An 83971-nucleotide genomic window follows, 5' to 3' on the forward strand; every position below is an offset into this window, starting at 1 on the left:
TTTAAACTTATTTTTCGTTCGCTTTATCTCTCTAAAGCGCTGCAAAGATACGGCTTTTTTTATTACCACCAAACTTTTTGACGAAAAAATGTGGATGAATATGAATTTTGTTTGGATGTGGCTACGTAAGTGTCTGATGGTCCTAAAAACGGGGCATTTAGTTAAAAATAACGATTGCTTACCTTATTATTCAATGGAAAAGACTTAACTTTGCGACTCTATATTAATAATGTATATGGTATTATCGACACTGACTGCTATTTCGCCCGTGGATGGGCGATACAGGAATAAGGCTGAGAATCTGGCGGCTTATTTTTCAGAATACGCACTTATCAAGTATAGGGTGCGAGTTGAGATCGAGTATTTTATTACTCTATCTGAGTTTCTTCCGCAATTAAGCGAGTTAAATGCGGCGGAAGTAAAAAAGGGGCTCCGGAAGATTTATCAGGAGTTTACGGAGGAGGACGCTTTACGAGTGAAGGAGATCGAGAGCGTGACAAACCACGATGTGAAAGCGGTGGAGTACTTTATTAAGGAAAAAACAAATCATTTCCTTGCGGAGAAATACCACGAGTTTATTCATTTTGGATTGACTTCTCAGGATATTAATAACACATCTGTGCCTTTATCGATCAAGGACGCTTTGCAAGAGGTGTATTATCCGGGTTTGGAAGAGGTGATCGGCGCCTTGAAAAAATACGCCGAGGAATGGATGGATATCCCGATGTTGGCTAAGACACATGGGCAACCGGCATCTCCGACTCGTTTGGGTAAGGAGGTGATGGTCTTTGTTTACCGTTTGGAGCAACAGTTGGCATTGTTAAAGGCCGTTCCTATCTCCGCTAAATTCGGTGGTGCTACAGGAAACTTCAATGCGCATCATGTAGCGTATCCGGAATATGATTGGAGGGCATTCGGTAATAAGTTCGTTAGTGAGGTGTTAGGCTTGAAACGTGAGGAGTGGACTACCCAGATCTCTAATTATGATAATCTGGCAGCGATCTTCGATGGCTTGAAGCGTATCAATACGATCTTGATCGACTTGAATCGTGACTTCTGGCAATATATCTCCATGGAGTATTTCAAGCAAAAGATCAAGGCGGGTGAGATCGGTTCGTCTGCTATGCCACATAAGGTGAACCCGATTGATTTCGAGAACGCTGAGGGTAATCTAGGGATCGCTAACGCTATTTTAGAGCATTTGGCTACGAAATTGCCGGTATCTCGTTTACAAAGAGACTTGACGGATTCTACCGTGTTGAGAAATGTAGGCGTGCCTTTGGCACATATAGAAATTGCCTTCAAGAGCTTAACAAAAGGCTTGGGTAAATTGTTATTGAACGAGAGCGCCCTAAGTAGGGATTTGAATAATTGCTGGGCTGTGGTAGCCGAGGGTATCCAGACGGTCTTACGCCGTGAGGGTTATCCGAAGCCTTACGAGGCATTAAAAGCTTTGACACGTACGAACCAGACTGTTACGGAGCAATCTATCAAGGAATTTATCGAAACCTTGAATGTTAGCGACCGGATTAAAGATGAATTAAGGGCTATAACGCCTCATAATTATACAGGAATTTAGTGATAATACAGGTAGCCGTGAGGCTACCAAGTTTTTAACCATTGTTTAATTTATAACAAATGAGTACAGAAGAAAGAGATGAATCTCAACCGCGTCCAAAAAAAGTGATACCAAGTATCAGACGGGAAAACACAGACCAAGAAGGTGAAAGAAGACCTTACAATCAGGGTTATAATAAACCTGAGGGTAGCTATGAACGTAGACCGTATCGGTCTTATGGAGAAAATAACCGTCCTTCATACGGGGATCGTCCGAGCCGTCCGCGTTCTTACGATAATAACCGTGAAGGCGGGTATGGCAACAACCGTGAGGGGGGCTATGGTAATAGTCGTCCATCTTATGGCAACAATCGCGAAGGTGGGTATGGAAATAATCGCCCGTCTTATGGCAACAACCGTGAAGGTGGCTACAACAGCGGCCGCTCGTCTTATGGAAATAACCGCCCGTCATATGGGAATGGAGGAGGGCAATACAATCGTCCGTCTCGTCCTAATTATGATGGACCGGCAAAGGCTTATTCCGCTAGTCCTTCCGGAGAGGGAATGTCTGCGGATGGTATGAAGAAAAGAAGACCTAGAGTAGGTGATACCCGGGTTGATTACAATGATTCACGTTCAAGCGGCGGGGACGGTTACGCACCCAGACGTTCGTATGGTAACGATAACTCTTATGGCGGTAATCGTCAAGGGGGTGGTGGATATGGAAATAATCGCCGTCCTTCTTACAATAATAATCGCCGTCCCGGTGGAGGAGGTGGCTTCCAAAGATCGCAGGGATACAACGTTCGTCCGAAACAGATCAAGTATAAGGAAGTCTTGGCGGATCCAAACGAACCGATTCGTTTGAACAAATTCTTATCTAACGCTGGTGTTTGTTCTCGTCGTGAGGCTGATGAGTTTATCCAGAAAGGAGCTGTTAAGGTAAACGATGTCGTGGTAACGGAATTGGGTACTAAGATTACTCGTCAAGATGTTGTTACATTTAACGAGAAGCCGGTTCAGATCGAGAGCAAAGTATATATTGTATTAAACAAGCCGAAGAATTGCGTAACGACTTCTGATGATCCTCAAGAACGCCTGACGGTAATGGATTTGGTGAAGAACGCCTGCCAAGAACGTATTTATCCGGTAGGCCGTTTGGACCGAAATACGACAGGAGTCTTGTTGTTGACGAACGATGGTGATTTAGCTTCTAAATTGACTCACCCATCTTTCAAGAAGAAGAAGATCTACCATGTGTGGTTGGATAAGAACGTGGCTATCGAGGATATGGAGAAAATCGCCAACGGCCTTGAGCTTGAGGATGGAGAGATCCATGCGGACGCTATCAGCTATGCTAGCGAGGACGATAAGAGCCAAGTGGGTATAGAGATCCATTCCGGCCGTAACCGTATCGTGCGCCGTATTTTCGAATCGTTGGGATATCATGTGACGAAATTGGATCGTGTTTATTTCGCCGGTTTGACTAAGAAGAACTTAGGCCGCGGTAAATGGCGTTACTTAAATGAAAGGGAAGTGAACGCTCTTAGGATGGGAGCTTTCGAATAACAAAAAACGATACAGATGGAAACAATTAAACGAACAAAAATTGTAGACGTGCTGAAAAGCGACGCTTTCGGTACTACCGTGAATGTGAAAGGATGGGTACGTACCCGCCGTGGTAGCAAACAGGTGAATTTTATCGCCTTGAATGACGGTTCTACAATTAATAATGTTCAGATCGTTGTGGATGTAGATAAATTGGGTGACGAGTTCTTGAAACCGATTACCACGGGAGCTAGTATCAGCGTAAATGGTATCTTGACACAATCCCAAGGTAAGGGGCAAAATGTGGAGATACAGGCTACCGAGATTGAGATCTTCGGTACGGCTGATCCAGCTACTTATCCATTGCAGAAAAAAGGACACTCCATGGAGTTTTTGCGTGAGATCGCTCATTTGCGTCCTCGTACGAATACATTTGGAGCGGTATTCCGTATTCGTCATAATATGGCTTACGCTATCCATAAGTTTTTCCATGATAGAGGCTTTTTCTATTTCCATACGCCGATCATCACGGCTTCCGACTGTGAGGGTGCCGGACAGATGTTCCAAGTTACTACCAAGAATTTGTACGACTTGAAAAAGGATGAGAACGGCTCTATCATTTATGAGGACGACTTCTTCGGCAAGCAGGCTAGCTTGACGGTTTCCGGACAGTTGGAGGGAGAGTTGGCTGCTACAGCCTTGGGACAGATTTATACGTTTGGCCCTACGTTCCGTGCGGAGAACTCAAATACGCCTCGTCATTTGGCGGAATTCTGGATGATTGAGCCGGAAGTCGCTTTTAATGATATCACGGACAATATGGAGTTGGCCGAGGAGTTCATTAAATATTGCGTACAATGGGCGTTGGATAACTGTATGGAGGATATCAAGTTCTTGAACGATATGTTCGATAAGGAATTGATCGCTCGTCTGGAAGGGGTCTTGAAAGACTCATTCGTTCGCTTGCCGTACACTGAAGGAATCAAGATATTGGAAGAGGCTGTCGCTAAAGGACATAAATTTGAGTTCCCTGTTTATTGGGGTGTAGATTTGGCTTCCGAGCACGAACGTTTCTTAGTGGAGGATCACTTCAAACGTCCTGTAATTTTAACGGATTACCCGAAAGAGATCAAGGCTTTTTATATGAAGCAAAACGAGGATGGAAAGACGGTACGTGCGATGGACGTATTATTCCCGAAGATCGGAGAGATCATCGGCGGTTCCGAGCGTGAGGCTGACTATGATAAGCTAATGAGTCGTATTGACGAATTGGGCATCCCGATGAAGGATATGTGGTGGTACTTAGATACTCGCCGTTTTGGTACGGTGCCTCACTCTGGTTTCGGTTTGGGCTTTGAGCGTCTTTTGTTGTTCGTTACGGGTATGGGAAATATCCGTGACGTGATACCTTTCCCGCGTACACCGAATAACGCTGAGTTCTAATAGCGCTTAGTGATCATGATAAAAAGGGTTCGTAACCGGTTTCAACCGGATTACGGACCCTTTTCTTATATAGCTTCCTTTGTTTAATCGTCGTCCAGATCAATAGGAATTTGCCTTTTGAATGCCTCCTTAAAGGATATAAGCGATTCGGTGCGAGCCAAGCCCAATGGTTGAAGCTTGTTGTGGATGATGCTTAGCAAATGCTGGTTGTTCTTTGCGTATATTTTTATAAACAGGTCGTATTGCCCCGTTGTATAATGGCATTCCACGACTTCCGGTATCTGCAACAGCGCTTCGGTAACGCTTGGAAATTGTCCGGGAGACTTTAGGAATAACCCCATATATGCGCAAGTTTCATACCCAACTTTTGTGTTATCCACGATGAATTCTGAACCTTTGATAACCCCTAAATTAGTCAGCTTTTGTATGCGTTGATGAATAGCCGCTCCGGATACGTTACATTCCCTCGCTACTTCCAAAAATGGCATACGCGCATTGCCGATGATTAGTTTAAGTATCTTCTCGTCCAGTTCATCTAGTTGATGATGTGCCATATATTCAGTATATTTGTATTACTGTTAGATTATATCTTTCATATTTAATACAAATATAATGATAATCTTATAATCACCTAAAGATTATGGTAGATTATTTTGATTTTGTAAGCATTCTTTATTCAATTATTAAGTATTTTTTTTATGAGCGAAGATCATGTAATAATTAGTAAGCCTGTCCGGGAGATAGCCGATCCTTTATTGGATCTAGTAGAGAAAACATATACTAGTTCTTTCCCCGAGGAAGAGCGTCGTGATTTCTCTTTGGTACGTAAGCTTTTGGAGGAAGATAGCCGTTTCGAGATGTATGCCTTGCTACGGGATGGTATTTATGTGGGTTTCATTACGGGATGGCAATTTGAGGGCTTTGTTTATGCGGAGCATTTCGCAATCGACGAGTCCGCTCGTAACGGAGGAATCGGAGCGAAAGCAATGACAAGTTTTTTAGCTCTCCACGAAGATCCGGTTGTCTTAGAGGTAGAGATGCCGACAGAGGAGATGAGTAAACGTAGAATCGGTTTTTATGAACGTCTGGGGTTTGTCTTGGATCACCATGTATATTTCCAACCTCCCTATCGTAAGGGAGAGGCATTTTTAGAAATGCGTTTGATGACTCATGGGAAACTTGATCTTGAGCAATCTTTTGAGCGAGTTAAGACCATTATTCACCAAAACGTTTATGGAGTGGAATAAAAAAGGGGCGGGAAATAAATCCCGCCCCTTTTTATAATGCTATATCTGAATAATTATTACTCTACACGTTGTGCTGCGGAATAACTAATCTTCAATGCGTATGCCTCACGAAGAGCCTGCTTGATATCGGTGATCGTTCCCATCTTGGTCTCTTTATCAGCCTTAATAGAAACTGTCATAAACGGCTGGTCCTCTTCTTTCATACTGGACTTTTCTTGTGCGATATAATCCTGAATTTCCGAAGTCTCTGCAAAAGCGTCATTCAACTGGATACGAGTCTCAGAACCCATCTTCGCTCTCAAATCTCTAGTCGGCTTACCTACATAGATAAATGTAACCAAAGATTTCTTCTCCAATTTTTGAAGCTCTGTAGCTTGTGGAGCATGGAACTCTACTTTCAATGTTACCTCACGCATAGATGTTACCATCATGATGAAGAACAAGAAAGCGAACACCAAGTCAGGTAATGATGATGTATTCAATTCGGGCATTTCACGACCGCCCGCTTTACTAAACTTTCCCATTACTTTTTACCTCCATAATTTTTAGGTTCAGCTTCTGATATCTTTTGCGGATAAATCTGCTGTACAGCTTTTTGTTGTTCTTCGTCCAAATCAGCGAAATTCTTCCCGAATTTTTCCTTAGAAACCTTATTTCTCAATTCGTTATAAGCAGCCGCGATTTCATTCTGCACATCGATATAAGCTTGGTATTCGGTACCACGGTCATTCTGTAAAGAAATTACGTGGTTCTTCGTTACCATCATCTTTCCGAAGAATGGAACATCAGCCTCAACACGTTCAGGCTTATGTTCGTCATTGTAAGGATTATCAATGAACTCTTTGATTCTTTCTTTCAATTGCTTGATATCGACAAATTGATCACCACAGAGAATCTGGTTATTACTGTTGATCAATACAACCAACAAGTTTCTCTTTTTGATGTCAACATCGGTATCGTTCTTCTGATCTTTAGGTACAGGGGGCGGCAAACGTCTTGCCAAACCTTTATCTGTATCCATTGATGTAGTAATAAGGAAGAAGATAAGCAACATGAAAGCGATATCGGCCGAAGAAGAACCATTGATACCCGGTGTCTTTCTTTTCTTACCCATTTCTTTCTTGTTTTATCAGTTCGTTATTACTATTATTTACCCATGATTCTCTTTACAGAACCCCAAACTACACATGCTACGATCAGAACCAAAAGTACGATTGTAGACATGATCCACATGTCTGTGATCTTTAACCAACCCGGAGTATTGTAAACTTGAGAGTCTGCGTTCAAGCCTGCTAAAGGAGTCGCGTCACCCATTGTATAGGTGATGAACAATACGGCTACGAAACAAACTAATACTACCAAAGACATGATAGCTGATTTAGCGTTAGTCTTCAGCAAAGTCAAGAATTGCCAAACCGCAAACAATACTGTACTGATGATTGTCACGAAGAACAATACAGAAGTCCAGTTAATCAATAACCCTGTATAGATGGGTTCTTTCATTTCTGCGGCAGGGTCAACGACTCCACCCGCATAAAACATACCCAGCACAATGATACTGATAATAGAACTTATCAGTAAAGTCCAACTGGATATTTTTCTTATTTTAGTAACTGCCATAATTCGTTATTATTTTTTGAATTTGACGTTGTATTTGATAACCAAGTCAAGCAAAGAGATAGAAGCATCTTCCATCTGGTTCAAAATAGCCTCCAATTTGCTTAACAAATAGTTATAGAATACCTGAAGAATCAAGGCTACGATCAAACCACCTACAGTAGTAATCAAGGCCACTTTCATACCACCTGCTACAACCGTCGGGCTGATATCACCAACTTGCTCGATTTTATCGAACGCCATGATCATACCTACTACAGTACCCAAGAATCCCAAAGACGGAGCCATTGCGATAAACAATGTGATCCAAGACATATTCTTTTCCAAAAGACCGCCTTGAACACCACCGTAAGAAACGATAGATTTCTCTACAACGTCAATACCTTGGTCAATTCTCATCAATCCTTGGTAAGCGATAGAAGCGATAGGGCCTCTTGTGTCGCGAGCGATAGCTTTAGCGCCTTCAACATCACCTTTGTCTAAAGCATCCTCAATACCTTTCAACAGTTTGCTGGAGTTTGTCTCAGCCAAGTTTAAGTAGATAATTCTCTCTAAGCAGAATGCCAAACCGAAAATCAAAGCGATAGCGACCAAACTCATGAAGTCGGCACCACCTTCGATAAACTTTGTCTTTAATGCTTGATACATACCTCCTTCAATTGCTGGAGCCGCATCCTGTGCGAATGCTACGGTAGAAGTTCCAAGGGCACATAAACCCAAGAATGCTTTTGCAAATAACTTTTTCATTGTGTGTTTAATTTTTAAGATTAATAATTCTCTTATTTGTTTTTATTTTATTGTTAATTAATTCATGGTATTCTCCACTGCGGAGAGAGCGGGATTCGAACCCGCGAAACCCTTTAGGGGTTTACACGCTTTCCAGGCGTGCCTCTTCAACCACTCGAGCATCTCTCCAATTATTCGCCTAGCTTCTTCTAAAACGACCGCAAAATACGAAAAAATTCCCATATGCAATCTTTTCAGTGTACAAATCTATAGTTTTTGCTTGACATATACACAATATCCGCGAAATAAATTTTGACTTCATTCGAAAAAAAGTGTCTATATGGGTTTATTTAGGCTTTTAAACAATTCTAATGTGTTTTTTCGAGTAGCGTTTACGGTTTCCTCTAGCGTGAGGCCGAATGTTTCCGCCACTTTCTCGGCCGTCTTCCATATGTAAGTAGGCTCATTCCGTCTACCTCTGTAGGGGACTGGTGAAAGATAGGGGGCATCTGTTTCCAAGAGTATCTTTTCAAGATCTGTTTGCCGGATGACTTCGGACAGTTTTGAATTTTTAAAGGTGACAACCCCGTTTATCCCGATCTTGAAGGTGGGCAGTTTCTTTATTTCTTCCAGCTCTTCTGTTGTGCCGGTAAAACTATGAAATACGCCCTTAAGTCTTTCCGCTCCGACTTTATCTATGCATTCCAGAACTTCCGGATATGCGTCACGGGTATGGATGGCTACGGGCAGGTTTAGATCGATGCTCCAACGCAGTTGTTCCTCGAAAACGATTTGTTGCTCCTTCAAATAAGTCTTATCCCAATATAGATCGATCCCGATTTCACCGATACCGCAATAAGTACGTTTAGATAGATAGGATTCCGTTTGTTTTAGGATATCGATATAATTGCTATCCACACTGGTCGGATGCAATCCCATCATAGGGAAAGCGAACTCTGGGTATCGATCGCATAAATCGTGCATTCTGTCAATCGTCGTCAGGTCTACGTTTGGCAGAAGCAGGGTGTCGATACCTGAGTCTTTTGCTTTTTGAGCCAGTTCGTCTTGCTCCGGATCGAAATCCTCCAGATATAAATGGCAATGTGTGTCTATTAAGCTCATGGATTAGGATTGTCTATGCATTAAATGATCACAAACCTCTTTTAGGATCGTTAATTTTTCGGGGGCGACTTGTAAAGCGTTTAAGTTCTCTACGGATGCGTCGTAATAGGCTTGGATTTTATTTTCTGTTAATTGTTTTAGCTGCAATTCGTTGTAGATAGAGGTGAATGCCTGTATCTTTTGAGCCGGGTCGAATTCTTTTTTATCCATCCAGCTACGGAGAGCTTCCGCTTGTTCTTTATTGGCCAGTCTGAGAGCGTTGATCAATAAGAATGTTTTCTTGTTGCAAAGGATATCGCCGCCAATGTTTTTCCCGAAAGTGGCGGTGTCACCATATACATCTAGTAAATCATCTTGCAGTTGAAACGCTAGACCAATATTAATACCAAACGCATATAAATGGTCTGCGTCTTTCTGTGAGGCACCTCCGAGTAAGGCACCTGTTTTAAGGGCGCAGGCCAGTAGTACGGCTGTCTTTAGCCGGATCATCTCGATGTATTCTTCCTCGCTTACATCCATGCGAGACTCGAATTCCATGTCGAATTGTTGGCCGCCACATATTTCCGCCGCGGTTTGCGTAAATAAATCCAACACTTGTTTGAGGTGGCCGTGTTCCGTTGATCCGATTAATTGATAAGCCGCTATTAGCATCGCATCTCCGGATAGAATCGCCGTATTGGCATTCCATACCTTGTGTACGGTAGGTTTGTTCCTTCTTTTATCAGCTTCATCCATCAGGTCGTCGTGCAGCAAGGTGAAGTTATGGAAAACTTCCAGACCTAAAGCGGGCTTGATCGCATTCTCTATACTATTATTATATATATTACATGCCATCAACGTTAACGCCGGACGTATTCTTTTTCCTCCGAGGGACAAGATGTACTCTATCGGCTCGTATAAGCTCTTGGGAGGATTGGTGAATTGTAGTTGAGAGATCTCGCTTTTTATTCTTTGAAGTATATTCTCGAATGCTAACATAGCTGTATCAATTAATGGAGTTATGAAATAAAAAAAGGCTGCGAAAATGAAGCAGCCTTTTTGATATGTTTAATGTTATACTATTGCAATCTGAACGTGATAGGCACAGTATACTTAACACGTACTGGTTTACCTCTCTGCTTACCCGGAGTCCATTTAGGCATGGTACCGATCACACGAAGAGCCTCTTTGTCCAATGATGGGTCTACACCACGTAATACCTCAGCGTCTACTACTGATCCGTCTCGGTTAACCACGAATGCGCAGATTACACGACCTTGGATACCGTTTTCCTGTGCGATTACCGGATACTTGATTGATTTAGCGATAAACTTCAGCAATTCTGCGTCTCCACCGGGGAACTTCGGCATTTCTTCTACAACTGTAAAGATCTGTTGTGCGGACTCTTCTTCCTCTTCTACAACTGCGGGGGGAGTATAAACAGCCTCCTGCGCTGAGGTTTGGTCATCCTCTGATGATAAGATATCCTGCTGTTCCAATTCAACGTCATCTTCAACAACGTTCAAAACCTCGGTTACAACTGGTGCTGGAGGTGGTGGAGGTGGAGGAGGCGTATTCTCCGGTCTCGTGATTTCCACTTCTTCCTCAGCGATGATGTCTGCTACACCCTCGCTAGCCTGAACGACCATTACATCGCGGGTACTCCATTCGAAGCCCACGAACAAGACAGCTAAGCCCACTACAAATCCCATAAGGATGCTTAGGGTCTTACCTTTCTCAAGGTCCGCTTTCGGTGATTTTTTAATTTCCATACGTTTATAATAATTTATAAGTGTTTTTCACTTCTGCAAAAATACAAATTATTTCATATATCAAACAAAAATGAGAGCGATTATATACCTTTTTGGCATTTTTCCCGTTTCTGTTAATGTGAAATCCGTATTTCTGAGATTTGCGGGTGTAAAGTAAAAACATTTTTCCGAATTAATGTATCTTTGAACGATTTTTTGCATGAAAATATGAGAAATAAACTATTTATACTGATTTTATTCGTTGTTACACTGTCTGTCTCAGCGCAAAACGGGAGCGAGGCGTATACTTTCTTACGTTTCCCGACCTCGACCCGGGCTAACGCCTTGGGTGGGCATACCGTGGCGTTGGTAGAAAGAGATCCTTCACTTATTTTTCATAATCCGGCGTTGCTAGGCGCGGAGATGGATGGGATGATCAACTTGAATTATATGAATTACATCTCGGATATCAACGTAGGGAGTGCCTTGTTCACGAAAGCGCATGGCGAGAAAGGGGCTTGGGGCGTAGGCGCTACGTTTATAAGCTATGGCGATATCCAGGAGGTGTTGCCGGATAATGTCGTGACCGGAGCGAGTCTTTCGGCGAAAGATATCAGCGTAAATGGTTTCTACTCCCGCGACTTGAGCGAGCGTTGGCGGGGTGGATTGTCGTTGAAGTTCTTGTATTCGGGCTTGGCTGATTATACCTCTATCGGTTTATGCGTGGATGCGGGATTGAGTTATTATAATTCGGATAAGGGTTTTTCTTTTGGTTTCGCCTTGAAGAATATCGGCGCGCAACTGAAAGCTTACGAGGATGAGCGACAAAAGATGCCTTGGGATATCCAGATGGGTATCACGCAGAAAATGGCGCATGCCCCGATTCGTTTTTCTTTGACGGCCCAATACTTGAACCGTTGGAAGTTCGATTATATCGATAATACGGATAAAGAGTATGAAGGGGATTCTTTTGTTAAGACGTTGGCGAAGCATTTTATCATCGGCGTGGATTTTATCCCGTCCGAGAACTTTTGGGTAGGCGTAGGATTCAATCCGAAGGTCAATATGGATATGAAGTTGAAAGGCGGGGGAAGTTTCTCCGGCTTCTCGGCGGGCGCAGGCGTAAGGATCAAGATGTTTGACGTGGGCTTCTCGCTGGCGAAATATCATCCGTCCGCCATGTCGATGATGATTAGCGTATCTACGACCTTGGCCGATTTTAAGAAGGTGACAGAATAAACCTATACATTAATATATACATATATGAAGAAAATAGTTATCGCTATAGACGGCCACTCTTCCAGTGGCAAAAGTACCATGGCAAAAGATCTTGCCAAGGAGATCGGATATACGTATATCGATACGGGTGCCATGTATCGGGCCGTGACTTTGTATTGCATCCAGCATGGATTTTTTGAGGGAGAGAAGATTAAGGAGGAAGAGCTGAAGGCTTCTATCCATGATATCGATATTTCATTTCGTTTGAACGCGGAGACCGGCCGGCCGGATACCTATTTGAACGGTGTGAATGTAGAGAAAGAGATCCGTGGCATGGAAGTGGCGGATAAAGTGAGTCCGGTAGCCACTCTAGGCTTTGTGCGCCGTGCGTTGGTCGCTAAGCAACAAGAGATGGGGAAGGCGAAAGGCATCGTGATGGATGGCCGTGATATCGGTACGGTCGTATTCCCGGATGCGGAGTTGAAGCTTTTCGTGACGGCCTCGCCGGAGGTACGTGCCAAGCGCCGGGTGGATGAGCTAGAGGCGAAGGGGATCCCCGCTTCTTACGAGGAAGTGCTGGAGAATGTGAAGAAGCGGGATTATATAGATTCAACCCGGGAGGAAAGTCCTTTGAGACAGGCGGATGATGCCTTGGTATTGGATAATTCCCATATGACTTTGGACGAGCAAAAGGCTTGGTTGCTGGAACAATATCATAAAGCGATCGGTTCATAAACGAGTGCTTAGAGTTTCCTATAAAGAAAACTTTTGTCTCTTCGAATGAAAACTATAGTTTCGTTACTAGGAAACAAAAGTTTCTCTTAGGGAAAACTCTAGTTTTGTTATGAAGAAACTTTAGTTTCTTGTGATTGAAAATTAAGAAAACTGTAAGTGCTTGTTTGTTAATGATATTATAGATATGATAGAAGTCGAGATAGATAAAGATTCCGGATTCTGCTTTGGGGTTGTTACCGCCATAGAAAGCGCGGAGCGGGAGCTGGGTAATACGGATACGCTGTATTGCCTAGGCGATATCGTTCATAACAGTTTGGAGGTGGAGCGGTTGGAGCATATGGGGCTGCATACGATCGATCATGATGGCCTTTCAAAGTTGAGAGACCGGAAGGTGTTGCTCCGGGCGCATGGCGAGCCACCTTCTACCTATTCTTTAGCGAAGCGAAACAATATCACGATTATAGATGCTACTTGCCCGGTTGTCTTGCGTTTGCAGCGCAAGATCCATAAATGTTATCAAGAGACCCGGGCAAATAACACCCAGCTGGTTATCTATGGAAAGAAAGGCCATGCGGAGGTGAATGGCTTGGTGGGCCAGACGGAAGGCACGGCGATTGTCATCGAGAAAATAGAAGACCTCGATCGTCTGGACTTTACCCGTGCGATCAGTCTGTTTTCCCAAACCACGAAGTCCTTGGATGGATTCAAGGCGGTAGTGGCGGAGATCAAGCAGCGGATGGCGGAAGGGGTGGAGTTTAATTATTACGATACGATTTGCCGTCAGGTGGCGAATCGCCTTCCGAATATAAAAGCGTTCGCCTCCAGCCACGATTGGGTCTATTTTGTGGCCGGTCGTAAAAGTTCCAACGGAAAGATGCTGTTCGAGGAGTGCCGGAAAGCGAACCCGAATACGCTTTTTATTTCCGAGGTATCAGAGATTACCGAGCCTTTGCCCGAGGGCGTGCGCCGGGTCGGGGTTTGCGGCGCTACATCCACTCCCAAGTGGTTGATGGAGGAAGTGGCGGTCCGGATCAAGGAACTGAATGCTTCGGAATGATATTTTGATTAAGATTACGTGAACTTTCCGGGAGAAAGACAGAAGGATAACTAAATATTTACTACTTTTGCCGGAGAACATTAAAATCAATGACGCTATGTCTACAGTAAAGTGTGTTGGTATTTTAACGTCCGGAGGTGATGCCCCGGGAATGAATGCCGCTATTCGTGCGGTAACACGTTCCGCTATTTATAACGGAATGAGAGTGAAAGGTATTTACCGTGGTTACAAAGGGTTGATCCTAGATGAGATTGAAGAGTTTAAGACACAAAATGTCAGTAATATAATTCAACGCGGTGGAACAATTCTTAAGACCGCCCGTTGCGTGGAGTTCAAGACTCCCGAGGGACGAAAACAGGCCTATGATAAGTTGCAAGAGCATGGGATCGATGCCTTGATCGCTATCGGTGGTGACGGAACGTTGACGGGAGCGCGTATTTTCGCTCAGGAGTTTAATTTTCCGATCGTAGGATTGCCGGGTACGATTGATAATGACTTGTATGGCACGGATACGACGATCGGTTATGATACGGCCTTGAACACGATCATGGAATGCGTGGATAAGATCCGTGATACGGCTACCTCGCATGATCGTCTGTTCTTTGTGGAGGTTATGGGGCGCGACGCGGGTTTCTTGGCGTTGAACGGAGCGATCGCTTCTGGCGCCGAAGCCGCTATTATCCCGGAAATCTCCTTGGAGAAAGACCAATTGGCCGAGATGATCGAGAATGGATTCCGTAAGTCCAAGAACAGTAGTATCGTATTGGTTGCCGAAAGTGAGGTAACCGGTGGCGCTATGGGTGTCGCTGAGCGTGTGAAGAAGGAATATCCGCAGTTCGACGTGCGTGTCTCTATTTTAGGTCACTTGCAGCGTGGTGGTTCTCCTACGGCACAAGACCGGATCTTGGCGACTCGTATGGGTGTGGCCGCGATCGATGCCTTGTTGGATGACCAGCGTAACGTGATGATGGGTATCCAGAACGACCAGATCGTCTATGTACCGTTCTCTAAAGCGATCAAGAATGATAAGCCTATTAACCGGGATTTGTTGAACACGCTCCGTGTTTCTTCAATCTAAATAAGGCATATATTTATACGAATAGGAACCCGGATGTAGCGATTGCGTACATCCGGGTTTTTATTTGAAGAACCTGATATCATGAAGAAGTATAGCGGCGTGGCCTTGAATGTAATCGTATTTGTCTTTCTGTTTATCTTCTTGAGGATATTCAGTGAGTACCACTTTTACTGTGTCGAGCAGAACCAGTTATTCCAGTTGACTCCCATTTTTATTATCGATAAGTTAATGCAACCGGGAGGTTTAGCGATGGTTCTTTCCGGTTGTTTGGTGCAGTTCTTCATTCTCCCGAATGTGGGAGCTATGATAACGGCGGCCCTGCTGACAAGCCTAGGGGCCTTGTTCTGGGCGATCTTGAGGCGGATCGATCCGCGAAGCCATGGTATTTTATGGGCTTGGCTTCCCGTCCTATCCTTGTTGTTTGTGCAATGGGATTTTAATTACAGGTTTCAAGGAACGGTAGCCTTCGGTATGATGCTGCTTGCTTTATATCTCGTTTTAGGGATAAGGAATTTCATACCTCGTTTGATAGCAAGTCTGTTTGCCTCCCTGTTACTCTTTGGGTTGGCCGGGCCGGTCTCTTTGTTGTTTGCCTTGTCCATGATGGGATACGAGGCCATGAGCCGGACGCCCCGTTGGTATTATTCCGCGATTTTACCGATGATCGTGTTGATCTTGGGTGGATTATGTGTGCGTTACTCGGTGATCGGAGAATACCGCTTTGTCTTTTTACCGGATAGTTATTATTATTTCCGTTTGGTGCCGGATAAGGTAATTTATTTCTCATGGATCGCTTTCTATGCGGCGCTGGTTGTAACCTGCCTCTGTAAAAACAAGGAATCATGGGCTGGTAAAAAGCGTCTAGCGCTGGGAATCTCCCAATTCATTATCTTAGGGCTTATCTTCTGGAAAGGCTTCGATCTATATGGCGAACAGAAATCATACCGCTTGAAGATGATGGACTATTTTACCCGGACAGAGCAATGGGACCGGATCTTGGTATCATGCAAGGAGCCGACCACTAATCAACTCTATTTATGTTACCAAAATATGGCTTTGGCCCGGAAAGGTATTCTGGCGGATGAGGCGTTTAAGTACACGCAGCACGGGCCTCGTGGATTAATGGTGGCATGGAATAAATCGACTACCATATCCGCCTTGCTGAGTGATGTTTATTTTACGATGGGAAATGTCGCCGCGGCTCAAGAGATGGCTTTCGAAAGTAATATTGGTGCCTTATGTGATGGAAATCCCCGCATGACGCAACGTTTGGTACAAACGAACTTGATTTATGGAGCCTATCCGGTCGCGGAGAAATATATCGCTGTCTTAGAGAATACTTTCTATTATAAGGATTGGGCCAAAGCGCAGCGGAAATTCCTGTATAATGATGAGGCGGTCGAGACAGATCCTCTATTGGGGAATATGCGCAGGAACCTGCTAGCTGAGAATCATCTGATCCAGATGGATGGATTCGACACGGACTTGATTCGCTTGGCGGAGCAGAATCCTTCCAATAAAGCCGCTTTCCACTATGCCGGCGTATTCTATCTTTTAGCAAAAGATGTGACGCGCTTTAAGACGTTGGTGGAAACCTATTACGGAACGGATTTACTCCCTTCTTTACCGGTCTCTTTTCAAGAGGCGGTCATCATCCTATCGGAGAAAGATCCGGATTACTGGAAACGTTTCGGTGTCTCGGAATCTATCGTAGGGCGATTCACCGATTATAAGAGGCAAGTGCTCGCTGGGCGGAATAATAGTAATGCGCTGCCCGGTTTGATGTATCGCTCTTATGGCGATACGTATTGGTATTATTATATGTTTAAATAGGAGATGAGAAAAATGTATATAATAAGATGTATATGTCTGTGGATGATTCTGGGCTTGATGGCTTGTTCCGGTCCGGTACGTATACAGAAGAATCTGGAAGTCAAGCCGGAGATCTTTCCGGATTATGCGGATGTGACAATCCCGCCGAATATAGCTCCCTTGAATTTTAGGCTGAAAGACGCTTGCGCTGAGGCCCGTGCCATTCTCGAATGTGGCCCGGAGAAATTAGAGATCAAGACCGGGAAAGACGCTTGTTTCGTGATCCCGGCCTCCGGTTGGAAAAGGCTGTTGCGCACCGCTTCCGGGAATCATCTGAATGTAACCGTACAAGCCTTCGTGAATGATGAATGGATCGCGTATGCCCCCTTCATCATCAAGGTGGCGAAGGAGCCGGTCGATGGTTGGTTGGCTTATCGTTTAATCGAACCGGGCTATGAGTTGTGGAACCGTATGGGTATCTATCAACGTAACTTGGAAAATTATACGGAGAACGCGATCATCGAAAATAAGATGAGCGGCAATAACTGTATGAACTGCCATTCTTTCTGTATGCAGAATCCGGAGAAAATGCTTTTCCATATGCGTGAGACCTACTCTTGTACCTTATTGATCGATGGAGATAGGGTGGAGAAGCTGAATACGAAGACCGATCAGACCCTTTCTCCACTGGTCTATCCTTCTTGGCATCCTTCCGGAAAATATGTCGCTTTCTCTGTGAATAAAACCAAGCAAGCGTTTCATATGAACGATAGGAATCGGGTGGAGGTATTCGACTCGGCTTCGGATGTGGTCGTCTATGATACGCAAAAGCATGAGATCGTGACTTCTCCGCTGTTGTCTTCAGAGGGAGCGTTCGAGACTTTCCCTACATTTTCCCCGGATGGAAATACGCTCTATTTCTGTTCGGCTAAAGCCCGTACGATGCCCAAGGAATACGATCAAGTGAGATACGATCTATGCTCAGTCTCGTTCGATCCCGCTACACGCCGTTTCGGGACGGTAGTCGATACTTTATATAAGGCATCGGAGATCGATAAAAGCGTTTCTTTTCCCCGGGTTTCCCCGGATGGAAAGTATTTGCTCTATACCTTGTCCGGTTATGGGAATTTCTCTATTTGGCATAAGGATGCCGATTTGTACATGATTGATTTATCGACTCTGCGAAGTTATCCATTGGAGGCGGCGAATAGCGACGATGTGGAAAGCTATCATTCATGGAGTAGCGATAGCCGTTGGATCGTGTTTAGCAGCCGTCGGATGGATGGTTTGTATACAAGACTGTTTATCGCTTATATCGATGAGAAAGGACAGGCTTGCAAACCTTTCCTGTTACCCCAGAAGGATACGGATTTTTATTTTCGCTTTATGAAATCCTACAATATACCTGAATTCATCACAGGAGAGGTAAAGAGACAAGGACGCACGTTGGCCGTGAAAGCGAAAGAAGACAAAGGAGTCGATGTAAGGTTCAAGTAAAGAAGAGTGTCGCATGATCAGATCGTGCGACACTCTTATGCTTTTATACCTATTTCGTAGCGATCTGATCCAAGAATAGATCAATCATTCGTTTGGCTGCTACGAACGAGCTGATCTCGTTGTTCAAGACTTGTTTCTCCGTCTGTTCCAGCATGCCTTCTACCGCCGGGTTATGGTAGAACTTATCCCGCAGCGTGTCGTTGATGCTTTCGTACATCCAGTATTTAGCTTGCTCGTTACGTTTATAGTTGAAGTAGCCATTCTTTTTGGTGAACTCCATATACTCTCCGACCATATCCCATATTTCCTTGATACCTATGTTGTAATAACCGGAATAAGTCAATACTTTCGGGAACCAACCTGATTCCGAAGGTGGGAAAAGATGCAAGGCGTTCCGGAACTGAGCGGCGGCGAGATTCGCCTTATCGATATTGTCTCCATCCGCTTTATTGATAATAATACCGTCCGCCATTTCCATGATACCTCGCTTGATACCCTGCAACTCATCTCCGGTACCGGCCAATTGAATCAACAGGAAGAAGTCCACCATAGAATGTACGGCCGTCTCGCTTTGTCCGACACCCACGGTCTCTACGAATACGGTGTCGAAACCGGCGGCCTCGCATAATACGATCGTCTCACGGGTCTTACGGGCGACCCCCCCTAAGGAGCCTGCGGATGGTGAAGGACGGATAAAGGCGTTTTTCTCTCTCGACAAGGCCTCCATACGAGTCTTATCTCCTAGGATACTACCTTTCGAGCGTTCGCTACTCGGGTCGATCGCTAGTACGGCAAGCTTACGCCCTTGGTTGATCAAGTGCATGCCGAAAGAGTCGATAGAGGTACTCTTTCCCGCTCCGGGAACACCCGTAATACCGATACGGACCGATTTTCCGGCGAAAGGCAAACATTTCTCGATAATCTCCTGCGCCACCTGTTGGTGCTCATGCTTAGAGCTTTCCACCAAGGTAACCGCTTGACTGAGTATCGTGATATTCCCTTTTAAGATACCTTCCACGAATTCGGAAGGCGTATATACCTTGCGTTGGACACGCTTTTTTATATAAGGATTTACGGTAGGGACATCCGCAATGCCCTTATTCACTTTCAATCCCTTGTACTGATCATCGTTTTCTGGATGTTCCATATCAATCTATTATTTGTATGCCGTCACCTTGATCAAGCGAATAGGCCCGTTCGGGTCGTTGCATACGACATTAATAAGTGCTTCAAGTTTTGTCTTTATCTCTTTCGGTCGCAAGGTTACTTTGAAAGTAGCGGTCGCTCCCGGTTTAAGTTCTTTCTTGCCGCCGGACAAATCGACACGCTCATCATCACAAGTGACGCTGTAGATCGTGAGCGGAGTCTTTCCGGCATTCGTAATCTCAAATGTACCCGATACCTTACCACCGATCAACGGAACGATGTTTTTCTTGTTCGGTAGCTTGCCGAATTCCAGTAAAGTGCCGGATAATTCCGCTATTGGGGCTTGGGCTTTATCCGCAGCGGATAGTTTGCTGAAATTATCGATCACGTTGGCGGAGATCTGGATATCTCCGGATACTTCCTTCTTTCCGGCGTTCTGTACCATGACCGGCAAAAGCGTAGAGACTCGTCCTTTTCGCTTCAAGACCTTGGCATCCATAAGGATCGTAATGGCACCGACCTCGTCCGGTTGAAGGGTAGCCGGGTTCACCTGTACGTTGAGATAGTGAGGTACTTTACCCAGATGAATCGTAGCCGAGGTCTTTCCCTCGTTCTTAATGTTGATCTTCTCGCCCAACGTTTCCTCCGGACGGATACTGCTGAATAGAACAGTCTTCGTATGCAGCTTCAGATCACCGATAGAATAAGGATACGTAAAGACCGGCTGCGAAGGTTTCGGGGTGACATTTCCTTTAATGGCTAGGCTGTAACTCCCTTTCTTTCCATTGCTGAATATCGATACGGTTTTATAAAACGGGCCGGGGCGTCCTTTCGGATTATACGTTATCTTAACTTCACCGGTCTTACCGGGAGCGATCGGCGACTTGGTCCATTCCGGCCGTGTACAACCGCATGACGCGGTAACACGGGTGATGACCAAAGGGGCGTCTCCCGTATTCTTTATCGTGAAAGTATGACTGGCGAATCCATCGGCCTCGGCTATTGTCCCGAAATTATAAGTCAACTCGTCCGACAAGATTTGGGCGCCTTGTTGTGCCCAAGCTGTCGTTATAGATATAATTGCTGTAAGAGCAAGGATCAACCTTTTTATATTCAGCATTCCAATTGGGGGTTTTTTACGTATTTCTTATTCAACCTCTCCCCGGATGTTCATGATGAAGCTTCCGGTTTTCCCGTTACTGTATACGGAAATGGTCTTCGTGAAAGGACCCGGACGTCCTGCCGGATCGAAAGTAACCTTGATCTGGGCTTTCTTACCCGGAGCTACCGGTTCTTTCGGCCATTCCGGGGTCGTACATCCGCAAGACGCGATTACACGTGTAATGACCAGAGGCATATCGCCCGTATTGGATACTTCAAACGTATGGGATACTTTTCCGTCTGCTTCCTTGATGGTACCAAAATCGAAACTGGTTGTTTCCGCGGAAATAACTGCTTTCTTCTGAGCTGAAGCCATTCCTGTCGCTAACAGGATCGCCATGAAAATAAAAACTATTTGTTTCATCTTATCGTTTAGTTTTAATTCGAATTACAAAGATAGTCATTTCAATTGAAAGTTGAGAATTGAAAATTGAAAATTAGAGGAAGATAACGCTTCTTGCGATGCCCATTCTTACCTTCTTACGGTGCCCATTCTAACCTCCTTATACTGGGCATTGTAAGGAGGTTAGAACGGGCATTGTAAGAAAAGGCTTGTTTAGGGCATGATCCGCAAGCTTTCTCCGGCGGTGTGCGACACGAATTCCGGGGCGTACATACATTGAATAGTACTGATACCTCCGGCGTATTCGCCGCTACGGGATACGTAGACCGGATATTCCAAGACAAACGTACCTTCCGGCAGACGATTGATGAAGAAATTCTCGGATACGTCTTTCGGGGATCTGTAATACCAGATACCGTCTCTTGATTCCGGGCCGGAAAGTTGATCGGCCGGTTCGAAGCAGCCCGCACGTAGATCTTTCAAGAATACGTAATTCATTTCACGGTCTGTCCGGATCGTTAGCCGAACGATTACCTTGTCTCCGATGCGGAGCGGTTGCTCCGGTGTTATGGGACGGATTTGGCGGTTGGTACCGTTATTGGTCTCGACGAATAATTTCTTCTCGACACTCAACACCCCTTTTTGTCCTTTTACCTTGTCGATCTCTTGGAAGTATTGCTCGTAAACAGCTCCCCATGCCGGCGTGTTTCCTTCCTTGCGGATCGAGAGCACGGGATTGGCGGAACTATTTGCCGGCTCGTTCGGAAGTATCGTTTTGAGGTAACCGATGGCGATTTCCCCTTCCGCGGTACTGTAGGTCTTGCCGTCCCATGTCGCTACACAGGTGTTTTGCGTGTTCAGCCAATCGCTACCTGTGAGTAGCAAGGCGTAAATGGCGTTTACCGTGGCGGGTACGGATTCCCAGTTTTGTGTACGTTTCTGGTTTAGCAACCATTGTTTCATCCGGTTTGTATGCTGGGTATCCGGCGCGATTTCGTTAAAGACGGACATTAATAAGCAATGCGTGTCGATCGGTGAGGTGAAATAATCACTCCCCCTGCGGTTGTTTGCCCAATACATACCTTTCTCCTCGGAGATCGTAGCGGTCTTCTTTAGCCATGTCAGGATTGCTGTCGCCACCTCCTTTTTACCGTTTCGATGCATTAACAAGGCGATTTCGCCCTTGCTGATTAAGGAATATTGATTCCAGTGCTTCTCCGCTTGGTTCGTATAGAAACGGATCGCTTCCCGGGCGTCTCCCAGTTCCGGGATATCCCGGTAGGAGCTGCGGACGAATAAGAACTCTACCTGCTCCGGCGAGGGCCATGCGTTTTGCCATTTCTTATCGTATTTTAGCAAGTTCTCATAATCCGTTTGCATATTTTTGTCCAAGAACTTGAGGGCCTTCATTTGCATCTCTTTCTCCGCTTGCCCATATTGGATTGCGTTTAGCTGTACAAGCTGTGACATACCTTTCAGGATAGAAAGCGTGATCGCACGGCTTGCGGGGAAACCTTTGAACCAGCTCCATCCACCCTCTTCGTTCTGTTGTTGGATCAGTTGTTGCAAGGCCGCTTCCCGTAATCCGTCCGCACGGTTTAGGTCGAACAATAAAGACAAGCGTTGTTTTTGCTCTGTCTCGTTATCGGCGGCCAGTACCCAAGGCGTCTCTTCCAAGAGTATGTTCTTCAGCTCTTGGTTCTTTTCCAAGTTTGAATAGAGGGTAGAGGCATTCCCTCCTTGGGCGGTCCATTGGCTGATCACTTTCCGGATGCGGGGATGGGCTTGGGCGATATAGGAAGCCAACGTATTGCTGTAATAAGCGGCAAACCAAGATAAGATATTATCATTGTTCGGCTGTGTGATCGTCGGTAATGCCTGTACCGCGTACCAAATCGGATTCCCGGTCATCTCCAGCGTGAGACGGAACGGTGTCGCTCCCTCCGAGTTCCCGGAGATACGGATTTGTTTCTCTCCTTCCTTGAGCAGATAGAACGGGGTACTTTCCGTGATAAGCAATTGATTGGAAAGAACCGGTACGATCTGCTGCTCCCCGTCGCTTCCCTTTTCAGAGTCGGCTAGGATACGTACGCCCAGTAGGTTGATCTGTTTGGGGACCGGGATCATCCAGCTTACAGTAGCGATGCTATCCGGTTGCAACTCAAACGGACGTTGTGACTTGCTCAAGCAGATAATCGGTTGGTCTGTAGCGGGATCGAATAGTTCGATGCGTACACGGCCGGATACCGCTTCCTTAGAATTGTTGATGACTTGCGTGCTGATGCTGACCTCATCCCCTTGGCGGACGAAACGAGGCAGATTCGGTAGAACCATCAAGGGTTTGCTGCTAATGACCTCTTTCGTAAGCAGACCGTATTTTAGGTCTTTGGTATTGGCCAACATCTGTAGTTTCCAAGTCGTATTACTTTCCGGCAGGGTGAAATTTACGAATACGTCTCCTTCCTCGTTCGTTTGTAAGGTCGGGTAGAAGAAGGCGGTTTCTGCGAAGTTCCACCGGATTTGCTCCGGACTTACCGGCAGGCTGCTTTCTTTGGCGAAAGGATCGGATAGGCTGAACACGGGTTCCCCTTCCGTAGATTCCACACTAGGCTCTTCTAACACGGCGCTGTCTTCCATGATGTTCATGGATTCCGCCACTACTGGGGCTGCCGCGGATTTCAGCATGATACCACCCGTGGCGAAAGCCCGGTTGCTGGAGCCGTATCCTCGTATGACAATCTCATTGAATAGACCGAACCAATTTAAACGGTCATACTGATATTGAGGTACTTTTATATACTTGGCCTCTGTCTGGTCATATTGATAACTACGCTGGAATCCGGCTCCGGTTGAGAAACGGGGAGCTTGTAGCAAGATCGTTCGCCGCGGGGAGAAATACCAATTGAATGGTATGATTTTATCTAGCGAGGCATCATACATGCTGGTCAGTACCTCGGCGGATACGATCGTGGAGTCCGCGTCGGTGATACGGAATTTCCAGCTCTCTTTACTTCCCGGAAGTAAACGATCCCGGAAGGTTATCGGCTTGATGGTTAATTGCCGGTTGGGTAGCTGAAGTTCTACGGGTACTTGTGTGATATATAGCTCACCCTCTTTTACGAACGTAAAGGATACGATGATTCCCTCTCCATATTCCGGCTTGAACGGGATCTTAAACCGATGGTTCGCGTCGCTTAGCTTTATCAACTCGTGATGGATGCGGTTATTTCCGGCAAACCATTCATAGAGTACGTAGGCGTCCTTGTCGGAGGTGCCGAATACGATCTCCGCTTCCTCCCCGGGTAAACAAGTTGTCTTCTCTTTCAGCAGCCAAGTATGGGTAAATACGGGAGGACGCTTGTCGTTCTTTCCGTATAGGATGAAATCGGACTGGTTTTTACTGGGTCGTCCTTGGCTATCTTTGGCTTCTACTAAAATGCGATAACGTCCGGAGGGCAATGGGTTGAAAATAGCCGGACTGATCTCCTTGCCACTGGTAAAGCTACCGGAAGCTACTTGCTTGCCTTCTTTATAGCTCTCTCCGCTGTTCTTATCGGATCGGTTTGCGATCAGTTCTACGATCTTGAAAGTACCGGAGGTGGAAACCATCTCCCCATTGATTGTCCGGGCTTCGACTACGGCTTTTACTGAGTCTTTCTCGATTTGTGGCGGTAGGTTCGTGAATAAGACGATACTGGATTCTCCTACCGAGAAAGTGTAATTCGCCTCTTGGGTCTCTCCCTTGCTATCGGTTACGGTAGCCGATACCTCGTAGGTCTGGTATGCGGAAGCGTATGGATTCGTATCCTCCTCTTTTTGGGGACGGAAAGATACGTTGAATGTCCCATCGCTGGAAAGGGTGGTACTCCCTTCCGCAACTTGTGTCGGAGCGCTCGGACGGAAATACCTCCACAACAGGAAGGGCCTGCGTGTAATACGCCAAGTGACATCTCCGCTGGGCAGTGACACGCCGGAGAATGTAGCCGCCTTGCCTTGTATGGTAACGGAATCGCCGAAAGCGATATCGCCCTTGATTGGGAGGAAGTACGCTTGGAAAGTCGGACGTTTGTATTCCTCTACATGAATATATACGCTCATCTGTCCGGTACTTAACCGGAAGACGCCGCTTAGGGTCTGTTTGGGGAGGGAGAACTCTCCGTTAAAGGAACCGAACTCATTGGTCGTGACTTTCTTCTGGGTTATCTCTTTCCCGTTAGCGTCGTATAAGGTCACCGTAAAAGGCTGTCCGGCCACGGCATGCGGGTCGTTCGAGTCTTTTACATAGGCGAGGCCTTTGAAGAAAATGGTTTGTCCCGGACGGTAAAGCCCACGGTCCGTAAAGATAGAGACTTCTATCGGGTTCTTTTCCGGTTTGTGGCCGGAACCCATCGGATAGATATTTGTCAACATAGCGTTGGTATCTCCCGGTCTGCTGGCTTGGAACGCCAATACTTGACTGTTCGCCGGAAGCGTGGCCAAGCCTTCCCGGTCTGTCTTGACGGTACCCAGTTCTTGCAAGCTACGACGCTGACCTCCGTAATAGGTAACGATAGCCCCATCAACAGGCTTCCCGCTAAGATAGTCGGTAACCATGACCTCTTGTTTATTACCGGAAAGATTACGATAGATCGCGGCCAATCGGGTTACGCTAACCGTATTGATCGTCTTTAGCTGTTGTCCGGGTACGGTTACGACACATTCATACAATCCCGGTTGATCCATAGATATATGTAAGGTCGTATCTTGCTGCGAATAGGTGTTGGGCAGTAGCAAAGAGAATGTCTTCTCATTTACGAGTTGTCCCAAGGTGCTGCTACTTGATTTTTTTGCGGATGTATGGGCTGCCGCTTGTAAAGGTGTTTTCGAGCTTCGATAGATTTGTACGATGACTTTCTGTACATTCTTATATTCCAGCTTGATCCCCAGTTGCTGTCCCGGATAAACCGTATTGTTTGTAGATGCGGATAAAGTAGGTTGTTCCAATTGTGCCAAGCGATTCTTTAAGATAGCCGTGCGAGGGTAACCGGAATACCGCTTGATACCCTCCTCGCATAGTTTCACCTCTTCCGCTTTGATAGAATCCCATTGGGTAGAGACGTAACGAAACATACTGCCACTAACCAAATCCAATTTAGCGATTAAGATCTCGGCTGCATAGTTTTGAGAAGCTAAGTTCCTGTAAAGCTCATCCAATGCGTTCATGTAAGCCACGAAAGACTCTTTATCCCTTTTATCCCCGTAAAGGAATCGTAGGTAATCCAATTCCGTAAGGAGGACCGATTTCATATTTGGCTCCTTATTTTGAAAGGCGATCAAGTCTTTATAGATCTGTACGGTTGGTTGGATGTCTAGTGCCCGGAAGGCAAGGAACTCATAGAGGGTCGGACGCAGGGTTTGCGAGTCCTTTCCGATCTCCAGAATATCCTTGAACTTGCTGACAGGCGTATTTTGCAATAAAGCCGTAGGTCGCAATGATAAATCGATCTCTTCCTTGATCTTATCCGTGAATAAGTTGGAAGTCCATACCCGGATATCCTCCGGGATATAACCGCTTAATTGGGTTCTTTGGTTGATGGTCCACTGGTTCCGTTGGAAGTAGTTCTGATACATCTCCGCCAGCATGGAATGTAATACCGCCACGGAAGCCGAGTCGGCGCAACTGTTGGTGTAATTCTCCACCTCCTTGATCAGTTCCGGGAACTGATCATCGTTTACCTCCATCTGTTCTTTCATTTTAAGGATAAGATTCTTGATCACCATAGGGGTATTCTTATCGTTTATAGCTTGCGTGATAACAGAACTTTTTTGTTGAGGCTGGGCGGCCCGGCTATACATAATAACCGCCGAGATGCCGCAAAGTATCAGGGCAGATAAAATAATTGCTCTTATCTTCATATCTTTTGGGTTTTATAAGTTTAACAATAAACCTTTCCTATATAGATACAAAGAAAGAGCAAAAAGTTGTAAAACGTACGTTAATGTTTACTTTTTACGCACATAAGTGATGTAGGTGTAGGGGTAAGGATTCTTCTCGTCTGCGGGATGTTCCTCACGTTCAGTCTCTTCCCAAAGGTCCCAGTTTACGACGGGAAAGAACGAGGTAGCGTCGGGAAACTCATGATGGATGCGGGTAATATACATTTTGTCGGCTATTCTCAAAGCCTGTCTGTAGACCAACGCGCCGCCAATGATGAATATCTCGTCCTCTTTCTCACATAAATCCAGAGCGGCCCCCATAGACTCGCAAGCGAAACAATTCACGAAACCAGCCTCGGGCATAGTCGTCAATACGACATTCTTCCGATTGGGCAGTGGCGCTACAGGGAGAGACTCGAATGTCTTACGTCCCATGATTACCGCATGTCCCGTGGTTAATTCCTTGAAACGCTTCATGTCTGAAGGCATGTGACATAATAATTGCTGATTCTTTCCGATCGCGCTTTTATCTGCGATTGCTGCGATGATAGAAATTGTACTCATAGACTTATTGATTTATGATTTGTAATTTATGATTTATGAATTAACTGTCAACTGTCCATCGTCAACTGCCAATTCTCAGACGGCCACTTCTCCCTTGATGTGGGGATGCGGGTCGTATCCGGTCAAATTGAAATCCTCGAACTTAAAATCGAAGATGCTCTTTACGTCTGGGTTGATCTCCATACGTGGCAACGCACGTGGCTCACGTGTCAATTGTAACTTAACTTGCTCCAAATGGTTGCTGTAGATATGGGCGTCTCCCAACGTATGAACAAAATCTCCCGCTTTAAGGCCGGTAGCTTGTGCCATCATTTGTAATAACAAGGCATAGGAGGCAATGTTGAACGGAACGCCAAGGAAAATATCCGCGCTACGTTGATACAATTGTAGGCTCAACCGTCCGTTCGCCACGTAAAACTGGAAGAAAGCGTGGCAAGGAGGCAGGTTCATGTTGTCTAAGTCCGCCACGTTCCATGCGCTTACAATGATTCGTCGTGAATCCGGGTTATGCTTGATCGTCTCCACGGCCTCGGTGATCTGGTCGATAGATCCTCCTTTATAATCCGGCCATGACCGCCATTGGTAACCGTATATATGCCCAAGGCTACCATCCGCGTCGGCCCACTCGTTCCAGATGCGTACGCCATGATCTTGCAGATATTTTACGTTGGTATCTCCATTCAGGAACCATAACAATTCGTAGATGATAGACTTCAGATGCAGCTTCTTGGTAGTGAGTAGCGGGAATCCCTCTTCCAGATTGAACCGCATCTGATGACCGAATACGCTGATCGTTCCCGTACCCGTCCGGTCTTCTTTTCTAACTCCCTCGGTAAGCACTCTATTGAGCAGCTCTAAATATTGTTTCATTACTCACTTATTACAATAGTGTGCAAATGTACAAAAGTGAATCGTATTATACTAGAATAACGGGTCAAAATATGAAATCGGTTGAGGATTCAAACGGTTTCTTCATGTATCCTTGGCTGTTTCTTCGGGAGGTATTAGGGGATTTGTATGAAGGTCTAGCTTATTTATCATCTGTTGGACGATCATCTACCAACTGTTGCATGATCTTCCAACGGCTGTTGCATGATCATCTACCAATTGGTGGATGATTAAGATGTCAAGAGGAATGGTGTAGTACTTCGAGTAGAAATCGGTAAGGATTCCCGAGAAAATGCGTAAGGATATTGGACCTCATGTGGATAGAATGCGTATCTTTGCCCGAAGAATAACATTTATTAATTTTAAAGGAAAGAGATGAAAAAACTTTGTTTTGCGGTCATGGCAATGTGTATGTTATTGTCATGCGGAGGTAAGAATGAGAAGGGGGCGGCTACGGAAGAGGCCACTCTTTCTGGTTTGATGAAGTCGGATTTTGTATCTGAGGTAGATGGTAAGCCGACTGCTTTGTATGTGTTGAAGAATAAGAAAGGGGCTGAGGCTTGCGTAACGAATTGGGGCGGACGCTTGGTTTCCGTGATGGTGCCTGATAAGAACGGTAAGATGACGGATGTTGTGCTTGGGTATGATAATATCGCTCAGTATGTAGCTTTTCCGGATAATAACTATGGTGGTTTGATCGGACGTTATGGCAACCGTATCGCAAATGGTAAGTTTACGTTGGACGGAACGGAGTATCAACTTCCACAGAATAATAACGGGCATTGCTTGCATGGAGGTCCGAAAGGATATCACGCGGTAGTTTGGGACGCGAAACAGATCGATGACCAAACCTTGGAGTTGACTTATCTATCGAAAGACGGTGAGGCAGGTTTCCCCGGTAATCTGGATATCAAGGTGATCTATAAGCTGACGGATGATAACGCCGTTGATATTAAATACGAGGCGACGACGGATAAACCTACTGTCGTGAATTTGACAAACCATAGTTATTTTAATCTTTCCGGCGTCCCCGGCTCGCAAATCATGGATCATACGATCATGATCGACGCGGATACATATAACCCGGTGGACGAGACGTTGATCCCGACCGGTATCGAACCCGTGGAAGGCACGCCGATGGATCTCCGCAAACCGGTAGTGGTAGGCGCAGATATCGACAATCCGTTTACGCAATTGGTTTACGGTGGTGGTTACGATCATAATTGGATCTTGAACGCCGCCGGCGATATCAATAAGGTAGCCGCTAAAGTTGTATCTCCGACAAGCGGTATCGTTATGGAAGTTTACACCAACGAGCCGGGTCTTCAATTCTATGCCGGTAACTCAATGACGAAAGCGGGTGATAAAGGCAAGTTAGGTGTGGTTTACCCGCATCGTGGCGCTCTATGTCTGGAGACTCAACATTACCCGGATAGCCCGAACCAGCCGGCATTCCCGAGCGTAGTGCTTCGTCCGGGCGAGAAATATACGAGTGAGTGTATTTATAAGTTCTCGGTAGAGTAAATAAGGAAGAAAGTTCCGGATTTGGAAATATCCACATAATGGTGAGGCGTATATACATAAATAGGATGTATATGCGCCTCTCTTTTTTACTCACGGAAGCATCTTGTTTATAGTGGAAGAATTTATCGCTAGAGAGTATACGCTATCTTTTCCCAATAGATTTTAAAAGAGAAAAATAAATCCATATGATGTATGAGAAAAAGCGTTATATTTGTATCGATAAAGTAAACTCTTGTGGAAATTCAAGGGTTTATGAATCAAAGTGTGATTACGATAAGCGTTTAAGATATTATCTTTGGAACTGAAAATCGCCAAGTTTCAAGTCGGACAGAGATAATAGGCAACTAAACGCTCACGCTTGTTATATATACTGCCTAATAGTATACGTAATAAGGCGTGGGCTGTTGTTTATTATTTGTCCGATGGGTGTTTGGCGATGCCTCAGTTTCGAATAGTAGATTAACAGTTCCCACGCTTCTTTTTTGTAGCATATAGAAATACCGAACAAGGTGAACGGTCCGGTTTGAGGGAAACGTATATGGAGGTAATTAAAAAGCAACGTTTGGCAGTCTGTCGTATATTATTGGATGTAGTGGAAGGTGCGTGTGAGGTCCGTGATCCGGATCTGATCATGCGGGCTCGTCATTATCCGGCACTTCAAAGGGAGATGTGTTTTGCGGATCGGGATTGGGAAGAAGCGAGAGATTTGAGTGTACTTGCCTGCTTGGTACTATCCAAGGAATTGCATTATAAGGTTAAGATGATGATCGGTTTGGTAGCTCATGACTTGTATTCAAGGGAGTCCTCGGTCTCTTATCAGCAACGCCTGTCCTTCGATGTGCTGATGAGTGCGATCGATTGGCCGGTCTCTTTTAAGGAGATCACGCTCTTTGCTCCCTCAAAATAAGTTATAGTTTGTACGTAAGACCTTGAATTCCGTTCTGCGGTTGATCTGGTCGGCGATCTCTTGCTGTTCCGGCGGCAGGGCAAGGATGAATTCCTCGGTAAGCACATCGCCTTCTTTCAAGAAATCGAATTGTTTAGCCATCTTCTTATTGATTGTCTTGGGAACGCTTTCTCCATATCCTTTCGCTTCCAGACGAGCCGCCTCGATACCTCCCGCTATTAGGTAATCCACGACCGATTGCGCACGGCGTTGAGCCAAACGCTCGTTATACTGGTCCGTACCTTTCCGGTCCGTGTGGGCACCCAGTTCGATCGTTACGTTCGGGTTATCGTTCAGCATCTTGATCATCTCGTCCAAAGCTTTCTTGGATTCCGGACGAAGGGTCGCTTTATCGAAATCGTAGAAAATGTTATCGATAACAACCGGCTTGCTGATCGGAGAGAGGAAGAAATCCACGATATACGTCTCGTTTTTCTCCTCGGGGCCGGTATGCAACTCGTAATTCTGGTTGAGGTAACCACGGGCGCTGGCCATCATGACATAACGGATGTCCCGTTCCAACTCGACACGATAGGTACCGTCTTTCTTGACCGGGACTTTCACGTTCAGTCCGTCTTTTCCGACGATGCGTACGGTAGCGTCCTCGATCGGATATTCATCGACATCGTTTACGATTCCTTCAATGAAGATGGTGATCGTAGGCCGTTCAAAGGAATATATATGGTCATAGCCCCGTGCGTCGTTGCGGTTGGAGCAGAAGAAGCCCCGTTCCTCTTTTCCGGCGAAGGTGATACCGAAATCGTCTGCCATAGAGTTGATGGGAGCGCCTAGGTTCTCGACCTTCCACTTCCCTGTACTGTCCTGCGTGGCCTTGAACAGATCGAGACCGCCCATTCCCGGATGTCCGTTGGACGCGAAATAAAGGGTGACGGAATCCCGGACATACGGGAACATCTCGTCTCCCGGGGTGTTGATCTCTTCTCCTAGGTTCTCCATCGGGCCGAAATCGTTTCCCGCTACCCGGGCACGGAAAATATCCTTGCCACCGAAACCGCCCACGGCGTCGGATACGAAATACAGGTATTTGCCGTCCGGCGAGATGGAAGGATGACCGAGGGCGGTAACCGAGTCTTTTACGATCGTCGCACGGGTTCCTTTTCCCCATTTGGCGCTGCTTCGGGTAGATATGTAAATCTCGGCGGTACGAGGGCCTTCCGGATCTTGGGCGCAATAGGTATAATACATCGTGTTTCCATCGGGGGAGAAAGAGGGGGTTCCTTCGTCGTATTCCGTATTCACTTCGTCTTCGAGCTCTACGGGAGCTAGCCAAGCCCCTTTCTCGTCTTGCTTGACAAGGAAGAGGTTATTGTTATTTTGCCCGGTGATGGCGCTAACTTTCGCGTCTTTGTCTTTCGAGCGGGAAGAAGCGAAGTATAGTTGGTCGTATTTATCTCCGGCCAGCATCGGACTGAATTCTCCCCGGCGGGAATTGAATTTATCCATGCGCCTTACCTCGTAGCGGGTAGGGTTCTTTTTCCATCCGGGAGCTAACTCGCATCCTTGTATGCCGTTGATGGCTAATAAATTGCTAGGATCGTTCTCCATATAGATATCGTAGTTCTTAATCGCTTCCGGATAACGTCCGGTCTTCTGTAACATCTGTCCCATGCGTAGGTAGACGGTGCTATCGGGGTAATCATAGCGGATGGCGTTCATATAGGCACTAGTCGCTTTCGCCGTATTGTTGATCAACCGGTTACATTCGGCCATACGGTAAGCGATATAGCCGCGCAAATCCCTTTTCTTCGGGGATGTTTTCGTGTAAACTTTACGATAAATGGCGGCTGCCTCATAGTATTCCCCGATACGCTGCTTCTCCTCGGCATCGCTCAACTTCGCCGATTTGCAGGAATACAAGGAAGATACGATAAGCAAAAATAAAACATATATAGTAAAATGCGCTTTCATTCAATCTGGAATATATTCATGCAAATATAACGAATTGTATGGGATCTTATTGTATGTCTGTTACAATAACAATGAGCTATCCCCATAACTCAGGAACCTGAAATCGTGCTCTAAGGCATATTCATAGATGGATTTCCAGTTTCCTTTTACGAAAGCGGAGATCAGCAAGAGCAAGGTGCTTTTGGGCTGGTGGAAGTTGGTGACGATTCCTTTTACGATCTTGAACTCATAGCCCGGGGCGATGATGATTTGCGTAGCCGTTACCAGCGTATCCGCATCATGCTTATCCAGATAATCGAGGATGTTTTGAAGGGAACGCTCCGCTGTCAGCCGGTTGTTATTCATGTCGTAAGGCATCCATTGTTTTACGACGAGATCTTCGGAAGTCGCTTCGGGGTTATTATCTAGGATCACGCCCATGTAATAGAGACTTTCCAAGGTCCGTACGGAAGTCGTTCCTACGGCGATGATATTTCCAAGGTTGCTTTTGATACGTTCGATGGAACTGCGGCGGACGGAGATAAATTCCGTGTGCATCTCGTGACCTTCGATCGTGTCGCTTTTTACCGGTTTAAAGGTGCCCGCTCCGACATGCAAGGTGACTTCTTCCCGCCCGATGCCCCGAGCATCTATATCGGCAAGTACTTCCGGAGTGAAATGAAGTCCGGCGGTCGGTGCGGCGACGGAGCCTTTTATCTTAGAATAAACTGTTTGATAGGTTTGTAGGTCGCTCTTCTCTGTTTCTCTGTGTAAATAAGGAGGAATTGGCAAGACCCCGGCGGCATCCAAGATATCGGCGAATGTATAAGTCTCGTTATCCCATGTGAATTCGATCAAATGTGTGTCACCATGAGACTTTTTCTTATCCGCTGTCAGCACGACCGGTTGATCCTTAATGAAGATCGTTTTGGATAAAGTGCCTTCTTTCCATTTCTTAAGGTTGCCAACCAAGCAAGTCCAGCTACAGCGTCGGGTCTCTTGAAAAATCAAGGCGTAATCATGAGGCTCGATGGGCTCCAAACAAAAAATCTCGATGCGTGCGCCGGTCTCTTTCTGGAAAAGTAGGCGGGCTTGTATGACCCGGGTATTATTGAATACCATCAAGGTGTTTTGGGGAAGATAATCCGTGATATGCTTAAAGATACTTTCGCTTATTTCCCCGTTACGGTAGAGTAAAAGTTTGGACTCATCCCTTTTAGGCAATGGGAACTTCGCGATTCGTTCGTCCGGTAACGAATAGTTATAATCTTCGATACGTATTTCTTGTGTCTTCATTACTTCTTCTGTCCTGTTAAAAAAACATCCGTTTGTACGGATTCCGGGTGCAAAAGTAGTAAATAGGTTTCTGATTCGCGGATTATTCCCTAATTTTGTGCGCATAATATAATAAGGTATAGAATATGAGTATTCAAATAGGTGATAAAGTTCGCTTCCTGAATAGTGTGGGAGGTGGAGTCGTACGTGGATTCCGTGGAAAGGACCAAGTGTTGGTTGAGGATGAGGATGGGTTTGAGGTTCCTGCCTTGATCAAGGAATGTGTCGTGGTTGGGGGCAATGATATGCAAGTGCATAGCTCGAATCGCCCGAAAGTACAGGCTCCGGTAGAGACTCCTTCCCCAAAGAAGCCTGAACCCAAAGAGGAAAAGGTCGAGGAGACACCGGAGGGAGAGCGTCTGAATGTGTATCTGGCTTATCTCCCGGTCGATCCGAAGGCGTTTCAGCAATGCGGCTATGAGACGTATTTCGTGAATGATAGCAATTACTATTTGTTCTTCAATTATATGAACCGGACGAATAATAGCTGGACAAGCCGTTATAACGGGATTATCGAGCCGAATACGAAAATATTCCTAGAGGAGTTCGGTAAGCCGGAGTTGAATGATCTGGAAAGGATCTGCGTGCAACTGATCGCTTTCAAGAAGGATAAACCCTATTCGTTGAAAAACGCCGTATCTGTAGAGTTGCGCTTGGATATGGTTAAGTTCTACAAGCTTCACTGCTTTATGGAGAATGATTTCTTTGAGGAGGATGCCTTGATTTATCCGATTATCCGCAATGACTTGCCCGAGAGAGAACTATTGGTCTCTGCGGCAGAGTTGAAGGAAGCTATGCAGCAAAAGGTTCGTGAGGAACGTAGGGTTCCCCGGCAAATCGTGAAAAAGAAGCCGACGAATAGCGCTATCCTAGAGATCGATTTGCATATAACCGAATTGTTGGATAATACGAATGGATTGAGCAATGCGGATATGCTGACGTACCAGTTGGGAAAATTCCGTGAGGTGATGGATCAGTACGCTCTTAATAACGGACAGAAGATTGTCTTTATCCATGGAAAAGGCGATGGCGTGCTGCGTAAGGCGATCGAGAAGGATTTGAAGACCCGTTATAAACAACATTATTTTCAAGATGCTTCTTTCCGCGAATATGGTTTTGGTGCGACGATGGTAACGATTAAGGCTGATACCTCGCAACATGGCCATTGAGATAGAACGGAAATTCTTGGTCTCCGGTGATTTCTTACCGGAGGCTGTTAGCTCCACCCGTATCGTGCAGGGATATATTTGCTCACAGCCCGGACGTACGGTTCGTATTCGTATCCGGGGAGAGGAGGGATTTCTAACGATCAAAGGCGCTTCGGATGAGAAAGGCTTGAGCCGTTATGAGTTTGAGCAAAAGATTCCTCTGGTGGATGCCGAGCGGTTGTTGGAGCTTTGCGAGCCGGGTGCGATCGACAAGGTTCGTTATCTGGTTCCCAGAGGCAGCCATACGTGGGAAGTCGATGTTTTCCACGGAGCGAATGAAGGGTTGATCCTTGCGGAGATCGAGTTATCGTCTGAGGACGAGCCTTTTGAGAAACCGGCTTGGCTGGGTAAGGAGGTAAGTGGAGATCGCCGTTATTATAATTCAATGTTGACAAAACATCCTTTTAATAGTTCAAATACATGAAGAAACTCTTTTTATCTGTAGCGGCCGCTATATTGGCGTTTCCGGTCTTGGCCGATGAGGGCATGTGGCTGCTCCCTTTATTGAAGCAACAAAAGTTTGCGGAGATGCAGGCCCTTGGTCTGCGATTAAGCGATCAGGAAGTGTATAGCGCCGAGGCTCCTTCCTTGAAAGACGCCGTGGTTCGTTTTGGCGGTGGTTGTACGGGCGAGATGATCTCTCCGGACGGGTTGGTGCTGACGAATCATCATTGTGGTTATAGTAGCATCCAACGGCATAGTACCTTGGAACATGATTATCTGACGGACGGCTTTTGGGCGATGTCTCGTGATAAGGAGCTTCCGAATCCGGGATTGACGGTTACTTTTATCGATAAGATCGACGACGTGACGGATTATGTGAGGACGGAACTGAAAAAGATCACGGATCCGAACAGCATGGAATTCTTGTCCGCTAAGTACTTGAATGGCCTCGCTAAAGCGAAAGTAGGTGAGAAGTTCTTACAGGATAACCCCGGTACGGAAGTCGAGATCAAGGCTTTTTATGGAGGTAATAAGTACTATATGTTTACCAAGAAGGTCTATTCGGATGTCCGTTTAGTCGGTGCTCCCCCTTCCTCTATCGGTAAGTTCGGGGCGGATACGGATAACTGGATGTGGCCTCGCCATACCGGAGACTTCTCTCTTTTCCGTGTGTATGCCGACGCGAACGGAAATCCGGCACCTTATTCGGAAACCAATGTCCCGCTTCGTCCGAAACGTTGGCTAAAGCTTTCTTTAAAAGGTGTGGAGGAGAACGATTATGCCATGATCATGGGTTTCCCCGGTCGTACCAATAAATACTATACCTCATGGGAGGTAGCCGAACGTCGGGATATAGATAATGCGGTACGTATCAATATCCGTAATCTCCGTCAAGAGGCGATGCTGGAAGAAATGCTGAAAGATCCGCAAGTCCGGATTCAATACGCTAGTAAGTATGCGGGTTCTACGAACGCTTATAAGAATGCGATCGGTAGTAACTGGGCGATCAACAAACGTAATTTTGAGCAGGTGAAAAACGATGAGCAGGATCGTTTGATCGCTTGGTCGAAGAAGATGTGTGAGCCTGCTTATCCGGAAGCGCTTCTGACATTGGAGCAGATCGTTAATGATCGTAAGGATTTGCGTTTCCGTAGTTGGATGTTGGATGAGGCATTGAGCCGTGGCATCGAGTTCTCCAAAGTTCCGACCGATATCGAGACTGTTTGTGAGGCTTTGGAGGGGAAAGATCGTTCCGAGCAGCAAAAACAGGTCACTCAATTGGAGAGGGCTTTCCACCGTTTCGCTGATAAGGATTATGCGCCGATGGTTGATAAGAAGATAGCAAAAGTCATGTTAAAGGAATATAGGCGTTTGGTCGCTCCGAAGTCGCAGCCGGCTTATTTTTCCGTAATCGATAGCAAGTTTAAGGGGGATGTGGATAAATTCGTTGATTATCTGTTTGATAAATCGATCTATGGTAGTGAGAAGAACTTCAATGCGTTCAAGGAGCATCCGTCTGTCAAAACTTTGAGAGAAGATCCGATGATTCTGTTCGCACAATCCGTAAAGGATGAGAAAAAGGCGTTAGATAAGGCCTTGGCTGATTTTGATGCCGGATATGCGATCGCCCATCGTGCGTATGTGAAAGGACTTTTAGCGATGTATGGAGACTTGGCTAGTTTTCCGGACGCAAACTCTACGCTTCGTCTGACTTATGGGCAGGTGAAAGGTTACAGTCCTCGTGATTGCGATTATTATGGTCATCAAACCACTTTAGACGGCGTCATGGAGAAGGAGGATTCTACGAATTGGGAATTTGTGGTTTCTGCTCGTTTGAAGGAATTATATCAAGCAGGAGACTTTGGCCCTTATAAGATGCCTAACGGTAAAATGCCGGTTGCCTTCTGTGCTACGACCCATACAACGGGAGGGAACTCCGGTAGTCCGGTATTGAATGGACAAGGAGAGTTAATCGGTATCAATTTCGACCGTAACTGGGAAGGAGTAGGAGGGGATATCCAATATCTGCCCGATTATCAACGCAGTATTATCGTAGATATCCGTTATGTCCTATTCGTAATCGATAAATATGCCGGAGCCGGTTATTTATTGAACGAGATGGAATTCTCAAGATAGAGAAGTAAGTTAACTTCGTGGGCGAAGTATGTTAACTGAAATGCCGAAGTATGTTAACATACTTCGCCCATGAACCTAAGTTCCTTTTTCTATAAAGCCAAAAAGAGGAGACATATCCTTGAAAGATACGTCTCCTCTTTTTGTATATGTATATCTATAACTTAATAAATCTTGTCAAGATCAACAGCTTTGACTCTGAAGATATGACCGTTACGAGAGAATACCAACTCTCCGTCTTCCTTCTTCTTCTGATTCACCAAACGCTGAAAAGCTATATTTGCACCTTTTACTATATTCTCTTCGAATTCTCTAACTTCTTGCTCATTCATGATGTTCAAGTTTTGTAAAAATATCTAGATTATACACTTCCCTTTTATCATTCTTGAATCCCTTGGCGATCACTTCCATGGGAGACATCGAATTATCAGTTATCATCCAATAGTCACTAATAGGAAGGTATAGCTCGAATAAATTGTGGATACCGGCCTCATACCGACGCCGTATCGTTGCTTCCGGAATATTGTGACCTCCGGCGGCTACCCTCATTTTCACACGTTCCACGGCTAGATCCGGCGTATTTAGCCAGAAGTAAAGCAATGTAACATAATAACCTTCCCTTTGTGCTTCCCGTATCAGGTTTGCGACTGAACGGGTGGCCAGCGTAGTTTCCATTGCGAAAGTCTCACCAGCACCGATGAGTTCCTTTATCCGCTTATACATAATACGACTAGCTTCAACGGCGACGGCTATACTGTCTGCATTAAAAGGGGAAAGTCCCTTGGCTATCTCGTCTGAGTTAACAAACTCCCTACATTTTAGCATTTCTGGTAAAATAGTGAAGGAAGCTGTTGTTTTTCCTGCTCCGTTGCAACCTGATATTATATACAAATATGGCACTGTTTGCTGTTTTTGATGCTGCAAATATATGTAATAGTTTTTTAATATGCGTCGTTTTATTTCTCAAAAATCGTGAAAATGTGCAGGAAATGTACTTTTAACTAACAGGTTTGTTGGGGAAAGCGGTGGTTTTGTTAATTTTTATACCCAAAGTAGATCACTCATGATTCCGTCGGAAACGAAGATTCCTGACTTGGATAAAATCAATTTGTCACCGGTTTGTAATAAGAGACCTTGGTTGATATGGGGTTGAGCTTGCTTTTGACAATAAGAAAGGAGCTTCCTGCCAAATTTTGTCTGGATATCAGCGAAAGAGACTCCCCACATGGTTCGAAGGCCGGTGATGATGAAGTCGTTGTACCGGGTGCATAGGTCTAAATCCTCGGATTCTATTGTCGGATGCCCATTTTCTATACCGTCTATATATATAGGTAGAGAAGATGGATTCCATTCCCGGTCTATCCCGTTATAAGAATGGGCGGAAGGACCGAGGCCTAGATATTTCTTTCCGGTCCAGTAGGAGCTATTGTGCTTGGAGAAGAACCCGGGACGGGCGAAATTAGATATCTCGTAATGCAAATAGCCTGCTTCTGCCAACCGATCTATTAATGTGGAAAAGAACGAGACGCTTAACTCCTCGTTTATGGGGGTCACTTTTCCCGCTTCCAGCAATTTGTAAAGTGCGGTACCTTCCTCGTAAATGAGGTGGTAGGCGGAAAGATGGGGAACATCCAACCGGATCGCTTGTCGCAAATTCTCTTCCCATGCTTGCTGCGTTTGGTTGGGGAGTCCGTAGATCAAATCGATACTGATATTTGTAATCCCATATTCCTTGCATAGTTCTACTGCTTTAATCGCTTGTTCCCGGTCATGGCGACGATTCAGAAAACGCAAATCTTCCGGATGAAAACTCTGTACACCCATACTGACCCGATTAAAAGGATAATTACGGAGAAGCGATACATATTCTCGTTTCATGTCATCCGGATTCGCCTCTAAGGTAATCTCCATTTGCTCGGCTACATCAAAATGACGATAGATGGCCTCGAATATCTTGCCAAAATCCTTCTCGTCTAATTGGGAAGGAGTACCGCCCCCGAAGTAAATGGTTTCTAATGCTTCGTTTCCTATATATCCCTTCCGCAATTCCATCTCTTTTATAAGTGCGTTTATATACGGCTCTTTATACTTCATCTCCGTATTGGAAAAAAAGTCACAGTATAAACACCGCTTGGCGCAAAAAGGAACGTGGATGTATAAACCTGCCATCTGTATGGACACAATTATATCTTTACACAAAGATATAATTTAAATTTCAAAAAACCTTGCTGCTGCACAACATAGTTCTCAAACACCGGGCGATAATTGCTTTTTTCCTTTACAATCTCTAATTTGCGCCCTCGTGAAAGTGATTCACGCCAAATAAACGTATTGTTAAACTCAAATAAATCCTGATATCATGAAAGTATACCAAACAAATGAAATTAAGAACATCTCTATCTTGGGAAGTTCGGGCTCTGGGAAAACCACTCTCGCTGAAGCTATGCTTTACGAGGGTGGAGTTATAAAACGCCGCGGCTCCGTTGAGGCAGGAAATACGGTGTCCGATTATTTCCCGGTTGAGAAAGAGTATGGATACTCAGTTTTCTCAACCGTTTTCAGTGTTGAGTGGCAGGATCGGAAGCTGAATTTCATCGATTGTCCGGGTTCGGATGATTTCGTTGGAGGAGCTGTTTCCGCTCTGAATGTCACGGATACGGCACTGATGGTATTGAATGCCCAGTACGGTGTTGAGGTTGGAACCATTAACCAGTTCCGGTATACTGAACAATTTCATAAACCGGTGATTTTCGTTGTCAATCAGCTTGATAATGATAAAGCCGACTATGAGGGAACTATCGCCCAGTTGAAAGACCGTTGGGGCAGTAAGATCGTTCCGATCCAATATCCGATTAGCTGCGGCTCTTCTTTCAATGCCGTGGTGGATGTATTAAAAATGAAGATGTATCGTTGGAAACCGGAAGGTGGAGTTCCTGATGTATTGGAAATCCCCGCCGAGGAAATGGATAAGGCGATGGAGTTGCATCAAGCCTTGGTGGAAGCCGCCGCTGAGAACGATGATACTTTGATGGAGAAATTCTTTGAGGAAGGTGCCTTGAGCGAGGATGATATGCGTGCCGGTATCCGTGCGGGCTTGGTTACTCGCGGTATGTTCCCGGTATTCTGCGTATGTGCCGGTCGTGATATGTGTGTTCGTCGTACGTTGGAGTTCTTGGGTAACGTGGTTCCTTGTACCGACAAGATGCCTCGTCTGATTACTACGGAAGGCGTAGAGGTGACTCCGGACTCGAATGGTCCTACTAGCTTGTTCTTCTTCAAGACTACCGTGGAACCTCATATTGGTCAGGTTTCCTATTTTAAAGTGATATCAGGAAAAGTAAAAGAAGGTGACGATTTGATGAATGCCGATCGTGGTTCCAAGGAGCGTATCGCACAGTTATTTGCGGTAGCCGGACAAACTCGTACCCCGGTTACGGAAATGGTGGCGGGTGATATTGGAGCGACCGTTAAGTTAAAGGATGTTCGCCGTGGTAATACATTGAACGGAAAGGGTTGTGATTATCGTTTCGACTTCATTAAATATCCGGATCCGAAATATCGTCGTGCTATCAAGCCGGTGAATGAGGCTGACGCCGAGAAGATGATGGAAATCTTGATACGTATGCGTGAGGAAGACCCGACATGGGTAATCGAGCAGTCCAAGGAATTGAAGCAGACAATCGTTTCCGGTCAAGGTGAGTTCCATCTTCGTACATTGAAATGGAGAATCGAGAATAATGATAAATTGCCGATCGAATATCTGGAGCCGAAGATCCCGTATCGTGAGACGATTACGAAAGCGGCCCGTGCGGATTACCGCCATAAGAAACAATCTGGTGGCGCAGGCCAGTTCGGTGAAGTTCACTTGATTATCGAGCCTTATTATGAAGGTATGCCTGCTCCGGATACCTACCGTTTCGGCGGACAGGAGTATAAGATGAATGTTCGTGATACTCAGATAATTGATTTGGATTGGGGTGGTAAAGTCGTGTTCGTAAACTGTATCGTTGGTGGTGCTATCGACGCTCGTTTCTTGCCGGCTATCCTAAAAGGTATCATGGCTCGTATGGAGCAAGGGCCGTTGACGGGTTCGTATGCTCGCGATGTGCGTATTTGCGTATACGATGGTAAGATGCACCCGGTAGACAGTAATGAAATCTCTTTCATGCTTGCCGGACGCAATGCGTTCAGTACCGCTTTCAAGGAGGCTGGCCCTAAGATCTTGGAGCCTGTTTACGATGTCGAGGTTTCCGTTCCTGCTGATTATCTGGGAGATGTGATGAGTGACTTGCAAGGACGCCGTGCCTTGATTATGGGTATGAATAGCGAGAAGGGATTTGAGAAACTATTGGCGAAAGTTCCTTTGAAAGAGATGTCTAACTATTCTACTTCACTAAGCTCCATTACGGGCGGACGTGCTTCCTTTACGATGAAGTTCGCTAGTTACGAGTTAGTTCCTGCCGATGTACAAGAGAAGTTGTTAAAGGCTTACGAGGCTACTCAATCAGAAGAATAGGTAAAGTAAAATGTCATCATAATTTTTTAATATTTAAAGTTAAACGAGAAAAGGCCGGCTTTGTGAAGAGCTGGCCTTTTTGTTATGTCTTTTTCATTAGGTTGTCGTGAACTTGTAATACCGAAAGTGTTCTTTTGTATCATCTTAAACAAGGAAAAGATGATATTAAGAAAGTACTATCCGACTATTGTCCTCTCTGACATCCATTTGGGATCGGAACATTCCCGGACGGAGGAGGTCACCCGTTTTCTCAAGCACGTAGATTGCGATCGATTGATTTTGAATGGTGATATCATCGATGGCTGGCAATTGAAGAAATCCGGTAAACGCTGGAAACAAAAGCATACCGATTTCTTTAAGGTATTGATGAAGATGATGGAGAAAAGGGGTACGGAGATTATCTATGTAGTGGGGAACCATGATGATTTTCTCGATAGCTTGGCTCCTTTTAAGTTCTCCAATATATCGATCGTAAAGGATTATTTACTGAAGACGAGACAAGGAAAACGCTATTTCGTGACACATGGCGATATTTTCGATACGGTTACGACCCATATGCGTTGGCTTGCCATGCTCGGGGATGTGGGATATACTTTTTTATTGTGGTTGAATAAGGTTTACAATCATCGTAGAGAGCGGCAAGGAAAACCTTATTTCTCTTTATCCCAAGAGGTGAAACACCGGGTGAAAAGTGCGGTCTCTTATATCTCGGAGTTTGAGAAAGAGCTGGTACGCTTAGCGGAGGCCAAGCATTTGGATGGGATTATTTGCGGCCATATTCATCAAGCGGCGAGCGTATGGTATGGTAATGTGCATTATCTAAATTCCGGCGATTGGGTGGAAAGCATGACCGCTCTCGTGGAGGATGAACAAGGAGAGTGGGATATTGTTACATATAATAATGTACAACTATATGCGGATGCCGTATGAAAATTCTGTTTATCATACAAGGTGAGGGACGTGGGCACTTGACCCAAGCGTTATCCTTACGCCAGAAATTGATGGCCGAAGGGCATGAGATCGTTGGTGTGTTGGTAGGAAAAAGCCCGGCCCGCCGTTTGCCGGATTTCTTCTTGAATAAGATACAATCGCCGGTATATCCGTTTGAGAGTCCGAATTTTTTACCGACGGCTAAGAATAAACAAGTGAGTTTGATGCGTAGCGTATTATATAATGTATTGCGTCTGCATAAATACATGGGAAGTATCCGTTATATCGACCGGATGATTCGGCAGACGGATGCGGATGTTGTCGTGAACTTCTACGAGCTATTGACGGGGCTGACTTACTTGATTCTCCGTCCGAAAGCAACGATGGTATGTATCGCCCATCAATATCTATTCTTGCATCCGGACTTCGTTTTCCCGAAGCAGAGCACATTGTCGTTGGCATCGCTACGATTTTTTACGAGATTAACGGCGATAGGCTCCGTCAAAAAATTAGCCTTGTCTTTCCGGAAGATGCGCGAGGCGCCGTTGGGAGGAATAGTCGTGGTTCCTCCTTTATTAAGGCAAGAAGTCTTGGATGCGGTTCCCTCGAACGGCAGTTATTTGCATGGTTATTTGTTGAATAGCGGGTTTAGTGAGGAGATCCGTTCTTGGCATTCCCGTCATCCTTCGGTTCCGATGCATTTCTTTTGGGATAAGAAAGATCAGCGAGCCGAGGTGAAAATAGACGATTGCCTTTCTTTCCATCAGCTGGATGATACGTTGTTTCTACGTTATATGTCGGGGGCGAAGGCTTATGCTACGACCGCCGGGTTCGAATCCGTATGTGAGGCGATGTATCTGAATAAACCTGTATTGATGGTTCCTACACATATTGAGCAAGCTTGCAATGCTTACGATGCCTCTTTGTCTGGCGCAGGCGTTGTCGCTGATTGTTTTGATCTGGACGTGTTATTATCCATTTCGGAAAGTCATGTGGAGAATCCGGTCTTCCGGCATTGGGTGAAACAGGCGGATTGGCTTATTCTTCGTGAGTTCCGTGAGGATTTGTTGCGTGAGGAACATCCGGTAACGAGCCTAGGGAGGATTACGACAAATTGGGTGGCGCGTCTGGGGAGATTCCTGCCTATCTAGGAACTTATAGCAGTACCGTGCTGTAGATGCAGGTGTGCCATGCTGATGGCACAGGCGTGCCACACTGATGGCACAAGCGTTTCATCAGCATGGCACAGATGTCTTATTTATTCAGCGCTTGCTCAATATCGGCGATGATATCATCGGCGCTCTCAATACCTACAGAGAAGCGGATTAAGTCCGGAGCTACGCCAGCCTCTATCAATTGCTCGTCGCTCAACTGGCGGTGCGTATGACTGGCCGGGTGAAGCACGCAAGTACGGGCATCCGCTACGTGAGTTACGATAGCGGCGAGTTTCAAGCTATCCATAAACTTGATCGCCACCTCACGTCCACCTTTCAATCCGAAGGATAATACACCGCAAGAGCCATTCGGTAGATACTTCTTGGCGAGTTCATGGTACGGATTGCCTTCCAATTCCGGATAATGAACCCAAGCTACCTTATCACATTTCTGTAGCCACTGCGCTACCGCCAAGGCGTTTTTGCAATGCTGCGGTACACGAAGATGCAAGGTCTCCAATCCCAGATTCAATAGGAATGCGTTTTGCGGGGATTGGATCGCTCCGAGGTCACGCATCAGTTGGCTAGTCGCTTTCGTGATGAACGCTAATTTCCCGAATGCCTTGGTATAGGTCAATCCGTGGTAAGAAGGGTCCGGTTGGCAAAGTCCCGGGAACTTCTCGGCATGCGCCTCCCAGTCGAAATTGCCGCTATCCACGATACAACCACCCACGCTCGTGGCATGGCCATCCATATATTTAGTCGTGGAGTGCGTAACGATATCCGCTCCCCATTCGAACGGACGGCAATTGATCGGCGTGGCGAACGTATTATCGACGATCAAGGGTACGCCATGATTATGGGCGATGCGGGCAAACTTCTCCACATCCAATACCATAACGCCCGGATTGGAGATCATCTCGCCAAACATCGCCTTCGTATTCGGGCGGAAAGCCTTGGAGATCTCTTCCTCACTCGCATCTTGATCTACGAACGTGCATTCGATTCCCAGCTTCTTCAAGGTAACGGCCAGTAGATTATAAGTACCTCCATAAATGTTGGTAGCGCTTACGATATGATCGCCAGCCTCGCAAATATTGAAGAAAGCGAAAAAGCTAGCGGCCTGTCCGGATGAGGTCAGCATGGCGGCCACGCCACCTTCCAACGCCGCGATCTTGGCGGCTACAGCCTCGTTTGTCGGGTTTTGAAGGCGGGTATAGAAATAGCCGCTTTCCTCCAAATCGAACAATTTAGCCATCTGCTCGCTCGTCTCATACTTGAATGTCGTGCTTTGATAGATCGGGAGGACACGGGGTTCTCCTTTCTTGGGTTGCCAACCGGCCTGTACGCACAGGGTTTCCGGTTTGAATTTGTTATCCATATAGGTTGTTTTTTTAATTGAATGTCATTTTAATCGCGAATGTACGGAAAATCGGTAAGAATTGTTCCGCTTACAAGATCTTCTTCTGTAAGATACTGAACCAAATGAAAGCGACGACACCTTTTAGCATGCTGGAAAGGCTGATCGCCCACCAAACACCCGTAATACCCAGTCCCGCTGCCGCTAGCCCGATGGCCAAAGGTATGCGTAAGGTGTTACACGAAATGCTGATGATCGCCGGCGGAACCGTTCGGCCGGTACCGTAGAACATGCCTTGCGTGGTAATCTCCAGCATCATGAAGATCATCGAATATCCGTCGATCCGGAGAAATATACCACCGGCCTCATAAGCGGCTTGCTCCGGCACGATCAGCGAGAAGACCTCGCTACCGTAAAAGACGAATAACAACGTGCAGAGTACACCGATGATAGAAGTCATTTTAAGCGTCGTATGATAAGCGGTCAAGATACGTTCTTTCTTGCGTGCGGCGTAGTTCTGGGCGGTGAAAGCGGAGAGGGCCGTACTGAAGCCTTGTGAGGTGTTCCATGCGATCGCCTCCATTTGTCCGCCTGCCGTAAGCGTCATCAAACCGATATGCCCTCCGTAGGTGGAAGCTGTACGAGCCATAAAAAGATTGATGATCGCGAAGAATGTATTTAATAACGCTACCGGCAGGCCCAATTGGAAGATCCGCTTGGTGTAGCGTTCCTTTAAACGGACAAAGAAAGGGAATCCCCCGAACAATTTATTGCGGCATTTTAGCTGATAGACGAATAGTCCGCAAACCACCGCTTGGGAGATCCACGTAGCCCAAGCCGCGCCCGCCGTGCCCAAATGGAAGCCGAGTATAAATAAAGGATCTAGCACCATATTCAGTAAAAGACCTGTTCCGCTGATATAAAATGGAATCTTACTCAATCCCGCCGCATTATGAATCCCGGTAAACGCCGCCGAGAGGAAGATAAATGGGAATGCGGAAGCGACGATTCTCAAATATTCCACGGCGTTCAACGCGATCGGTTCCTCCAGTTTGTAGAAGCCGATAATCGGATGAGCGAGGACGAATAGCAAGAATCCCCAACAAAGCGAGAGGATCAAGGCGATCGTTAGGTTATGGGAAGCGAATCCTCGGGCATCTTCCACGTTTTGCGCCCCGATACTTTGCCCGACACTCACCTCCGAGCCTACTTTATTCAAGTAAGAGATCGAGTTCGTCATCCAAGTAAGGATACCAACGGCGCCGATAGCGGCTACGGCCTCGCTTCCCAATCGGCCTACCCAAGCCATGTCGGTGATGCTATAGGCCATTTGGATAAATGAGGTACCCATGATCGGCATCGCCAGATTGAATAGTTGCCGGGAGATGACCCCTTCGGTCAGATTTTTTGTTCCTTGCATGATCGTTTGTTTAAATGTGCGCGAAAGTAGAAATAATTTTGCTACCTTTAGCGACGTTAATCTTAAAGAATAGTATGATGATAACGAGACGGAATTTTTTGAAAGCGGGTGCCGCTGTGGCTGCACTGAGTGTAGTACCGAATGGCTTTGCCTCTATCTTGGCTAAAAAAGAGAAAGCAATAGGTGTACAGTTGTATAGTGTCCGGGACGACTTGAAGACGGATTTTGACGGTACGATGAAGGCTTTGGTGGATATCGGTTATAAACGGATGGAAGCCGCCGGTTACCGGGATGGCAAATTCTACGGGAAATCCCCGGCCGAGATGAAGAAATATCTGGCGGATCTGGGTGCCCGTATGGTAGGTTCCCATACCGGAAGCGGTTTGCTGGCGGAGGGTGATACCAAGGGATGGGACTTCTGGAAAAAGAATGCCGCCGATACGGCAGAGGTAGGCTGTAAATGGATTGTTCAGGCGGGTTATCCCTCCAAAGATATCAAGAGCCTTTCGGACGTGAAGCGTTTAGCGGATCAATTTAATAAATGTGGTGAGATCGCGAAGGCGAATGGGTTGCGTTTCGCTTTCCATAACCATGTGGATGAATTCCATGAGCTGGAAGGGAAGATCCCGTTCGACGTGATGATCGAGAATACGGACAAAGGGCTGGTTACTTTCCAGATCGATACGGCTCAATTAGTGTATGGCGGTTTTAAATGTCATGATTACGTGAACCGTTATCCCGGTCGTTTCGCCAACTGGCACTTGAAAGATGCGAACGCGGATGGAAAGGGCAGCACGGAGATGGGCGCCGGAATCGTAGACTTCAAATCCTTATTCGCTGTGGCGGAGAAAGCCGGATTAGAGGATTACTTCATTGAGCAAGAGCGTTATAATATGACACCGCTGCAAGCGATGAAACATGATTATGACTTCTTGATGAATGCTTCTTATGTGAAGTGGTAAACGGGAGTATAGGCGTAGCCTTATGCCAGTATCGGTATAAGGCTGCGCCTATATCAGTGTGAGGCTATGCCGATACTGGCGCAAGGCAACGCCAGTATTGGTGTTTTTTATCGGATAAACAGGAGTTCCCTATACTTCGGCAACGGCCACATCTGGTTGTCCACCATCAGTTCCAGATCATCGATATGGTCACGGATCTCATCCAAATAAGGGGCTACCGAGTCGTGGTAAGCGATCGCCTTTTCCCGCATATCGGTCAAGCGGTTCGCTTTCTTGCGGGCCTCTACCATCTCATCCACTTTCTTGGTCACGGCACAGATATGTCCGGCTATCTTACGAACCAAGCGACGGGGTTCTTCCGACATATCGCGGAATTCCGGGTCATCGCCGAATGTCTCTTTCAACTTCGCTATATTATCCAGCAATACGCTCTGGTAGCGAACGGCTACCGGGATGATATGGTTCAAGGATAAATCCCCTAATACCCGAGCCTCGATCTGTACCTTTTTGATATAGACTTCCCATTTTACCTCATTACGCGCTTCCAATTCTTTCTGGGTAAGTACGCCGGTAGACGTGAACATCTCGATCGACTCCGGTTTAAGATAAGCGTCATATTGCAAGGGAACACTGTTTTGGCAATCCAGACCTCGCTTGGCAGCTTCCTCTTTCCATTCGTCCGAATAACCGTTTCCATCGAAGCGGATCGGCTTAGATTCCTTGATATAGGCTTTCAGCACCTTGAAGATCGCTACTTCCTTGCTTTTTCCTTCCGCTTGCAAAGCCTCTACGTCCTTCTTGAATTGTTGCAATTGATAGGCTACGGCGGAGTTCAACGCTAACATGGCCGATCCGCAGTTCACGGAAGAGCCCGGGGCACGGAACTCAAAACGGTTTCCGGTGAAGGCGAAAGGAGAGGTACGGTTACGATCCGTATTGTCCAACAGCAGTTCGGGGATCTGCCCGAAGCCAAGATGCAAGCCCTTTTTATCGTCTACCTCGATAGCGTCCTCGATAGAGCTATTCTCGAACTTATCCAAGATATCACTGATTTGCGTTCCGAGGAAAGTGGAGATGATAGCGGGAGGTGCCTCGTTCGCGCCTAGGCGGTGTGCGTTCGTGGCGGAAGCGATACTCGCTTTTAATAAAGCGTTGTATTTATAAACGGCCATGATGGTGTTTACCACGAAAGTGATGAAGCGTAGGTTGTCCTCACGGTCTTTACCCGGAGAGAATAAGTTTACACCCTTGTCTGTTCCCATAGACCAGTTACAGTGTTTACCGGAACCGTTTACCCCGTTAAATGGCTTCTCGTGCAATAATACACGGAAATTATGACGGCGGGAGACACGTTTCATGACCGACATCAATAATTGGTTATGGTCGTTGGCTAGGTTACATTCCTCGTAAATAGGAGCTAGCTCGAACTGGTTGGGGGCTACTTCGTTATGGCGGGTCTTTACCGGGATACCTAGTTTATAGCATTCGGTTTCCAAGTCTTTCATGAATTCTTGTACACGAGAGGGGATAGCGCCAAAATAATGGTCGTCTAATTGTTGGTTCTTTGCGCTCTCATGTCCTAGCAAGGTACGCTCGGTCAGTGAGAGATCCGGACGAGCGGAATACAAGTCCTCGTCAACAAGGAAATATTCCTGTTCCCAACCAAGGTAAGTAATTATCTTATTGACATCCTCATCGAAATACCGATATACGTCCTTGGCGGCCTCTCCCAATACTTCGATAGAGCGGATCAGCGGGGTCTTATAATCCAGCGCTTCACCGGTATAAGCGATAAATACGGTTGGGATACAAAGTGTGTCATCTACGATAAAAGCGGGAGAGGAAGGGTCCCAAGCGGAGTAGCCGCGGGCCTCGAAGGTATTGCGAAGTCCACCGTTCGGGAAACTGGAAGCGTCCGGTTCTTGCTGGACGAGCAACTTGCCGCTGAACTCCTCGATCATGCCGCCGTTGCCATCGTGTTCTACAAAAGCGTCGTGCTTCTCGGCGGTGCCATCGGTAAGCGGTTGAAACCAGTGGGTGTAATGAGTGACTCCTTTTTCCAGTGCCCACATACGCATGCCGGCTGCCACATGATTGGCGATTTCCCGGTCGATAGGTGTGCCATTGTCAATGGCGTGGGTCAAGGCTTTGTACGTTTCCTTGGAGAGATATTTTTGCATCGCCTTCCGGTTGAAGACATTCTCGCCATAGTACTCAGATACTTTGTGTTCGGGAGTAACGGCTTCCACGGCCTTTCGGTTGGATGCCTTCTCCACAGCATTAAAGCGTGAGATTGACATTGTTGAATTGTTTTATGTTTTTACGACGCAAAAATACAAAACAGTTGACAATTGACAGTTGGCAATTGACAATTATTTAGTTTTCTCTATTAATTTGTCAATTTACTTCTCTAACTGTCAATTGCCAACTACTAACGGTCAACTATTAAAACAAACTCCAAGCCACCGTCAATCCCGCCATCACGATCGCTACCATGCTCATCAGCTTGATAAGGATATTCAAACTCGGGCCGGAAGTGTCTTTGAACGGATCGCCAACCGTATCGCCGACAACGGTTGCCTTATGCGCCTCGCTACCCTTGCCGCCGTGGTTTCCTTCCTCGATGAATTTCTTCGCGTTATCCCATGCTCCTCCGGCGTTCGCCATGAATACGGCTAATACGAAGCCCGTGCTTAATCCACCGATCAATAATCCGACAACACCCGTCACACCAAATATGAGTCCGGTTAAGATGGGGGCGATAATAGCTAAAACGGAGGGAAGTACCATTTCGTGTTGCGCTCCTTTCGTCGAGATCTCAACGCAACGGGCATAATCCGGTTGTGCCTCTCCAGTCAGAATACCCTTGATTTCCTTGAACTGACGGCGAACTTCTTCCACCATGTGCCCGGCCGCACGCCCTACAGCATTCATCGTAAGGCCACAGAACATGAATGCCATCATGGAACCTAGGAACATTCCGGCTAAAACCTTAGGATTCATTAAGGTAACATCATAATATACCATAAAGTCCGAGAATGAGGCTTTAGATATTTCGATACTCCTGCCATCGGTAAAGTTCAGGACGGTCTCTCCTAAACGGAGCAAACCGATCTTGATCTCTTCTACATAAGAGGCCAACAGAGCCAAGCCGGTTAACGCGGCGGAACCGATAGCGAAACCTTTACCTGTAGCGGCAGTCGTATTTCCTAATGAATCCAATGCGTCTGTACGCTTGCGGACTTCTTTCCCTAGGTTACACATCTCGGCGTTGCCTCCGGCATTATCCGCTATGGGACCGTAAGCGTCTGTAGCCAACGTAATACCTAAGGTCGATAGCATACCTACGGCAGCTATACCGATTCCGTATAATCCCATGCCCACGTTCGTGAAGTCGAATCCGGAGGCGAACAAGAAGGAACAAATAATACCGACCACGACGGCAAGTACCGGGATGGCCGTAGAGAGCATCCCCAGTCCGAGACCGGAGATAATAACCGTTGCCGGTCCAGTCAGTCCCGCTTCGGAGACGAGCCGGGTCGGTTTATAGGATTGGGAGGTATAATATTCCGTCGCCTGCCCGATCACGATTCCGACTAGCAGACCTACGATCACGGAACAACCGATCCAGAACCAATTCTCCATGCCTAATACATAAAGAATCCCGAACGTGGAGATAGCGATCAATACGGAACTCAAGTTCGTTCCTATGGCTAAGGCTTTCAATAGTTGCTTGATCGTCGCGTTCTCATTCGTACGGACGGCGAAAATACCAATAATAGATAAAATGATACCGACAGCAGCGATAAGCATTGGGGCGACAACCGCCTTATATTGTAATTCTACGCTTCCGGAAGAAACGAACGCGGCGGCTCCCAATGCGGCGGTCGCTAGGATGGAACCGCAATAAGATTCATATAGGTCGGCTCCCATACCGGCGACGTCACCTACATTGTCGCCTACGTTATCGGCGATTGTCGCCGGGTTACGAGGATCATCCTCCGGGATCCCAGCCTCAACTTTACCTACTAAATCCGCTCCGACATCGGCGGCTTTCGTATAGATTCCTCCTCCCACACGTGCGAACAAGGCTTGCGTGGAGGCACCCATTCCGAATGTAAGCATGGTTGTCGTGATAATGGTGAGTTTATGGGTCGGGTCCAAAGCCTCGTCTGGGATGAAAGCATTTAACAGGATATACCAGAATGAGATATCCAGCAATCCAAGTCCTACAACGACTAAGCCCATGACCGCCCCGCTTCGAAAAGCGACTTGTAAGCCTTTGTTCAAGGAAGTGCGGGCTGCGTTCGCCGTACGGGCCGAGGCATAAGTCGCTGTCTTCATGCCTAAGAAACCCGCTAATCCGGAAAAGAAACCTCCTGTCAGGAAGGCGATCGGGACCCATTCGTTTTGCACATGGAAGCCATAGGCCATAATAGAGAATAAGATTACTAGGACAACGAAAACCGAGGCGACTACTTTGTATTGCTGTTTCAGATACGACATCGCCCCTTCACGCACAAAGGAGGCGATCTTTTTCATCAACTCAGTTCCTTCACTCTCTTTCATCATTTGCCTGAAGAAGAACCAGGCAAATGCTAGCGCTAGGACAGACGCTAACGGAATAATCCAGAAAATACTCGTAATCATAACATGGTAGATTTAATGTTATACTTAAGAAAACAATGTGACAACACCTTTGCTTTCCGTGTAAATGTAGCAAAAATAAAAGAGGATGGAAACTTTTTCCCTAATAATAATGTTTCTAATTAAAAAAAACAGCATATTTGTTACCAGATTAAGAGACAAGAAATAAATGGCAGAAGAGACAAACCATAAACCCTATAGGTTGGGCTTGGCGCTTAGCGGAGGCGGAGCGAAAGGTTTTGCGCATATCGGAGTATTCCGGATGATGGAGGAATGCGGGCTGAAGCCGGATATCATAGCCGGTACCAGTGTCGGATCCTTAATGGGCACTTTGTTTGCCGATGGCTATTCGGCGGCGGAGATCCAAGAGCTTTTTACCGGACGTGAGTTCTCGGAATTCGCCCAGTTGCAGATTCCTAAGGCGGGTTTGTTCGATAGTAAGCGCTTTCGTTATTTCTTGAGGCGACACTTGCGGACCAAGAACATCGAGGACTTGCAGATTCCGATGGTGATTGTCGCGACTGATTTGGATAATGGCGAAAGCCATGAATTTAGGAGTGGTCCTATTGTTGAGGCGGTGACAGCTTCTTGTAGTATCCCGATTATTTTCAGTCCTGTAGTCATCAATGGCGTTCATTATGTGGATGGAGGATTATTTCACAACTTTCCGGTCTCCATCATCCGTGAGGAATGTGAGCGTATTATCGGGGTGAACGTAAGCCCGTTGATCCCGCAAAAATATAAGCAGACCATATTCCATATCGCCGAGCGCTCTTATCATTATATGTTCCGGGCAAATACGCTGGAGGATCGAGAGATGTGTGATGTCTTAATAGAGGCGGAGGAGTTTGGCTTATATAAGACATTCGATCTTGAGAATGTAGACGTGATTTGTAATATTGGCTATTCCGCCGCCGCCCGTTGCTTTGAGAAAGTGTTGGATGAGAATAAATATGAAACCTTGGTGAAAGCGATCGCGGCAAGAAAGAAAGGCCTGATGCCGTGACAAATCGTCTGTCTGGACAAAGCGCTTTCCCACAAAAACTTTATATATAGATGAACGCAATGGAACAAAAAAACAAGATGGTAATTTATCAGGTATTCCCGCGTTGGTTTGGGAATCTGCGACCATCTCCTGTAATGAATGGTAGTTTAGCCGAGAATGGAGTGGGTAAGTTTTCGGCTTTTACTCCTTTGGCTTTATCCAAAATCAAAGAACTAGGTGTTACTCATGTATGGTATACAGGGGTGATAGAGCACGCTACAAAAACCGATTACACCATGTTTGGCATCCGGAAAGACCATTCTGCCGTAGTAAAAGGTAAGGCCGGATCTCCATATGCTATAAAAGATTACTATGATATAGATCCGGATTTGGCGGATAATATCCAGAACCGTATGAGTGAGTTCGAGGATTTGGTGAAACGTACGCATGAGGCTGGGATGAAGGTTATTATCGATTTTGTACCCAACCATGTGGCACGTCAATATTTCTCGGACGCACGGGAACCTTTCGTGGAGGACTTAGGTCAAACGGATAATGTGTCCAAGGCTTTTGATGTGAATAATAACTTTTATTATCTTCCGGGACAGACCTTGACGCTTCGTTTTGATCCGCAGCGTGAGGAGGATTTTGCCTATAGTGAGTTTCCGGCGAAGGTGACCGGTAACAATCATTTCGATGCCTATCCAAGCCAGAACGATTGGTATGAAACGGTGAAGCTGAACTACGGCGTGGATTATATGCACGGTGGTGCTTGCCATTTCAATACCATTCCCAATACGTGGGAGAAAATGTTGGAGATCTTGTTGTTCTGGGCTGATAAGGGGGTGGATGGTTTTCGTTGTGATATGGCTGAGATGGTCCCGGTAGAGTTTTGGAACTGGGTGATTCCTCAGGTGAAGAAGGTGCGTGATGTGATCTTTATAGCGGAGGTGTATAATCCGGATGAGTATAGGAATTATATTTATACGGGACACTTTGATTATTTGTATGACAAGGTTGGTCTTTATGATACGGTTCGTGCGGTGATGTGCGGACAGGCTCCGGCTAGTAATATATCGCATTGTTGGCAATCGTTGGAGGGAATCCAGAAAAATATGTTGAATTTCTTGGAGAATCACGATGAACAGCGTGTCGCTTCTGATTTTTTTGCGGGGGATGCTCGTCCGGGTATTCCGGGCATGATTGTCTCCGCTGCCATGAATACGAATCCGGTTATGATCTATAGTGGTCAGGAACTTGGCGAAAGAGGAATGGACGCGGAAGGTTTCAGTGGACGTGATGGCCGTACGACCATCTTCGATTATTGGAGCGTCGAGAGTTTGCGAAACTGGAATAATAATGGACTCTTTGATGGGGCTAAATTAACGCCGGCAGAACGCTCGTTGCGTGAGATGTACGCTAAGTTATTGAATGTGGTACGATCCGAGCCGGTTATTGTCGAGGGAGCGTTTTATGATTTGATGTACGCGAACTCCGGTAATCCTTATTTCAATCCGAACCGTCAGTATGCGTTCTTGCGCAAATGGAAGAACGAGGTACTTCTGGTTGTCGTGAATTTCGACCGTGCCGACCAATGTGTATGGGTAAATATCCCGGTCGAGGCATTCAAGGCTCTTGATTTTGAGGATAACAAACCGGCTGAATTGACCGACTTGTTAACCGGGGAAACGACTATCAGTACGCTAACAGACGCTTATCCTTATCAAGTGAAACTCCCTGCTTATTCCGGTAAGATGCTAAAGTTCTCTTTTCTCCATAAATAAGAGCTTTCTTGAAAAGTTTAGGTGTGCTGTATAGATAATTCGTTGGTGGAGTTAGGTGGTTGATACGGGACATCTAGCTTCATCGGGCAAGTAACTTAAGTGAAATGGCAAAGTAACTTAACATACTTGCCCGATGAAGCTAGATGACTTTTTTCTTTGATTTAAATGAAAAGAAGGGAAGCCATATAATAAATGCCAGCCGCTAAAAGCCCACTTACCGGGATCGTAAGAACCCATGCGGTCATCAAGCTTTGAGTTACTCCCCAACGAACGGCTGAAAGACGTTTGGTCGTACCAACTCCGATAATAGCCCCTGTAATCGTATGCGTGGTACTCCACTATCAGAGATGGGGCGTGGGTTATAGATGGTGATACGTTTGGCGGAACTTTATCTCTGTTTCCGTGCTTTTAGTTTTGCCCGTACTACCTCTATTACGGCAGGAAGTATGGATATGAATATAATTGCTATGATCAATACCTTGAGGTTCTGCTGTACGAAAGGAAGATCTCCGAAAAAGTATCCCGTATAGCAGAAAAGCAGTACCCAGAAAGCGCCGCCTATCAGGTTGTAGATCATGAAATAGTAATAGTGCATTTTACCCATTCCGGCTACAAAGGGAGCGAAAGTACGGACAATCGGTACGAATCGGGCGATGATTATGGTTTTGCCTCCATATTTTTTGTAGAACTCATGCGTTTTGTCCAAATGGCTTTTCTTGAATATCTTGGAGTTGGGATTGTTAAATAGTTTACGACCGAAAAAATGACCTATCATATAATTACAGGAGTCTCCCAATACTGCCGCCACGAATAATATCAAGGCTAAGAGATTTATCTCTAAAGGCATACCGGGTAACGCTGTTATCGCTCCGGCGACGAACAAGAGGGAATCCCCGGGCAAGAATGGGGTGGCTACCAATCCCGTTTCACAAAAAATGATTAGGAATAATATCGCGTAGGCCCAAGTATGATATTCTTGTACGATCTCGATCATATGCTGATCGATATGTAAGATGAAGTCTAATAAAAATTCCATTTTAGATTGATTATTAATTGATAAGAACTATCCTATATAACCCAATAAGAAAACAAAATAGATGTTTATTCTGTTCCCTTTGAGAAATCTAGAAAATAAGAATAGTGAGAAAGCAGACATTAAAGTGCTATCTTCTACTTTTTTGATGGAAATAAGGGGGAAAGAGAGTTTAAATGAGAATACGTCTTAGGGTATAGATATAGTACCCATAGGAGAATTTAAGGGGATTTATACAAAATGAAATGAATGTTTGTCTTTCTTTAGGATATTGAGTTTTTATAAACCGTACGATCCTTTCCGCGGATGAGGATAGGTTTGTCCTTGAGTTTTTTGATGTGGAGGTGCTGCGGAATAGTGAAGAAGCCTTGATATAGCCATCTTCCATCTTATAGCTTTGTTTTCCGTTGTATAGCTTTTTTTCGTATCGTTCGATATCTGTTTGGGGGATATTGTATTCCGTCTTGTCTTCATTCGGAGAGTACATGGTGTAAATATCCTTGTATTTCTGTTGGTTCTCGGGAGTTGATGAAGAACCCGAAGTCAGAAATACACTTACCAATACGAAGAAATAGAGTAAATACTTCATCATTGCGGTTGCAAATATAGAAAGTTTTCCAAATATAAAGAGGTTATTGTAAATAAGTTTTGTACTTTTGCGGCACAATTCAAATCTATTCACTTTAAGATAAATATTCGGAATAATGAGTGCACAAACTCCTTTCTTGGTGTTTTCGGGAACGAACTCCCGGTATCTTGCAGAGAAAATTTGCAACAGTTTAGGTTGTCCTCTGGGACAGATGAATATCCAGCACTTTGCCGATGGTGAGTTCTCTGTTTCTTATGAAGAGTCTATCCGCGGTAGAGATGTATTCTTAGTACAATCTACATTCCCTAATTCAGACAATCTGATGGAGTTGCTTCTGATGATTGATGCGGCTAAACGTGCTTCCGCACATTCAATCATTGCTGTAGTCCCTTACTTCGGTTGGGCTCGTCAGGATAGAAAGGATAAGCCTCGTGTTTCTATTGGCGCTAAGTTGATCGCTGATATGTTGAGCACGGCAGGTATCAATCGTTTGATTACGATGGACCTTCATGCGGATCAGATCCAAGGATTTTTCAATGTTCCGGTGGATCACTTATATGCTTCTTCCGTATTCTTGGACTATATCAAGACGTCTTTACCTTTGGATAACTTGTGTATCGCAACTCCGGATGTTGGTGGTACGAAACGTGCCAGCAGCTATTCTAAGTATTTAGGCTTGCCGATGGTCATTTGCCACAAATCTCGTTTGCGTGCCAATGAGGTGGCCGAGATGCGTATTATCGGTGATGTGACGGGCTTGGATGTCCTTTTGGTTGATGACATGGTGGATACGGCCGGAACAATTACGAAAGCCGCGAACTTGATGTTGGAGAATGGTGCGAAGTCTGTTCGTGCTATCGCCAGCCACGCTGTGATGTCTGATCCGGCTTCTACTCGTGTAGATCAGTCCGCTTTAACGGAAATGATCTTTACGGATTCTATTCCTTACGCTAAGAAATGCGAGAAAGTAAAGGTGTTATCTGTTGCTGACATGTTTGCAGAGGCGATCCGTCGTGTATGTAGTGGTGAGTCTATCAGCTCTTTATATGCTATTTAATAGAATAAGATAGAAAAATAAAAACGGTCGCTTCCTTTTGGAGGCGACCGTTTTTTATTTAGAATAAATCTGAATATGTGTTACTTGGTCTCATCAATAATCATGCCGCTGCCCAGACATAAGTGATGGTCTTTGTCGTAGATTACACTGTATTGGCCAGGAGCGATACCTTGAATCTTTTCGTCGGATTCTACACGATATAGATCTCCGATACGACGGATGTAGCCATGCGTAAATTCCGGGGTATGACGGATCTTGAAAGTGATTTCTTTCTCACCCTCAAATTCTCCCCATGGATCTTCCGTGATGAAATCGAAGCCTTGCATATTGATCACCTTACCATATTGCGTTTCCGGGTCGTAGCCGTTGGAGACATAAATGATATTTCGTTTAATGTCTTTTTGGATAACGAACCAAGGGCCGCCACTTAATCCCAATCCCTTACGTTGGCCGATCGTATGGAACCAATATCCATTGTGTTTACCCAAGACCTTACCCGTCTCTAGTTCCACGATTTTTCCCGGGCGTTTCCCTAAATAACGCTCTATAAAGTCGTTATAGTTAATCTTGCCTAAGAAGCAAATGCCTTGGCTATCCTTACGCTTGGCGCTCGGCAATTTCTGGGCCTCGGCGATGGCACGTACCTCACTTTTCATTAAATGCCCGATCGGAAACATGAGTTTCTGTATCTGTAGGCGGGTGATTTGCCCTAAGAAATCAGTCTGATCTTTTACCGGGTCCTTGGCGGTAGAAAGCCATATCTTGCCGTCTATCTCCGTGGTCGTGGCATAATGACCGGTAGCGATCTTATCGAAATCCTTGCCCCATTTTTCCTCGAAACAACCGAACTTGATATATTTATTACACATCATATCCGGGTTAGGGGTAAGACCGCGTTTGACAGATTCGATCGTATAGCTTACCACCCGATCCCAATACTCGTCGTGTAAGGAGACGATCTCGAACCGGCATCCATACTTGCGGGCGATATATGAGGTGATCTCGATATCCTCTTCCGCCGGGCAATCGATATAGCCATCCTTGTCTTCCATACCGATACGGATATAGAAGATGGTCGGATCGTATCCTGCCTCTTTGAGTTGATGCACTACGACAGAGCTGTCTACTCCTCCTGAAACTAATGCCGCTATTTCCATTCTCTTTTTTGTCTTTGCTTTTGAACTTACAAAAGTAGAGAAAAAATCTCAAACCTTTGATATTGACTGTATATTCTCTATCTTTGCGGTTGGCCCTTATTGGAATGCGGGCCTTCAAACTATGTACTTTAGATGTAATATATTATAGGAAAAGCAAATCGTAGTAAGTATGAAAGAAATAATGTTATCGCTTATGACAGCTATGGTTATGACGGCTTGTACAGGCCTACAGTCGGATACGGCATCTCAAAATTCCGATAAGGAGTTCAATTATGTAGTGGATCAGTTCGCTGATCTGGAGATTCTTCGTTATAAAGTTCCGGGTTTCGAATCCCTGTCCTTGCGACAAAAGCAACTATTATATCATCTTTCCGAAGCGGCCTTGATGGGACGTGATATATTCTTCGATCAGAATGGACGCTATAATCTGGCGATCCGCAGGACATTGGAGGCTATTTATACGAATTATAAGGGAGATCGGGAGGACCCTCAATTCAAGGCTTTGGAAACCTATTTGAAACGGGTGTGGTTCTCCAGTGGTATCCATCATCATTATGCGTTGGACAAGTTTGCCCCGGGGTTTTCTCCTGAGTTCTTGATGGATTGTATTCACCAAATCGACGCTAAGAAGTTACCTCTTCGTGAGAATCAAAACGTGGATCAGTTCATGATCGAGATCGCTCCGGTAATCTTTGATCCGGGCGTTATGCCAAAGCGTAGCGTACAAAGCGGTGACGGTGATCTGATCAAAGCTTCTTCTAATAATTATTACGGGGGAGGCATCAGTCAAAAAGAGGTAGAGGACTTCTATGCGCAAATGAAAATGGGAAAGGATACCATTTCCCCGATTTCTTACGGGTTGAATAGCCGTTTGGTAAAAGAGAACGGTACGGTCGTTGAAAAGGTTTGGAAAGTAGGAGGGCTTTATTCCGCCGCAATAGAAAAAATCGTAGATCAATTGCGACAAGCCTTGCCTTTCGCCGAGAATGATACGCAGAAAGCGATCATTGGGAAATTGATCGAATATTATCAAACGGGCGATTTGAAGACGTTCGATGCTTATTCGATCCTTTGGGTAGAGGATACAGCTTCGGAGGTGGATTTCGTGAATGGCTTTATCGAGACTTATGGGGATCCGTTAGGAATGAAAGCAAGCTGGGAGTCTACCGTAAATTTTACGAATAAGGAGGCGACTAAGCGTACGAAAATCATCAGTGATAATGCGCAATGGTTTGAGGATCATTCTCCGGTAGATAAGCGTTTCAAGAAGGAGAAGGTGAAAGGAGTCAGTGCTAAGGTAATCACGGTATCTATGTTGGGAGGTGATTGCTATCCGGCTACCCCGATCGGTATCAATTTGCCAAATGCGGATTGGATTCGTCGAGATCATGGCTCGAAGTCTGTTACGATAGAGAATATCACGGAGGCTTATGATAAGGCATCTCAGGGAAATGGCTTTAGCGAAGAGTTTGTATGGAGTGACGTGGAGCGGAACGGTATGAAACAGTACGGTTTCTTAACGGATAATCTACATACGGATTTACATGAGTGTCTGGGACATGGTTCCGGTAAATTGCTGGAAAACACGGACCCGGATGCGCTGAAAGCCTATAGCTCTACACTGGAGGAAACCCGTGCGGATTTGTTTGGCCTGTATTATTTGGCAGATCCGAAGCTGGTGGAGCTGGGATTGCTTCCGGACGGCGAGGCTTATAAATCGGAATACTATAAATATATAATGAATGGCTTGATGACCCAGTTGGTTCGCATCGAGCTAGGCAAGAATGTAGAAGAGGCGCATATGCGTAACCGCCAGTTGATCGCTAAGTGGGCTTACGAGAAAGGGAAGGAAGCGAATGTGATCGAACTGAAAAAACGGGATGGCAAGACCTATGTGGTTGTGAATGACTATCCGAGGTTACGTGAGTTGTTTGGGACATTGCTTGCTGAGATTCAACGTATCAAGAGTGAGGGTGACTATGCGGCCGGAAAGAATCTTGTTGAAGGATACGGCGTGAAAGTAGATCCGGAGCTGCATGCGGAGGTCTTGGAGCGCTATGCTAAGTTAAACTTGGCTCCCTATAAAGGTTTTGTCAATCCTGTGATGAAAGAGGTAAAGAACTCTAACGGTGAGGTTACTGATATTGTCTTGGACTACACGGAAGGTTATACAGATCAGATGCTTCGTTATGGCCGTGATTATTCTTTCTTGCCGACTTATAATAATTAATAGATGGAAAGTTTACAAGACGAGATAAGGGAGATCCGCAAGCAACTTCGTTTGGCGATGAACGGGGTGATTTCTACGAGTATGCGTGAGAAAGGTATCGTATATAAGTTAAATTTCGGGGTTCCGTACCCCGAAATAAAAGAAATCGCCCGCAAGCATAAACCGAATGGAGAACTGGCGGCGGCTCTATGGAAAGAAGATATTCGTGAGTTTAAGATATTGGCGACCTTTCTCCAACCCGCCGAGAAGTTGCCTTTGGAGGAAGCGAAACGTTGGGTCAAGGAGATTCCTTATTTGGAGATCGCGGAGCATTGTTGCCGGAACTTGTTCGTTCATCTGCCTTATATGGAGGACTTCACGTTAGATCTGGTTGCTGATAAGAAAAATGAGTTCGCTCGCACGGTCGCCTTTCTTACTTGGACCGAGAATTTCAAGCGAGGTGGTAGCTTGTCTTCTGTGGTTTTAGGATCTTTTTTGGTAGAAACCTTAAGCAGCTTAGCGGAGACTAAGGATTTTAAGTCTACGCTGAAAGAGAAACAAGCGTCTATTCAAGCCATGAAGTTTTATGGGCGTCAATCCGAGGGGAATGCGGAAAGGATCCTAGACGGTTTCAAGGAATTTCAGGAGGCTGTGGGAAACACGCCGGAATTACAAGAAATCTATAATGAATTAAAATTCGAGTTTGAATATTATCGGTAAGGCTTTGCGTTTAAAATAAATGCGCTAACTTTGTCGTTTGTGCGGTCTTTAGGAGATGGAAGCGAAAGTTTATACGGAAATACGTGCGTTGTTTACCGAATATCTAACGGAGAAGAAACTGCGGAAAACCGAGGAGAGATATACTATATTCAAGGAAATATGTGCTTTTCCCGGTCATTTTGATGTGTGTATGCTTTCGGATCGGTTGGAGCAAGACAACTTCCATGTCAGTAAGGCAACACTCTATAATACGTTGGATGTACTGGTTGATGCCGGTTTGGTGGTGCGTCATCAAATAACCGTCCAGTCGGTGCAATATGAGTTGAGGATTTATGCCGATACGCATTTGCATTTGGTTTGTACGAGATGCGGGGCCATCCGGGAGCTGCGAAACAGTGCGTTGAAAGCGGATATGAGAAACTTGAAAGTTTCTCGTTTTACGCCGGAGTATTATTGTTTGTACATTTATGGCCTGTGCAGTAAATGCAAGTTTAAGCAGCAAAGGTCAGTTAAATAAGAATATTAATAGCCTATAATAAATATAGAAAAGATGAAAGTAGACGTTTTGTTAGGATTGCAATGGGGCGACGAGGGCAAAGGCAAGGTTGTCGATGTGCTGACTCCGAATTACGATGTGGTAACTCGTTTTCAAGGAGGCCCTAATGCCGGACATACATTGGAGTTTAACGGGGAAAAGTATGTGTTACGTTCGATTCCTTCCGGTATTTTCCAAGGTGGAAAAATAAACGTAATCGGTAACGGTGTCGTTCTGGACCCGTTATTGTTCAAGCAGGAAGCGGAATCATTGGCAGCGAGTGGTCACGATATCACCAAGCAGCTTTATATCTCTAAGAAAGCTCACCTAATTTTACCTACTCACCGGATCTTGGATGCCGCTTATGAGGCCGCAAAAGGTTCCGGAAAGATCGGTACGACAGGAAAGGGTATCGGCCCGACTTATACGGATAAGATTAGCCGTAACGGTGTTCGTGTGGGCGATTTATTGCATAACTTCGAAGAGAAATATGCGGCCGCTAAAGCAAAACATGAAGCGATCTTGCGTTCATTGAACTATGAATATGATATAACCGAGATGGAGGCTCAATGGATGGAGGCCTTGAACTACCTCAAACAATTCAAATTGATTGATAGCGAGCATGTCATCAATAACTATTTGAAGGAAGGTAAGTCGGTCTTGGCGGAAGGCGCTCAAGGTACGATGCTGGATATAGACTTCGGTTCTTATCCATTCGTGACTTCCTCTAACACGATCTGTGCCGGATGTTGTACGGGACTGGGTGTTTCTCCCCGGAATATCGGTGAGGTATATGGAATCTTCAAGGCTTATTGTACACGTGTAGGTAGCGGTCCGTTCCCGACCGAGTTGTTTGATGAGGTGGGAGATAAGATCGGTCAATTAGGCCATGAGTTCGGTGCGGTTACGGGACGTAAACGTCGTTGTGGCTGGATTGATTTGGTAGCCTTGAAATATGCCGTGATGATCAACGGTGTAAGCCAATTGATCATGATGAAGAGTGATGTGTTGGATACCTTCGATACGATCAAGGCTTGCGTGGCTTATAAGATGAATGGTGTCGAGATTAATGAGTTCCCGTATGAGATCGATGATACGATCGAACCTGTATACGTGGAATTACCGGGTTGGAAGACGGACATGACGAAGATGCAGAGCGAGGACGAGTTCCCGGAGGAGTTCAACGCTTACCTTTCTTTCTTGGAGGAAGAACTGGGTGTGCCTGTGAAGATCGTTTCCGTAGGACCGGATCGTGAGCAGACGATTGTCAGATATACAGAAGAATAAACTCGTTATAAATCGTACAAAATGGCAGAAGACCACATTCCTCAAGGGGTGTCTCCTGCCATTTTTGTCTTTGGCAAACTTTTTGTCGTTGTTTTATAAAACTAAATAAGATAGAAATTTATGAGTATGTATTGGATTATATTTATTGGATTTGCGCTATTGAGTTGGCTGGTGTCATCCCGCCTTCAGGGCAAGTTTGAGAAGTATTCGAAAATCCCTATGCCGAATGGCATGACAGGAAAAGATGTCGCTGAGAAGATGTTGCATGACAATGGTATCTATGATGTAAAGGTGATTTCTACACCCGGACATCTGACGGACCATTACAATCCCGCTAACCAGACGGTGAACTTGAGTGAGTCGGTTTATTATAGCAATAGTATCGCCGCCGCTGCGGTTGCCGCCCATGAGTGCGGTCACGCTGTGCAGCATGCTACCGCTTACGCTCCGTTGAGAATGCGTTCGGCTTTGGTTCCGGTTGTTAGTTTCGCCTCTAATATCATGACATGGGTGTTGCTGGGTGGTATGTTATTATTGCATACGTTTCCTCAGCTATTGTTATTCGGTATAATCTTGTTCGCTACGACTACGCTATTTAGCTTTATCACGCTTCCGGTCGAGATCAATGCCAGCCAACGTGCTTTAGCGTGGTTGAGCAATGCCGGTATAACAAATGCTTATACGCATGATAAGGCAGAGGACGCTTTACGTTCCGCCGCTTATACGTACGTGGTCGCCGCGTTAGGTTCGCTTGCTACATTATTATATTATATAATGATATTCTTGGGGGGAAGAAGCAGGGATTGATAAGTCTCGGAGGAGGCTTTCTTTGAATGCCCATTATAAAGATGTTAGAATGCCCATTGTAAGATGCTTATAACTGCGATTGTAAGCTCCTTACAGTGGGCATTGTTATTTTCTTATTTATTTCGAGCAAAAACATTACCTTTGCGGACAGAATAATCATTTAAAACATAAGATCATGCAAAAACCTTCCATACCCAAAGGTACCCGGGACTTTTCGCCGGAGGAAATGGCGAAACGTAATTATATATTCAACACGATCCGTGAAGTATTTCACTTGTATGGCTTCCAGCAAATAGAGACTCCTGCCATGGAAAACCTTTCTACATTGATGGGGAAATATGGTGAGGAAGGGGATAAGCTCCTTTTCAAGATATTGAATTCCGGAGATTGTTTCGCGGGCATCTCAGATGAGGAGTTAATGGAAAAGAACCCGTTGAGATTTGCTGCTAAGGCTTGTGAGAAAGGCTTGCGTTATGATTTGACCGTTCCGTTCGCTCGTTATGTGGTACAACATCGTAATGAGATCAGTTTTCCGTTCAAACGCTACCAGATCCAACCGGTTTGGCGTGCAGATCGTCCGCAAAAGGGACGTTACCGGGAGTTCTACCAATGTGATGGCGATGTTGTGGGTTCTGATTCTTTGATCAATGAGGTGGAGCTGATCCAGATTATGGACGAGGTGTTCCATCGCTTTGGCATTCGTGTGTGTATCAAGATGAACAATCGTAAGATCCTTTCCGGTATTGCCGAAATCATAGGCGAGGCGGATAAGATCGTAGACATTACGGTAGCTATCGACAAGCTGGATAAGATTGGCTTGGACAACGTGAATGAAGAGCTTCGTTCCAAGGGTTTACCCGAGGAGGCGATCGAGCGTTTGCAGCCGATCATTATGCTGCAGGGTTCAAATCAAGAAAAGATCGCTACCTTGAAAGAGGTATTATCTGCGTCTGAGACTGGTTTGAAAGGTGTAGCCGAATTGGATTTTATCTTGGAGCGCATCTCTCATACGCCAATCCGTGCGGAATTAGAGCTTGATCTGACATTGGCTCGTGGCTTAAACTATTATACAGGTGCGATTTTCGAGGTGAAAGCCTTGGACGTACAGATCGGTAGTATCACGGGTGGTGGTCGTTATGACAACCTGACAGGGGTGTTTGGCATGGAAGGCGTATCTGGTGTCGGTTTCTCTTTTGGCGCTGATCGTATCTTTGATGTATTGAACCAATTGGATTTATATCCGGAAGGGTCTTTGAAGACTACACAGCTTCTATTCGTGAACTTCGGACAGAAAGAGGAGATTCATTTATTGCCGCTGATCGCTAAGGTTCGCAAGGCCGGTATTCGTACGGAGCTATATCCGGAGCCTGCTAAGATGAAAAAGCAAATGGGATATGCGGACGCTAAGAAAATCCCGTTCGTCGCGATAGTCGGAGAGAATGAGATGGCTGAGAATAAAATCAACTTAAAGAATATGCTCACGGGTGAGCAAACCCTTGTGACTATCGAGGAGTTGATAGAACGCTTTTAGAGAATAGTGGATTATGGAACACGGACTACACGGATGACACGGAACACACGGATAAATACTAATACCGTGTGTTCCGTGTCATCCGTGTAGTCCGTGTTTAAATGGTTCTAAACTTATAAATTAATGAAACGACCATGAAAATACCTGTTTTTATACTCTCAATATCTTTATACTTTTCTTCCTGCTCTTTCACCCCCCGTGCCGAGTGGGTAACGACAACCGAGAATACCCCTTGGGCTGAGCAACCCGATCTGATCTCCGCCCTTGCGGATACGATACCTAATATTGATATAACAATTCTAACAGAAAAGCATCAACAACAAATTGATGGTTTCGGAGCCTGTTTTAATGAATTAGGTTGGCTTTCCTTGAGTAAGCTGGAGCCAAGTGTACGTGAGGAAATCATGGAAGAGCTTTTTTTCCCCGGAGTCGGAGCCAACTTCACGATTTGCCGGATGCCTGTAGGAGCAAATGATTTCTCCCGTGATTGGTATTCGTATGACGAGGTAGACGGTGATTTCACGATGGAACATTTTACCATCGCCAATGACCAACAAACCTTGATCCCTTTTATCAAGAACGCTCGGAAATATCAGCCGGACTTACGCTTGTGGGCTTCCCCGTGGTGCCCTCCCGCTTGGATGAAATATAACAAACACTATGCCTCTGCCTATACGGGTGAGAATTATGACGAGAAGTATCGAAATGGCTTGCCGGCCGATAAGGTCGGCCATGAGGGGATGGATATGTTTATCCAAGACTCTCTTTACCTGAAAGCCTATGCCCTCTATTTCTCTAAATTTATCGAGGCCTATAAGAAACAAGGAATTCCAATCTTTGCCGTAATGCCTCAGAACGAGTTCAACTCTGCGCAAATATTCCCGAGTTGTTGTTGGACATCGGCTTCTTTGGCTAATTTTATCGGTAATTATCTCGGGCCGGCCATGCAGGTTCAAGGAGTGGAAATTATGTTCGGCACGATGGAACGTGCGAATGAGTCGCTTGTTGATACGGTATTGACAGATCCTGTTAGTGGTAAATATGTAAAAGGTGTCGGTTTCCAATGGGCGGGTAAGGGAGCTATCGCCGGAATCCACAAACGTTATCCCGGGTTGAAGCTTTACCAAACCGAGCAAGAATGTGGAGATGGCAAGAACGATTGGAAGGGTGCCATGTATTCTTGGGGGTTGATGCGACATTTTCTGGATAATGGCGTTTCTGCCTATATGTATTGGAATATATCTTTGGAAAATGGAGGGATCAGTCGTTGGGGATGGGCGCAAAACTCATTGGTTGTCGTAGATCCGCAAACCAAGAGCTATCGATATACTCCGGAATACTACGTGATGAAACATGTCAGCCATTATGTCCAGCCCGGTGCATATAAATTAGAAACGGAAGGAGCCTATACGAATCTGCTGGCATTCCGTAACCCGGATAACAGTATCGCCTTGATTATCGCCAATGAGACCAGTGATGATCGTTCCCTTTCCATCCGCATAGGCGATCGAGTCTATACTCCGATCGTAAAAGCATATTCCATGAATACGCTGCTGGTCGATTGATAATCCTTTTGAGAGATGCAAAAAGACAAGTTGTCAGTTATCTCTTCGGATATTTGTCTATTTCGTCCGAAATATTGTCAGTCGAACTCGGGTGAATACGTTTGGCACACTATTCGCATAGACTTAGGCGTGAACACAAAGTTCATAAACTAAAAACGTAATATTATTAACATTTAAAATACCAAGAAAATGAACATTAGACCATTAGCAGACCGCGTGCTGATTAAGCCGGCCGCTGCGGAAGAGAAAACATTAGGTGGAATTATTATTCCTGACTCAGCAAAGGAAAAGCCTTTAAAGGGTGAGATTGTAGCCGTAGGTAACGGAACGAAAGACGAGGAGATGGTTGTAAAGGTTGGTGATAACGTATTGTATGGTAAGTATGCAGGTACGGAAATCGAACTAGACGGTGAGAAATACTTGATCATGCGCCAAGCAGACGTTTTAGCTATTATCTAATTCATTTTTATAAACAACAATATTAAAAAGAGATACAATCATGGCAAAAGAGATTAAATACGATATGGATGCCCGCGACCTTTTGAAGAAAGGTGTGGATGAGTTGGCTAATGCTGTTAAGGTAACATTAGGCCCGAAAGGTCGTAACGTAATTATCGAGAAGAAATTCGGAGCTCCTCACATCACGAAAGATGGTGTAACGGTTGCTAAAGAAGTTGAGTTGACTTGCCCGTTCGAGAACATGGGTGCTCAATTAGTTAAGGAAGTGGCTTCCAAGACAAACGATAACGCCGGTGACGGTACGACTACAGCTACGGTTTTGGCTCAGTCTATCATTGGTGTCGGTTTAAAGAACGTTACTGCCGGAGCGAACCCGATGGATTTGAAACGTGGTATCGACAAGGCTGTCGCTAAGGTTGTAGAGAGCATCGCTAACCAAGCTGAGGCTGTAGGTGATAAGTTCGAGAAGATCGAGCATGTAGCGAAGATCTCCGCAAATGGTGACGAGGCTATCGGTAAGTTGATCGCGGAGGCTATGCAACGTGTGAAGACTGAAGGTGTTATCACGGTTGAGGAAGCTAAAGGTACTGAAACTACAGTTGACGTAGTTGAGGGTATGCAGTTCGACCGCGGTTATATCTCTCCGTACTTCGTAACGGATACAGAGAAGATGGAGTGCCAGATGGAGAATCCGTATATCTTGATCTATGACAAGAAGATCTCCGTATTAAAAGACCTTCTTCCTATCCTTGAGCCGACCGTACAGAGCGGACGTCCTCTTTTGATCATCGCTGAGGATATCGACAGCGAGGCTTTGGCTACATTGGTAGTGAATCGTCTGCGTGGTTCCTTGAAGATCTGCGCTGTTAAGGCTCCGGGCTTCGGCGACCGTCGTAAGGCTATGTTGGAAGATATCGCTGTATTGACAGGCGGTACGGTTATCTCTGAGGAGAAAGGTTTGAAATTGGAAGGTGCTACAATGGATATGCTAGGTACCGCTGAGAAGATCACGGTAGACAAAGATACCACTACCATTGTAAATGGTGCTGGTGACAAGGAGGCTATCCAAGCTCGTATCGGCCAGATCAAGATCCAGATGGAGAATACGACATCTGATTATGATAAAGAGAAATTGCAAGAGCGTTTGGCTAAGATGGCCGGCGGTGTAGCTGTTCTTTACGTAGGTGCTCCTTCTGAGGTTGAGATGAAAGAGAAGAAAGACCGTGTGGATGACGCATTACACGCAACTCGTGCCGCTATCGAAGAAGGTACGGTGCCCGGTGGTGGTGTTGCCTATATCCGTGCTATCGATGCATTGGAAGGTATGAAGGGCGACAACGAGGACGAGACTACAGGTATCGAGATCGTTAAGCGCGCTATCGAGGAGCCGCTTCGCCAGATCGTAGCTAACGCTGGTAAGGAAGGTGCCGTTATCGTTCAGAAAGTGAAGGAAGGCAAGGGCGACTTCGGTTACAACGCTCGTAAGGACTGTTTCGAGAATTTGTGCGAGGCTGGTGTAATCGACCCAGCTAAGGTAACTCGCGTAGCATTGGAGAACGCTGCTTCTATCGCAGGTATGTTCTTGACTACTGAGTGCGTGATCGCTGAGAAAAAAGAAGAGACTCCTGCTATGCCTCCGATGAATCCGGGTATGGGCGGCGGAATGGGTGGTATGATGTAATCGACTCCCGTGATTAATGATATGGGCGGCCGTTCCGGAAGGGACGGTCGCTTTTTTTATTTTCATTTGCTTGCTAATTGGAAAAAACGATTACCTTTGTATGCGCAATACCGATAGGTTGCGCTTCAGAATGATTAAAAAAAGCCCAGGTGGCGGAATTGGTAGACGCGCTCGTTTCAGGTGCGAGTGGTTTTGCGATCGTGCAGGTTCGAGTCCTGTTCTGGGCACTTCCCAAAATAGAAAAAATGCAATCCTATACAGAAGACGAAATTGTAGTACAGCTTCGGGACCCGGCCCGACAACGTGAGGCCTTCGCCAAGGTCGTAAGCTTGTATGGCGAGAAGTTGTATTGGCATATACGAAAGATGGTACTGGATCATGAGGATGCGAACGACTTACTCCAAAATACATTTTTGAAAGCTTGGACGAACATCGAGCTTTTTCGCGGTGAGGCCAAATTATCTACATGGCTTTATAAGATCGCGATCAACGAATGCATTACTTTCCTAAACAAACAGCGAAATATGAATAACGTATCTATCGACGATGCGGATACCTTTTTGCTGGAACGTTTGAAAGGGGATGAATACTTCGATGGTGACGAGATACAGGTAAGATTGCAAAACGCTATTCTTACCTTGCCGGAGAAACAACGCTTGGTTTTCAATATGAAGTATAACGAGGAGATGAAGTACGAGGAGATGTCCGAGATACTAGGTACCTCTGTCGGGGCTTTGAAGGCCTCGTATCATCATGCGGTGAAAAAAATCGAGGAGTTTTTAACAAAAGAGATTTAAACCTTTTGCCCGAATCGCTGTCAAAGCAATATAAAAAGAGAAAAAGTATGAAAAAAGAAGAAAACAACCTAGATCGCTTGAAAGGAACTAATCCTTTCACTGTACCGGAAGGGTATATGGAAGGGCTTACGGAGCGGATCATGAGTCAGCTCCCCGAGAAGCCGGAGGAGAGGGCGAAACGGATTTCCTTGATGGATCGTGTTCGTCCGTGGTTGTACATGGCTGCGGTATTCGCTGGTCTTGGTTTGTTTTTCAAGGCTATCGTGGGAATAAACGGTTCCGATGGTAGTACTGCGTCTGATTCTTTACTGGTCCGGACGGAAGTCCCGACAACGGCTTTAGACGCTATTGAAGCGGAAGAAGATGAGGAGTATTTGGAGTATTTGGAAGTTCAGTACGCCAATTATCTCTTAGATGAGGAACTTTCCTATTCTGAATAAAGTTTAAAATAGTAATTTTATCGAAGATTTTTGTAATAATACTTGTATGAATAAAATATTTTTCATTACATTTGTAGCGATTTCGGTTCTACTCTCTTTCAATGCTACGGCACAAGAGAAGAAAGAGCAAAGACATTTTGATAGAGAAGCATTCGAAGCAAGGCGGAATGCTTTTATTACGGCTGAAGTTGGCCTTACACCTGAGGAAGCTGCACAATTTATTCCTTTATGCAATGAGTTGCGACAGAAAAAATTTGAGGTAGGTCGTGAATGTCGTAAGTTATCAAAAGAAATTCGACATAAGGAGAATCCGACAGATGCTGATTATAACAAAGTGATAGACGAATGTCTGGATGTTGAGATAAAAGAGGCACAGTTGGAAAAAGAGTATTTTGAGAGATTCAAGAAGATACTTTCTCCCGAAAAGGTCTATAAGTACCGAAATGCGGAATATAAGTTTGTCCGGAATTTTATGAAGAGTGGTCGGGACAACAAGAAGGAAGAAAAACAGAAAAAGTAAAATATTATCATTATTTGTGTTTTTTGTTTAGATTTAGTTTTGGCGTTTAAGTTAAGGGAGGGGTGGCGACGTGATGTCGGTTCCCCTTTTGTTTTGCCCTTATCCTAGCTTTATAAGCCTTTGGCCTTGGCCTCATTCCATAGTTGGTCCATTTCCTCCAATGTCATATCTTTCAAGGAACGACCTTCTTGGATCGTATGTTCCTCCAGATAATTAAAACGGCGGATAAACTTCTGGTTCGTGCGTTCCAATGCGTTGTCCGGATTTATTTTGTATAGGCGGGCAGCGTTGATCAAGCTAAAGAAGAGATCTCCGAACTCAGCTTCCATCTTATCTGCGTCCATCCTGTCTATCTCGGTTTTCAACTCATTAAATTCCTCCTGTACCTTATCCCATACTTGATCCCGTTGTTCCCAGTCGAAACCTACGTTACGGGCCTTATCTTGGATACGATGCGCTTTTACTACGGATGGGAGGGAAGCGGGAACACCTTCCAGCACGGTTTTGTTACCCCCCTTTTCTTTTAATTTAAGCTGCTCCCAGCTTTGCTCTACCTTTTGGGCGGTATCGGCGGAGGTATCTCCGAATACGTGTGGATGGCGGTAAATCAGTTTCTGGCAAAGGCTGTCGCAGACATCCTTGATATCGAAAGCTTCTTTTTCCTCGCCGATCTTGGAGTAAAAGACGATGTGCAATAACAGGTCTCCTAATTCCTTTTTTATGTTTGTGTTATCCTCACGCATCAGGGCCTCGCATAATTCATAGGTTTCCTCGATCGTATTCGTGCGGAGGCTCTCGTTTGTCTGTTTACGATCCCATGGGCATTTTACTCGTAATTCATCCAGAATGTCGAGTAATTGCCCGAAGGCTTCCATCTTCTCTTCTCTAGTTGCCATATTATTTACTTATTCGATAATGATTGTAAAAGAAAGAGGGCCGGGTTCTACCCTGCCCTCTGTATGTGTTTTATTGTTGTTCTTTCTTGAATTCTTTCAATCCGTTTTGAAGGAACTGGATGTATTTGGAAACATCCTCATTGAATGCGTATGAAGGTCCGAGCGGCTGTCCCTCGTCATTCAATAAGATGTAGAATGGCTGGGCGTTAGAACCGAACTTGCTTCGTTGCAAATAACTCCATTTATCACCGATCGTCTTCAGCTTACGAGTCTTTCCGTTCTCTTGGATCTCGATGGGTTGCGGGAGTTTCGTCTTATCGTCTACCATGAGAGTGATTAGCACGTAATCATTTTCTAGCATTTGCTTCACCTTAGGATCCGTCCAAACGGAAGCCTCCATCTTACGGCAGTTTACGCAACCGAAACCGGAGAAGTCGATCATGACGGGTTTATTTACCTTCTTGGCATAAGCCATACCGGATTCATAATCGTCGAATGCGGCGTGTACCTCGTTTTTGTATAGATTGAAATCTTGTGTATACAACGGAGGAGCGAATGCGCTGATCGCCTTTAACGGAGCGCCCCAAAGTCCCGGAACCATGTAAATGGCGAAAGCGAAAGAGATAATCGCCATAAACAGACGAGGAACAGATACATATTTTACTTCGCTATCGTGGCTAAACTTGATCTTTCCTAATAAATAAACACCCAATAAGCTGAAGATCACGATCCAAAGCACGATAAAAGCCTCACGGTCTAGTAAACGCCAACCATACGCTAAGTCCGCTACGGAAAGGAACTTCAAAGCCAATGCCAACTCCAAGAAGCCCAATACGACCTTCACTGAATTCAACCATCCGCCGGATTTCGGCATACTTTGCAGCATATTCGGGAAGATGGCGAAGACGCTGAACGGGATGGATAAAGCCAAGGCGAAACCGAACATACCGATAGCCGGTCCTACCGCCGTACCCATAGAAGCTGCCTGTACCAACAAGGTTCCGATAATCGGACCCGTACAAGAGAAAGATACCAATACCAACGTAAACGACATAAAGAAAATACTCAATATACCGGTCGTTGAATCGGCCTTGCTATCCAATTTGCTAGTCCATGACGCAGGTAATACCAGCTCGAAGGCTCCAAAGAAGGAGACTGCGAATACTACCAGCAACAAGAAGAACAGGATATTAAAGATCGCGTTCGTTGATAAATCATTCAATGCACTCGCTCCGAAGATGCCGGTAATCAACAAGCCCATAACCAAATAGATTACGATAATAGATAATCCATAGGTGATAGCGTCGCGAATCGCTTTCTTACGATCTTTCGTACGTTTCAGGAAGAAGCTAACCGTCATAGGGATCATCGGCCAAACGCAAGGAGTCAATAAGGCGATCAAACCACCTAAGAAACCTGCGAAGAAGATGAATAACCAAGAGGTATCTGCCGCCGATACCGTAGAATCACCGAACGCTTTCAATTGGTCGATCACCGGAGACCAAAGATTCGGGCTATCGGTTAAGCTGTCGGACGCTTTGGGAGATGTCATAGCCGGTGTCTCTTTAGCGGCAGGGTCCGGAGTGTTCAACTCGCTAGCATCTTCCGCTACGACCTGCGTATCCGGCTGTACGGTCGTGGCGTCATCTTTATCCACCTCTGTAGTCGAGCTGTTAGCTGCCAGAGCTGGATCTACATGGATACTTTTCTTATCGAAAGAGAAAGGTATTTGATCCGGGGGAAGGCAAGTCTCGTCATTACAAGCCATAAATTCCACCTCGCCCTCTACCTTGAATTTAGCGGGATCGGTAACTTTTAGTTTTTGAATGAACGATACCGTACCCGGATACCAACGAAGGTTCATGGCGAATTGCTCGTCGTAAACCGTGGTCGGCTTTACAGAAGGAACCGGTTGACCAATCAGTTCAGCTCCATTCAATGTCTCGAATGTGAAAGATGTAGATACAGGACCTCCTTCCGGCAGGTTCATGTCATACAGGTGCCAACCTTTGTCCGCCGTGGCGGTAAAGACGATCTCTTTCTCGGGTGCGCCGCCCTTGTCGTCTAGTTTAATTTTCCATTTGACAGGCGTAAGTATTTGTGCCTGCGCTACCAGCGCTAATAGCGCCAGCATGATCGAACTGATGAGTTTCTTCATTTTTATTATTTATTGCTAAAGTTACTTTGCTGTTGATGAAAAGATCTCCGGAATCCGGGTCTCAAAACGCATTTCCTCTCCCGTTACCGGGTGGATAAAACAGAGTTTACGGGCATGAAGCATCAAACGTCCCGCAGGATTCGTCTCCGCTCCATATTTGGTGTCGCCGGCTACCGGGTGACCGATAGATTGCATCTGGGCGCGGATTTGGTTCTTACGTCCCGTTTCCAGTTCCAGTTCCAGAAGCGAATAGCTATTGTTCGTTTGTAACAGGCGGTAGCGTGTGATCGCTTCCTTCCCGTCACCATCTTGTGTCACGTACACTTGCATATGCTTGTTCTCCACGAGGTTGGATACGATCAAATCCGTGTCTTTCTCCGGTCGTCCCTCTATCACGGCCACGTAGGTCCGTTGCGTGATAGCCTCGCTCCAGTTGGACTGTAGTTGCTCTTTTACCTTCTGGTTCTTGGCGAACATCATGATACCCGATGTGTCTCGGTCCAGACGGTGCAAGACGAATATCTTGTTGCGAGGGTCGCATTCTTTCACGTAATCACTCAGTATACGGTAGGCCGTACGCTCCTTGATACGATCGGTAGATACGGATAGCAAACCTTCCCGCTTGTTGATCACGATGAGGTCGTCGTCTTCCCAAACAATTCTAAGTAACGGGTTGTTGAATTCCACCTTCCCTCTTCCATAGTTGATTCCGACCGTATCGTTAGGGTTCAGCGGGGCATCGAACTGCCGGGTGACTTTCCCGTTTACCGAGATCTGTCCCCTGCTCAATAATCCTTTAACGGATGAACGGCTTTGTTCTTTTAATAACTCGAACAGGAAAGGTAGCAAAGTGTTACTTTCACCCACCGTTACCCGTCGTTCTTTAGAGGGTTTACGTCGATTATCCCCTCCTTTATACTCAGATCGCTTTCTCATATCTATTTTTTATAGTACGCGAAGATACAGGCATTTACGCGAAACTGCAATAGCGCGGAATAGAAAAACCGTTATAAATAGTTTGCTTGTTATAGGAATAAACCTTCAAATCCCCGGATGTAAAAGTAATTGCCATTCACTCTATTTTCAAAATAGCGGCGTGGTCCTTATAAATCACGTCGTGATCTGTACAATCCACGGCTTGGTCTGTATAAACCACGTCGTGGTTTGTAGAATAGTGGCGTGTCCGACAGGGAATGCCTATTGTCTCGGCCGACTATATTTCCCGATGCTCAGCGTTTTTTGTCTATATTTTTTGTACTTTCGCGGATCGAGAAATGTGTAAAGACTAATTAGTTATAAAAATATGGAAATCGCTAGTAAGTACAATCCCGCTGAAGTAGAGGGGAAGTGGTATCAGTATTGGTTGGATAACGGCTTCTTTAAGTCAAAGCCAGACGGCCGTGAGCCGTATACGATTGTAATCCCGCCCCCTAACGTCACCGGCGTATTGCACATGGGACATATGCTTAACAATACGATCCAAGATATCTTGGTTCGCCGTGCCCGTATGATGGGTAAGAACGCTTGTTGGGTACCGGGTACGGACCATGCTTCGATCGCTACGGAGGCGAAAGTGGTGAATCGTTTGGCCGGGCAAGGAATCAAGAAGACCGATCTGACTCGCGACGAGTTTTTGCGGCATGCTTGGGAATGGAAAGAAGAGCATGGCGGCATTATCTTGAAGCAACTTCGTAAATTGGGTGCTTCCTGCGATTGGGATCGTACGGCGTTCACGATGGACGAGAAACGTTCGGAGAGCGTTATCAAGGTTTTTGTCGATCTATATAAGAAAGGTTTGATCTACCGGGGTGTCCGTATGGTGAATTGGGACCCGAAGGCGTTGACGGCCCTGTCCGACGAGGAGGTTATCTATAAGGAAGAGCATAGTAAGTTGTACTATCTTCGCTATAAGATCGTAGGCGAGGAGGGATACGCCATTGTCGCCACTACCCGTCCGGAGACGATTATGGGAGATACGGCGATGTGTATCAACCCGAACGACCCGAAGAACCAACATCTGAGAGGAAAGAAAGTGATCGTTCCGCTGGTAGGCCGTGAGATTCCGGTGATCGAGGATGATTACGTAGATATAGAGTTCGGTACGGGCTGTTTGAAAGTGACCCCGGCACACGATGTAAACGACTATATGTTGGGCGAGAAATATAATTTGCCTTCTATCGATATATTCAACGATAACGGTACGCTGAGCGAGGCCGCCGGCCTGTACGTGGGCATGGATCGTTTTGATGTCCGCAAGCAAATCGAGGAAGACTTGCGTAACGCTGACCTTTTGGAGAAGGTAGAGGCTTACGAGAACAAGGTGGGTTTCTCGGAGCGTACGAACGTGCCTATCGAACCGAAATTGTCTATGCAATGGTTCTTGAAGATGGAACATCTAGCCCAGATCGCCTTGGAGCCGGTCATGAACGACGATATCAAGTTCTATCCGCCGAAATTCAAGAATACCTATCGCCATTGGATGGAGAATATCAAGGACTGGTGTATCAGCCGTCAGCTTTGGTGGGGGCACCGTATCCCAGCTTACTTCTTACCGGAAGGCGGTTACGTGGTAGCCGAGACGGAAGAGAAAGCTTTGGAACTGGCGAAAGAGAAATGCGGTAACCCGAATCTGACCATGTCTGATTTGCGTCAGGACGAGGACGTATTGGACACTTGGTTCTCTTCTTGGCTGTGGCCGATCTCCCTGTTCGACGGTATCAATAACCCGGATAACGAGGAAATCAATTATTACTATCCGACCAGTGATTTGGTAACCGGACCGGATATTATTTTCTTCTGGGTAGCCCGTATGATTATGGCTGGCTATGAGTACAGAGGGAAAATGCCGTTTAAGAGCGTCTACTTTACGGGTATCGTTCGCGATAAGCTGGGACGTAAGATGTCCAAATCTTTAGGAAACTCTCCCGATCCGTTGCAATTGATCGAGCAATACGGTGCGGACGGCGTACGTATGGGCTTGATGCTCGCGGCTCCTGCCGGAAATGATATTCCTTTCGATGATGCTTTGTGCGAGCAAGGACGTAACTTCAATAATAAGATATGGAACGCTTTCCGCTTGGTGAAGGGCTGGACGGTAGACGATACGATCGCCCAGCCGGAGGCTTCCGCTATCGCCGTGAAATGGTTCAAGATGCAGCTGGATAAGACAATCGCCGAGGTAGACGATTCTTTCAGTAAATATCGTCTGAGCGAGGCGATGATGGCTGTCTATAAATTGTTCTGGGATGAGTTCTCCTCATGGTATCTGGAGATGGTAAAACCGGGGTATCAGCAGCCGATTGACAAGGCTACTTATGAGGCTACACTCGGTTTCTTCGATGCCTTGCTTCGTTTGCTTCATCCTTTCATGCCGTTTATTACCGAGGAATTATGGCAAGCCCTTGAGCCTCGTAAGGAAGGTGAGAGCTTGATGGTTGCCCAAATGCCGGAAGTAACTGTTGCGGATAGCGCTTATTTGGATGCTTTCGAGATCGTGAAAGAGATCGTTGGCGGTGTCCGTACAATTCGTTTGCAAAAGAATATACCGAATAAGGATGCGCTGGAATTGCAGATCGTGGGTGAGCACAATGAGGCATTCAACGCTGTGATCGCTAAGATGTGTAACCTCTCTTCCATCTCCAAGGTAGAGGAGAAAGCGGCCGGCGCTGTATCGTTCTTGGTCCGTACGACTGAATATGCCGTACCTTTAGGCAATCTGATCAATGTGGAAGAAGAGTTGGCTAAGCTTCAAGAAGAATTGAAATACCAAAAAGGTTTCTTGACTTCTGTCATGAAGAAATTAGGCAATGAGAATTTCGTAAGCAAAGCCCCGGCGAAAGTAATCGAGATGGAGAAGAAAAAGCAAGCCGATGCCGAATCGAAGATTAAGTCTATCGAGGAAAGTATCGCCGCCTTGACAAAATAAAGAGAACAGCTGTTTCTTTGAAATAAGAGCCTATATCAATCTTTCTTTGATTGATATAGGCTTTTTTGTTGATTGAGTTGAAAATTATAATATTAAACTTGTAAATAATGATACGCTGTTGTCTAAATTTTACTAACTTGCCACACGTTAACTAATTGATGTCTATTTTGTAAACTTTAAATGCGAAACATACTGTTAATAATATATTTATCTCTTACCCCAATATTTGTAGCTACTGCGGCCACTGATATCGATAGCATGGAATGTGTGCTGGCAAAAATGCCTTCGGGTGACAGGCTTGTGAAGTTGGATGAACTTGCTAGTGATAAAGGACAAGGGCTGGATTATAAATATTATGCGGATAGATTGCTCAAGGAGGCGGAGTTGAGTAAGGATGATACTTATAAAGGCAACGCTTTGTTCCAGATCATCCGGTATTATTATTCCCGGAATATAGACAGTATGCATTTTTTCATAAAGAAAGCCGAGCCTATTTATTTAGCCCAAAAACGTTATGAGGATCTTTGCCGAGTTAAGGGATGGTATATTTACGCTTTATCGAGTAATGGCGAGAAGGAAAGGGTGCTAGAGAATGTACAGGCATTGAAAGATCTATCCAGCGAACTTGATTTTCCGGATGGTATCGATATGGCGAATCAAGCCCTGGCGGATTTTTACTTCAGTACAGGATTTGACGCGGAGGGAATCGCCTTGTATGAGGAGGTTTTCCTTGATATGGAGAAAAGGGATTCCCCATTGGCCAAAAGGATTACCGTTATCCGGCATTTACAAAATGAAAATATCCAAGCATCGAAGAGACTGTTTTATTTAAAGAAATTGAAAGAGTATATCGTGGAATGCGAAGAAAAAGGAATAGAGGAATTAGACGAAGATACTCCTTTATATTATGTTAAATACCTCTATCACCGTAGTTACGCCTTGCTGGGTATTGATAAGAAAGATGTCTCCCTCACATCTTACCATCTAGCTCGTGCAGAGAAGTTGGTTAAAGACTGTAACATGAGGGATGAATATCTCTCGATTTCTAATATCCGTTTACTCTATTATCGGATATCGGGCGATTATGAGCGGGGGAAAGCATTGGCTAATGAGTTAATTGATTATTGCTTACAACGTAAGAGGGCGGTATCCGTATTGGGATTGATGAAGGATAAGGCCATAATATGCTATAATTCAGGCCATGGAATGGAGGCTGCGGATGCGTATCGCGAGTATATCAGTTTGAAGGATTCAGTGACTAATGCTGCATTTTATAATGATTTAGCGAATTTACGAGCTCGTCATGACGTGGATAAATTGGAATTGGCAAATAAGAAGATGGAATTGGAGGCGGCTCATTCACGTACGAAATTATTGGTGATGGGTGGAGGGCTTGTTCTATTGTTGCTGGTCTGTTGCTCTTTGGGATATATTTCTTATTCACGGCATAAATATGGATTGCAATTGAAACAGGCAAAAGATAAGGCGGAGGAAGCCGATCGTCTGAAATCGGCTTTCCTTGCCAATATGAATCATGAGATACGGACACCTTTGAACGCTATCGTAGGTTTCTCGCAAGTATTGGTGGATGAGGAAGACCGGGAGACAAGGCTTGAGTTCTCAAATATCATCCAAAGTAATAATGAGTTGTTGCAGCGGTTGATCGGGGATGTGCTCGATCTTTCTAAGATCGAGTCAAATTCCATGCCTCTGATTTATAAGGAGCTGGATATTGGTTTACTGATGAAAGAGATTTATAGCATGATCTTGTTGCGTATGCCGTCGGGCATAGAGTTGCGACTGAACGACTGCGAGGCCTTGGTGATGGAGGCTGATAAGAACCGCTTGACACAAATCCTTACGAATTTGCTCACGAATTCGATCAAGCATACCGAGAAGGGGTTCATCCGTTTTGGATATAAGAGAACGGCGGCTTCTGTCGAGTTTTTCGTGGAGGATAGCGGAGAGGGAATACCGAGAGATAAGATCGATTCCATATTCAGCCGTTTTGTCCAATTGGACAGTTGGAGCAAAGGCGTTGGACTGGGATTGGCTATCTGTCGGGGATTGGTAGAGCAAATGGGAGGAAAGATATGGGTTACCTCTGAGCTGGGAAAAGGCTCGATCTTTTATGTAACTTTGCCACTGATTCGTCCGAATGCTGGCTCGTAAAGATCTTTTTATTATCTTGCGGGGTGAAAACTGTTTATGATGATAGTATACATTATTATATATAATATAAACCATGAAACACTCAAGACGTTTATTTTTTAAGCAAGGATTGGCCGGGGCTCTCTTGTTGGGAACTTCCGCTATCGCTAAGGCCGGTTTGCCGGACCCTGTAAAACCAAAGGCTCCGAAGGCCGTAAATCCATTCCATCTGGGAATGGCGGGATATACTTTCGTTAATTTTGATTTAGATACGACGTTGAAGACGTTGGAACGATTAGATATCCATTATCTTTGCATCAAGGATTTCCATTTGCCGTTGAATAGTACGGATCAGCAGATTCGGGCTTTTCATGATAAATGCGCTGCCCATAAAGTGACGGGATATGCCGTAGGTCCTATTTATATGAAGAGCGAGGAAGAGATAGACCGTGCGTTTGATTATGCGAAGCGGGTAGGAGTGAAGTTGATCGTCGGTGTCCCGAATTACGAGCTTTTACCCTATGTGGATAAAAAAGTGAAGGAGTATGATTTCCATTACGCCATCCACTTGCACGGTCCTGATATTAAGACGTATCCCGACGCTACGGACGTTTGGGAGCATACGAAGGATTTAGACCCCCGTATCGGTATGTGTCTGGATGTCGGACATGACTTGCGAAACGGCTGTGATCCTGTGGCCGACTTGAAGAAATACCATACCCGGGTGTTTGATATGCATATCAAGGACGTGACGGATTCTTCGAAGGCGGGAGTCGGGATCGAGATCGGTCGTGGAAAGATCGACTTCCCTGCGCTGATCCGTATGATGCGGGAAGTTAATTACACGGGAATGTGTAGCTTGGAATACGAGAAAGACATGAAAGACCCATTCTTGGGGATCGCGGAGTCTATCGGCTATTTCAAGGCTGTGAGTGATTTGACATAATGTGGGGGCGTAAATCGCCCCCTTTTAAATAGATGAAGATGAGAAGCATTCTTTTTATAGGTATAGCGGGTTTGTTGTCCGCTTGTAGCACGATTAATTATGTAGGTATCGAGACGTATAATCCTGCGGAGGTGACATTTCCAGAGAATGTCGCTAAAGTACTTATCGTAAACAATGCCGTCCCCCAACCGGAGGATGCGGGTTACGAATACACCTTGCAGGGAGAAAAGCAGGATACTTGCAAAGCGAAAGCGGATAGTGCGCTGTTTGACGCTTGCCGTACTTTAGGGGAGGCTATCGTGGAGGCTTCTTATTTTAACGACGTATTGCTTTACCATGATGCGGTTCGAAAAGATAATCAGGCGTTTCTGGATACGAAACTTACCCAAGGGCAAGTAGCGTCGCTATGCGATGAGACCGATGCCGATGCGGTTATCTCCATCGACCGCTTGCTGTTCGATATGAAGAAAAGCGTAGGTACCTTGGGCGAAGGGTATGTAATGGGAATGATCGACGTGCAGATGGCTGGCGTGATACGCAGTTACGTTCCCGATCGTGAGGCTCCACTGGCGACGGTACATATGAAAGATAGTATTTATTGGGCGGAAAGTGCGGATTATATGCCGATCTTGGATAAGGTATTGCCCTCTCCGGAGAATGCTTTGCGTGGGGCCGGTAAATATTTCGGGGCGAAGGTCTACGTTAATTTTGTTCCTCATTGGGAGAAGGAGACTCGTTGGTACTTTACCGGAATGGGTTCACGTTGGAAAGAGGCTTCCGCTTATGCGGCTAATGAGAAATGGGATATGGCGGAAGATCGTTGGTCCGGGCTTTACCGGGGTACGGAAAACTGGAAAAGCCGGGCGAAGGCGGCCTCTAATCTGGCCCTATGCCATGAGATGAGAGGAGATTTAAAAGAAGCCTATGAGTGGGCTCATAAATCATACGATTTATTCAAGCGTAATAGTGGTGATAATGATAAGAGTACCAAATTATTGGAACTCTATGTGCAGGCGTTGGCCGAACGAATTCGTTCCGATAAGAAACTAAATGTGCAATTTGGTGAGGATTAACGGCGTTATTCGGTGAATTATTATTACTTTTGACGCATATTCGAATAAAGGAGAATTAATATATGAACGCAAATATAGCAAAGGTTCAATCCCTCATCGAGAATGCTTTTACGTCGGCTATTGAAAAGCTGGCCAAGGATGAGTCCGGTAATTTTATAAGCGACTTATATGTGCAGGCCGATGCGGAAAGCGGGGAACTGCAAATTTATGATGATGAGGAGCATTTGATCGAAAAGATCGTTATCTTCGATTGGGTGAACTCGAACGAGGAGGAGAACGCATTCAATAAGCGGGTTGCCGCTTCGGTGAAGGCGGTCCTTACGATCTTATCCACCAAGAATATTTTTGACGCTCCCCGGTTCATGAAACCTCTTTCTGTTAGCTTGACTGATGAAGATTTTGTTGTGATAGAGGAACTTCTCTTCATAGACGATGATGTGCTTCGTCTGGACGATCCTCTATTAAAAGATTTAGATGCGGATTTAGATGATTTTTTAGCGAATCTTCTTGCAGATGTCAAATAAACCCTGTATCTTTGCGCCCGAAATAAAGAAACAAATGTTGCCGAAATAGCTCAGCTGGTAGAGCAACGCATTCGTAATGCGTAGGTCGCCGGTTCAAGTCCGGCTTTCGGCTCTTCATGATAAGGTAGCTATCGTAATGGTAGCTGCCTTTTTTTGTGTTGATAATACATACCATTTACATACAATTAACTCCTCGATAGGGCTCACCCGATAAATCAGGGGGAAAATTCTTTAATTCTATAGAAAATTT

69 protein-coding genes, 3 tRNA genes and 1 pseudogene are annotated in these 83971 nt (G+C 45.6%); 43 read left to right on the forward strand and 30 right to left on the reverse strand.

The genetic code is table 11. The features are described 5' to 3' along the window. The 4 genes from DW033_RS24990 to asnS form a co-directional block, all read left to right on the forward strand. Positions 1-208 (forward strand): hypothetical protein (locus DW033_RS24990; protein WP_233523669.1); only part of this gene is annotated, 208 nt, incomplete at its 5' end. A 27-nt stretch (positions 209-235) separates the two neighbouring features. After that, positions 236-1579 carry an adenylosuccinate lyase gene (gene purB, locus DW033_RS17740; RefSeq protein ID WP_005867921.1) on the forward strand — a complete coding sequence of 448 codons (1344 nt, stop codon included), beginning with the start codon at positions 236-238 and terminating at the stop codon, positions 1577-1579. 59 nt (positions 1580-1638) lie between these two features. Then, positions 1639-3126 (forward strand): pseudouridine synthase, encoded by a 1488-nt coding sequence (locus DW033_RS17745; RefSeq protein ID WP_048928149.1) that lies wholly within the window; start codon positions 1639-1641, stop codon positions 3124-3126. Between the two features lie 15 nt (positions 3127-3141). Then, positions 3142-4548, forward strand: coding sequence for an asparagine--tRNA ligase (asnS, locus tag DW033_RS17750; RefSeq protein WP_008772638.1), 1407 nt, complete (start codon positions 3142-3144; stop codon positions 4546-4548). Between the two features lie 83 nt (positions 4549-4631). Here asnS and DW033_RS17755 read toward each other — a convergent pair whose 3' ends face one another. Beyond that, positions 4632-5102, reverse strand: coding sequence for an Lrp/AsnC family transcriptional regulator (locus DW033_RS17755; RefSeq protein ID WP_005858930.1), 471 nt, complete (start codon positions 5100-5102; stop codon positions 4632-4634). A gap of 144 nt (positions 5103-5246) precedes the next feature. Here DW033_RS17755 and DW033_RS17760 point away from each other — a divergent pair, with 144 nt between their 5' ends. Further along, positions 5247-5795 carry a GNAT family N-acetyltransferase gene (locus DW033_RS17760; protein WP_005867926.1) on the forward strand — a complete coding sequence of 183 codons (549 nt, stop codon included), beginning with the start codon at positions 5247-5249 and terminating at the stop codon, positions 5793-5795. A 56-nt stretch (positions 5796-5851) separates the two neighbouring features. Here the strand turns inward: DW033_RS17760 and DW033_RS17765 are convergent, their stop codons facing one another. The 8 genes from DW033_RS17765 to DW033_RS17800 all read right to left on the reverse strand — a co-directional run bounded on the left by DW033_RS17765 (position 5852) and on the right by DW033_RS17800 (position 11011). Then, positions 5852-6319: a biopolymer transporter ExbD gene (locus tag DW033_RS17765; RefSeq protein WP_005867927.1), complete on the reverse strand. Its 468-nt coding sequence runs from the start codon at positions 6317-6319 to the stop codon at positions 5852-5854. Next, entirely contained in the window at positions 6319-6909 is a 591-nt protein-coding gene (locus DW033_RS17770; protein ID WP_005858924.1) for a biopolymer transporter ExbD, read from the reverse strand. Before DW033_RS17770 ends, DW033_RS17765 begins: the two co-directional genes overlap by 1 nt. A gap of 32 nt (positions 6910-6941) precedes the next feature. After that, positions 6942-7415 carry a hypothetical protein gene (locus tag DW033_RS17775; protein WP_005867928.1) on the reverse strand — a complete coding sequence of 158 codons (474 nt, stop codon included), beginning with the start codon at positions 7413-7415 and terminating at the stop codon, positions 6942-6944. 9 nt (positions 7416-7424) lie between these two features. Continuing rightward, positions 7425-8159 carry a MotA/TolQ/ExbB proton channel family protein gene (locus DW033_RS17780; RefSeq protein ID WP_005867929.1) on the reverse strand — a complete coding sequence of 245 codons (735 nt, stop codon included), beginning with the start codon at positions 8157-8159 and terminating at the stop codon, positions 7425-7427. Between the two features lie 80 nt (positions 8160-8239). Then, positions 8240-8327, reverse strand: a tRNA-Ser gene (locus DW033_RS17785). A gap of 147 nt (positions 8328-8474) precedes the next feature. Next, positions 8475-9260 carry a TatD family hydrolase gene (locus DW033_RS17790; protein ID WP_005867930.1) on the reverse strand — a complete coding sequence of 262 codons (786 nt, stop codon included), beginning with the start codon at positions 9258-9260 and terminating at the stop codon, positions 8475-8477. Between the two features lie 3 nt (positions 9261-9263). Next, positions 9264-10238 carry a polyprenyl synthetase family protein gene (locus DW033_RS17795; protein WP_005867931.1) on the reverse strand — a complete coding sequence of 325 codons (975 nt, stop codon included), beginning with the start codon at positions 10236-10238 and terminating at the stop codon, positions 9264-9266. 80 nt (positions 10239-10318) lie between these two features. Further along, positions 10319-11011, reverse strand: coding sequence for an energy transducer TonB (locus DW033_RS17800; RefSeq protein WP_048928203.1), 693 nt, complete (start codon positions 11009-11011; stop codon positions 10319-10321). Positions 11012-11218: 207 nt separating this feature from the next. On the opposite strand from DW033_RS17800, the gene porQ reads away from it, so the two are divergent. The 6 genes from porQ (at position 11219) to DW033_RS17830 (ending at position 18387) form a co-directional block, all read left to right on the forward strand. After that, complete coding sequence (gene porQ / locus DW033_RS17805; protein WP_022193218.1) at positions 11219-12229, forward strand: type IX secretion system protein PorQ; 1011 nt, start codon at positions 11219-11221, stop codon at positions 12227-12229. A gap of 24 nt (positions 12230-12253) precedes the next feature. After that, a complete protein-coding gene (gene cmk / locus DW033_RS17810) occupies positions 12254-12943 on the forward strand; it encodes a (d)CMP kinase (protein ID WP_005867936.1) in 690 nt (229 codons plus the stop codon). A gap of 184 nt (positions 12944-13127) precedes the next feature. Continuing rightward, entirely contained in the window at positions 13128-14000 is an 873-nt protein-coding gene (locus DW033_RS17815) for a 4-hydroxy-3-methylbut-2-enyl diphosphate reductase (RefSeq protein WP_005867938.1), read from the forward strand. A gap of 97 nt (positions 14001-14097) precedes the next feature. Further along, on the forward strand, positions 14098-15078 hold the full coding sequence (gene pfkA, locus DW033_RS17820) for a 6-phosphofructokinase (protein WP_005858904.1): 981 nt from the start codon (positions 14098-14100) through the stop codon (positions 15076-15078). Positions 15079-15159: 81 nt separating this feature from the next. Continuing rightward, positions 15160-16911: a DUF6057 family protein gene (locus DW033_RS17825; protein WP_005867939.1), complete on the forward strand. Its 1752-nt coding sequence runs from the start codon at positions 15160-15162 to the stop codon at positions 16909-16911. Positions 16912-16914: 3 nt separating this feature from the next. After that, positions 16915-18387: a PD40 domain-containing protein gene (locus tag DW033_RS17830; protein ID WP_122382993.1), complete on the forward strand. Its 1473-nt coding sequence runs from the start codon at positions 16915-16917 to the stop codon at positions 18385-18387. 49 nt (positions 18388-18436) lie between these two features. Here the strand turns inward: DW033_RS17830 and meaB are convergent, their stop codons facing one another. The 6 genes from meaB to DW033_RS17860 all read right to left on the reverse strand — a co-directional run bounded on the left by meaB (position 18437) and on the right by DW033_RS17860 (position 28387). Continuing rightward, positions 18437-19534 carry a methylmalonyl Co-A mutase-associated GTPase MeaB gene (meaB, locus tag DW033_RS17835; protein ID WP_057326588.1) on the reverse strand — a complete coding sequence of 366 codons (1098 nt, stop codon included), beginning with the start codon at positions 19532-19534 and terminating at the stop codon, positions 18437-18439. A 9-nt stretch (positions 19535-19543) separates the two neighbouring features. Then, on the reverse strand, positions 19544-20653 hold the full coding sequence (locus DW033_RS17840) for a DUF1573 domain-containing protein (protein ID WP_048928155.1): 1110 nt from the start codon (positions 20651-20653) through the stop codon (positions 19544-19546). A 27-nt stretch (positions 20654-20680) separates the two neighbouring features. Next, the gene (locus DW033_RS17845) at positions 20681-21058 is read right to left on the reverse strand and encodes a DUF1573 domain-containing protein (RefSeq protein WP_005858893.1); all 378 of its coding nucleotides are present in this window, start codon (positions 21056-21058) and stop codon (positions 20681-20683) included. Positions 21059-21250: 192 nt separating this feature from the next. Then, on the reverse strand, positions 21251-26932 hold the full coding sequence (locus DW033_RS17850; protein WP_122382994.1) for an alpha-2-macroglobulin: 5682 nt from the start codon (positions 26930-26932) through the stop codon (positions 21251-21253). 87 nt (positions 26933-27019) lie between these two features. After that, positions 27020-27517 carry a dihydrofolate reductase gene (locus DW033_RS17855; protein WP_057326591.1) on the reverse strand — a complete coding sequence of 166 codons (498 nt, stop codon included), beginning with the start codon at positions 27515-27517 and terminating at the stop codon, positions 27020-27022. Between the two features lie 75 nt (positions 27518-27592). Beyond that, the gene (locus DW033_RS17860) at positions 27593-28387 is read right to left on the reverse strand and encodes a thymidylate synthase (RefSeq protein WP_005858887.1); all 795 of its coding nucleotides are present in this window, start codon (positions 28385-28387) and stop codon (positions 27593-27595) included. Between the two features lie 71 nt (positions 28388-28458). Between DW033_RS17860 and DW033_RS24995 the strand changes: the two genes are divergently transcribed. The 3 genes from DW033_RS24995 to DW033_RS17870 all read left to right on the forward strand — a co-directional run bounded on the left by DW033_RS24995 (position 28459) and on the right by DW033_RS17870 (position 30836). Next, positions 28459-28635 (forward strand): hypothetical protein, encoded by a 177-nt coding sequence (locus DW033_RS24995; protein WP_154396213.1) that lies wholly within the window; start codon positions 28459-28461, stop codon positions 28633-28635. Between the two features lie 145 nt (positions 28636-28780). Next, positions 28781-29929, forward strand: coding sequence for an aldose epimerase family protein (locus DW033_RS17865; RefSeq protein ID WP_022193212.1), 1149 nt, complete (start codon positions 28781-28783; stop codon positions 29927-29929). A 538-nt stretch (positions 29930-30467) separates the two neighbouring features. Then, a complete protein-coding gene (locus DW033_RS17870) occupies positions 30468-30836 on the forward strand; it encodes a hypothetical protein (protein ID WP_087345975.1) in 369 nt (122 codons plus the stop codon). On the opposite strand, the gene DW033_RS17875 is transcribed toward DW033_RS17870, so the two are convergent. Together DW033_RS17875 and DW033_RS17880 are read right to left on the reverse strand one after the other, a co-directional pair. Next, positions 30828-32804 carry an OmpA family protein gene (locus tag DW033_RS17875; RefSeq protein ID WP_022193211.1) on the reverse strand — a complete coding sequence of 659 codons (1977 nt, stop codon included), beginning with the start codon at positions 32802-32804 and terminating at the stop codon, positions 30828-30830. The two genes, DW033_RS17870 and DW033_RS17875, sit on opposite strands and share 9 nt — an antisense overlap. 60 nt (positions 32805-32864) lie before the next feature. Beyond that, on the reverse strand, positions 32865-34079 hold the full coding sequence (locus DW033_RS17880; RefSeq protein WP_122382995.1) for an S-adenosylmethionine:tRNA ribosyltransferase-isomerase: 1215 nt from the start codon (positions 34077-34079) through the stop codon (positions 32865-32867). 125 nt (positions 34080-34204) lie between these two features. On the opposite strand from DW033_RS17880, the gene DW033_RS17885 reads away from it, so the two are divergent. The 3 genes from DW033_RS17885 to DW033_RS17895 are packed head-to-tail and all read left to right on the forward strand — an operon-like array spanning position 34205 to position 37906. Beyond that, a complete protein-coding gene (locus DW033_RS17885) occupies positions 34205-35287 on the forward strand; it encodes a DUF2027 domain-containing protein (protein ID WP_122382996.1) in 1083 nt (360 codons plus the stop codon). Next, entirely contained in the window at positions 35277-35750 is a 474-nt protein-coding gene (locus tag DW033_RS17890; RefSeq protein WP_005858868.1) for a CYTH domain-containing protein, read from the forward strand. The genes DW033_RS17885 and DW033_RS17890 overlap by 11 nt, the downstream gene beginning before the upstream one ends. After that, complete coding sequence (locus DW033_RS17895) at positions 35747-37906, forward strand: S46 family peptidase (RefSeq protein ID WP_057326595.1); 2160 nt, start codon at positions 35747-35749, stop codon at positions 37904-37906. The genes DW033_RS17890 and DW033_RS17895 overlap by 4 nt, the downstream gene beginning before the upstream one ends. Positions 37907-38067: 161 nt before the next feature. Here the strand turns inward: DW033_RS17895 and DW033_RS24735 are convergent, their stop codons facing one another. The 3 genes from DW033_RS24735 to hemW form a co-directional block, all read right to left on the reverse strand. Then, positions 38068-38235 (reverse strand): hypothetical protein, encoded by a 168-nt coding sequence (locus tag DW033_RS24735; RefSeq protein ID WP_005858864.1) that lies wholly within the window; start codon positions 38233-38235, stop codon positions 38068-38070. Continuing rightward, positions 38228-38827 carry a zeta toxin family protein gene (locus tag DW033_RS17900; protein WP_005858862.1) on the reverse strand — a complete coding sequence of 200 codons (600 nt, stop codon included), beginning with the start codon at positions 38825-38827 and terminating at the stop codon, positions 38228-38230. Before DW033_RS17900 ends, DW033_RS24735 begins: the two co-directional genes overlap by 8 nt. Before the next feature lie 117 nt (positions 38828-38944). Then, positions 38945-40072 (reverse strand): radical SAM family heme chaperone HemW, encoded by a 1128-nt coding sequence (gene hemW / locus DW033_RS17905; RefSeq protein ID WP_005868470.1) that lies wholly within the window; start codon positions 40070-40072, stop codon positions 38945-38947. Positions 40073-40262: 190 nt separating this feature from the next. Here hemW and DW033_RS17910 point away from each other — a divergent pair, with 190 nt between their 5' ends. From DW033_RS17910 to DW033_RS17920, 3 genes are all read left to right on the forward strand, one after another. Continuing rightward, complete coding sequence (locus DW033_RS17910) at positions 40263-42419, forward strand: translation factor GTPase family protein (RefSeq protein WP_005868471.1); 2157 nt, start codon at positions 40263-40265, stop codon at positions 42417-42419. Positions 42420-42578: 159 nt separating this feature from the next. Further along, on the forward strand, positions 42579-43349 hold the full coding sequence (locus DW033_RS17915) for a UDP-2,3-diacylglucosamine diphosphatase (RefSeq protein WP_005868472.1): 771 nt from the start codon (positions 42579-42581) through the stop codon (positions 43347-43349). Continuing rightward, the gene (locus DW033_RS17920; protein ID WP_005868473.1) at positions 43346-44500 is read left to right on the forward strand and encodes a glycosyltransferase family protein; all 1155 of its coding nucleotides are present in this window, start codon (positions 43346-43348) and stop codon (positions 44498-44500) included. The genes DW033_RS17915 and DW033_RS17920 overlap by 4 nt, the downstream gene beginning before the upstream one ends. Positions 44501-44603: 103 nt before the next feature. On the opposite strand, the gene DW033_RS17925 is transcribed toward DW033_RS17920, so the two are convergent. After that, the gene (locus DW033_RS17925; protein ID WP_122382997.1) at positions 44604-45884 is read right to left on the reverse strand and encodes an O-acetylhomoserine aminocarboxypropyltransferase/cysteine synthase family protein; all 1281 of its coding nucleotides are present in this window, start codon (positions 45882-45884) and stop codon (positions 44604-44606) included. Positions 45885-45954: 70 nt separating this feature from the next. Further along, positions 45955-47283 carry an MATE family efflux transporter gene (locus tag DW033_RS17930; RefSeq protein ID WP_005868477.1) on the reverse strand — a complete coding sequence of 443 codons (1329 nt, stop codon included), beginning with the start codon at positions 47281-47283 and terminating at the stop codon, positions 45955-45957. A 74-nt stretch (positions 47284-47357) separates the two neighbouring features. Here DW033_RS17930 and DW033_RS17935 point away from each other — a divergent pair, with 74 nt between their 5' ends. Further along, entirely contained in the window at positions 47358-48245 is an 888-nt protein-coding gene (locus DW033_RS17935; protein ID WP_008772604.1) for a TIM barrel protein, read from the forward strand. A 107-nt stretch (positions 48246-48352) separates the two neighbouring features. On the opposite strand, the gene DW033_RS17940 is transcribed toward DW033_RS17935, so the two are convergent. After that, complete coding sequence (locus tag DW033_RS17940; RefSeq protein ID WP_005868480.1) at positions 48353-50545, reverse strand: glutamine synthetase III; 2193 nt, start codon at positions 50543-50545, stop codon at positions 48353-48355. 145 nt (positions 50546-50690) lie between these two features. Continuing rightward, positions 50691-52895 (reverse strand): sodium-translocating pyrophosphatase, encoded by a 2205-nt coding sequence (locus DW033_RS17945; RefSeq protein WP_057327919.1) that lies wholly within the window; start codon positions 52893-52895, stop codon positions 50691-50693. A gap of 166 nt (positions 52896-53061) precedes the next feature. Here DW033_RS17945 and DW033_RS17950 point away from each other — a divergent pair, with 166 nt between their 5' ends. Both DW033_RS17950 and DW033_RS17955 read left to right on the forward strand, forming a co-directional pair. After that, positions 53062-53898 (forward strand): patatin-like phospholipase family protein, encoded by an 837-nt coding sequence (locus DW033_RS17950; RefSeq protein WP_005868483.1) that lies wholly within the window; start codon positions 53062-53064, stop codon positions 53896-53898. Between the two features lie 59 nt (positions 53899-53957). Beyond that, on the forward strand, positions 53958-55661 hold the full coding sequence (locus DW033_RS17955; protein ID WP_008777935.1) for an alpha-amylase family glycosyl hydrolase: 1704 nt from the start codon (positions 53958-53960) through the stop codon (positions 55659-55661). A 161-nt stretch (positions 55662-55822) separates the two neighbouring features. Here DW033_RS17955 and DW033_RS17960 read toward each other — a convergent pair. After that, positions 55823-55996 (reverse strand): annotated as a pseudogene (locus DW033_RS17960) (inorganic phosphate transporter); the annotation flags it as partial. A 53-nt stretch (positions 55997-56049) separates the two neighbouring features. Continuing rightward, positions 56050-56697 (reverse strand): DedA family protein, encoded by a 648-nt coding sequence (locus DW033_RS17965; protein ID WP_122382998.1) that lies wholly within the window; start codon positions 56695-56697, stop codon positions 56050-56052. A 701-nt stretch (positions 56698-57398) separates the two neighbouring features. Here DW033_RS17965 and DW033_RS17975 point away from each other — a divergent pair. Continuing rightward, positions 57399-58340: a ribose-phosphate pyrophosphokinase gene (locus DW033_RS17975; protein WP_008772599.1), complete on the forward strand. Its 942-nt coding sequence runs from the start codon at positions 57399-57401 to the stop codon at positions 58338-58340. 80 nt (positions 58341-58420) lie between these two features. Here the strand turns inward: DW033_RS17975 and mnmA are convergent, their stop codons facing one another. Continuing rightward, positions 58421-59497, reverse strand: a complete 1077-nt coding sequence (mnmA, locus tag DW033_RS17980) for a tRNA 2-thiouridine(34) synthase MnmA (RefSeq protein ID WP_005868490.1) — start codon at positions 59495-59497, stop codon at positions 58421-58423. 169 nt (positions 59498-59666) lie between these two features. Between mnmA and DW033_RS17985 the strand changes: the two genes are divergently transcribed. The 13 genes from DW033_RS17985 to DW033_RS18045 all read left to right on the forward strand — a co-directional run bounded on the left by DW033_RS17985 (position 59667) and on the right by DW033_RS18045 (position 72048). After that, positions 59667-61727 (forward strand): dihydrofolate reductase, encoded by a 2061-nt coding sequence (locus tag DW033_RS17985; protein ID WP_199712375.1) that lies wholly within the window; start codon positions 59667-59669, stop codon positions 61725-61727. A gap of 3 nt (positions 61728-61730) precedes the next feature. Then, positions 61731-62426 carry a DNA alkylation repair protein gene (locus tag DW033_RS17990; protein WP_048928168.1) on the forward strand — a complete coding sequence of 232 codons (696 nt, stop codon included), beginning with the start codon at positions 61731-61733 and terminating at the stop codon, positions 62424-62426. Positions 62427-62481: 55 nt separating this feature from the next. After that, positions 62482-62943: a Fur family transcriptional regulator gene (locus DW033_RS17995; RefSeq protein WP_048928169.1), complete on the forward strand. Its 462-nt coding sequence runs from the start codon at positions 62482-62484 to the stop codon at positions 62941-62943. Between the two features lie 33 nt (positions 62944-62976). Next, the gene (locus tag DW033_RS18000) at positions 62977-64248 is read left to right on the forward strand and encodes an adenylosuccinate synthase (RefSeq protein ID WP_122383000.1); all 1272 of its coding nucleotides are present in this window, start codon (positions 62977-62979) and stop codon (positions 64246-64248) included. A 120-nt stretch (positions 64249-64368) separates the two neighbouring features. Then, the gene (locus tag DW033_RS18005; protein ID WP_005868492.1) at positions 64369-65055 is read left to right on the forward strand and encodes a zinc metallopeptidase; all 687 of its coding nucleotides are present in this window, start codon (positions 64369-64371) and stop codon (positions 65053-65055) included. 175 nt (positions 65056-65230) lie between these two features. After that, positions 65231-66586, forward strand: coding sequence for a histidine--tRNA ligase (hisS, locus tag DW033_RS18010; protein ID WP_005868495.1), 1356 nt, complete (start codon positions 65231-65233; stop codon positions 66584-66586). A gap of 134 nt (positions 66587-66720) precedes the next feature. After that, a complete protein-coding gene (locus DW033_RS18015; protein WP_122383001.1) occupies positions 66721-68151 on the forward strand; it encodes a glycoside hydrolase family 30 beta sandwich domain-containing protein in 1431 nt (476 codons plus the stop codon). 189 nt (positions 68152-68340) lie between these two features. Further along, a complete protein-coding gene (locus tag DW033_RS18020) occupies positions 68341-68610 on the forward strand; it encodes a co-chaperone GroES (protein ID WP_005858788.1) in 270 nt (89 codons plus the stop codon). Positions 68611-68650: 40 nt separating this feature from the next. Continuing rightward, a complete protein-coding gene (groL, locus tag DW033_RS18025; RefSeq protein ID WP_005858786.1) occupies positions 68651-70291 on the forward strand; it encodes a chaperonin GroEL in 1641 nt (546 codons plus the stop codon). Between the two features lie 143 nt (positions 70292-70434). Then, a tRNA-Leu gene (locus tag DW033_RS18030) sits at positions 70435-70518 on the forward strand. A gap of 18 nt (positions 70519-70536) precedes the next feature. Beyond that, positions 70537-71088 (forward strand): RNA polymerase sigma factor, encoded by a 552-nt coding sequence (locus DW033_RS18035; protein WP_048928172.1) that lies wholly within the window; start codon positions 70537-70539, stop codon positions 71086-71088. Between the two features lie 47 nt (positions 71089-71135). Next, complete coding sequence (locus tag DW033_RS18040; RefSeq protein ID WP_036632978.1) at positions 71136-71528, forward strand: hypothetical protein; 393 nt, start codon at positions 71136-71138, stop codon at positions 71526-71528. Between the two features lie 46 nt (positions 71529-71574). Beyond that, positions 71575-72048 carry a hypothetical protein gene (locus tag DW033_RS18045; RefSeq protein WP_005858783.1) on the forward strand — a complete coding sequence of 158 codons (474 nt, stop codon included), beginning with the start codon at positions 71575-71577 and terminating at the stop codon, positions 72046-72048. Between the two features lie 110 nt (positions 72049-72158). Here the strand turns inward: DW033_RS18045 and mazG are convergent, their stop codons facing one another. From mazG to DW033_RS18060, 3 genes are all read right to left on the reverse strand, one after another. Then, on the reverse strand, positions 72159-72944 hold the full coding sequence (gene mazG / locus DW033_RS18050) for a nucleoside triphosphate pyrophosphohydrolase (protein ID WP_005858781.1): 786 nt from the start codon (positions 72942-72944) through the stop codon (positions 72159-72161). Positions 72945-73014: 70 nt separating this feature from the next. Continuing rightward, positions 73015-75102 carry a cytochrome c biogenesis protein CcdA gene (locus DW033_RS18055; protein WP_122383002.1) on the reverse strand — a complete coding sequence of 696 codons (2088 nt, stop codon included), beginning with the start codon at positions 75100-75102 and terminating at the stop codon, positions 73015-73017. Between the two features lie 21 nt (positions 75103-75123). Then, positions 75124-76038 (reverse strand): RluA family pseudouridine synthase, encoded by a 915-nt coding sequence (locus DW033_RS18060; RefSeq protein ID WP_122383003.1) that lies wholly within the window; start codon positions 76036-76038, stop codon positions 75124-75126. Between the two features lie 367 nt (positions 76039-76405). On the opposite strand from DW033_RS18060, the gene DW033_RS18065 reads away from it, so the two are divergent. From DW033_RS18065 to DW033_RS18090, 6 genes are all read left to right on the forward strand, one after another. Then, positions 76406-79027, forward strand: a complete 2622-nt coding sequence (locus tag DW033_RS18065) for a valine--tRNA ligase (RefSeq protein ID WP_122383004.1) — start codon at positions 76406-76408, stop codon at positions 79025-79027. 258 nt (positions 79028-79285) lie between these two features. Continuing rightward, positions 79286-81199 carry a sensor histidine kinase KdpD gene (locus DW033_RS18070; protein ID WP_233554237.1) on the forward strand — a complete coding sequence of 638 codons (1914 nt, stop codon included), beginning with the start codon at positions 79286-79288 and terminating at the stop codon, positions 81197-81199. 73 nt (positions 81200-81272) lie between these two features. Beyond that, positions 81273-82124, forward strand: coding sequence for a sugar phosphate isomerase/epimerase (locus DW033_RS18075; protein WP_121961434.1), 852 nt, complete (start codon positions 81273-81275; stop codon positions 82122-82124). Positions 82125-82162: 38 nt separating this feature from the next. Beyond that, the gene (locus DW033_RS18080) at positions 82163-83197 is read left to right on the forward strand and encodes a DUF6340 family protein (RefSeq protein ID WP_122383006.1); all 1035 of its coding nucleotides are present in this window, start codon (positions 82163-82165) and stop codon (positions 83195-83197) included. A gap of 62 nt (positions 83198-83259) precedes the next feature. After that, on the forward strand, positions 83260-83721 hold the full coding sequence (locus DW033_RS18085) for a hypothetical protein (protein ID WP_008772585.1): 462 nt from the start codon (positions 83260-83262) through the stop codon (positions 83719-83721). Positions 83722-83760: 39 nt separating this feature from the next. Next, positions 83761-83833, forward strand: a tRNA-Thr gene (locus DW033_RS18090). The last annotated feature ends 138 nt before the right edge of the window (positions 83834-83971 follow it).

Source organism: Parabacteroides sp. AF39-10AC (assembly GCF_003635405.1).
In the GTDB taxonomy this organism is placed as follows: domain Bacteria; phylum Bacteroidota; class Bacteroidia; order Bacteroidales; family Tannerellaceae; genus Parabacteroides; species Parabacteroides distasonis.

Excerpts from the sequence above, each read along its gene's own strand:
- DW033_RS18015 (WP_122383001.1), top strand. The coding sequence starts at position 66,721 with ATGAAAATACCTGTTTTTATACTCTCAATATCTTTATACTTTTCTTCC.
- DW033_RS17915 (WP_005868472.1), top strand. The coding sequence starts at position 42,579 with ATGATATTAAGAAAGTACTATCCGACTATTGTCCTCTCTGACATCCAT.
- DW033_RS18070 (WP_233554237.1), top strand. The coding sequence starts at position 79,286 with ATGGAATGTGTGCTGGCAAAAATGCCTTCGGGTGACAGGCTTGTGAAG.
- DW033_RS18000 (WP_122383000.1), top strand. The coding sequence starts at position 62,977 with ATGAAAGTAGACGTTTTGTTAGGATTGCAATGGGGCGACGAGGGCAAA.
- DW033_RS17755 (WP_005858930.1), bottom strand. The coding sequence starts at position 5,102 with ATGGCACATCATCAACTAGATGAACTGGACGAGAAGATACTTAAACTA.
- meaB (WP_057326588.1), bottom strand. The coding sequence starts at position 19,534 with ATGGAACATCCAGAAAACGATGATCAGTACAAGGGATTGAAAGTGAAT.
- DW033_RS17760 (WP_005867926.1), top strand. The coding sequence starts at position 5,247 with ATGAGCGAAGATCATGTAATAATTAGTAAGCCTGTCCGGGAGATAGCC.
- DW033_RS17890 (WP_005858868.1), top strand. The coding sequence starts at position 35,277 with ATGGCCATTGAGATAGAACGGAAATTCTTGGTCTCCGGTGATTTCTTA.
- DW033_RS17940 (WP_005868480.1), bottom strand. The coding sequence starts at position 50,545 with ATGTCAATCTCACGCTTTAATGCTGTGGAGAAGGCATCCAACCGAAAG.
- purB (WP_005867921.1), top strand. The coding sequence starts at position 236 with ATGGTATTATCGACACTGACTGCTATTTCGCCCGTGGATGGGCGATAC.
- mnmA (WP_005868490.1), bottom strand. The coding sequence starts at position 59,497 with ATGGAAATAGCGGCATTAGTTTCAGGAGGAGTAGACAGCTCTGTCGTA.
- DW033_RS17910 (WP_005868471.1), top strand. The coding sequence starts at position 40,263 with ATGAAAGTATACCAAACAAATGAAATTAAGAACATCTCTATCTTGGGA.
- DW033_RS18005 (WP_005868492.1), top strand. The coding sequence starts at position 64,369 with ATGAGTATGTATTGGATTATATTTATTGGATTTGCGCTATTGAGTTGG.
- DW033_RS17780 (WP_005867929.1), bottom strand. The coding sequence starts at position 8,159 with ATGAAAAAGTTATTTGCAAAAGCATTCTTGGGTTTATGTGCCCTTGGA.
- DW033_RS17925 (WP_122382997.1), bottom strand. The coding sequence starts at position 45,884 with ATGGATAACAAATTCAAACCGGAAACCCTGTGCGTACAGGCCGGTTGG.
- DW033_RS18055 (WP_122383002.1), bottom strand. The coding sequence starts at position 75,102 with ATGAAGAAACTCATCAGTTCGATCATGCTGGCGCTATTAGCGCTGGTA.
- DW033_RS17865 (WP_022193212.1), top strand. The coding sequence starts at position 28,781 with ATGAAAAAACTTTGTTTTGCGGTCATGGCAATGTGTATGTTATTGTCA.
- pfkA (WP_005858904.1), top strand. The coding sequence starts at position 14,098 with ATGTCTACAGTAAAGTGTGTTGGTATTTTAACGTCCGGAGGTGATGCC.
- DW033_RS18060 (WP_122383003.1), bottom strand. The coding sequence starts at position 76,038 with ATGAGAAAGCGATCTGAGTATAAAGGAGGGGATAATCGACGTAAACCC.
- DW033_RS17745 (WP_048928149.1), top strand. The coding sequence starts at position 1,639 with ATGAGTACAGAAGAAAGAGATGAATCTCAACCGCGTCCAAAAAAAGTG.
- DW033_RS17830 (WP_122382993.1), top strand. The coding sequence starts at position 16,915 with ATGAGAAAAATGTATATAATAAGATGTATATGTCTGTGGATGATTCTG.
- DW033_RS17995 (WP_048928169.1), top strand. The coding sequence starts at position 62,482 with ATGGAAGCGAAAGTTTATACGGAAATACGTGCGTTGTTTACCGAATAT.
- DW033_RS17930 (WP_005868477.1), bottom strand. The coding sequence starts at position 47,283 with ATGCAAGGAACAAAAAATCTGACCGAAGGGGTCATCTCCCGGCAACTA.
- DW033_RS17815 (WP_005867938.1), top strand. The coding sequence starts at position 13,128 with ATGATAGAAGTCGAGATAGATAAAGATTCCGGATTCTGCTTTGGGGTT.
- DW033_RS17990 (WP_048928168.1), top strand. The coding sequence starts at position 61,731 with ATGGAAAGTTTACAAGACGAGATAAGGGAGATCCGCAAGCAACTTCGT.
- groL (WP_005858786.1), top strand. The coding sequence starts at position 68,651 with ATGGCAAAAGAGATTAAATACGATATGGATGCCCGCGACCTTTTGAAG.
- porQ (WP_022193218.1), top strand. The coding sequence starts at position 11,219 with ATGAGAAATAAACTATTTATACTGATTTTATTCGTTGTTACACTGTCT.
- DW033_RS18080 (WP_122383006.1), top strand. The coding sequence starts at position 82,163 with ATGAGAAGCATTCTTTTTATAGGTATAGCGGGTTTGTTGTCCGCTTGT.
- DW033_RS17985 (WP_199712375.1), top strand. The coding sequence starts at position 59,667 with ATGAAAGAAATAATGTTATCGCTTATGACAGCTATGGTTATGACGGCT.
- DW033_RS17800 (WP_048928203.1), bottom strand. The coding sequence starts at position 11,011 with ATGGAAATTAAAAAATCACCGAAAGCGGACCTTGAGAAAGGTAAGACC.
- DW033_RS17950 (WP_005868483.1), top strand. The coding sequence starts at position 53,062 with ATGGCAGAAGAGACAAACCATAAACCCTATAGGTTGGGCTTGGCGCTT.
- DW033_RS17825 (WP_005867939.1), top strand. The coding sequence starts at position 15,160 with ATGAAGAAGTATAGCGGCGTGGCCTTGAATGTAATCGTATTTGTCTTT.
- hisS (WP_005868495.1), top strand. The coding sequence starts at position 65,231 with ATGCAAAAACCTTCCATACCCAAAGGTACCCGGGACTTTTCGCCGGAG.
- DW033_RS18085 (WP_008772585.1), top strand. The coding sequence starts at position 83,260 with ATGAACGCAAATATAGCAAAGGTTCAATCCCTCATCGAGAATGCTTTT.
- DW033_RS24735 (WP_005858864.1), bottom strand. The coding sequence starts at position 38,235 with ATGAATGAGCAAGAAGTTAGAGAATTCGAAGAGAATATAGTAAAAGGT.
- DW033_RS17850 (WP_122382994.1), bottom strand. The coding sequence starts at position 26,932 with ATGAAGATAAGAGCAATTATTTTATCTGCCCTGATACTTTGCGGCATC.
- DW033_RS17975 (WP_008772599.1), top strand. The coding sequence starts at position 57,399 with ATGAGTGCACAAACTCCTTTCTTGGTGTTTTCGGGAACGAACTCCCGG.
- DW033_RS17965 (WP_122382998.1), bottom strand. The coding sequence starts at position 56,697 with ATGGAATTTTTATTAGACTTCATCTTACATATCGATCAGCATATGATC.
- DW033_RS18065 (WP_122383004.1), top strand. The coding sequence starts at position 76,406 with ATGGAAATCGCTAGTAAGTACAATCCCGCTGAAGTAGAGGGGAAGTGG.
- DW033_RS17885 (WP_122382996.1), top strand. The coding sequence starts at position 34,205 with ATGAGTATTCAAATAGGTGATAAAGTTCGCTTCCTGAATAGTGTGGGA.
- DW033_RS17775 (WP_005867928.1), bottom strand. The coding sequence starts at position 7,415 with ATGGCAGTTACTAAAATAAGAAAAATATCCAGTTGGACTTTACTGATA.
- DW033_RS17920 (WP_005868473.1), top strand. The coding sequence starts at position 43,346 with ATGAAAATTCTGTTTATCATACAAGGTGAGGGACGTGGGCACTTGACC.
- DW033_RS17790 (WP_005867930.1), bottom strand. The coding sequence starts at position 9,260 with ATGAGCTTAATAGACACACATTGCCATTTATATCTGGAGGATTTCGAT.
- DW033_RS18075 (WP_121961434.1), top strand. The coding sequence starts at position 81,273 with ATGAAACACTCAAGACGTTTATTTTTTAAGCAAGGATTGGCCGGGGCT.
- DW033_RS18020 (WP_005858788.1), top strand. The coding sequence starts at position 68,341 with ATGAACATTAGACCATTAGCAGACCGCGTGCTGATTAAGCCGGCCGCT.
- DW033_RS18035 (WP_048928172.1), top strand. The coding sequence starts at position 70,537 with ATGCAATCCTATACAGAAGACGAAATTGTAGTACAGCTTCGGGACCCG.
- DW033_RS17935 (WP_008772604.1), top strand. The coding sequence starts at position 47,358 with ATGATGATAACGAGACGGAATTTTTTGAAAGCGGGTGCCGCTGTGGCT.
- DW033_RS17895 (WP_057326595.1), top strand. The coding sequence starts at position 35,747 with ATGAAGAAACTCTTTTTATCTGTAGCGGCCGCTATATTGGCGTTTCCG.
- hemW (WP_005868470.1), bottom strand. The coding sequence starts at position 40,072 with ATGGCAGGTTTATACATCCACGTTCCTTTTTGCGCCAAGCGGTGTTTA.
- DW033_RS17860 (WP_005858887.1), bottom strand. The coding sequence starts at position 28,387 with ATGAAACAATATTTAGAGCTGCTCAATAGAGTGCTTACCGAGGGAGTT.
- DW033_RS24995 (WP_154396213.1), top strand. The coding sequence starts at position 28,459 with ATGAAATCGGTTGAGGATTCAAACGGTTTCTTCATGTATCCTTGGCTG.
- DW033_RS17870 (WP_087345975.1), top strand. The coding sequence starts at position 30,468 with ATGGAGGTAATTAAAAAGCAACGTTTGGCAGTCTGTCGTATATTATTG.
- DW033_RS17840 (WP_048928155.1), bottom strand. The coding sequence starts at position 20,653 with ATGCTGAATATAAAAAGGTTGATCCTTGCTCTTACAGCAATTATATCT.
- DW033_RS17795 (WP_005867931.1), bottom strand. The coding sequence starts at position 10,238 with ATGTTAGCATTCGAGAATATACTTCAAAGAATAAAAAGCGAGATCTCT.
- DW033_RS17880 (WP_122382995.1), bottom strand. The coding sequence starts at position 34,079 with ATGAAGACACAAGAAATACGTATCGAAGATTATAACTATTCGTTACCG.
- mazG (WP_005858781.1), bottom strand. The coding sequence starts at position 72,944 with ATGGCAACTAGAGAAGAGAAGATGGAAGCCTTCGGGCAATTACTCGAC.
- DW033_RS17945 (WP_057327919.1), bottom strand. The coding sequence starts at position 52,895 with ATGATTACGAGTATTTTCTGGATTATTCCGTTAGCGTCTGTCCTAGCG.
- DW033_RS17855 (WP_057326591.1), bottom strand. The coding sequence starts at position 27,517 with ATGAGTACAATTTCTATCATCGCAGCAATCGCAGATAAAAGCGCGATC.
- DW033_RS17955 (WP_008777935.1), top strand. The coding sequence starts at position 53,958 with ATGGAACAAAAAAACAAGATGGTAATTTATCAGGTATTCCCGCGTTGG.
- DW033_RS18040 (WP_036632978.1), top strand. The coding sequence starts at position 71,136 with ATGAAAAAAGAAGAAAACAACCTAGATCGCTTGAAAGGAACTAATCCT.
- DW033_RS17845 (WP_005858893.1), bottom strand. The coding sequence starts at position 21,058 with ATGAAACAAATAGTTTTTATTTTCATGGCGATCCTGTTAGCGACAGGA.
- DW033_RS18045 (WP_005858783.1), top strand. The coding sequence starts at position 71,575 with ATGAATAAAATATTTTTCATTACATTTGTAGCGATTTCGGTTCTACTC.
- DW033_RS17875 (WP_022193211.1), bottom strand. The coding sequence starts at position 32,804 with ATGAAAGCGCATTTTACTATATATGTTTTATTTTTGCTTATCGTATCT.
- asnS (WP_008772638.1), top strand. The coding sequence starts at position 3,142 with ATGGAAACAATTAAACGAACAAAAATTGTAGACGTGCTGAAAAGCGAC.
- DW033_RS17770 (WP_005858924.1), bottom strand. The coding sequence starts at position 6,909 with ATGGGTAAGAAAAGAAAGACACCGGGTATCAATGGTTCTTCTTCGGCC.
- DW033_RS17765 (WP_005867927.1), bottom strand. The coding sequence starts at position 6,319 with ATGGGAAAGTTTAGTAAAGCGGGCGGTCGTGAAATGCCCGAATTGAAT.
- cmk (WP_005867936.1), top strand. The coding sequence starts at position 12,254 with ATGAAGAAAATAGTTATCGCTATAGACGGCCACTCTTCCAGTGGCAAA.